Source organism: Dialister sp. i34-0019-2H8 (genome assembly GCF_042846925.1).
GTDB lineage: Bacteria > Bacillota > Negativicutes > Veillonellales > Dialisteraceae > Dialister.
On the sequence record NZ_BAABYQ010000001.1, the window covers coordinates 2,242,216 to 2,357,558 of the forward strand.

Genomic DNA, 115,343 nt, shown 5'->3' on the forward strand with positions numbered 1-115,343 from the left:
CGGGCTTTCACCTTGCCCATGGTCTTTTCATTCAGCTGGTTCTCCATCGCAGCGACGAAGATGACATCGACGTCCTGCGCGAAAAGTTCGCTGTCAGGAATCATGACCGCCCCTTCCTCCGTATAGCCTTTGAGCGAGCGGCCATGGCTGTTTGCATAGGTGTACATCGCTTCGATGTCAAGGCCGCTGTCCTTGTGCCATGTACCATTGATATCGCCGATGGTGGTGATCCTGACGCCCTTCCTGTGCATGAGGAGAGAGCCGACGGAACCGACATTGCCGAAGCCCTGTACGACCATGGTGAGATCCTTCATGTCCTTATGATTCTTTTCACACCATGTTTCCAGCGTAAAGAGCAGACCGCGGCCCGTCGCTTCATTTCTGCCGAGAGAGCCGCCCACGGAAAGAGGCTTGCCGGTGACGACACCGGGCTGCCACTTGCCGGAGAGTGCTGTGTATTCATCGGCGATCCACGCCATGATCTGGCCATTCGTATTCACATCCGGTGCCGGTACGTCCTGATCCGGTCCGATGATGGGATAGATCTTTCTGATATAGCCGCGTGTCAGACGGGCGAGTTCGCGTGTAGAGAGCTTGTGCGGATCGACCTTGATCCCGCCCTTTGCGCCCCCATAAGGGATATTGCCGATGGCATTCTTGATGGTCATCCACGCTGCGAGGGCTTTGACTTCGTTTTCATCGGATGCGGGATGGAAACGGATGCCGCCCTTTGCTGCGCCTCGTGCGGTGGAGTGCTGTACGCGGTAGCCGGAGAAGACTTCGACATGCCCGTCATCCATCTGTATCGGGATGCTCACGGTGAGCTCGCGCTCCGGATAGCGGACAAATGCGTAGTCGCTCTCCCCGTAGCCCAGCACCTTCGCTGCCTTGTCGAGGATATGAAGCATGTTTTCATAAGGATTGTAGCTTGCCATTTTTGCCTCCAAAAGGAAATTGGTACCTTGTGCATTCTTAAATGCCCATGAAAATCCATAGCTCTACTATATCACGTTTCTCGCGCTTTGAGAACATGAGCGCATGCATGAATGAGTATTTAGCATAGCAATGCATTCATTATGATAAATTCATCATACAGAAATAAAAGCTGCCAGTTCGCCTCGACCATGGATACAGGGCGAAAGAAATTCTGCAGGTTCCATGGGTTCAGGGTTCAGGGTTCAGGGTTCAGGGTTCAGGGTTCAGGGTTCAGGGTTCAGGGTTCAGGGTTCAAGGTTCAGGGTTCAGGGTTGTGGTGGCGGCTTCGCCGCAAATATATATGAGGCGATGCCCGAAGATCTTTTGAGATGCTGCTATGCTCGTATCGCCAGCCTTCCCCTCGAGGGGAAGGTGCCCCGAAGTGGCGGATAGGGCACCGGCGGTATGAAAGAGAGTGGGGAAATGCGTTTCAAGCAGGCGATTTACGAGAGTACCCAAGCGCCGCTGGCGCGGCCCCTCTTTCCCCATGAGGGTAATGCTATTAAGTTAAGGAAAATGTTAGCGCCGTAACGACTTGCTTCCCCCTTCGGGGGAAGTACCGAAGGCAATATGTGCAAGCGAACTGGATTTTTAGGAGCGTAGCGACGCTAAAATCCAGTGAGACGCCATTTCGAGCGTAGCGAGATGGGGCTTGCTAGCGGTATAACGCTCCATGTTGAATAGTCCGATGCTATCGATATTCCAACATTTTCAGGCAATACCGCTATGTAGCCCCCTCAGCCCTCCGGGCAGCTCCCCCGATGGGGAGCCAAGAATGATCTGCCGCTTAACTTAATAGCATTGCCCATGCGGGTGATGCTCAAAAACAACCTTCAAGTCACCAGCCACCAGTCACTAGCCGCTAACCATCAAAAAAGGAACCGCTTTCGCGATTCCCTTTTTTTATTTCTTGAGTCCGCCGTGAAGTTTCATTTTCCTTTCGCGGCAGGCGGGGCAGTCTCCGCCCCCGCCGCAGCATCCACTGCCGCCGATGGTGGCATGGTAAATATGACGGCAGGCAAGAACGAAGAGGATGGCGATCACCGCCACCACAGCATAGACAGCGGGATTCATAGTTGTCTCCTTTTTCTGTATTCGAGAGAAGTCAAAAATAAGAACAAGGGAAACACTGATTAAATCGTTGTCAGATTTCATTCTTGGATTTTTATACAGAGCAAGGAATCATCTGACGCGAATAGCGAGCTATTTAAGGAAGATGATGACGAAGCTATGTATAAAAATCCATATGAAATCTGACTCTGCGATTGAATCAGCGTTTCCCTAGATTCAGGGTTAGACCACGGGGCATGCTGCCCCGTGATCGTTTGCGAAAGAGGGAGCGCGGGTTCTACAGGTTTAGAGGATGATGCAGGGTAGTGCTGTCTCGATTCATAGACTTTCCCTTCTGCCTCTTCGAGGCAGTCTATCCTGCGCCTTTGGCGCGCCCCTTCTTCAAGGGGCTGCTCAGCTGTCATGCCATAGCGGAGATGTCCCCAGCTGCCAGTCCCCCTTACGCTTTCGCAGCAGCGGCTTCGGAGATTTCTTTCTCCTTCGGAGCCGGACGGCAGATGAAGTAGAGAGCAAGGAGGCAGAGGACGATGGCGATGCCCTGAGAGAGACCGAAGGTAGCGCCGTAGAAGAGCCAGCTGCCCAGATTGTAAGCTACGAAAGCCATGCCATAGCCGAGCACGACCTGGAAGCCGATGGCGATAGCCGCCCATTTGCGGTCGCCCATTTCTCTGGCGATGGTCGCGATCGCAACGACGCATGGCGGGTCAAAGAGGTTCAGGATCATGTAGGAGAAGGCAGCGATCGGGGTGAACATAGTCGCAATACCGGCCATGATTTCTTCGTCTTCGGCTTCGGCTGCTACGCCATTCAGGACAGCCAGGGTACTCATTGCATTTTCCTTCGCCATTTCTGCGGAGATGACAGCGACAGCGCCCTTCCAGTCACCGAGGCCGAGCGGAGCAAAGATCCAGGAGATCGCATGACCGAAGGCAGCCATCATGGAGTCTTCGATGTCTTCTACCATTTCAAGACCTGCATTGAATGCGGAGAAGAACCAGATGACGACGCAGACCGCGAAGATAATGGTGCCGGCTTTGATGATGAAGCCGCGCGCTCTTTCCCACATATGGATGAGGACACCCTTCATGGACGGGAAGTGGTAAGCCGGAAGCTCCATGACGAAGGGAGCCGGATCACCCGCAAAAGCACCTGTCTTTTTGAGAGCGATGCCTGCGAGGATGATGACCGCAATGCCGAGGAAGTACATGGCCGGCGCCATCAGGATGGAGTCTGGGAAGAATACGGAAGTGATCATGGAAATGATGACCGCCTTTGCCGAGCATGGGATGAAGGTACAGAGCATGATGGTCATGCGGCGGTCACGCACGTCTTCGATGGTGCGGGTCGCCATGACAGCCGGTACACCGCAGCCGCTGCCGACAAGGATCGGGATGAAGGACTTGCCGGAGAGACCGAATTTACGGAAAATGCGGTCCATGATGAAGGCCACGCGCGCCATGTAGCCGGAGTCTTCCAGAAGGGAGAGGAAGAAGAAAATGAGGAGGATCTGCGGCACAAAGCCGAGAACGGTACCGACACCGCCGATGATGCCGTCTACGACGAGGCTAGACATCCAGTCCGGCGCTTCGATGGACTCCATGAAGCCAGTCGCTGCGTCATTCACGATCTCCCCGAAGAAGGTATCATTCACCCAGTCTGTCGCCCAGCCGCCGACGGTGGTAACAGAGATGAAATAGACAAGCGTCATTATGAGGAAGAAGATCGGAAGCGCAAGGATGCGGTTCGTGACGATATGGTCGATCTTATCCGAGGTCGTCATGGAGACGCCCTGTTTCTTTTTCTTCATGACACTGTCTATGATCTTGGAAATGTAGCCATAGCGCTGGTTGATGATGATGGACTCGGCATCATCATCGAGCTCGTCTTCGCAGTCCTTGATATGGCCTTCCAGATGGGACATCAGCTTCGGCTCCAGCTGCAGAGCTCCCGTCGCATCCTGGTCTCTTTCGAATACTTTGATGGCGTACCAGCGAACGAACTGGTTTTCGACTTTATCGGAGATCGATTCTTCGATGTGTGCGATGGCATGCTCGACGCTGCCGGTGAATACAGACGGCAGGCGAAGCGGTTTCTTATTCATAGCAAGCTCCATCGCCTTTTCAGCCGCTTCCCGGCAGCCCTTCCCCTGCAGCGCAGAGATCTCTACGACCGGGCAGCCCAGCTCGGAGGAGAGTTTGTCGAAATCAATGATGTCGCCATTCTTTTTGACAAGATCCATCATATTGATGGCGACGATCATCGGCAGACCGATCTCCACGAGCTGTGTCGTAAGGTACAGGTTGCGTTCCAGATTCGTGCCATCGATGATATTCAGGATGACGTCCGGCTGTTCGTTCACCAGATAGTTTCTGGCGACTTTTTCTTCGAGTGTGTACGGAGAAAGGGAATAGATCCCCGGCAGATCCTGGATGATGACGTTCTTGTGTCCTTTGAGGATACCGTCCTTCTTTTCGACTGTGACACCGGGCCAATTCCCTACGTACTGGGAGCTGCCGGTCAGTTCATTGAATAATGTCGTCTTCCCGCAGTTCGGGTTGCCCGCAAGGGCGATTCGTATAGACATATCTTTGTAATTCTCCTTCTTCTATATTTGGGTGGGATTGGTTCTTGTTAGTGGTTTCAGGGTTCGGGGTTATGGTGGCGGCGCGGAAATTTAGAAAGCGCCGCGAGTTTTTGGAAATGCGTCAGCACTCACCTTGAACCCTGAAGTTTGAAAGCAGGGGTGAGTAGCTAGGGATTAGGAGTGACTGGTGACTTGGAATCTCCGGCATTGTCATCCCGAGCGCAGCCGAGGGATCTCTACTGCCCTGCTGGAATCAGTGTGTATGTGCCGAGGTAAAACGATGTATTGGTGCTGTCTCACATCAGGCAATGCGCGTTGTGCCATAGAGATTTCTCGACTACGCTCGAAATGACAAAGGCGCAAAGCGCTATCAAAACTCCGCGGCGCTTCAATTTTTTATGCGCCGCACCACCATTCCTAATTTCTCATTTTATTCTACTTCGATCGCTTCGGCTTCATCCTTACGGATGGAGAGCTCATAGCCGCGGACGGTGAGCTCGATGGGATCTCCCAGAGGAGCGACCTTGCGGACATAGACATCGACGCCCTTCGTGATGCCCATATCCATGATGCGGCGACGCAGCGGGCCTGCGCCGGTGATTTTCTTGACTTTGGCTGTGCTTCCGACAGCCACTTCTTTGAGTGTCATTGTATTCGTCCTTTCGTTTTGATACGGGATAAGTGATCCGCTGTGACCGGCGGATGGTAAGAAAGACTCACCGTTAAAAGAATATCCGCTCTGCCATGGAGCGATCGAGCGCGACACGGCTGCCTTTCACCTGTACGATCAAGTTGCCTCCCATCTGGCTGATAATGAGTACCTTCGCCGCAACGACGAATCCCAGATCTGCCAGATGCTGGCGAATCTCATCTTTCCCGGAGATCCGCGTGATCGTCACGGTGTCTCCTGCCTTGGCAAATACCAGAGGCATCATAGGCATCCTCCTTTCTGAAATGCAACTCTTCATTTCTTCACTTTTGCAAATATTATATTCCCCTATTTTAAAATTAGTCAATAGTCCGAAATATTTTTATTAGATGAGCAATATGATTATTTGTTATATTGTCTAATGTAGGTTAGGCTGATGGCAAAAATCATATGCGCTTAGTCTTAAATTTAGGCATGCAAAAAGCGTCATGCTCTTGCATGACGCTTTCGTTGATGGTTGTTTGTTATTGGGACGCTCTCCTTCTGCCGGAAAGAGAGGATGCAAAGCGCCGGAGATTGGCAGACTGGCAATGTTCGCACGTCCGCGCCCCAACTTCGACTCGCTTCGCTCGTCTGCCCCTTCCAAAGGAAGAGGCAGAGCCGGCAGAACAAGGGAATCCCTAATTCCTAATTCCTAATTCCTAATTCCTAATCCCTAATCCCTAATCCCTAATCCCTAGTCACCAGTCACTAGTCACTAGCTGCCAGTCACCTTGCGATATGTACAGAAGCGATGCGGGAGCTTTCCCTCCCCCTCTATGCTCTCTTCCAGCTTCCAGCGGAAAGGATCGAAATCCGGGAAGTACGCATCGCCCTCAAAATCTTCCTCGATCTCTGTGATGTACATCGTATCTGCATAGGGCAAAAGCTCGCGGTACATATGCTCGCCGCCGATCACGAAGCTCTCTCCTGCGGGCAGCGCCGCAAGCAGCTTCTTGACATCGTAGAAGAGAAGGACGCCCTCCGGCGCTTTGTAGTCCGGATTTCCTGTCAGCACATAATGGACACGGCCGGGCAGGACTTTGGGCAGGCTCTCGAAGGTCTTTCGCCCCATGACGATGGGATGACCCATGGTGAGAGTCTTGAACCGCTTCAGGTCATCGGAAAGGTGCCAGATGAGACGGTTATCCTTGCCGATGACACCGTTTCTGGCACGGGCAACAATGATAGAAAGGCTCATACGGACACCTCCATCGCGATCTTGTCATGGTGACGGTAATTTTCCAGCCGGATGTCTTCAGGCTTGAAGTCATAGAAATCCTTCACATCCGGATTCAGGACGAGCCTCGGCGCTGCGTAAGCCTCCGGCAGGCGGGAGAGCTGGAGCTTCAGCTGTTCCACATGGTTTTCGTAAATGTGCGCGTTATTGATGACATGCGTGAAGAGCCCCGGCCGAAGACCGCTCACCTGCGCGATCATGCAGATGAGCGCCGCGTACTGGGTCATGTTGAAAGGCACGCCGAGCCCCATATCTCCGCTGCGCTGGACGAGCATGCAGTTCAGGCGGCCGTCATTCGAAACATCCCACATGGTGAGGAAGGCGCAAGGATAGAGTGCCATGTCCGGAAGGTCCTTCACATTCCAGAGATCGACCACCATGCGGCGGCTCTCCGGGTCTTTTTTCAGCATGTCAAGGAGGGTGTCGACCTGATGGTACTTGCCGAGCTGATAGCCGTAGGCTTTCCCGATGGTGCCGTCCTCGCGCATCCACTCATCCCACACATGGCAGTTCCACTTCTGCAACTCACGCACATCATTCGACTGCTTCTGCCAGATCCAGAGGATCTCTTTCACGGCTGTCTTGAAGGCGACGAATTTTGTGGTGAGGATGGGAAATTCCTTTTCCAGATCAAACTGCATGATCTGATGCGGCAGTTTGTAGGCAGGCATACCCGTGCGGTTCTCGCCGAGTGCGCCTTTGTCCAATATGTTTTTCACGATGCTGAGATATTCCTGATCAGCAAGACTCATGGTAGTGACTCCTTTTTGTTGTGTTGTTTGTAAATAGTGACTAGGGACTGGTGACTGGGGACTAGTAGCTAGGGACTAGTGACTTGTAGCTAGGGATTAGTGGCTAGGGATTAGGTTTGCGATACGAGAAAACCGCTAGTTTCAAACCTCCGCGGCGCTTCCATATTTTTATGCGCCGCACCACCACCGTTGAACCTTCTGAACCTGTTGAACCCGCTGAACCTCTTTCGCACGTAATCAAAGGACGGCACGCCCGAGGGGCTAACCCTGAACCTTGAACCCTAAATCCTGTCTCCCCAGATGCATTTCACGATCGCTTCTCCGTAGCGATCGACCTTTTTCGGGCCGATACCGCGGATGCGCTTCAGCTCCAGCTTCGTCTTGGGACGCCAGAAGGCCATTTCCTGCAGCTGCTCATCCGTGAAGATGCGATTCCGAGCCAGTCCTTCCTTAGCTGCGATCGCATTGCGGACAGAGAAAAGCTGCTGCAGGAGCTGGGCATCGGGATCCTTTTCTTCGATGACAGGCTCTTCTGCGCCGGTCCGGATGATCTCCAGAAAACGCTCGCCGTATTTCTGCAGCTTGAATGCGCCGACGCCATGCACCGCACCCATGGCTTCCATGGACTCGGGGCGCTCGCGTGCCATCGCTTCCAGTGTCGCATCCGAGAAGATGACAAAGGGCGGCACATGCTCTTCGGCCGCCAGTGTCCGCCGAAGCTCGCGCAGGGCTTCGAAAAGACCGTCCCGGCTTTCGCGGCGGGGATCGAGATCCCGCTCGACCGCAGCCTCTTTCATCGCATCCTCTGCGCCGAAGGCAAGGCCGTAGACCTCTGCCTTCCCCGCAAGGACCTCTTTCGCTTTGTCCGTCAGCTTGAGTACGGGATAGGGCTGTCCGTCACGGAAGAGGTAGCCATCCGCGACGAAGCCGTTCAGCGCACTCTTGATATGGCCCAGCTTCTCAAAAGAGAGCTTGCCGAAGGTCGGCACCGTGAGGAGATCCTTCTCGATGAGCTCCTTGGTTTTCTTTCCTTTAAGGACAGCGGCGATGATGCTCGCTCCGTATCGCTCGCGAAGGGATAGGACGGTACGGAAAATGAGGACTGCCGCATCCGTGATCCTGACCTTAGCCGTCCGGTTCTCGCAGTTGCTGCAGTGCCCGCAGGGCTCCTTCACCCTTTCCCCAAAGTAGGCGAGGACATAATTTCTAAGACACGAAGACGTCTGGCAATAGTCGATCATCGCATTCAGGCGCTGGTAATCCATCCGCTTCTGCTCCTCGCTCTGATTGCCATTCTCGATGAAGTATGTCTGGATATGTACATCCTTCCCGCTGTAGAGCAGGATGCACTCCGCCTTTGCTCCATCGCGTCCCGCGCGCCCCGCCTCCTGATAGTATGACTCAAGACTCTTTGGCATCTGGTAATGGATGACATAGCGCACATTGCTCTTGTCGATCCCCATGCCGAACGCATTCGTCGCCACCATGACTGTCGTCCTGTCGTAGGAGAAATCATCCTGCGCCTGCCTGCGTTCCTCGTCTGTCATGCCTGCATGGTAGCGCCCTGCCGTGATCCCCGCCTGAGAGAGCCTGTCATACATCTCATCCACCGCTTTTCGGGTCGCGCAGTAGATGATGCCGCTCTCCTTCCGGTGCGACTTCACATAGCGCAGGATGAAATACTCACGATCCTTGCCCTGCATCACGCGGAAGGAGAGATTCGGCCGGTCAAGCCCAGTGCGGAAAACAGCCGCCCCGGAAAGCCCCAGGCTTTCCTTCATATCCTGCTCGACGAGCGGCGTCGCCGTCGCGGTGAAGGCCGTCACGATGGGACGCTGCGGCAGGCTGTCGATGAAGCTTTTGATCTTCCGATACGAGGGACGGAAATCATGCCCCCACTGCGACACACAGTGCGCCTCATCGACCACGATCATCGAGAGCGGCACCATGGAGAGACAATGCGTGAAATACGACGGCTCGAGCTTCTCCGGCGCCATGTAGAGCAGCTTGATCCGTCCGCGATACATGTCACGCAGCCGCTCGATCGACTCCTCGTAGGGGACCGTGCTGTTCACATAGGAGGCAGGGATCCCCTGCTCCGTCAGCGCCTCCACCTGATCCTTCATGAGGGAGATCAGAGGAGAAATGATGACCGTCCCCTTCGGGAGCAGCATCGCCGGGATCTGGAAGCAGATCGACTTCCCCGCACCTGTCGGCATGATGGCCATCACATCCTTCCCGGAAAGGATGGCAGAGATCACATCCTCCTGTACCGTGCGGAATGTGTCGTAGCCAAAATATTCCTTCAGCACGTCTCTGGGTCCCATAGCGCGCCTCCTTTCGATTCGAACATATTCATATTATTATAGCATAGATAAAGGATTCAGGGTTCAGGGTTCGGGGTTCGGGGGTGTGGTGGCGGTTTCTCCGCAAGTATGTATGAGGCAATGACCGATTAAGAATCATTCTCGCCCCTTCCTCTGGAAGGGGCAGACGAGCGAAGCGAGGCGGGGTTGGCATCCTCGCCTGTGAAAATACCGCTTCGAGAGCCAACCTCCGCCCCTTCGGGGCACCTCCTTCCAAAGGAAGGAGGAAGAAAAGTGGAGTGCGTTGACTGGTACCTAGGGCTCATGGCTCTCGTGGCGGCTTCGCCGCGATTGAGGGCTCAGATCGCAGCTGTTCTGGCATTCGTTATCTCACATACGACGTTTCTCGCCGCTCAGGATGACGAAACGGGGCGATGCCCGAAAGTGGCATGTAAGCCACTAGTCACTTGAGCCCCTAATCCCTAATCTCTAGCCACTCCTCCCTGCTTTCAAACTTCAGGATTCAGGGTTCAGGGTTCAGGGGTGGCGGTTTCTTCGCAAGTATGTATGAGGCAATGACCGATTAAGAATCATTCTCGCCCCTTCCTCTGGAAGGGGCAGACGAGCGAAGCGAGGCGGGGTTGGCATCCTCGCATGTGAAAATACCGCTTCGAGAGCCAACCTCCGCCCCTTCGGGGCACCTCCTTCCAAAGGAAGGAGGGAGGGAGAAAAGTGGAGTGCGTTGACTGGTACCTAAGGTTGAGGTGGCGGCTTCGCCGCGATCGAGGGCTCAGGTCGCAGCTGTTCTGGCATTCATTGTCTCACATACAACGTTTCTCGTCGCTCAGGATGACGAAACGGGGCGATGCCCGAAGATCGAAGGATAGAAGTCAGATGTCTGATGTCTCCTAGTCTTATCCCTAGTCTCCAGCCACTCCTCCCTGCTTTCAAACTTCAGGGTTCAGGGGTGGCGGTTTCTCCGCAAGTATGTATGAGGCAATGACCGATTAAGAATCATTCTCGCCCCTTCCTCTGGAAGGGCAGACGAGCGAAGCGAGGCGGGGTTGGCATCCTCGCATGTGAAAATACCGCTTCACGCAGCCAACCTCCGCCCCTGCGGGGCACCTTCCCCTAGAGGGGAAGGCTGCGATACGAGAATACCATCTTCTAAAAAAAGGCGGCGAAGCCGCCACTTGAACCTTGAACCCTGAACCAAATGAAAGCAAAGTAAAACGGACCGTGAAGAAACGAGGATTCATTTCTTCACAGCTCTTTTCTTACCCCTTAATAAATCATTTTTATAATGGCGCATTTGCTCAATATATAATAAAATAGATATATAGACATGTATTCTATAATGTGTATGATATGGAAGGAGACTTTTATGAACCTGCTATTTACTGCACTCATTGTCGTATGGGCGGCTTGGCTCATTTTGAAAAAGTACAAGCCGCAGACCGTCCTTTTCGTAGCAGGCGGTCTTCTTCTCGCAGGCTCGATGATTATGAGCTGGGGCACGATCCTTCCCGCCGGAAAGAGCACCGGCATGTGGAGCTTCGATATTTTTGAACTCATCCGCACTCTTTTTGCGAACCGACTCTCCGGCCTCGGCCTCAACATCATGGCTGTCGGCGGCTTTGCACGTTACATGGATAAGATCGGCGCGAGCAATGCGCTGGTCGCCCTCACCATCCGCCCGCTGATGCTGCTGAAATCGCCCTACATCGTCATGAGCGCCTGCTGGGTACTCGGCATGTTCCTTGGGCTGGCCATCAATAGTGCCTCCGGCCTCGCCATGCTCCTCATGGTGACCATGTTCCCGATCCTTGTCGCACTCGGCGTCTCCCGCATCTCTGCGACCGCAGCCATCGCGACCACGCTCTGCCTTGACTGGAGCCCGTCAGATACCGGCACCATCTTTGCCGCTGAGATCGCAGGCTTCGATCCCGTCATCTACTGGCACACCTTCCAGATCCCGATCGCCTGCGCCGTCATCCCCTGTGTCGCCATCGCCCACTACCTCACGCAGAAGATCATGGATAAGCGCGACGGGCACATCGTGCGCGCTCTGGATCCGGCGGAAGTCTCTGTCAATATCGAGACTGAGGATGAAAAGAAAGCCGCGCTTTCCCATCCGCCGAAGATCTATGCTCTTCTTCCGATCATTCCTCTCGCTCTGATCCTCATCTTCTCGCCGCTCTGCATCCCCGGCATCAAGATGAACATCATCATGGCGATGCTCATGGGGACCGCCATCGGCATGATCGCTCAGTTCTTCCGTACAAGAGACCTCAAGGAGACCTTCTCTGAGATCCAGATCTTCTTCGACGGCATGGGCAAGCAGCTCGCCAATGTCATCACCATCGTCATCGCCGGCGAATTCTTCGCGAAAGGCCTCACTTCCACAGGCTCCATTGATGCCATGATCCAGGGCGCCCAGACCACCGGCTTCGGCGCATCCGGCCTGACGCTTGTCATGATCGCCATCATCGCAGTCTGCGCCATCCTCATGGGCAGCGGCAATGCTCCCTTCTTTGCCTTTGCCAATCTCGTCCCGGCGATCGCTGCCAAGACAGGTGTCGCAGCCTCCTTCATGGTCCTCCCGATGCACCTCATCGCGAGCTCTGCGCGCGCCATTTCTCCGATCACCGGTGTCATTATCGTGGCCTCCGGCATGGCTGGCATCAGCCCCTTTGACCTTGTGAAACGCACCGCCATCCCGATGGCTGTCTCCTGCATCCTCATCGTCGTCGCGAACTTCGTGATCTTTGGATAAATAGTTGCTAGTGACTAGTGACTAGGGACTAGGGACTAGGGATTAGGGATTAGGGATTAGGGATTAGGAAATGGGAAATAGGAAATACCAGTCACTAAAAAGCAAAAGCGTAAGTGATATCGCATCCGATATCACTTACGCTTTTATTATTGGCTGTCATTAGCGTCCGACTACTCCCTTCCGGAGGAAAAAATGAGGGCAGGCATCCCCCTTTTCGTCATCCTGAGCGGAGTAAAATGTCGTTTGTTGAGAAATCGTATTCAGAAAGCGGGGGGGACTGAGCCGAAGGATCTTGGCGAAACCGCCACCACCATTCCTAATTTTTACCCGCTGCGAGCTTCACGATCTCCACCGCCTGCTTGGCGCATTTGACGAGGTCATCGATCACCTGATATTCCTCGTTGGTGTGACATTTGAAATTCCCTGTACCGATCCCGACAGCGGCGATGCCGTGTTCATTGAAATGGTTCGCATCCATGCCGCCGCCCCCTTCCTTGAAGAAGGGTACTGCACGGGCTGCCTCTGCCGCCTCTTTGGCCAGCACGCAGGGGCGCGCGGTCTCTTCGAGCTTGAAGGCATGGTAAAGCGTATGCAGCTCGACCTCGATCTTCGTATGGTATTTCTCCGAGATCCTGTCTGCCGCCGCCTGAATATCGGCAGAGATCTGCTGATACTCCTTCGCATCGCGGCTTCTCTGCTCGCCGGTGATCGTCACGAGATCGCAGACGACATTGGTCGCGCTCCCCGCCTCGATGATGGAAAAATTCGCCGTCGATACCGGCGAGAGGCGGCCATCGGGAAGCTGCATGATGAGATCCGCTGCCACCTTCAGCGCATTCAGTCCCTTTTCCGGTTCATTGCCCGCATGCGCCGTCACGCCATGCACACGGATCGTGACACGCCCCTTGCTCGGAGCGGCAAGGACGATGGTCCCCGCCTTGCCGGAGGCATCATATACGAAAGCACTCTTTGCGTTGAACTTGGAAAAATCATACTGGCGCGAGCCTTCGACGCCCGTTTCCTCACAGACAGAGAAGGCCACTTCGATGGGGCCATGCGGGATCTGCTTCTCCTTCACTTCGCGAAGCATCGCAAGGATCGCCGCGACGCCGCCGATGTCATCGCCTGCCAGGATCGATGTCCCGTCCGAGACGATCTTCCCTTCCTCCTCCTTCACGAGAGGAACGATATGCCCGTGATTTCCCACACGGTCCATATGCGCGGAGAAAAGGACCGGTTCGCCGTCCGTGCTTCCGGGAAGCTGTGCATAGAGATTGCCCGTATTGCCGCCGAGCGCCTCGCCTGCCTTGTCTTCCGTCACGGTGAGGCCGAGCGTCGTGAGCTTTTCCTTCAGTACGTCAGCGATCGCCCGCTCGTCACGCGAGTGGACCTCGATAGAAACCAGTTCTTTGAATTCATCGATGATACGTTTCTGATCCATGGGAGGACTCCTTTCTTAAATGAGAAATTAGAAATGCGAAATGCGAAATGCTGGAGCGGCGCATAAATAATGGCGATGCCCCAAAGTAGCATTCAAATCACCAGTCACTTTGCGTCCCTAATCCCTAGCTACTCATTCTTGGTTCAAGGTTCAAGGTTCAAGGTTGTGGTGGCGGCTTCGTCGCGAATATTATATAGGGGGAGATACCCAAAGGTCTCTTGATAGCCGGCTTCCTTCGTATCGTCAGCCTTCCCCTCGAGGAGAAAGTGCCCCGTAGGGGCGGATAGGACACAGGCAGTATGAAAGACAGATGAGGAAAGCGGAGATGCGGAGGGAATCTGATATCTCCTAGTCTCTTAGTCCCCAGCCACTAGCTACTAGTCACTAGCTACTAGTCACTAGTCACCAGTCACTAGTCACTGCCTTCTCCTCTTTCTATGCGGATGATAGAGCTGCCAGTGGAAGTGGATCGCACAGAAGCGAAGAAGTGTCACGCAGGCAAAAGCGATCCATGAGGAAACGGAAAGCTCCAGCGCCGTGAAATGACGCAGACAGCACAGGACAAGGCCGCCGGCGATGGATGCGATGGCGTACACATCCATGTACAGCACGACGGGCATGCGCCGCGCCATCATATCTCGCAGCATACCGCCGCCGACCGCAGTGATAAGCCCCAGCATGGTCGGCAGAAGAAAACGATACGAGTCGGGGTACTGATAAAATGCCGTCAGCGCTCCCGTCACTGTGAAGGCCGCAAGACCCACCGTATCCGAGATATTGTACATGAACGTGATGTAGCGCTCATTCTCCTTCGATACGCGATAGACCGGGTAGAGAAAAGAAATGATGAGTGCCGTGATGATGGAAACGAAGAGCCCGTCGGGGCTGCGAAGTACCGACGGCGGCGTGATGCCGCAGAGAACGTCACGCACCATCCCGCCGCCTACGCCGGTCATGACAGCGAGCACGGTGATGCCGAAAATATCCATACGCCGCGACAGTCCCACCACAGCGCCGGAAAAGGCAAAGGCGATGGTGCCGAGCGTTTCAAAAATGAGCCAGGTAATGGTCATGGGAGATCCTTTGAAAAAATGGAAAAAGGGTTCAGGGGGAACACTAGGCAATATGTCGGATATAGTTAGGAGTTAGGAATGAGGAGTTAGGAGTGTAGGTACGGCGCACAAAATTTGGAAGCGCCGTGAAATTTTATATAAGTAGCGCATAAATGGAAATATAAAAAGGGGTATTGGGGCGCCATAAAATTTGTGCGCCCCTTCCGCCACTCCTCACTCCTAATTCCTCACTCCTCACTTTTAGCGCAAATGTTTCACCGCTCTATTGACCCATATTCAGAAATACCAAGCGCTATTCAAAATACCACACGCAACGCCGCATAGCAGAGATTCACATAGCCCTGTGCAAGCGGGCCGATGATGCGGTTCACCCATCCGGAGAATACGATGAGCATCAGGATGACGAAGCCGTAGCGCGCATTGAAGTTTTCAAATTTCCAGGCAAGCTCTCCGGGCAGCACGGTGGAGACGATCTTCGAGCCATCGAGCGGCGGTATCGGGATCAGATTGAAGAAAGCGAACCATACATTGTACATCATGATCCACTGCAGGAAATAGAAGCCGCCGTCACCGAGCATGCCGATACGCCCCAAGATCGTGATGAGAAGCAGCGAAAGGAAGGCGAGGAAAAGATTCATGCCCGGGCCTGCGAAGGATACCTTCAGCATCCCCATGCGATAATTTTTATAATAGCGTGGATCGATGTCTACCGGCTTCGCCCAGCCGAATCCGCAAAGTACGAGAAGGAGAGTCCCCATCATGTCGAGATGCGCCATCGGATTGATGGTCAGCCGCCCCATCCGAGACGGGGTGGGATCACCCATGGCATCCGACACGGCCGCATGCGCGTACTCGTGCATCGAGAGTGCGATCAAAAGCGCCGGAGCGCGGTAGATCAGGGAAGACAAATCAAGAAAATCAAACATAAAAGCTCCTTGAAAAAACAGGTTCAGGGGTAGTCCGTGGGGCGGCTCCGTCCACTGATTATGAATGAAAGCTTTGCGCGAATTAGAAATTAGAAATGAGAAATGGTGGTGCGACGCCAGATCCTTCGACTCAGTTCTCACTGTTCCGCCTTTACATTATCGAACATCCGACATTTCACTCCGCTCAGGATGACGAAATGCGCCGCGGAGTATAAATAGGGCGATGCCATGAGCTGATATCTCAGTCACCAGTCACTAGTCACTAGCCACTAGTCACCAGCCACTCTCATTCATCCGCCGGATGATTGCTGTGGATCTCTGCCGTCACGGGATGGAGCTGGCAGCTGCCGTAGGCACTGAGCGCGGTGAGCAGCGCGGCGCGAGAGGACTCGCTGTCGAAATGTGCGTCGATGAAGATCTTCCTTCCATCATCCACCGCATAGCAGTGAAGGATGTGGTACTCGGTCGTCTTTACAAAGGCGAGGAAATCGGATCTCTTATCTTCGGACAATGTGAGCTCGAAAATACCATGTACGGCGTAGCCAAAGACCGGACAATTCACATTGACTGTATAGCGCTCGACGATGCCCAGATCCTGCAGACGCTCCAGCCGGTTCTTCACCGCCTGACTCGTGAGGTACACCTGCCGCCCCAGATCTGTCATGGAAATACGGCCATTCTTTTTAAGTGCATTGATGATCTTGATATCGGTTTCATCTAATTCTTTCGGAATCATACGGACGCCTCTTTTCTGTCAGTAGTCTATGGGTATTTCTATAATTCTATTATAACCGAAATCGAATTTCTGAGAAAGAGTGAGGGGAAAATAGGGGGGCAAGGTTTAGCCCATGAGGCGTGCTATTCCTTAATTGCACGAGAAAGAGGTTCAGCAGGTTCTATAGGTTCAAAAGGGTTGGTGCAGCGCATAAAAAGTCAGAAGCACCGCGGAGTATAAATCATGGCGATGCCCGAAGAAAGGCGGAATAACAGGTTTCCCGTTTGGGATTTCCTGCCATCGTCCGCATGACCGCGAATGACAAAGATTTCTCGCCTCGCTCAAAATGACGATACGGGAGTCTGATGTCTTCTAGTCTTCTAGTCTCCAGTCACAAGTCACTAGTCACCAGCCTCTCCTTTCCTAAATTGACATGGCTCTCAAAATCAATTATAATTTTCGAGTAATATATAAGGAAACGCTGATGCAATCGCGGAATCTGATCTCATCCGTGTTTTCATAAATGGGAGCAAAGAATGACTATCACACTCAATATGTATCAAACGCTGGCTGCCGCTGTGGCAGTCTTTTTTCTTGGCGGATTTTTGAAGGGGAAGATCCCCCTCTTTCGCAAGTACTGCATCCCCGCGCCGGTCATCGGCGGGACGATCTTCTCCATCGTGAACTGTATCCTCTACACCGAGGGGATATGGAACTACAGCCAGGACACCGTCATGCAGAACTGGTGCATGATGCTCTTCTTCACGAGCATCGGCTACATGGCGAGCCTGCGGCTGATCCTGCGGGGCGGCTATCTCGTCTTCAAAATGGGCATCATGGTCGCGATCCTCATCCTCCTGCAAAACCTCATCGGGATCTCCATGGCGCATGTATTCGGCCTGCCCTCGTTGATGGGGCTCGCGGACGGCTCGATCCCACTGGTCGGAGGGCATGGGACAGCCGGCTCCTTCGGCCCGGTACTGGAAGAGATGGGGCTCATGAATGGCACCACCATCGCCTTTGCGGCTGCCACCTTCGGTCTTGTCTCCGGCAGCTTCATCGGCGGCCCGATCGGCGAGCTGCTGGTGCGCCGCTTCTCACTGATCTCCCATGAAACAGACAATGCGGCAGAAGAGACCGGCGAGAGACCGGCGCTGCATCCCAAGGACGCCGCGGCGGCTTACCTCAATATGGATCACTTCATGTACGCTTTCGGGCAGCTGCTCCTTGCCATGGGTATCGGTACCTATGTGAGCGCCTTTTTCAGCAGCATCGGCCTTGTCTTCCCCGGATACATCGGCGGCATGATCGTCGCTGCCATCATCCGCAATGTATCGGAGATCACGGAGTGGTACGGCTCTTACCAGCAGGAATGTGAAGTCTTGGGCGGCATGTGCCTCAATATCTTTCTCTCCTGCGCCTTGATGAGTCTCAAGCTCTGGCAGCTCGCCTCGCTCGCTGTACCGCTCACGCTGACGCTTCTCATCCAGGTCGCCTTGATCGGTGCTTTCGCCTACTTCATCATCTTCCGCGTCATGGGAGGCGGCTATGAAGCCGCCGTCATGGCTGCCGGCACCTGCGGCTTCGGCCTCGGCGCAACGCCGAATGCCATCGCAAACATGAATGCGATGTGTGAACGCTACGGCTCTGCGCACACAGCCTACTTCGTCATCCCGCTCATCGGGGCCTTTGTCGTCGATTTCCTCAATGCATCCATTCTGATGGTATTCATGAATTTGCTGAAATAAGTGACTGGTGACTGGTGACTGGTGACTGGTGACTAGGGACTAGGGACTAGGGATTAGGGATTAGGGACTAGGTTTGTAATACGAGAATACAATCCTCGTATCGCGACGAAGCTGACATTTGAATCTATAGAACCTGCCAAGCCTTACATAACAAAAAGGCAGAAACGAAAATGACTACTCATTTCGTTTCTGCCTTTTTTATTTATCTGAATCCGAAGACTTTGGCGAGGATGCTCTGGCGACGTCCTTTTCTGGCTTCGCCAGCCCATTCTGCGCTCTTGGCATCTGCGTGTCTGACTTTGTACGTTTTATAGGCCCGATATTCATCCATATCTACCAAGAATGTACAGATTCGCTTGCCGCTTTCGCGGAGACGAAGCTGCCGTTCGCTGGTTGCGCTCGGAATGGGGAGCGCTTTCTCTTCCAGTTCCAGAAGAGAGGCGGCCAAAGCTTCTCTGGCCTTCTTCGCAGCCTCATTCATGGTGCTGGCTTTCGCTTCACAACCGATGAGGTCTGGAAACATCACGAAGAACATTCCCTTTTTCTGATCGTATGAACAAATGGCGGGGTAGAAGTATTTCATCTCTGTCCCCCTTCCCTCTTCTTACCACTCTCGATGGCAGATCACTGCCATCCCTATTGTATACTATTTGGGCATGGAATGGCAACAAAAAGTAAAGAAAATGTAAGGGAAATGAAGGTTCAGGGTTCAGGTTGGCGAGTCCAGGGTTGCCCGTGGGTTGAGCTGCCCATGGATCGCGGATGAAAGCTTTGTTCGAATGAGAAATTAGGAATGAGAAATGGTGGTGCGGCGCATAAAAATAATGAAGCGCCGCGGAGTTTTGATAGCATTTCGCGCCGTCGTCATTTCGAGCGCAAGCGAGAAATCTCTATTACAGAACGCTCATTGCCTGCTGTGAGACAGCACCAAGACATCGTTTTTCCCAGACACATACGCGCTGATTCCCGCAGAGCAGTAGAGATCCCTCGGCTACGCTCGGGATGACGATGCCGGAGAATCCCAGTCACTAGTCACCAGTCACTAGCTTCTACCACATTACAGGTCCAGATTCGTGACGTCCTTCGCATGCTCTTCGATGAATTTGCGTCTCGGCTCGACCTTGTCACCCATGAGGATGGTGAAGAGGCGGTCTGCTTCGACAGCATCGGTGAGCTCGACCTTCAGCATGACGCGCTGTTCCGGATTCATCGTGGTATCCCAGAGCTGTTCCGGATTCATTTCGCCCAGCCCTTTGTAGCGCTGGATCGCACAGCCATCGCGGCCGATCTCATCGAGGAGCTTATTCTGCTCATCATCATCGTAGGTGTAGTATTTCTGACGCCCCTTGCGTACCTGATACAGCGGCGGCTGGGCGATGAAGACGTGACCTTCGGTGACGAGCGGCTTCATATAGCGATAGAAGAAGGTGAGGAGCAGTGTCCTGATGTGCGCGCCATCGACATCGGCATCCGTCATGATGATGATCTTGTAATAGCGGAGCTTCGTGATGTCGAAGTCTTCACCGACGCCCGTACCGAAAGCGGTGATCATGGTACGGATGGCATCGGAATTCAGGACACGGTCGAGACGGGCTTTTTCTACATTCAAGATCTTGCCGCGCAGCGGGAGGATCGCCTGATAGCGGCGGTCACGGCCGGACTTCGCAGATCCGCCTGCAGAGTCCCCTTCGACGATATAGATCTCTGTCATCTTCGGGTCTTTTTCTGTGCAGTCAGCCAGCTTTCCCGGAAGGCTGGAGACTTCGAGCGCATTCTTGCGCCGGGTCAGCTCACGGGCGCGGCGGGCTGCTTCGCGGGCACGGCTCGCCGTGATGCCTTTCTCGACGATGGCCTTCCCTTCCGCGGGATGCTCTTCGAGGTAGGTACGCAGGCCTTCAGAGACGAGATTATCCACGATGCCCTTGACCTCGAGATTTCCGAGCTTCGTCTTGGTCTGGCCTTCAAACTGCGGATTCGGGACTTTGACGGAAATGACGCAGGTCAGCCCTTCACGGACATCATCGCCGGAAAGGTTCGCTTCATTGTTCTTGAGGATGTTATTCTTACGTGCATATTCATTGAGGACACGGGTGAGCGCGCTGCGGAAGCCGGCAAGGTGCATGCCGCCTTCGATGGTATTGATGTCATTGACGAAGGTATACATGCTTTCGCTGTAGCCTGTCTGGTACTGCATCGCGATATCGACGATGACCTTATCCTTCTCGCCTTCGAATGCAATGACTGCCGGATCGACAAGATCCTTGCCTTCATTCAGGAACTGGACGAATTCCGTGATGCCGCCGGCATAGTGGAATTTCTCCTCGTGGGTCGCACCGTCGCGTAGGTCTGTCAGCGTGATGGTGAGGCCTTTATTCAGAAAAGCCAGCTCGCGCATGCGGATCTTCAGGGTATCATAGTCGAAGTCCACCCCTTCTTTGAAGATCTCGATATCCGGCTTGAAGGTGACAGACGTGCCCGTCTCCTTCGTTTCTCCGTAGGTCTTCATATACTGCGTGACTTCCCCGCGGGACAGTCTCATTTCATGGAAATGTCCTTCACGGCGCACCACGACGCGTGTCCATTCGGAGAGCGCATTCACGACAGAGATGCCGACGCCGTGCAGACCGCCGGAGATCGGATAGCCATCCCCGCCGAATTTGCCGCCTGCATGGAGCACGGTCAGTACGACTTCCATGGCAGGTTTCCCGGTCTCGTGCATCCCCGTCGGAATACCGCGGCCATTATCCGTGACTGTACAGCTGCCGTCATCATTGAGCGTCACTTCGATGTGCGTACAGTAGCCTGCGAGTGCTTCATCTATACTGTTGTCGACGACTTCGTAGACCAGATGGTGCAGACCGCGCGCTGATGTCGAGCCGATGTACATACCCGGACGCAGACGCACCGCTTCGAGCCCTTCGAGGACACGGATGTCATCTGCGCCGTAGTCTTTCTTGCCATTCTCTTCGCTGTGACGAGCCTGGATTTCATGAATATCTTCAGACATGAGATTCTCCTTACAAAAAAATGGCGGCCTGTCATGCATGACCGCCTTTTATTTATTTACATATATATAGCGCACCTTGATTGGTGCGTATTTATTATACCATATTTGAGAGTATTTCGCATGAAGGGGAAATGGCTGAAAACGCGGGGAAACGCCCGCCATGCGAAAGCGCCCCCCGCCTTTTTGCAGCCGCAACATTTCCCCTACCCGTCCCACCTGTGTTACAATGAAGGAAATGCAAACACAGTGAGGCTACTTATGAAAAAATTTCTTTTCCTTTTATTGATCTTAGGCGGCGCGATGTACTGGGGCTTCTCCTCAGGCAGCGAGCTCACGAAGAATGTCGTACATGAACCTGTCAGACCACATGCCGTCCAAAAGAGCCTGCCGAAGGACGCACAGCCCGCCGAAGAGAAAGGCATCCTGACGGAGATCTCAGATACCGTCAAGACACTGATCTCCGGTCTTTCCTCTTCAGAGACCCAAGAGGGCAGCATCGAAGCACGGCCGCCGAAGCCGGACGCAAAAAGCCCCGTCGACGGGACGGAGAAGCTCCTCACCGCCAAGGAAAAAATGGACAATGTGCTCCATTTCAAGGAAGCACTGGAGGCGCGTGTGCATCGAGAAGAATTCGTCCCCTTTGCCGAGATCCCGGACTACCTCAAGAAAGGGATCGTCGCGACCGAAGACCGCCGCTTCTATGAGCACGGCGCGATGGACCTCATCGGCGTCGCGCGCGCTGCTTTCACGAACTATCTCGCCGGAGAAACGCTCCAGGGCGACAGCACCATCACCCAGCAGACCGTGAAAAACATCTTCCTCTCGAATGACCGTACCATGACCCGCAAGATCGAAGAGCTGGCGCTCGCCGTCCAGCTAGAGCGGAATTACAGCAAGGAGGAGATCCTCGAGCTCTATCTGAATACCATTTACTACGGTCACGGTGCCTACGGCCTCAAGGAAGCCAGCCGCACCTACTTTGGCAAAGCACCCAAGGAGCTCGACCTCGCCCAGTGCGCGATGCTCGCCGGTCTCCCGCAGGCGCCGTCCGCCTATGACCCCATCTCGCACCCGAAGGAAGGCGCGAAGCGCATGACCGTCGTCCTCGCCCTCATGGCCGAGCAGGGCGTCATCACGCCGACACAGGCCGCCTCGGCTGCGGCCGAGCTGTGGCTGAAGTGAGAAGGGCTGGAAGGGGCACCTTCCCCTAGAGGGGGAAGGCTGCGATACGAGAATACCATCTTCTAAAAAAAAGGCGGCGAAGCCGCCACGAGAGCCCTGAACCTTGAACCCTGAACCCTGAACCCGTTCCCCTACTTTCCTGCTATTTTCAAAAAATTCTCTATCATACTCCACCGATGCGAGCTTTCATGGCACGCGAAGGAAATCATATATTTCCCTTCCGTGAAAGCGATCTGGTGGAGTTTTTGCATATCCGACGGGGCAAGCATGGCCTCGGCCAGGCTTTTCGGGCAAAAATACGCCCCCAGTCCCCGCAGGCAGAGCCGGAGCATCGTCGCCATATGCTCAGACTCCGCCGCCACGCGCGGAGCGAAGCTGGCCTCACGGAAAAGCTTCCTCGCCAGACGTCCGGCGATATCCCCTTCGCTGTTCAGAAGAAAATCGCACTGCTCTAAAAAAACAGGCAGCTCCTTTTGCGGCGCAGAGAGAACGCGCGATTTCTCTTCCTCTGTCCCCGGCAGGCGCTGATACAGATCGACGGAAAGAAGAAGCACGATCTCCTCTTCCTGATAGGGATAGAGCGAGACACCGGGCAGCTCCTCTTCCCACCGCGCCAACGCCAGATCGATCTCCTCCCGTTCCAACGCTTTCCAGATCATTGCATTCGCCATCTCGCAAAGAACGATGCGCACGCGCGGATACCGACGGTGAAAGGCTTCGAGCAAGGGCGGCAGCAGGACCTCGCCGCGGGCGGGCGCGACACCGATGCGAAGCACTCCGCTCTCACTTCCCGACACATCTGAAAGCGCACGGCGAAATGCCAGTTCATTGCGCTGGAACATACGCGCGTAGCGATAAAATACCTCGCCCCCATCCGTCAGCTCGAGCGGCACATGACGGATGAAGAGCTTCATCCCCACCTCCCTCTCTACCATCGCGATATGCCCCGAAAGCGTCTGCTGCGTCACATGTAGCCGCTCCGCGGCCCGCGTAAAATTTCGCTCTTCGACCAGCGTCAGGAAGTAGTGTATCGTCAAAAAATTCATCGGATCTCCTCCTTCATAGTACAGGCATTCCCCTGTACTTAGTACGTTATATAACAGTTTTTCTTTTATAGTATAGCATCCTATAATAGGAAAAGAAAACGATTCCGAAGGCGCGGCCCATGAAGGCTTCGCACCACCCCGCTTTCCCCAAGGAGGTCTCATGAAAAATATACTCGAAATCCTCGCCGGCCCTGCCAGCTTTGCATTCACCGCCTTTGCACTTACAAGCACCTTCACGCCTGCGCAATCCTTTGCGATCGGCACTGCCGTCTGGATGGCACTATGGTGGATCCTCCGCCCCGTTTCCATTTACGTCACCGCCTTCATCCCCATTCTGGTGGATTCCTTCTTTGATCTGATCCCCGAAGGCCACGTGCTCAGCCAGTACTTCTCCGAGATCGCCGTCCTGCTCTTAGGCTCCGATCTCATCTGCCTTACATGGACGACCACAGGACTTGATCGAAGGATCTCCGTCAAGACGCTCTGCTGCATCGGCACCTCGATGAAGAACCAGATCTTTGTCTGGTTCCTCGCCTCGACCCTGCTCTCCGTCTTCCTGCCGAATGTCGTCGTCGCTGCCATCTTCTGCCCCATCGCCGTCGCCATGCTCCACTTCGTCGGCGAAAAGGACATCACAAAGAGCCGCCTCGCCCTTCCCATCCTTCTTGCCATCGGCTGGGGAAGCGGTATCGGCGGCTTCGGCTCACCGATCGGCTCATCTGCCAATCTCGTCGCTGTCTCCTACATCGAGCAGCTCACGGGACGCGAATTCATGTACTATGACTGGGTCATCCGCTTCCTCCCGCTGCTTGCGATCATTTTCTTCGTGAACCTTCTCTTCCTGTGGGCGATCCCCGTCCCCGTGAAAGAGATGAAGGGTACACGAAGCTACTTTCAGGACATGTACAAGGCCTTCGGCCCGCTGAAGAAAGGCGAATGGATCGGCCTCATCCTCTTCCTTTCCGCGACCATCCTTGCCTTCGCCCGCCCTGCCTTCGCCGACCTGCTCCCCGGCTGGAAGCCTGCCTACATCTTCCTCACACTCGGTCTATTCATGTTTTTCCTGAAGGATGAAACAGGCCATCCGATGCTCACATGGAAATACGCCGAGTCGCACATCATGTGGGGCATGATCTGCCTCTTTGCCTCCGGCCTCGCCCTGGGCCGCCTCGTCATCGAGACCGGCGCGATCGAGCAGCTCGCCTCCCTCATCGCCGCCATGCATCTCTCTGGCAGTCTCTCCATCATGGCGATCTCCTGCGGCTTTGCCACCTTCCTCTCCGAGCTCTCGAGCAATACCGCCGCCGCCTCCATTTCCATCCCCGTCGTCACCGGCCTTACGAAAGCCCTGGGCGTGAATCCCATCCCTTACATCCTTGGCAGCATCGTCGCCGCCAACTGCGCCTACGTCCTTCCGATCTCCACCCGCGCCATCCCCATCGGTCACGGACTCGATGCCGCGCAGCAGATCAAGTATGGCCTCCTCCTCACTCTGATCACACTCGCCACCACGATCACCACCTGTACCCTCTTCATGATGTACTCACCGCTCTTTAGTGAGTTGTGAAATAAAGGTAGCTAGGGACTGGGGACTGGGGATTAGACAGGGAGACATCTGACATCTGACTTCTGACTTCTGAATTTTGAAAGCAGGGATGAGTAGCTAGGGATTAGGGATTAGGGATTAGACATCAGACTTCTGACCTCTGCCGCCAGTCACTAGTCACCAATCACCACACACGCAAAAACGCTCCCGTCGAATGTTCGACGGGAGCGTTTTCTTAGTCTCTCATATATGTCTTAGTACGATCTTAGTACAGCACATGTGCGATGATGAAGCCGGCGATGCAGGCTGTCACGACACCGGTGAGTCCCGGCAGCATGAAGCTGTGGTTCAGAACAAACTTCCCGATCCTTGTCGTACCGGAACGGTCAAAGCCGATGCACGCCAGATCCGACGGGTAGGTCGGCAGGAAGAAGTAACCATAGCAGGCAGGGATGAAAGACAGCACCATGATCGGATCCATGCCCAGATTCAGCGCCATCGGCATGACGATAGCGACGGCCGCGCCCTGAGAATTGACCAGCTTCGAGGTGAAGAAGAGAACGACCGCATACGCCCATGGATATGCCGTAACGACAGAGCCCAGGAAGGTCTTCAGGATCGACATATGATTTGCAAAATAGGTATCCGCCATCCAAGCGACACCGTATACAGAGACCAGCGCGACGACCCCCGCACGGAAGACCTGGCTGTTTCCGACCTCCTTCGCCTTCGTCTTGCAGACGAAGAGAATAATCGCAGAGATCAGGAGCATGATGATCTGGATGACCGTCGTCATAGAGATCGCCTTCATCTTGCCCTTCGCATCAGCAAAGTGCGGCAGAAGATCCGGGAAATTGCCCAGGATCGCGATGAGGATGATACCTACAAGGAAAATGATGGTCGCATGATAATAAGAAGACGGCAGTTCCTTGCCCTGCAGCGATTCATTCTCGCCAAAGACATAGGACTTCTGTTCCGGATCCTTGATCATTTCCTGGAACGCGGGATCATTCTCAAGATCCTTGCCTCTCTTATAGCTGACAAGAGCCGCACAGATGACGCCGATCAAAGTCGCAGGGATGGACACCGCAAGGATCTGCAGCAGGTTGAAGGTGTAGCCCGCCACCGCCATGAAGCCTACGATGGAAACGACAGCGACCGATACAGGAGATGCCGAGATCCCCATCTGGGATGCGATGGACGATACCGCCATCGGACGTTCCGGGCGGATATTCTGCTTGATAGAAATATCATAAATGATCGGGAACATGGTGTACACGACATGACCCGTGCCGCAGAGGACAGTCAGGAACCAGGTCGTCACCGGCGCCAGGATCGTGATATGTTTCGGGTTGTTGCGCAGGAATTTTTCCGCATACTTCAGCATGACCGTCAGCCCGCCGGACGTCTGCAGGAAGCCCGCACAGGTGACGACCGCCAGAATGGTCAGCATGACGCCGATCGGCGGCGTGCCCGGCTTGTAGTGGAAAACAAACGTGTACAGCGTAAGACCGATGCCGCTGATGACCGCAAGCCCGATCCCCCCGTGCTTAATTCCCAGGAAGAGACACCCGAGAAGGACAATAAACCCCAATAGCATTTCCATAAATCATTTCCTCCATTTTATTGTATGCTTATTTTGGATGATTCGATGATTTATAGTATACACCATGCATTGAGTCTATCAAAATACAGGTTATGCATGGGAGATCGGGGTTGCTATGCATTTATGGTATCCAAGCAGCAAAAGGAACATGGAATGGACATTTCTCTTTTTTAGAGTCTCCCTTTTTCGCGAATGTCGGACTGCACTCTGCCCCCGATCCATTCCCAAGGAAGCCCTTCCCTTCTCGCCAATGACCTTTCTTTTTGCCATGGACAAAATAGAAGCCAATGACGCAAAAGGGCGATCTTCAATTTCTCATTTTCCTCAAAAGATGTATAATATAGACACAGACTTCTAAGGAAACACTGATTCAAAAAGGAGGTATCCCCATGGATTACAAAATGATTCACTACACGGTAGAGAGATCCATCGCGACCATCACGCTGGACTACGCACCGACGCTGAATGCCCTCGACATGAACATGTCGCTCGAGGTGGAAAGCGCACTGCATGAAGCGGAAGCGGATCAAGCGGTGAAGGTCGTCGTGCTTGCAGGCGCCGGGCGTGCCTTCAGCGGAGGCGGCGATATCCGCTTCATGAAGGCGCACTGCGATGAGCCGAATTTTGCGAAAGAGTCCATGGGACCTCTGGCAGGCAAGCTGTCGGAGATCGTGCTGTACATAAAGAAGATGTCGAAGATCGTGATCTGTGCGGTCGCCGGTGCGTGCGCGGGCGGGGCGGCAAATCTGGCCTTTGCCTGTGACTTCATCTATGCCGCAGACAATGCGAAGTTCCTGCAGGCCTTTGTCGGCATCGGTCTCTGTCCGGATACGGGCGGCGTGTACACGCTCCCGCGCATGATCGGTACGCACCGCGCCTTCGACATGTTCGTCACGGGACGCATCGTAGCGGCCCAGGAAGCCTATGACATCGGCCTCGTAAAAGCTGTCACGACGAAGGAGGAGCTCCTGCCGACGGTCTATGCGTTTGCAGAAAAGCTGACGAAGGGCCCGACGCTCGCTTATAGAAATATGAAGAAATTGATGTTCGAAAGCATGTACAAGGGCTTTGAGGAATACATGAAGGCAGAGTCTGTCTACCTCGGCGAATGCTCGTCTTCGGAGGATTTCAAGGAAGGCATCACAGCGTTCCTCGAAAAACGCCCCGCGGAATTTAAGGGGAAATAGGAAAGGGTTCAGGGTTCAGGTTGATGGGTTCGGGGTTGCAATGCCAGTTTCGCTGCAAGTTTTAGAAAAGTATTTCGAGCATTTCCCTAGCCCCTTCCTTTGGAAGGGGCAGGCGAGCGCAGCGAGACGGGGTTGGCTCCACGTATGTGAAATGACCGCTTTCCACGCCAACCTCCGCCCCTTCGGGGCACCTCCTTCCAAAGGAAGGAGGGAAAAACAGAGAGCGGGCATTGCCCTATGTATGCTTCGCGGCGCTTAGATCCTTCGACTCAGTTCTCATACTTCAGATAAGCCATTTTCTAGGGAAACACTGATTAAATCGTTGTCCGACTTGGCTCTTGTATTTTCATGCAAGGCGAGGAATAAGCCGCCGCGAATAGCAAGCTATGTAAGGCGGGTTATGACGAAGCATTGTATGAAAATACATGCCAAGTCAGGCTCTGCGATTTAATCAGCGTTTCCCTAACATACGACGTTTTTCTCCACTCAGGATGACGAAATGCGCCGTACCACAACCCTGAACCCTGAACCTTGAACCTTGAACCCTTAAACCCATCAAAAAAACGTTGTACCCATGCCATGAGTACAACGTTTTTTCTATGCTTACAGTCCCCTCACGATCGTTCCTCCGCCGATGAGCCTGTCACCGTCGTAGAAGACGACGGACTGGCCGCTGGTGATGGCGCGCTGGGGTTCTTTGAATTTCACGACAGCGCGGCCGTTTCTTTCGAGCGTCACGGTACAGTCATGGACGCGGATGCCGTAGCGGATCTTGGCCTCACAGGAAAATTCCTCTCCGGGCGCTTCGCCATCGGTGAAGTGAAGCTCGTCCGCGAGAAGGCGGGTGCGGAAGAGCTCGTCATTCGTGCCAACGATGACCTGCGATCTCTCGGGCTTTAACGCGACGACATAGAGCGGAGTCCTCGCTGCGATGCCGAGACCCTTTCGCTGTCCGATGGTGTAGTAAGGGATGCCGCGGTGGCGTCCGAGGACGCGGCCTTTGGTGTCTACAATATCGCCTTCGGAGAAGGCTTCCGGTGCATGGTTCTTGAGAAATTCGACGTAGGATGTCTCACTGGTCAAAAAGCAGATATCCTGTGACTCGGCTTTGTTGTAGGTGGGAAGCCCTTTTTCTTTGGAGATCCGGCGGGTGTCTTTCTTGAAGGTGCGCCCTAGCGGGAAAATGATATGCGCAAGCTGGTCCTGCGTGAGGTGATACATCATGTACGACTGGTCCTTGCCCATGTCGATGCCTTTATGGACTTCGTATTTTTGCCGCTCTGGATGGAAGAGGATCCTCGCATAGTGACCCGTTGCAAAATACGGTGCGTCGAAGTGTTTTCTGACTTCGTCATAGAAGAGGCCAAATTTCACCTTGAAGTCGCACATCATGCAGGGATTCGGCGTCATGCCTTTGGCGTAAGCGTCGATGAAGTAGCGGAGGACGAATTTCTGGTAAGCCTCTCTGACATCGACGACCTGAAAGGGGATGCCGATGAAATCAGCCATGGCTCTCGCGCCTTCGATCTCCTTCTCCTGCCCGTCGAACTGGTGCATGATCGCACCGCAGACTTCGTAGCCCGCTTCCAGAAGGAGCTTGGCGGTGAGTGTGCTGTCGACACCGCCGGACATGGCGACGACGACTTTTTTCTTTTCTGTCATAAAAATAGGTATCCTTTCTGCGGGAAGAGCAGCAACTGCCAGAGATGGAAAGAATATCCATTCCTTTCTGGTCCCTACCATTCCCAAAACCATCATCCCGGGGGTATCCCCAGAAAATCTCATCGGAGTGAAAGTCCGAAGGATTGTTTTATTATAGCAGAAATGAAAGAAAAAAATTAGGGTTTGTTCCTAGGGAAACACTGATTAAATCGTTGTCAAATTTTACTCTTGAATTTTTATGCATAGCGAGGAATAACCTGACGCGAATAGCGAGCTATTTAAGGAAGGCTATGACGAAGCTATGTATAAAAATTCTTGTAGAATTTGACGCTGCGATTTAATCAGCGTTTCCCTAGGGCGGGGCATCCTTTGATTTTGGCTGAACCCCCCCCCGCTTGAATGAGGAATGAAGGTGGCGGCTTCGCCGCAAGTATATGAGGCGATGCCCGATTAAGAATCATTCTTGCCCCTTCCTCTGGAAGGGGCAGACGAGCGAAGCGAGGCGGGGTTGGCATCCTCGCATGTGAAAATACCGTTTCACGCAGCCAACCTCCGCCCCTTCGGGGCACCTCCTTCCAAAGGAAGGAGGGAGAAAAGTGGAGTGCGTTGACTGGTAACTAAGGCTCCGGGCTCTCGTGGCGGCTTCGCCGCGAGTATATATGAGGCGATGCCCGATTAAGAATCATTCTCGCCCCTTTCTCTGGAAGGGGCAAACGAGCGAAGCGAGGCGGGGTTGGCATCCCCGCATGTGAAAATACCGCTTCACGCAGCCAACCTCCGCCCCTTCGGGGCACCTCCTTCCAAAGGAAGGAGGGAGGGAGAAAAGATGCAGGGAAATCTGATGTCTCCTTGTCTCGCAGTCTTTGAGTCTGATTCTTAGTCACCAGTCACTTTACCCCCCCTGATCTCCAATTCCTAATCCATAGCTGCTCATCCCTGCTTTCAAACTTAGGAAACACTGATTAAATCGTTATCGGATTTCATTCTTGGATTTTTATACAGAGCGAGGAGACAGAGGGCGCGAATAGCGAGCTATTTAAGGAGGATGTCGACGACGCTATGTATAAAAATCCATATGAAATCTGATTCTGTGATTTAATCAGCGTTTCCTTAGCCCATGTCCTGTTACCGCCCAAAGAATAGGAACGCCAGTGCGAGCACTATGACCACCACGATCCCCCAGCGGCGATCCCCTTTTTCCATCTTCACGTGAGGGATCTCCGATATGTGGCGCGGTATTTCCAGTCTGTCCTTTTTGGATATCCCCTCTTTCCCGCGGGGGAGCTTCTCTCCGCAGGAAAGGCGCGCCTGATCTTCCCTGATCTCCTTTGCAAAGGCCGGCACGAAGGCAAAGAGCTCTTCCAAGAGGGAGAACCAGCGCTCGCCCGTCTCCCGTCCGAGGCGCTCCGACAGATCGATCGCGCGATTTCGAATGCTGGAAAAGACGGGGCGGAGTACCCAGCAGCCGCTCATCGCATAGAGCGGCATCGACAAAGACAGGTAGCGGCGACTCTTCTCTGCAAGGAGCGATCGTCCCTGCTGCGGATGTTTTTGGCTGATCATGAGCGCGTAGGCGATATCATTTTCCAGCTGCGCGCGTTCCTTTTCCACATCTCTTTCATAGGCAGAAAGAAGCTGGGTGCAGAGCATTCCTCGCCGTCCCTGTTTCACCAAGGCGATGAGCAGGCGTCTGCGCTCTTCTTCAGGCAGACGGCGGGAAGCAGCGACGGCACCGCTTCCGATCTCCAGGATCAGCGCCTGCTGGTATCCTTCGATCACCCATGGTTCTTTGAAGGCAGGAAATCCGGCGATCCGGCGGTCCTTCTGGATGTCCTCCAGCGCCTCCAGCGGGGACAGCGCGAGGAAATCTTCTTCTGCCGCAAGCAACACCTCCAGCCTGAGCGTATCCTCTGAAAGCGTATTCAAAAAACGGAGCAGGCGAAGGCGCGGCGAAAGAGCGCAGTCACATTCGCCGCTTTCTGCGAGAAGAAAGGCATCCCTTCGGGAAAGCCCCGACGGCCAGAAATATTCTGCTTCGCTGCGATTCTCCATCCTGAGAAGCCAGTGCGCCGCCTCGCTAGCCGCACCTTCCGCCTCGAGGGGAAGCAGCTTTCGCTGGTGAGAGAGCGCGGCATTGATCGCCGCTGCCCCGTCCGTGCTATGAACGGAGAGCAGGTAGAAGGGATTTTCTTTGAAAAGCACGAGTGGATACTCCTTAAAAACATGGGAATTAGGGATTAGGGGACAAAGTGATTAGTGACTGGTGACTAGGGATGAGAAGTCTCAAGTGACTGGTGACTGGAATGCCCGCTCATGGCATCACCATTATTTATACTTCGCGGCGCATTTCGTCATCCTGAGCGGAGTGAAATGTCGGATGTTCGATCATGTAAAGGCAAAGCAGTGAGAACTGAGTCGAAGGATCTGGTGCCGCACCACCATTTCTAATTCCTCATTCCTAATTTCTCATTCAAGCAAAGCTTTCATCCGTAATCAAGGGCGCCCCGCCCACGGGCTAACCCTGAACCCCTTTCCTCTCATTATACACTTCTTCATAAAAAGCAAGCCACATTTTCTTGATACTCCCTCATAAAAAGGATTTATACTGCCTCTCATAAATTTCTCATACAGCAGCAAATCCGCTGTTTTCTCACTTTTTGGCGGTTTCTCTCACTTTCTTGCCAAAGAGATCTTGGCTTCGAAAATATTTTCCCTATTCCCTTTTCTCCCGATTTGTTGTATTATAGTTCCGGCACAAGATATTGTGCTTATATTTTTGTTAATTTCATACATTTTGTATTTACTATAAAGCCGATAAAACCTAAGAAAATCGTCGGATTACCAGCGGGAGAGTGCATCAGCTATGGAAAATCGAGAAGAAATGACGGGAATCACAGTCAAAACAAACGTAATAAAGAGAAATGGGCAGGAAGTTGCTTTTGATATTTCAAAAATCGTGAATGCCATCCGCAAAGCCAATAAGGAAGTCGAAGGCATCCATCAGATGAGCAGCTTTCAGATCCAGGCCGTCGCCGACAACATCGCCAAGAAGATCTCGGCGTATTCGCATGCCTGCAATGTAGAAGACATTCAGGACATGGTCGAGACGGGCATCATGGAAATGCGTGGCTACGAGGTGGCGCAGAAGTACGTCCGCTACCGCTACAAACGCGAGATCTCCAGAAAGAGCAATACCACCGATGACGGGATTCTCTCCCTCATCGACCTCAACAATGAAGAGGTGAAGCAGGAAAACTCGAACAAGAACCCCGTCATCAATTCCACGCAGCGTGACTACATGGCCGGCGAGGTATCGAAAGACCTCACCCGCCGCCTGCTGCTCCCCGAGGAGATCGTGAAAGCGCACGAGCAGGGCATCATCCATTTCCACGACGCTGACTATTTCGCCCAGCGCGAGCACAACTGTGACCTCATCAATCTGGAAGACATGCTGCAGAATGGTACCGTCATCAGCCAGACCATGATCGAAAAGCCGCACTCCTTCTTCACCGCGTGCAATGTCACGACGCAGATCGTCGCGCAGGTCGCTTCGAACCAGTACGGCGGACAGTCCTTCACGCTCGCGCACCTCGCTCCCTTCGTAGACATCAGCCGCCAGAAGATCAGAAAAGAAGTCCTCGCAGAGCGCAGGGAAACCGGCGAATCGATGGATGAAGACATCATCTCCAAGATCGTGGAACGCCGCCTGAAGGAAGAGATCAAGTCCGGCATCCAGACCATCCAGTACCAGCTCATCACCCTCATGACCTGCAACGGGCAGGCGCCTTTCGTCACCATGTTCATGTACCTCGATGAAGTCGCAGACGGTCAGACGAGAAAGGACCTTGCCCTCATCATCGAAGAAGTCCTCCGTCAGCGCATGCAGGGCGTCAAGAATGAAAAGGGCGTATGGATCACCCCCGCCTTCCCGAAGCTCATCTACGTCCTCGATGAAGACAATATCCATGAGGATACCCCCTACTACTACCTCACCAAGCTCGCTGCGGAATGTACCGCCAAGCGCATGGTGCCAGACTACATTTCCGCCAAGATCATGCGACAGATGAAAAATGGCGATGTCTACCCATGCATGGGCTGCCGCAGCTTCCTCACCCCGGATACCGAAGGTCTTGGCAAGGATGGCAAGCACAAATACTACGGCCGCTTCAATCAGGGCGTCGTCACCATCAATCTCGTCGACGTCGCCTGCTCCTCCGGCGGTGACATGGACCGCTTCTGGAAGATCCTGGAAGACCGCCTCGAGCTCTGCCACCGCGCCCTCCGCTGCCGCCACGAGAGGCTCCTTGGCACCGTCTCTGACGTCGCGCCGATCCTATGGCAGTACGGCGCACTCGCGCGCCTCAAGAAGGGCGAGACCATCGACAAGCTCCTCTTCAATAACTACAGCACCATTTCCCTCGGCTATGCCGGCCTGTATGAAATGTGCGTCCGCATGCTCGGTGTCTCCCACACCACGGAAGAGGGCCGGAAATTCTCCCTGTCCGTCATGCAGAAGCTGAATGACAAATGCAGCGAATGGAGAGCAAAGGAAAACATCTCCTACTCCGTCTACGGCACCCCGATGGAATCCACCACCTACAAATTCGCCAAATGCCTCCAGAAGCGCTTCGGGCTCATCAAAGGCGTCACAGATAAGAACTACATCACCAACAGCTACCACGTCCACGTCGCGGAAAATATCGACGCCTTCCACAAGCTGAAATTTGAATCCGATTTCCAGAAGCTCTCCCCGGGCGGCGCGATCTCCTACATCGAAGTCCCGAACATGCAGACGAATATCCCTGCCGTTCTCACCGTCATGAAGTACATCTATGAAAATATCATGTACGCAGAGCTGAATACCAAGAGCGACTACTGCATGGTTTGCGGCTATGATGGAGAGATCAAGATCGTCGAAGACGAAAACGGCAAGCTCGTCTGGGAATGCCCGAACTGCGGCAATCGCGACCAGCACAAAATGAGCGTCGCCAGAAGGACCTGCGGCTACATCGGCACCCAGTTCTGGAATCAGGGCCGTACCCAGGAGATCAAAGACCGCGTACTGCATCTGTGATCCCACCGCAGCTCCATAAGCAAAGACGGCTCCTGCCGTCTTTTTGCTTGGCAGGAGCCTTGGGGGCATCAGATTCCCCGCATCGTCATTTCAAGCGAAGCGAGACATCTTTGTCGTTTGCGGTCAAGGACTCACGCATTCCCCGCATGTGCTGCGCCTCTCCGCTTTCCTCATACATACTCGCGGAAAAGCCGCCACGAGAGCCTTGAGCCCTAGTTACCAGTCAACACACTCCACTTGTCTCCCTCCTTCCTTTGGAAGGAGGTGCCCCGAAGGGGCGGAGATTGGCTCTCGAAGCGGTATTTTCACATACGGGGATGCCAACCCCGCCTCGCTTCGCTCGTCTGCCCCTTCCAGAGGAAGGGGCGAGAATGATTCTTAATCGGACATCGCCCCGTTTCGTCATCCTGAGCGGCTAGAAACGTCGTATGTGAGATAACGAATGCCAGAACAGCTGCGACCTGAGTCGAAGGATCTCGGCGAAGCCGCCACCTCAACCCTGAACCTTGAAGTTTGAAAGCAGGTATAAGTGGCTAGAGATTAGGAGTCTCAAGTGACTGGTGACTAGTGACTAGTGACTGGCATGCCAGCTCATGGCATCGCCTCATATATACTTCGCGGCGCTTCCATATTTTTATGCGCCGCACTACCATTTCGCATTTCTCATTTCTAATTTCTCATCCATCGAGGCTTTCATCCCCAATCAAGGGGGCGGCACGTCCACGAGGCTAACCCTAAACCCCGAACCCATTTTATCCATAAGGAACATCTCACTATCATGAATTACTCCAACATCAAAGAATACGATATCGCAAATGGTCCCGGCATCCGCTACACGCTCTTTGTCTCCGGATGCACGCACCACTGCAAGGGCTGCTTCAACCCTGAAACGTGGGACTTCGCCCACGGCAAGCCCTTCACAAAAGACATCGAAGACCATATCTTAGAAGAAGTCGGACAGGAATACTATGAAGGCCTCACCCTTTTGGGCGGCGAACCCATGGAACCCTCCAATCAGAAAGGCCTTCTCTCCCTCGTCACACGCTTCAAGGAGCGCTACCCGCAGAAAACCATCTGGTGCTTCTCCGGCTACCTCTTCGACCGTGATCTTCTCGGCCGCTTTGCCAAAATCATGCCGGAAACGATGGAGCTCTTAAAGCGCATCGATGTCCTTGTCGACGGTGAATTCATGCTCGACAAGAAGGACGTCACCCTCCTCTTCAAAGGCTCTTCCAACCAGCGCACCATTGACGTGCCAAAAAGCCTCTCCGCCGGAAAAATCATTGCCTGGGATCCCAGAGATACCAGCATGTCTCCGAATTCGAAGATCTAGATTGCCGGTGACTAGGGACTAGGGACTGGTGACTGGTGACTGGTGACTAAATGCTACCTTGGGCATCGCCTCATATATGCTCGCGGCGAAGCCGCCACCTTCATTCCTCATTCCTAATTCCCCATTCCTCATTCGTACGAGGCTTTCATCCCCAATCAAGGGGCAGTACACCCCGAACCCTGAACCCTGAACCACAAAACCCCGCCATCCTTTCTGATATGATCCCCCTAAAGCAGACAAGGTAAATAACCAAACTGCTTTAGGGGGATTTTTTTAATGGCCAAAAGGAAACATTCAGCAGATTGGATGCTTGCCAGAGTGAGAGAATATCTTTCCGGCAAAGGATCTTACCGACAAATCGCCAGAGCGAATGGGATATCCGAGCGGAGTCTTCGTGGCTGGGTAAGGAAATACGAGAAACAGGGCGAGGCCTCTTTCATGGATAGAGCTGGGAACGCAAGCTACAGCAAGGAATTCAAGGCAAGCTGCGTCCTTGCCGTGCTACGTGGCGAGGGCAGCATTGACAACATCGTAGCAAAATACAACATTTCAAGCCGTTCCGTTCTCCGGCACTGGATGAAGCAGTATAATGACCATATAGAACTTAAGGACTACGATCCAAAACGGGAGGTCTATATGGCAGGAGCAAGAAAGAAAACATCGCTTTCGGAGCGCAAGGAGATTGTGGAGTATTGTCTATCGCATGGCAAGAACTACAAGGACACCGCTGCGCACTATGACGTTTCCTACAGTCAGGTATACGATTGGGTGAGGAAATACGTCGCTGACGGGGAAGCTGGCCTTACCGACCGGCGCGGACATCATAAAACCGACGAAGAAGTTGACGAGATGGAACGTCTCCGGCGTGAGAACCGGCGCTTGAAACGGCAGCTTGAGGAACAGGAGAGGTTGGTCTATTTCTTAAAAAAATTGAAAGCCCTGGAAGGGAGGTGAAACTTGGCAGGCTGCGCCATGCCATAACCTATGAAGCAATCCAGCAGTGCCACGCAGAAAAGGGCTGGGGCATTTGCTGGCTGTGTGGTCAGGTAGGTATTACGAGAGCATCCTATTATCAATGGCTGAAGCGAGATGTCCCAAAAGCGGAAAAAGAAAACGAGATCATCGCCCAACTGATCCAAGAGTATGATGAACGATTCCACCACATCCTGGGCTATCGGCGCATGACTGATTGGATCAATCGCCTGAACCACACGCATTACAGCAGGAACCGCATTCATCGACTCATGAAGGAGCTCAATATCCATTCCGTGATCCGGTGCAAGAAGGCAAAATACAGAAGGACCACACCAGAAGCCACATCAGAGAACATCCTTCACAGGGGTTTTCAGGCAGAACGACCGAACCAGAAGTGGGCAACGGACGTGACAGAATTCAAATGGTACGAAGGATCAGTCGTCAAAAAGCTCTATTTGAGCGCCATCCTCGATCTCTATGACCGGTCGATTGTCGCCTACGTCATAAGCGGACGCAATGACAATAAGCTGGTGTTTGACACATTTGAGCAGGCGATTCGCAAAAATCCGGAAGCACACCCGTTGTTCCACAGTGACCGGGGGTTCCAGTATACCAGTAAAGCATTCCAGTTCAAGCTCTCGAAGCAGGGGATGGAGCAATCCATGTCCCGTGTTGGGCATTGCATCGACAATTGCCCAGTGGAAGGTTTCTGGGGAATTGTGAAGACAGAGATGTATTCCCTGAATAAGTTCAGCAGCGGCGGCGAGCTGCGTTCGGCCATCGACCAATACGTCCATTTTTACAATTACGAACGTTTTCAGGAACGATTTGGAGTAAGGACGCCAATGGAAGTTCGCATGGCAGCTCTGCACGCGAAGAACCCGGAACAGTTCCCGATTGCCGAGAACAAACGGATTCAGAAATACAAAGCAAAATTCGCGGCATAACAAAATGCCGCAAATCCCATGCTGATACTAAAACACCAACATGGAACTTACGGCTATAATTTTTTAGATATTTGCCATGTCTACCTTGACAGGGGCTGATCATTCGGATAGCGGGGTTTTCATTTGCTTTCTCTAGTCCAGAGCCGGAGCTTCTCCGTCCGGATCCTTTTTCTTGAAGATCGTGCGATAGCCTTCTACCGCAAGCTCCAATGCAAGGACGATAAGGAAGGAACCGATAATGGCCTGTGCATACGGGCCCCAGTCCGCGCCGCCCTTCATGATGATGAGGATCTGATTTCTTACGATCAGAGCCAGCGAGCAAATGGTGACGACCATCATGAAAGACATCGGGAAGAGGAACATCCTATTGTTCTTGCCTGCATTGCCGAGCCATGCTGCGACAGCCAGGAGGCCGATGCCGGCCAGCAGCTGGTTCGCTGCACCAAAGAGCCCCCAGATCTTCATGAAGCCGTTCATACCGAGCATGACACCGAGGAATACCGTGAGAACGGTCGCAAAGTATGGATTGACCATCATTTTCTTGAAGCCGTTCTTGATATCTTTCGGTGTTTCACCCGGTTCGAGCCAGAATTCCTGGAACATGAAACGAGCCAGACGTGTCGCGGTATCCAGAGAGGTCAGGCAGAATGCGGAGTACGTCAAGACGAGCAGGGTGTACATGGAGTTCTCCATGCTTTCGAGTCCCGGGATCGCACCGATCATCGCAGCAATGCCGCCGGCGAAGATATCGGTCGCACCTTTCACATGACCCGTTTCTCTCGCATAAGCGATGGCACAGAGGGTGATGATCGCAAGTACGCATTCCAGCAGCATGCCGCCGTAAGCGATCGGCTTTGCATCCGATTCCTTATCCAGCTGCTTAGACGTCGTGCCGGAGGATACGAGAGAGTGGAAGCCCGAGATCGCGCCGCAGGCTACGGTCGTGAAGAGGATCGGGAACATGTACTGTATGCCATTGCCATTGTCTACCGCAAAGCCGGTGTAAGCCGGGAAAAGATCCGGCTTGATATCCGGATGTGCGCCTACGATGCCTACGACAGCGACAGCCAGCATCGCATAGAGCAGGAAGGAAGACAGGTAGTCACGCGGCTGGAGCAGGATCCAGACCGGAGTGACGGAGGCGATGGTGATGTAGAGACCGATGAGCCACATCCATGTGGTAGTGGAGAAATACAGCGGATGCCAGTTCATGCCGACCGCCATGCAGACTACGATCGCAGCGACGCCCAGGATGGTGGAGGTCACCATGGAGGTGTGACGGCGATATACAGCAAATCCGAATACGATAGCAACAAGGATGAAGAGGAGCGATACCATCGCGACCGAAGCCTGTGTCGCACTCTTGGCTTCATTTAAGACGCCGTTTTCATAGGTCGCCCCGAAGGTAGACGCTACGATCGCAGCGAAAGCTGCTACGACGAGGATCAACGTCAGATACGAGAAAATAATGAAGAGCTGCTTGGCTCTCTTGGACATATTCGCAGAAATGATCTCCCCGATGGACTGCCCTTTGTGACGGACAGAAGCGAAGAGCGCCCCGAAGTCATGGACACCACCGAAGAAGATACCGCCGATCAGCACCCACAGGGTAACCGGCAGCCAGCCAAACATAGCGGCCCCGATCGGTCCGGTGATCGGGCCTGCGCCAGCGATGGAAGAGAAATGATGCCCCATCAGCACCGGTGCCTTTGCCGGCACATAGTCGATGCCATCATTCATGGTATGCGCCGGTGTCGGGATATCCCCCTCACCTACGCCCCATTGCTTGACCAGCCAGCGCCCATAAAATACATAACCACAAAACAAAATCACTAAACAGACAGCCAATAATACCAGTGTATTCATAATCCTTCTCCTTTCTCCTTGACTTCCTTGTCTGCCCCTCACAGCAAACCGCTGCTTGTTGTTGGTCGTTTGAAATTCTTTGAACCTTTTCTCACGCTTCCATCCGCACAGATCCTTCGAAGAGCTTCTTCAGGCCCTTTTCCATGCAGCGTCCTGCCTTATTGAAATAGAACCGATCGTCACGAAGTGCCAGACATCCCGCATGGTACTCCATCCATCCGTGGAAGGAGAAGCGGAAGGTCTTGTAATACTTGCACTTTTCCAAGGCGATCCTGGCTTCCTCATCGACCGTGTCGCACAGAAAAACCGGTGAGATATACGTATACATATGGCCCGATCCAATGTGTGCCATATCCATCCCCGCCTGATACGCGTAGTCCCTGCAGGCATCAAAGACTTTTTTGGATAGATGAGGAACGGAAAAGACGAAGACGAACTCTTCCTGATGCGTCGACCATAGCTCATTCGAATGGAGAATGAAATATCTCTCTGCTCTTTCGTAATATTCACATACCGCAGACAGAGACGCCCCCTCGGGCAGGAAGGGCGCCGTCAGCTCCTTCGCCTCCCGGAGCCCTTCCCCCGGCGCTTCTCTCACGCCGTCAAAACGCGTGATCGTATAATACCTGCGGTACGCCGCGAGCAGACGCTCCACCGCATCCTTCCTAGCCCTCATTGGCCTCCCCCCTCTGAACTTTTCATAACAAAATCTTCTAGAATTATAACAAATCCGAAATTGAGTTTCTCTCATTATACATTGCCTTTCTCGAATAACATAATAAAAGATACTTATAACGGGTATGAAGAATTATTGTATATCAAAAAGACGTATATCTCTTACATGTGTACTCTATTTTGCTAAAAGAGTAAAATATTAGAGGTTCAGGGTTCAGGGGTGGTGCAGCGCATTTCGTCATCCTGAGCGGAGAAAAACATCGTATGTTAAAAAATGGCTTATCTAAAAATATGAGAACTGAGTCGAAGGATCTAAGCGCCGCAGAATTTTGATGACGCTTCGCGTCGTCGTCATCTCGAGCGTAGCCGAGAGATCTCTACTGCAGTACGTGAATCAGCATGTATGCGCCATTTCATCAACGACGTTTTTGTTCTGCGTCTTTCTGCTATCTCGCACTGACTTCTTACCGGGGTGCAAGAAAGATCGAGGGCTTCGCTCGGGCTGACGATACATGGGAAGCGGTACTAATCTCAAAACCAATTCCCAATCCCTGCTTTCAAACTTCAGGTTGCCGGGTTCAAGGTTGTGGCGCGGTGCATTTCGTCATCCTGAGCGGAGAAAAGCGTCGTATGTTAGAAAATGGCTAATATAGAATATGAGAACTGAGTCGAAGGATCTAAGCACCGCAGAGTATAGATGGTGGCGATTCCATGAGCTGCCATTTCAGTCACCAGACACTCCCAATCCCTAATCCCCAATCCCTAGCCACTCATTCCTGCTTTCAAACTTCAAGGTTAGCCCATTGAACCGCTTTGCCCCACATGCTATAATGAGTACATCAAGCATATACATTTTTATCGATATAGTCATATACAAGGAGGATTCCCATGATCACTGAAATCCATACAGAAGAAGCATTCCAGAAAGAGATCGCCACCCGCGAGGGCCTCTCCCTCATCGACTTCTGGGCCACCTGGTGCGGCCCCTGCCGTATGATGGCTCCCGTCATGGAGGCTGCGGATGCAGAGCTGGGCTCTGCCATCCACTTCACCAAGATTGATGTAGACGAGCTCCCTGATATCGCCGCCGACTTCGACATCATGTCAATCCCGACCATCGTCATCCTGGAGAACGGAGAGGAGATCACCCGTCTCACCGGTGCCATGTCTGCGGAAGAATTTATCAGCCAGCTAAAGAGCATCGCAGGATAGCCCAAAGAGGCTCTGCAGCATGTACTTCATGCCGCAGAGCCTCTTTTTTGCTCTTATACAAGGCAATAAAAAGCCCGATCGATGGGGAGATCGACCGGGCTTTTATAGGAGAGAGGGTATTGTTATCAAGAAATAAAATGAATCTATAGGGTGATGCGCCACCTCCTTTATCATAAGGTATGGTATGACAGGGCTTTCGGGGGGAATGGAAGACCTGCCAAATGGAATCTGTTTTCTAAGTTGACTTCCGGTCAACTTATGTATGTATTATACCATGAAAACGATGGATTGCAAGGGACTTTATCATTATATTTTCATAAATTGCTAAGCGTATTTTTTTTATAAAATCTTAATTTTTTCGACCTTGAGTCAATAGGGTATTTGGCTGGATTCTTCGCGAGCGGGATCCCCTCATTCCCCTTGACATCCGTGGTATAATAAATCTTAATATTTCACTTTTGGTGAAAGGAGAGCTCTATGATCATCACCATCGCACGCGAGAGCGGCAGCGGCGGCTACACCGTCGGAAAGCTCCTCTCTGACTACTATCACATCCCCGTCCACGATCAGGACAGTCTCGCCCGCCTTGCCAAAGAAAAAGGCATGTATGATGAAATGCCGGATTTCTTCCAGGAATCCCCCGTGAACTCTATCGTTTACGCACTCTCCATAGATTTCAGAAATAAGAAATTCACTGAACCGGAGCGCGATCGCTTGGAACACCTGCTGCCGGAGAAGGACTTCATCCTCGTCGGTCGCTGCGGAAATTACATTTTCAGAAATCATACGGGCTGCATCTCCGTTTTCATTCACGGTGACATCGACCACCGCATCCGCTACAAAGCGGATATGCTTGGCATCAGCCCCAAAGAGGCAGAGGAGATCATCCACACCAATGATGAGAATCGCCTCGCCTATCACCGCTACTACACCGGAGAGACATGGGGTGCTGCCAAAAACTATGACCTCTCCATCAATACCTCCCGCATCGGCCACGCTTTCGCTGCCGAACTGATCGAAAAATATGTGGAGAAATTGGGATTTCATACGTAGTGCCTAGGGATTAGGGATTAGGAGTGACTAGTGGCTGGTGACTAGTAACTGGGAGACGTCAGCCCCTCATATCGTCATTTCGAGCGAAGCGAGAAATCTTTGTCATTCGCGGTCAGATGGTCAATGTTTAGAACTCCCAAACGGGAAACCTGCTCCCCGCAGACTTTCGGGCATCGCCGCCATCTATACTCCGCGGCGCATTTCGTCATCCTGAGCGGAGTGACATGTCGGATGTTCGAAAATGTAAAGGCGGAACAGTGAAAACTGAGTCGAAGGATCTAGCGCCGTACCACCATTTCTCATTTCTCATTCACACGAGGCTTTCAAATTGATTCAAAGGACGGTACGCCTCACTGGCTAACCCTCCCTCCAATAACAACAATAACGAAAGGACCTTCTATGCCTTATTTATTTCAATTCGGAATGATCTTAGCCATTTCCTTTGTGGGAGAACTTCTCCATGCGCTGCTGCCACTTCCTGTACCGGCCAGCATTTACGGGATACTGATCCTGTTTGCCCTCTTATACTTCAAGGTCATCCGTATCCCGCAGATCCGGCAGGCCTCCATGTTCCTCATCGAGATCATGCCCATCCTCTTCCTTCCGGCCGCCGTCGGCCTCATGGACTCGTGGCACCTGATCTCCTCTACCCTTCTGCAGTACATCGTGATCACCATCCTTGCCATGGTCATCGTCATGGCAGCCGGCGGCCTTTTCACGCAGTTTATCATGAAGAAGGTCACAAGGAAGGAGACCTGCCATGAATGATTTCCTGACACACTCCGCCTACATCTCAGTCTTCATCAGCCTCATCGCCTTTTATCTCGGCTCGAAACTCTTTTTGAAATTTCATTTTCCCTTGTTCAATCCGCTTCTGACCGCGGTCCTCTTGGTCATCGGCTTCCTCAAGGTGACCGGCATGGATTACAAGGACTATAACGAAGGCGCCTCCTACATCAATTACCTGCTGACGCCCTCCACCATCTGTCTCGCCGTGCCGCTCTATGAACAGATCAAGCTTTTGAAGAAAAACTATAAGGCCATCTTCCTCGGTATCCTTTCCGGCGTCGTGACAGGGCTCTTTGCCGTCTACGTCCTCTGCCTGGCCTTCGGCTTTGACCACGCTTCCTACGTGACGCTGCTTCCAAAGTCCATCACCACGGCCATCGGCATGGGACTTTCCGAAGAGCTCGGAGGCTATGTCTCCATCACCGTCGCCGCCATCATCGCGACCGGGATCCTCGGAAATATCATCGGCGAATCCGTCTGCCGTCTCTTCCATATCACCGACCCCATCGCCCGCGGCATCGCTCTTGGCACTGCGGCACACGCGATGGGTACGACCAAAGCCATGGAGCTTGGCCCCATCGAGGGTGCCATGTCCTCTCTCTCCATCGTAGTCGCCGGTGTTTTCACTGTCGTCTTCGCCTCCTTCTTTGCCGTGCTGATTTAGCCTTTCCAGGGATTAGGGATTGCTAGCTAGGCCTTAGGAATAGTTAGCAGTTAGCAGTTGGCGAAGCAATAACCAGCAACAAGTTTCCTGCATCCAACAAACCTGAGAAGCTTGAAAACTTCAAACCTATCCACCAAAAAACGACGCATAATGCGCCGTTTTTTATTGTCGCTATAGCGGGAAATGGATATCTGATTTCCCTACCGTTTTTTATATTTTCCTATCTACTAAGGAAGCACGCCCTGTAACCCACGCCGCGATAAAAAATGATACTACGCTAAAACCTGCCATCTTCCCTAGTATATCCCAAGATAAGGACGCAAATAATACCGTTCGCATCGCCTCTAATTGGTAGGTAAGTGGATTTAGCATGGATAGTTGTTGAATATATACGGGAGCATCGTTATAGGAATAAAAGGAAGGGGCACTAAAAGATAATAAAAGCATCAGAAAATTAACACCCATTTGCCAGGAAGTCTTTTGGCCCAAATAAAATGCCAACGCTGTGCCTAAACAAATCCAAAATACCAACGCAACCAAGCCAACAATTGTCAATAATAAAAATATCCAAGCACTTATAAAAATCTGACATATCGCCATGAGTATATAAAAACATACCATCTGAAGCAAATACCCCCAGATAGACGAGACGCCCATAGCCATAATATAGAGCATCGGATGCAACCCGGCATCCATTTTCAAAGCAAATAATCCGTTCTTTCTATCAGAAGAAATACGATACATGGTCTTTCCCATCTGGCCAATTAGATTCATCGCCATAAGCCCCACCAAGGCATAGGCTTCATAATTGACAGAATGCCCATCAAATCGTACGGTACCTAACATTGGAGATAAAGCATTAATAATGAAGAAAAAGTATAAAAGGGGTGTCAGCATATTCGCCAGAAGAAACCATTTCTGTTTTAGCACCATTCTCTGACTTTCCATTTTTATAATGGTCCATGTACCTATATAATTACAAGTACTTCTATGGCGAAATTCGATTGGTGCCATAGGTCATTCTCCTTTCCCCGCAATCAACGCCGCATGAGATACCACCCATGTGGCCAAAGCAATAGATACCACACTAAACACACATACCAAAAAGAAAGAAGGCTTAGACAAAGTATCAAAAGCCACTTCTCGTAACACTTCCAACTGATATGTCAATGGATTACATATCGCAATATATCTGATAAAAGCAGGCGCTTCTTTCCACACATAAAACGCCGGGGCGCTAAAGGATAAGGGTGTCACTACAAAGGAAACCACTGCATCTCGTGTAGCAAAACTGTCAATCTTCATTGTCACCATAGCGGCTAATCCAGCCCAAAAGAAAAATGCAATCAGTCCAATGGCCCATAAATGAATAAAATTTCCCAAACTCACATGTAAATGAAAGAGAAGAATCAATAGATAAAAGACTATCCCCTGTACTGCATATCCCATAATGGAACTGATACTCATGATACCAATATAGATGACAGGAGAAATTCCACCTATCATCTTCAACGCATAAAATCCATACTGCCGATCCACTGCCATGCGATAAATAACACGAACCATCTGTTGCATCATGTTCATGGCTAGTAGACCAACCAACACATAATCGGGATAAGAAATCAATTGTCCTTGAAAGGAAATACTACCTACTGTATTCGCTAAAGGCAATGCAATAAACAGGAAATACATAAAAGGCATGATAATTTCCGAAAAGAGCATAAACCGCGTATCCCAAAAGGCGCGAGCTTCCACTCGAATCAAAGCCCAGACAGCCACCCAATTATATCTAGCATATCTACGAAATGATGCCGGTTGCATTTTCTATACACCTTTCTTCTGGTTTACAAAAAAGTCACGTAACCCACTTTCCTCCATCACACCAATGGATTGAATCACACAATGGGCAGACAATTCCAGCAAGGCTTCTGAAAGGGTATGCCCCTCTGCCAAAGCAATCACAAAGGTGCATGGTTCTTCACTCTCATCAGGCAAAAAGGTAAAAGCACGATAAGATACTGTCATATCGGGCATATCCTTAGCAGCCTTGACGGTGCCACGATATAAAGCAACTCGATGATGGGTTTGTAAAAACTCTTGTAGGCCACCCCAATATCGTACATTTCCTTTTTCGATATATAATAGCTTGTTGCAATATTTTTCTAGCAAATATAAGTCATGAGAGGATACAATAATGGTTTTTCCTTTTTTATGTTCTTCCCATAGATAGGCAAAAAAATTTTCCGCAATATCGGGGTCTAATCCAGCCGTTGGCTCATCCAATATATATAAATCCGGTTCATGCACAATAGCGCGACCAATTTGTACTCTCTGCTGTTGTCCACCAGAAAGTTCATCCACTCCTTTTTTCGCTTTTTCTGTCAAGGAAACTCGCTGCAGTGCTTTTTCAGTCAATACTTTAGCCCTGTTTCCTCCCATACCAGCTAAACTACATCCTAAATATACATTGTCCCATACATTCAAATACCAATCCATGACCATCTTTTGAGAAGAAAAACCAATGGAGGCCATAGGATTTCTCAAAGATATTTTTTCTTCATTAAAATCTATCGTCCCTTCCTTAGGAGACAAAAAGCCCATCAATGTATTCAAGAATGTACTCTTTCCTGCCCCATTCGATCCCATGAGTGCAATGAAATCGCCCTTTTGTATATCAAAAGTCACATCATGCAACGCACAGAAATCATCATAGTATACAGAAACGTGATTTATTAAAATCAAATATTTTTTATCCACTATTCCCCCCTCCTTGCTTTTTAATTTTTTATAAATTTTTCTCTATACATTGTATCATTTTTGTATTATCATGTACATAGATGCTGCTTGAAAACTTATTCAAACAGGAGGTTTCATATATGAGCACACAACTGTCAAATCTTGTATACGACTTAGAGCACAATGCTTTGCTAGCAAAACAGTTTATGTATTCACATGAGTCTTTAGTAGCCAATTACGAAATTCCCTCAGCAGAAAAACTTCTTCTGTCTGCTCGCAATCTTTCAGACCTTAATACACTGGGCCTATTGCAAAACTCTTCCGAACTCGTTAATCAGTTGGATATTGCAAGTGAATTATGCACTAAAACTTGCACAGTAAAAACATGTCATCATAATCCCAATTGCTAAATAGATACTTAGGCAGCATCTTCTAATATTATGCTATCAATCAGTTACATGATTGATAGCATATAGTTCGTAAGGAAGGTACTTTTATGAATTATGTTGAAATGAAACGGATAAAACGCATAACATTTCATTCCCTTATCAGTGAATTAAAAAAATCTTCTAACCACATCATAACAGATAACAAATTTTGGCTATGCTTTTCTCCTCGAAATATATCTCTCCAACTTCCTTCTGTTGGATTCAAAATTCACTTGAGTGCTACTTTAAATAATGCTACGGATATTTTAGATAAGTTTTGGCACTATATCCAACACAAAAATATTGCCTGGAAAGTTATTCAAGACTTCAGGGATTTAGAACGCCAAAATTTAGGATATAACGGTTATAGTCAAATCGGTAAATTTATTACAATTTATCCATCAACACAAAATGAATTACTTCAATTATTGCAAGACTTGGAAATTATATATAAACCAATGAAAAGTATCTCTATACCTTCAGATTATTCTTATATGAATAGCCAAGTAGTTTACTATCGTTACGGCGATATCCAAAACGAAGGCTCAACAGAAAGTAAGTATGTAGATAAGCGTAATAGAACTATACCGAACAATGTTACCATCCCCATTGACGACTATTTTATTCCTCATTTTCATGAACTCCCCTCACGTTTATACTTATGCGGAATTCATCATATTTCAGGAAAAAGTTCTGTCTACACCGCAATCAATTTAGAAGCAGCCTCTACAGTAATTCTAAAAGAAGCCTCTCCTCTTCATGATTTAGATATACACGGAGTAGATGCAATAAATCGCTTACATCATGAAAAGATAATTTTAAAAAAAATATCAAAATTTTCATTTGCTCCGAAATTTTTATCAGATTTCTATATTGATGATCATTATTTTCTTGTTATGTCAAAGCTTCCTGGAGAATCACTATTTTCTTTATTAAAAAATGGTGGAAAATTATCTATCAAGCAAATACTTTTTATTATTCGTAAAATCATTTGCATTGTTCATACATTACAAAAACAAGGCATACAGTATTCTGATATATCACTAACAAATGTATTATTTGATCAAAAATCTGTTTACCTGGTCGATTATGAATATTGTCAACTCAACTCAGGACTAAATCTTCCGGAAATATTAGCTGGTGCATTGGGCTTTTATCCCATTGAGTACCCTTTTAATGATATAAAACGAACTATTTACGCAATTGCAGCGTTATTGTTAAACATAGAATTTTTCGATGACTATTCAAGAATTCTATATCAAGATTCTGAAAATGATATGTATAAACGAATAGAAGATAGATTTTATAAGAGCAGCTACTTTAATAAAATCTATGATAAAGCTTTTACATTCAACTATACTAATTTATCAGAATTTCTAGCAGAATTGAAATCAACTGTACGCCATTATACCTCAGAATAAATAGTAAGTTGACTTCAAACATATAAAAAATAAAAAACAGCGGTACTCAAAATAGTCTTTTGAATACCGCTGTTTTTTACAAATTCTATTTCACAAACTTTCTTCCTTCGCCCCAAGCTTTGCCTACCGTATCTCCCAGTGTGATATAGGTACCATGGACAGCATCGAAGGTTAGTGGATTCAATTTCTTCGGATCGATTTTCCCATCGGTCAAGATACTTTCATCGGCCAAGATATTGACGATATCGCCTACAAAATGGAAGTCTTCGCCTACTTGGGTAACCTTGCTGACTTTGCATTCAAAGGTCAGTGGATACTCAGTAATGACCGGTGCATTGACCTGTTCACTCTTGACGGCATGATATCCTACTTTTTCAATTTTTCCTGCGGCCTTGGCTTCGCTGACGGTGCCGAAGTAGTCGGACGCTGCCATAGTGTCTACGGTAGCCATGCTGACGGTGAAGGCGCCGCTTTCTTTGATGTTTTCCGTGGTCTGGTGATGATGGTCTAACATGAAACCAATCTGGTTGGTGTCATAGATACCGCCCCAAGCAGCCACCATGGCATCAGCTTTTCCTTCTTTGTCATAAGAAGTAATCACCAGCACAGGCTGGGGGTAAAGAATGGATTGAGGCTTATGATTCGTTTTCATAGCGTCACCTTTTCATCGTACAAAATAGGGAAAAGCGGCTCTCTTCACTTCTCCACTTTCTCTTTCAGATCCTTTGCAAAGCGGTCGACGATGCGCTGATACATCCCCTTCGGATCGTTCTCCGCATTGCGCGTGCGGTCATCCTCGCTCGAAGCGATAAGCTCACCGCTCTCTACATCATACCATTCGAAGGTCATCGTCACCACAGCATATGGGATCTCCCGGGCAGGCACATAGTCGGGGTAGGTTTCTGTGCGGTAAAAATCATGCCAGTTTCCATCCTTGTCCTGATAGGAATCCCGCACCTGAACAGATCTCCACTCCACATGCGCCGGCTCGATGTAGCTCTTCACCTGCCAGCGGGTGAGCCTGGGCAGGATGTATACCTGTGCATTCGCGGCCTTCGCCGCTTCGAAGAGATCCTCCGCCTCTTCCGTCCCGCTCTCAGCCGACGCTTTCTGCACACGGGAGCCGGAAAGGGTCTTCGACGCCGTCGGTGCTTCTATGGTAAGCATCACATCTTTGGGAATTTTTGATTTGTTCATGCGGCTGGCAAATGTCGTTTCCAAGCTCTTCTGTCTCGCACTGCTCAAGGCGACATCACTCATATCCACGCGGCCCACATAAATGCGACTGATCTTCGAAAAATCATAGCTCGGATCCTGCCAGCTCGTGTAGTCCGCATGGACGGGAGTAGCGCAGAAAGCGGCAGCGCAGACCGTCGCGGTGAATAACAGTTTATAGTCCATACGATCACCTCCGGGGTAATAGAGTGTGTGGTTTGCGGTTTAAGGTGTAAGAGCTTCTCCGTTCGTCATCCCCAGGAAAACCACTTCCATGGGGCAGCTGAAAAGCAAAGCAATAAGGCATCGGTTACCGATACGCGCATCGCTACAGATCAACGCAGTGCAAGAGAGATTTCTCGACTTCGCTCGAAATGACGATACGAGAGAAATGCTTGATTCAAGTATCCCGACGAATTCTACGAAAAGGGAGCATTTTCTGATTCCTAATCCCTAGCCACTAGCCACCAGTCACTATCCCCCTCTCCTTCCCCCATTATATCACAGCGCGCGGATACGCAAAAAGCCATGCGCTTCGCGCATGGCTTCCGTTTTTATTTCTTCTTATGATTCCCATACAGATCATAGGAGACAGCATTTTCATCGTAGCGATTCAGTCTCACCGGACGACGGTCTGCATAGCCGACGGCGATGATGCAGAAGGGGTCCTCATCCGTCGAGATGTCTAAGATATGGCACAGATGGATCTTTCTGTCTTGATACGGATACACCTGCATCCACAAGGTGGAAAGACCAAGGTGCTCAGCTTCGATCAGTATGTTCTGCGCAGCCGCCGCACAGTCGAAGCTCCATTCTTCCGGGAAGCTGATGCCATCCTTCTTGCCGACGATGACGATCGCAGCAGACGCCTTGCGCGCCGGGCCGGCGATGATGCTGTTGTGAGAAATGGCTTTCACCAGATCTTCACGCGTGACGATGATGAAGTCACGGGACTTCTGGTTGCCGACAGCACGCGCCTGCATGCCCGCCTTGACGAGCGTCAGCAGCTCTTCATCCGGCACAGGGGTCAGTTCTTTGAAGTAGCGGCAGGTTCCGCGATTGAAAATTTCGTCCATGGTCTCTCCTCCTTGCTAAATGTCCGGTGGTCCCGGCGTGTTATTATGTATTCTTGCTAAAGAATAGCAGCCACACTGCTTTTGTTATCTTTATTATACCATATGGGAGCGGTTTGCGTGGGAAGAAGTGACTGCTGACCGGTATCAGGCGATCCGACCTCTGATATCTATAGATGAAAACAAAAAACCGCAGCCGAAGCTGCGGTTTTTATGGTATCCATATCAGATCGTTCCGGTCGCTTTGAGGCGTGTCAGTGCACGCATGAGAGCGAGTCTTGCGCGGTCCATATCGATGTCTGCGCTGTGAGAAGCCAGTCTGTCTTCTGCACGCTTTTTCGCTGCCTGGGCGCGTGCTACATCGATGGTTTCAGCCAGCTCAGCCAGTGGAGCCACGATGTTTACGTTGTTCTTGGAATTTTCCAAGAACCCGCCGAATACAGCGACCTTCTGTTCTTCAGCTGCTTTTTTAATGCGTACAACGCACATTTCCAAAGCGGCTGCCAGAGGCAGATGGTTTTTCAAGACAGCAAATTCGCCGTCTTCTGCGCGGGCCACCACCATGTCCACATTGTCTTCACTGAAGATCGGACCATCCGGACTGATGACTTCCACGTGCATGGAGTGAGTAAGGGTATCAGCCATGGCTTATTCCCCTTTCTTCATCTTTTCAGCCTTTTCGATTGCTTCATCAATTGTGCCGACCATGTAGAATGCGCCTTCAGGCATATCATCGTGCTGGCCTGCAAGGATTTCCTTGAAGCCTCTGATGGTTTCCTTCAGCGGTACATATCTACCTGGGGAGCCTGTGAACTGTTCAGCTACGAAGAACGGCTGAGACAGGAATCTCTGGATCTTTCTTGCGCGAGCAACGATGACCTTATCGTCATCAGAAAGTTCTTCCATACCGAGGATGGCGATGATATCCTGCAGTTCTTTGTAGCGCTGCAGAATAGCCTGTACGCCGCGGGCTACTTCGTAGTGTTCCTCGCCGAGTACGTTCGGATCAAGAATACGGGAAGTGGAGTCCAGCGGATCGACTGCCGGGTAAATACCCAGTTCGGCGATGGAACGGTTCAGTACCGTGGTAGCATCCAGATGGGTGAATACGCCAGCCGGAGCCGGGTCGGTGAGGTCATCGGCCGGTACATATACAGCCTGAATGGATGTGATGGAACCGGTCTTGGTGGAAGTGATTCGTTCCTGCAGTTCGCCGATATCGGTTGCGAGCGTTGGCTGGTAACCTACGGCAGACGGCATACGGCCGAGCAGTGCGGATACTTCGGAGCCTGCCTGTACGAAACGGAAAATGTTGTCGACGAAGAGCAGTACGTCCTGGCCCTGTTTATCACGGAAGTATTCTGCCATGGTCAGACCTGTCAGGGCGACTCTCATACGAGCTCCCGGAGGTTCGTTCATCTGGCCATAGACCAGTGCTACTTTGTTCAGGACGCCGGAGTCTTTCATTTCGCCCCAGAGGTCGTTGCCTTCACGGGTACGTTCGCCTACGCCGCAGAATACGGAGCAGCCATCATGTTCGGTCGCTACGTTGTGGATCAGTTCCTGAATCAGGACTGTTTTACCTACGCCTGCACCGCCGAACAGACCGATCTTACCGCCTTTTGCGTATGGGCAGATCAGGTCGACGACTTTGATGCCGGTTTCGAAAATTTCAGCTGCCGGGGACTGGTCTTTGAAGGCCGGTGCCGGGCGATGAATCGGCCAGTAGTCGGATGCCGGTACTTTGGCCGGATCGTTATCTACTGTCTGTCCGAGAACGTTGAAAATACGTCCAAGGCAGCCGTCGCCTACCGGTGCTGCAATAGCACGGCCGGTGTCGACTGCTTTCATTCCACGTACCATGCCATCTGTGGAGCTCATAGCTACGGCACGGACGACGCCGTCGCCGAGGTGCTGCATGGTTTCACAGATAACATCAACAGGAACGCCGGATTTATCATCTTTTACATGGATTGCGTTATAGATAGCAGGGAGTTCTTTGTCGTCATCGAATGCAATATCTACGACTGCGCCGATGATCTGGACTACTTTACCTACCTGCATCTCCTTTTCATTTGCCATGAAGAAGCATTCCTCCTTAAATTCTTTATGCGGGTTTATTCAAGCGCAGCTGCGCCGCCGACGATTTCGGAAATTTCGTTGGTGACCTGTGCCTGACGTGCTTTGTTGTACGTAAGGTTGAGGTCGGCGATTCTTTCGGTCGCGTTGTCGGTTGCAGCGGACATAGCTGCCATTCGGCTGCCAAGTTCGGAGGCAGCGGACTGGAGCATGGCGTTGTAAACCTGCACCTGTACATATTCAGGAAGCAGCTTGGAAAGGACTGTGCCTGCATCCGGCAGGAAGATGTATTCATCATCCACGGATGGTTCTTTGTCTGCTTCGCCTGCTTCTGCCTTCGGCGATTCGACAGGAAGTAATTTCTGTACCTTCACCTGCTGGCGGAGAGCAGTGATGAATTTTGTGTAAATAATGTAGACTTCGTCGACTTCTTCTTTGGTGAAGTAGTCCACCATTTCTTTTGCAAGAGCGATGGAGTCCTGTGCCGACGGTTTGTCAGAAAAGCCGAAATGATAGGAATCCAGATCATAGTCGCGGAATTTCAGGTAGTTTCTTCCCTGCTTGCCGCACACGTAGAGTGCATACTCTGACCGATCCTTACCGGAGATTTCACTTAAGGTCTGCTTCATAACATTGGAGTTATAAGCACCGGCGAGGCCTTTATCTGCACTGATGACAAGATAGCCGACCTTCTTCACTTCGCCTGTTCTAAAGAGCGGGCTGGTGAAACCGGGTGTTACCGAAGAAGCACGGCGCAGAAGCTCTCCGATTTTTTCAGCATAGGGACGGGAGCCGTTTGCTTTTTCTTCTGCTTTACGCAGACGGGCTGCGGCGACCATCTTCATTGCTTTTGTGATCTGCTGGATGTTGGTGACAGATTTAATGCGCCCTTTTATATCACGCGTACTTTCCAATCAGATCACCCCTCTACCGTTTCAGACTTTTTTGCGTTGTAGCGTTCTTTGAATTCAACAATAGCAGCTTTGAGTCTTTCTTCGTTTTCATCAGTCAGTTTCTTATTCTTGATGATGTCTTCGCCGATTTCCGGATGGCTGCTGTGGAGGAATGCGAGAATCTGATGTTCGAAATCAACGACTTCATTGACTTCTACATCATCCAGGTATCCGTTGACGGCTACGTAGATCGCCTGTACCTGATCTTCGACCGGGTATGGGGAGTACTGTGGCTGTTTCAGGATCTCTGTGGTTCTCTGGCCGCGGTCGATCTGTGCCTTGGTAGCAGCGTCGAGGTCGGAGCCGAACTGAGCAAATGCTGCAAGTTCGCGATACTGAGCGAGGTCCAGACGCAGGGTACCTGCGACCTGTTTCATCGCTTTGATCTGTGCGGAGCCGCCTACACGGGATACGGAGAGGCCGACATTGATAGCCGGACGGATACCGGAGTAGAAGAGTGCGGTTTCGAGGTAGATCTGACCGTCGGTGATGGAAATAACGTTGGTCGGGATGTATGCACCTACGTCGCCTGCCAGAGTTTCGATGATCGGAAGAGCGGTGATAGAGCCGCCGCCGAGTTCTTTGGAAAGACGGGCAGCACGTTCCAGCAGTCTGGAGTGCAGGTAGAATACGTCGCCTGGGTAAGCTTCACGTCCTGGTGGACGACGCAGCAGCAGGGACATAGCACGGTATGCGACAGCGTGCTTGGAGAGGTCATCATAAATGATGAGGACGTCTTTGCCCTGATGCATGAAGTATTCCGCGATGGAGACACCGGAGTATGGTGCCAGGTACTGCATCGGGGAGCCTTCGGATGCGCCTGCGTGGACGATGATGGAGTAGTCCATAGCGCCAGCCTGCTTCAGTCTTTCGTATACACGAACGACGTTGGAGTTTTTCTGGCCGATGGATACGTAAATACAAATAACGTTCTGACCCTTCTGGTTCAGAATGGTATCGATACCGATAGCGGTTTTACCGGTACCACGGTCACCGATGATAAGTTCACGCTGACCACGGCCGATCGGAACCATGGAGTCGATACTTTTGAGACCAGTCTGCAGCGGTACATTGACTGGCTGTCTGTCAGCAATGCCCGGTGCTTTAATTTCAATGTCGCGGAATTCGGCGGTCTTGATTTCGCCTTTGCCATCGATCGGCTGGCCCAGTGCATTGACAACGCGGCCGATAACAGCGTCCCCTACCGGGACCTGCATCAGACGGCCTGTTCTCTTGACTGTGTCGCCTTCCTTAATGGTTTCGGCGCGACCCAGAAGAACGGCACCTACGTTGCTTTCTTCCAGGTTGAGAGCCATGCCATATACGCCGTTAGGCAGTTCAAGCAGTTCGCCGGCCATGCAGTTTTCGAGCCCATAGATATGAGCGATACCGTCGCCGACTTCAAGAACCGTACCAACTTCATCGACATTGAGGTCTACTTTGTAGTTTTCAATCTGTTTTTTAATGACAGATGTAATTTCATCTGAACTGATTTTCATTTCCTAGAAGTCACCTCAATCTCTTTGCATCATAATAGCTTTCAGTGTCTGCAGCTGTCTGGCTACGGACCCATCGATCAGGCGGTCGCCCACTTGAACGGTGAAGCCGCCAATCAGCGCCGTGTCCACTTTCTGCTTCATGAGAATCTTCTTCCCTGTAATTTCGGAGAGTTTCGCTTTCAATGCTTCCACCTGGGACTTGGTCATCGGGAGTGCGGAGGTCACCACAGCTTCTTCGATGCCCATGCCATGATGCGCAAGAGTCGTATATACGTCTACCATAGCGGGGAAGTCGGTAATGCGGTCTCTGTCGATTACGACATAGCAGAACTGCAGAACGACAGGCTGAACCTTATCTGCAAATAATTTCTTAATCGTATCTTTCTTGACATCCTTTGCAAGCAGAGGATGGAAAAGAAGCTCCTTCAGATCTGCATGTTCCTTGATGGCGTCTGCGATCAGGTGAAGTTCTTCTTCTGTTTTTTCCAAGCTGTTCTGTTCAGCAGCGATTTCATAGATGGCGCGACCGTATTTCTTTGCAAGGATTACGTTCTTATCCATGATTATTTACCTGCTTTTTTAGCATCCAGCTTTGCGATGCTTTCTGCGATGAGCCGGTCGTTGGCGTCCGGCGTCATGTTCTTGCTGATGATCTTTGCTGCAATATCGCAGGAAAGGACTGCCACCTGAGCCTTCAGATCTTCCAGAGCATCCTTGCGTTCTCTTTCGATCTGCTGGCTGGCCTGTTCCTTTGCTTTGGCGATAGATGCATGGGCTTCATCAATCTGTGCCTGCGCCTGCACCTTGGCTTCCTTGACTGCTTTGTCCACAATTTCCTGGGCTTTTGCCTGTGCGTCTTTCAGCTGGGCTTCGTAGCTGACTTTCAGTTCTTCAGCAGCAGCTTTGGACTGGGCAGCACTGTCCAGGTCGTTTTTAATACGAGCTTTGCGGTCGTCGAGTACTTTGAGTACCGGCTTGTAGCAGAAATGGCCAAGAATAGCACAGAGAATGATAAAGTTGACGATCTGCATCAACAAGGTACCATTCAGGTCTACCAATTCGTTCCCTCCTTAGCCTAATATTCCGTAATTATTTTAATTAGGAATAATTATTTCAGGAATGGGTTAGCGAATACGAGTACGAGAGCGATAACGATAGCGATGATCGGAATAGATTCGATAAGGCCGATAGCTACGAGCATGTTGGTGAAGAGTTTGCCTGCCATTTCCGGCTGACGGGTCATACCTTCGAGAGCTTTAGCTGCGGCTTTGGAGTCGGAGAATGCTGCTGCAAGAGCTGCGCAGGCTGCAATGATTGCTGCTGCAATCAGGGAATACTGTGCTACGATTGTCTGATCCATAATGATAATTCCTCCTAGAGAATTGCAAAAAATTTTAGCACTGCCCCGTGATCAGGGAAGGCAGGCTATTGTATTTACCGTTTTTACGGGCGGTGCCGTTCCGTTTATTATGCGGCGTAGCCGCTTCACCGGCTGTGACTCAGTCAACGCTTTCTTTCAGGTATACGGAAGTCAGGGTGGTGAAAATGTATGCCTGAACCAGACCGATAAACAAAGATACGGCGATCCAGATCATAGGTACAAGCCATGGGCAGAGGAAGTACAAAACTTCCAGCAGAATTTCACCCGCGAGAATGTTGCCGAATAGACGCATAGCCAGCGTAATCGGCTTCGCAATTTCTTCGATCAGATTCATGATGGCGAAGATCGGGAATGGTTTGAAGAAATGGGAAAGCCAGTGCCCTACGCCTTTACACTTAATGAAATAGAAGTGTGTAATCAAAGAACATGCGATGGATAAGCCCAATGTAGTATTCACGTCATTGGTCGGAGACGCAGTCAGGTGTTCTGTCGGCAGAAGACCGATCTGATTCGCAGTGAAGATGAAGAGGAACAGCGTCAGAAGAACGGTCGCCACCTTGCGATAATTCGACCCGACATTGCTTTCAAACTGAGAGCAAAGACCTTCGATGACCATTTCGATCACATTCTGCCAGCCTCCCGGGATCAGGGATCTGCCTCTGGTCGCTGCAAATACGGCGATGAAGACGATGATGGCAGTAAGCCATGTGGTATAAAGCGTATCCATATTCACAGACATGCCAAAGAGCTGCTCTACAACATGTGTACCCGTATGAAGATGCATAATCTCACCCCCTTTCTCTTACAAGGATATCAAGAAAACTACTCCTTAATTAAACCGACCAGCCGCTCCCCAAGAGTTGCAGCAGGCAGTGTAAGTAAGCCACCTAAGTAAGCCAATATATTGAGCGGCGTGAAGATCACCGCTGCGCAGCTTGCGATCTCCAAAATAAAGCGGAGCATCGTGAATACCACAAGGCGGCGTCCGATGAAGTCCACTTCTCGCTTGTCTCTCTGCCACTGGTTAAACTTAACCAGCATGAGGCTGAAAAAAAAGATATGAAACAGGCAGCCCAACCCCCAGGCAATCGCATATGCCCAGCCCTGCCAGGCAAGCAGTATGCCTGCGCCGATGACAGCGATGACCAGAATGTACTGATTCATGCGCTTGGCATAGTGAGGAAAAGTCAAGTCGAAGTTCATATCATTTCTTACCTAATATCTGTGTAATTGCAGACCACAAACCGCCGACCGCTCCTATGACAGAAAGCAGAATGAGTCCCCATGGATCGGTGCCCAGCCATTCATCGGCCTTGAGACCCGCCCATACGCCCACAGCGATGGAGGCCAGCATGGTCAAGCCTGCCCCTGATGCGACGGCAGCACTTCTCAGCGGATGCCAGTCATCGTCCTTCGGCATTTTCCCCTTCTTATCCATCTGGTTTCTCGCTATGGTTTCTAAAAAAAGCATGTTAAAAGTAAAACATGCAAATGTACATGTACATTATAGCATAGGATTTTTTACTTGGCTATAAATTTAGTCGGTTTTTTATCACTTAATCCTTCGATGTAGAGAAGGGCATCCGCAATACGTTCTGCCGAATGGCCGTCTCCATATGGATTCACGGCTTCTGCCATGGCTTTGTACGCCTTCTCATCCGTCAAAAGCTCATAGGCCGCATGGAAGATCTTTTCTTCATCGGTGCCGACGAGCTTCACGGTACCTGCTTCGACCGCCTCCGGACGCTCGGTGGTATCACGAAGAACGAGGACGGGCTTGCCAAGGCTCGGGGCTTCTTCCTGAATGCCGCCCGAGTCGGTGAGGACGATGGCGCTTCTGGCCATCAGGTTTGTGAATGGTTCATATTCCATCGGTTCGACAAGATGAATGCCTGGCACGCCTTCGAGCTCTTCGGAAACGGCTTCACGCACGAGCGGATTTCTATGCACCGGGAAGACCACCTCGGTATCCGGCACGGCTTCCACCAGACGGCGGAGCGCACGGTAGACGTGGTGCATCGGAGCGCCCAGATTTTCACGGCGGTGTGTCGTCACGAGGATCACACGCTTGTGCTCTTCGATGGCTTCGATCTCCGCATCCTCGAAATGATAGTCCTTCTTGACGGTCGCAAGAAGAGCATCGATCACGGTATTGCCGACGACGTAGATGTTCTTATCGTCCTTGCTCTCGCGCAGGAGATTCTCTCTGGCCGTTTCCGTCGGAGCAAAATTCACATTCGAGAGGACGCCGGTCAGCTGACGGTTGGCTTCTTCCGGGAAGGGCGAAAGCAGGTTTCCGGTACGCAGGCCTGCTTCGACATGACCGATCTTGATCTGCTGATAGAAAGCGGCCAGTGCTGCGGTGAAGGTGGTCGTGGTATCTCCGTGAACGAGCACGTAGTCGGGCTTCTCCTTCTTCAGCACATCTTCCAGCCCGCGAAGCACGCGGGCGGTGATGTCGTAGAGGGACTGCCCGCTCTTCATGATGTCCAGGTCATAGTCCACCGGCAGATGGAAGAGATCGACCACCTGATCGAGCATCTCGCGGTGCTGCGCGGTGAGGCAGACCTTCGTATCAATGTCCGGCCGCTTCAAAAGCTCTTTTACGACGGGCGCCATCTTGATGGCTTCCGGCCGTGTCCCGAAAATCGTCATTACTTTGATCATGATTCTTGCATTCCTCTCTTTGTGGTTTGGTTCAGGGTTAGCCTGTGGGACGTGCTGCCCACTGATTGTGGATGAAATCTTTGTCGAATGAGAAATGGTGGTGGCGGCGCATAAAAATATGGAAGCGCCGCAGAGTATAAATAGGGCGATGCCCGAAAGTCTGCGGGTAGCAGGTTTCCCGTTTTGAACTTTCCAATCATTGCCCACCTGACCGCAAATGACAAAGATTTCTCGCTTCGCTCGAAATGACAACACGGGAGTCTAATGTCTCCCAGTCTCTTAGTCTCTAGTCACTCGAAGTCCCTAATCCCTAGCTACCAGTCACTAGTCACTATCTTTCTTTTTCTTCTGTTCCATCTGATAGGGCGATGGGACGATCTCCTGCATGACACCGAGCTTTCTTGCCCAAAGGACGAAGAGTACGAGGGCGATGGCTACGATCGCGATGCCGATCCAAAGGGACAGGTGAATGACGATGAGCGCAGTGCAGGAAAAGAAGGCCGTCAGCGCGTACATGACGAGCACGACCTGCTTTTGATTCAGCCCCTTGGCCAGCAAACGGTGATGCAGGTGGTTTTTATCCGGTGAGAAGATCGGCACACCGCTCGACTTTCTGCGGACGATCGCAAGGAGGGTATCGGTGATCGGCACGGTGAGCGCGAGAAGCGGCACGATGAGGACGGCTGTCGCTACGGTCTTCATCGAGCCCATGACGGACACGGCCGAGATGATATAGCCCAGGAACATGGAGCCGGTATCTCCCATGAAGATCTTCGCCGGGTTGAAGTTATACTGCAGAAAGGCAAGGCAGGCCCCTGTCATGGCGATCATGGCTGCTGCAGCCACCCACTGCCCCATCTGAAAAGCAAGGAGGGCGATGGCGATGGATGCGATCGTCGCAATGCCGGCTGCCAGACCGTCCAGGCCGTCGATCAGGTTCACCGTATTCACGAAGCCGATGATCCAGAAAATGGTGAGCGGCAGCGATATGATCTCCGGCAAATAAATAATGCCGAGGCGCGGTACGTCGATCCATTCGATATTGATATTGAAAATGACGACGGGGATGGCCGCAGCGATGATCTGCCCCAAGAGCTTTACCTTCGGCGGCAGGGAGTACACATCGTCAGCGATGCCAACCGCGATCAAAAATGTCGCTCCCACCATGATGCCGACCATCTCATAGGTAAAGCCGATGGTCGCGATCACCGAGACCATGAAGCCGGCGTAAATGGCCAGCCCCCCCAGACGCGGTATCAGTCCATGATGTACCTTGCGCGCATCCGGCTTGTCGACGGCACCGATGCGGATGGCGAAGTTCTTCACCACCGGCGTCAGCACAAAGGTCACAGCCAGTGCCACAAGAAACGTGAACGCATAGGCGAACAACGTAACACCTCCTAATAGACAACATTTCAAACCTATTTTACCACAAAGCACAAGGGAGGGCTAGAATGGAGTGCGTGGCCGCCCATCGACCATACAAAAAGCATAGCCATGACTTGCATGGCTATGCCATAATATAAGCAAATGGTAGGCGTACCTCAGCGTGTGCAAGCGCCCGGCGCCTCCCAGAAAAATAAAGGTGAGAAAGGCCGTCCGCTGACACTGAAACCTGCTTGTGAATCAGGCGGCTTTTTTCATGTCAGGAAAACATTATTTCAACATCATTACAATGAGAGTTGCAAAAGCAATCATCAGGTACAATGTTTCAAAAGTACTCATGACACTCAGCTCCTTCCTGATTGACAGGAAGCTTCGGACCGCCAAAGTACATCTGATGCCATTTTATCACATTCGTTATCCTGCGCACAAGAAAAGGGCGGCCTTCGGGCCGCCCTTTTCCGTGAGAGTGTAAAAATAAAAGGAGATAAAGGAGTGGAGAAGCCGCTCGGGGAAAGCGGCTTATATTGTGAAGGCGGAACGGAATCCGTACATTCTCTTCCGTCTTCCTCATTATTATACCACGCGAATTCAGTTTTGCAAGCATGCTTAAATATGAATTTTAAGCTGCCCTTATGCGCAGAGACCTGTTCAAGCTCCGCGGCACTTCCGCCTGAGATGCCTCGCCATCATGTCTCGTGTTCATACCATCCACCGCTTGACACGTTCGGCAAAGGCTTTGAAGAGCGGATCCATCACCTTTTCCTCCATATTTTCCGGATGCCACTGGACGGTGGTGATGAGGTCATTCTTCACGCTTTCGGTCGCTTCGACGATGCCGTCTCTGCTTCTTGCCGTGACGCGGAGACCGTCAGCGAGCTTCTTGATGGCTTCGCAATGGCGCGAATTCACGTAGAGCCCATCTCCCAAGACATCATGCAAGCGGCTTTCCGGATCGATCTCTATATAATGGGTCGCGATGTTTCCCGGCGCTTTCTGCATATGCTGGATGGTGGCCTTGGGATTCTGTGCCTGCATGTCCTGCCAGAGCTTGCCGCCCAAGGCGACATTCAGGATCTGATGGCCGCGGCAGATGCCGAGGATCGGCTTGTCCGCTTTGAGGCAGGCCTTGATGAGCCCGATCTCGAAAATATCTCTCTTCTCGTAGGTCGGCCCAATGCACCAGAGCGGCTCTTCTCCGTAGAAACGGGGAGCGGGATTGGGCCCGCCGGATAGGACGAGTGCGTCAAAGCTATCCACATATTCCTCTGGGTCGGCGTAGTCGTCATAAGCCAGAATGATGGGGAGCAGGCCGGCGCGCCCCAGCGCATTCAAAAGCGGACGCGGCGCGTAGTCCGCCATTCTCTGATTGATCGGCTTCATATCCGAAAGAAGCGTGTCTGCTGTAACGGCGATGATGGGTTTACGCATAAGAAACTCCTTTAATGAATGAAAAGTGACTAGTGACTAGCGACTAGGGACTGGTATTGCGATTTATCAATTTTGGGGACTTAGTGAGAAGTGCGAAGTGTTTGAAGGGGCACACCATTCATAGAGCACTGCATTTTAGGATGCAGGAAACACGTATCGTCATTTCGAGCGAAGTCGAGAAATCTTTCTTGTAGACCGATAAACGATTCATGTGTGAAAGTAGGAATACATAGCAGCAAGGCGTCGGTTCCCTGCCAGTGCCTATGCGATACTGACCGCAGTGCAAGGGAAACGCTGATTCAATCGCAGAGTCAGATTTTACAAGAATTTTTATACATAGCTTCGTCATACCCTTCCTTAAATAGCTCGCTATTCTCGTCAGGTTATTCCTTGCTATGCATAAAGATTCAAGAGTAAAATCTGACAACGATTGAATCAGTGTTTCCCTAGAAAGATCCCTCGGCTACGCTCGGGATGACGATACGAGAAAGGGATACCCCAAAAAGTTTGAAAGCAGGGATGAGTAGCTAGGGATTAGGTGTCGCAAGTGACTGGTGACTAGTGACTGGCATGCCAGCTCATGGCATCGCCATTATTTATGCTTCGCGGCGCATTTCGTCATCCTGAGCGGAGTGAAATGTCGGATGTTCGATCATGTAAAGGCAAAGCAGTGAGAACTGAGTCGAAGGATCTGGCGCCGCACCACCATTTCGCATTTCGCATTTCTCATTTCTAATTCAAGCGACGCTTTCACACCTAATCAAAAGGCAGCCCACCCCACGGGCTAACCCTCAAACCACTTACGAATATCTCTAAACAACATGTATTATACTAAAAAAGATGCTCCTTTCGAAGCATCTTTACGTTTAGATCATATCCAGATTTCTCATGATCTGCCCTAAGACCCCTTTGAAGATGCGCATATCGCTTTCCGATACGCCTTCGTAGAATGTCTTGTCCAGATCCTTGGCCGCCTGACGGCTCGCCTGTTCGACCTGCTTGGCTTTTTCAGTCAGGAAGAGACGGTACTTCCTCGCATCTTCCGGCACACGCTCCTTACGCACAAGACCCTTGTCGATCATGGACTTCACCATGACTGTAATGGTGGGATTCGTCAGATGCAGATGTTCTTCCAGCGTCTTCTGTGTGACCAGATCCTTCTTGTGAGTAGAAAGATAGGCTATGATCAGAGACTGGCGCGCAGTCAAGCCAAACTTCTGCATGATACCGGACTGCTTGAGGAGCATTCTCTTATGCGCCTGACCCAGATTGTAGGTCAGCCCCAGCTTGTCGCTCTTATTTAAATCTTCCGGTTTTAAATGGATCTGTCTCTTCATACCCCTCACCTTGCCGCTGTCTAAAACAGATAAACGAATACCTGAATTTCACGAACCATATTTTTATATATTATACACTATTTTCAACCCTCAGTCACATTAGAAATTATATATAATATGCTGATTCGGAATGATCACACCGGAAGAGGGCTCTTGTCCTGTGTGACCGTTTTCCTGCACTCGGAGACGCTCCATCGATCATCCCTGTCGATGCCCGCGCGGTACTCCTTCTCTCCGGATGAGATCAGGAAATAGACCTCTCCCATCGACTCCTCACGTACCACGGAAAAGCGGTCAGCCCCGGGAAGGTGTCCCCGCCAGACCACGCAGCCATTCTGACGAATGGAAAGCTCCGTCATCTGGTGTTCCACCGTCAAATGGAACTCGATCAGCCGGCCGAAGCCATCATTGAAATAGAGCGTCGTCTCATCATGCATCCATCGGTCGCCTGTGATATGGGACGAATACTGATACTCTACGGCATTCCCCATCGCAAGATCGTTTCCCCCTGCAGCTGCGAAAACGGCCTCCGGCAGCAGGAGAAGCGCCAGAAGAAAGGCAAGTCGTTTCTTTCTCTCCACGCCAACCCCCTCTAAATATTTCATAAACAAATTTCAAAAGTTTGTATCTATATTATAAACCAATGACCGCTTTTCGGATAGCCCACCGCCTGCCATGTCAAATTCCATAGATACCTACATAGTATCGGAGATATTCCTGTTTTTCATAAGTCGCTATAGAAAAAATCTATCAGGAATATTTCAGAGGATCCCTCTTGCAAAAGTGCAGCCCCTCATCCTCTCACGAAGAGGATGGAAAACTGGACGGTCCTCTTTCCCGGATAAGGAGCTCTCCGGCCATGGGAAGGTGCCACCGGCCATCGGCTGCTCAATTGTTTCTATATCCCCCAATTGATATATGCTATAATAATAACAGGAGTGAATATTCCATCGGATTCCCGATGATCCTATTTTTTGAAAGGAGATTTCCTATGAACTCGTTCAACAACGACATGGCCTGGGAGCGGGAGAAATCCCTCTCCATCAATATGCCCGGCCTCATGAAAGACATCTATCTCTGGGTCGCTATTGCCCTTGCCATCACCGGCTTCACCGCTTACACCGTAGCAGGCAGCCCGATGCTGCTTTCTCTGGTCTTCGCCGGTAAATTCACGATGTGGGCGCTCCTCATCGCGACGGTCGCCCTCGTATGGCACCTTTCTTCTGCGGTTGCCCGCATGTCTCTCAAAAAAGCGGCCGCCATGTACATCATCTATGCCGTCCTGAACGGTGCGATGATGGCCTCCATTTTCCTTGTTTACACCATGACCTCTATCGCGAGCGTCTTCTTCATCACCGCAGGCACCTTCGCTGTCATGTCTGCCTATGGCTACCTCACGAAGACTGACCTTTCGAAGATGGGCAATCTGTGCCTCATGGGGCTTTTCGGACTCATCATCGCTACCGTGGTGAATCTTTTCCTTGATAACTCTTTCCTGGAAATGATCCTCGCCTACGCAGGCATCCTGATCTTCGTCGGCCTCACCGCTTATGATACGAAGCGCATCCGCGAGATCGCTTTTGCCAACAACACGAATACCACCGATGAAGGTGTGAAGCTCGCCATCCTCTGCGCGCTCACCCTCTACCTCGACTTCATCAATCTCTTCATCTACATGCTCCGGATCTTCGGAGAGAAAAAGTAACCGCCTAGGGCATCAGACTTCTCTCAGAGATCATCTTGCAGGATGACAAAAGGGCTGTGAAGAAATGAATCCTCATTTCTTCACAGCTCCTTTTTACTTTGCCCTCATTTTGGTTCAGGGTTCAGGTGGCGGCTTCGCCGCCTTTTTTTTTAGAAGATGGTATTCTCGTATCGCAGCCTTCCCCTCTAGGGGAAGGTGCCCCGAAGGGGCGGATAGGGTGACCATGGCATGAAAGACAGCTGGGATAAGGTTTCCCGGTCACTCCTATGAGAGCTGCAAGTCCCCCGCGGCAGATTAAACGCGAAAATGAGATGATCGTTATTTCACATCGTCTTTTTTATTGCAATTTGTAAAAGTCGATATCACCCGCCTTCGGCTCCAGCGTGCGGCCGCTGCCGCTTTCTTTTCCATCACAAAAAGCCGCCATGAAGATATCACAGCGGCTTCTCTGTCGCATCAAACGCAAAAAGCCATCGGCACAGTGGCGCCAATGGCTTCTTTCTCGTTCCAATGAATATGCATATAGTACAGCGCGAAAAGGGGATATGTAACGGGGAAGGTTGGCACTGCGGTGGAAATCACCGGTCACGCCATCCCCGTCATTTCGCCTCTTTCTCTTCTTCCGGCTTTTCCTCTGTCAAAGCGGCTTCCTCTGCTGCCGGTGCTTCCTCTGCGGAAGGCTCTTCCTTCCCTGCTCCGCTCTCTTCTGCGGCAGGCTCTTCGGATACCGCTTCTTCTGCCACTGTCTCTTCTGCCGCTGTCTCTTCTTGGGCAGCTTCGGAAGACACCTCCTCAGTCTTCGGCGCTTCCTCGGTCTTCAGCGTTTCCTCCTCCGGCTCGACAGCCGGATAGGCATAGCCAGGGACGATGGGAGCCTTCAGATTTTCCAGCGCATCGATGGATGCCAGCGCAAGCTCCAGATCCTTTCGGATCTTGCTCACGTAGTTCTTCATATTTCCTTCCGTATGAATCATGGTCTCAGCCAGGCGGCGGCGATAGTCCTCCGCGTCCTTCACCTGTCTGTCTCCTTCCATCTTGGCATTGGAGATCAGGATATCCGCATTTCTCTTCGCATTCTTCTTGACGTTCTCAGCGGTATCCTTGGCAAGCTGGAGCGTCGCCGTCATGGTATCCGAGATCCTCTCATAGTTGGAGAGCTTCAATTTCATCTGGTCCATTTCTTCTTCCATCTCGCGATGCTCACGATAGATCTGCTCGTAATCAGTGACGATCTGGCGCAGGAAATCATTGACCTCTTCCTCGCTGTAGCCGCGCAGGCCTTTGGAGAAAGTTTTATTATGAATGTCCATTGGTGTAATCATAGCTTTGCCTCCTTGGGGAACTTTCTTCTATTGTACTTGCTTTGCGCTATTTAGGCAAGGAGCGGGGAAAAACGTCGTATGTTAAGGAAACGCCGAACTTAATAGCCTTCCCCTCGAGGGGAAGGTGCCCCGAAGGGGCGGATAGGGCACTGGCGGCATGAAAGACAGATGAGGAAAGCGGAACAGCGCGGCACATGTGGGGAAAGCGTGAGTCCCTAACCGCAAGCAAAAAAGATTTCTCGCTTCACTCGAAATGACGAAGCGGAAGTCTGATGTCTCCCTGTCTCCTAGTCACTAGTCACTAGCTACTAGCTACTAGTCCCTGGTCACGCGCCTGATAAATTCACTCACCGCATCCAGCCCTTTTCTCAGTACGTCCGCCTCATGGCCGTAGCCGACACGGAAAGAGAATGGTTCATCGAAGCAGTCGCCGGGGACGCAGAAGGCGCCTGTCTCCTCATACATGCGACGGCAGAGATCGCGCGAGCCGATGGGAAGATCGTAATGCACAAGTGCCATGGTACCGGCAGTCGGTCTCACGTAAGAGACATGCGGCTCCCCCTTCACCCAGTCATCCAGAATGGGAAGATTGGCTGCCAGAATGGCGCGGTTTCTCGCGAGGATCTTTTCTTTGTGCGCCAAGGCGAGCGCCGCGATCTCCTCATCGAAGAGCCCGCAGCTCACAAGGTCATAGTCCCGCACGCGGCGAAACTGGGCGAGCGCCTGCCGGTCATGGGTTGCAAGCCAGCCGAGACGAAGCCCTGCCAGCGAAAAGGCCTTCGACATTGATCCGGTCGCGATCCCCTTCTCATAAAGGTCGCAAACGGAGGGAGAGAGAGCTCCGTCGATGGAAACGCCGCTGTACACCTCATCGCAGAAAAGGTATGCACCGCTCTGACGCGCGATGGCGACGATGTCCTTCATCATGTCCGATGGGATCAGAGTGCCCGTCGGATTGTTCGGATTGTTGAGGCAGATCATGCGCACGCCGCGCGCCGCTGCCTGCGAAAGCTCATCAAGGTCCGGCAGATAACCGTTCTCTCTTCGAAGGCGCAGCACCGTCACCTCCGCCCCGAGCGCTTCCGGTGCCGAGTAAAACTGCTGATAGCTCGGAGAGAATGCGATCACACGGTCCCCCGGGCGGATAAGGGAGAAGAAGATGTGCTGGTTCCCACCCGTCGCACCATGCTCCGTCAGGATCTCCTCCGGGCAGATACTCGTATAGAGACGGCTGATCTCCTTCTTGACCTTCTCCGAGCCGAAGATGGTGCCGTATGTCTGCTCTCTTTCAAAAAAGCGATCCATAAAATCTGTGCGATCCTCGCCCGCCAGCGAAAAAAGCTCTGCGAGCGAGAGAGGCTTCGCACAGGTGTCCGTGATATTGTACTTGGCGCCTTCTTCGTACTGGTCCATCCAGCTTTCGACGCCGAACTGTGAAACGATCATAGGGATACTCCGTAAAAATATGAGTGAATAGAGATGAGGTTGGGTTCAGGGTTAACCCCGTTCCCCCTCTTCACTCTCCCAATTCTTGCATACATCCACCCAGCCCTGCGAAGCGGATGCCCTTTCCAGCTCCGGAAGGCTGAGCTTCACCGCACTATGGTCCGTGCCTGCCGCCGGATAAACGATATCGAAGCGTTTCAGGGACACATCCAGATAGACAGGCACGCCCTCCGGCAGGCAGAAGGGACACACACCGCCGGGGCGGTGGCCGATGTACTTCTCACAATCGGCGCCGGGGATCATCTTCGCCTTCTTGTGAAAGCTCATCTTGAATTTGTGATTATCCACCCTGGCATCTCCCGCCACGACGATGATGAGCGGCTTGTCATCCAAGAGGAAGGACATCGTTTTCGCGATGCGCGCCTCCTCCGTCCCGAGTGCCTGCGCCGCCAGCGCCACCGTTGCCGATGACTCCTCAAGATCCATACAGCGATCCCCCATGCCGAGGGTCTCAAAATATTCTTTTACTTTTTCAAAGGACATCGTATGCACTTCTTTCGTATCAATGGTAACTAATGACTGGTATTGCGTTTTCTAAATAACTGGCATTTAAGTCAAATTCCGAATCAAGTGAGGAGTTAGGAGTGAGGAGTTAGGAGTGAAGGTACGGCGCATAAAATGAGGAAGCGCCGCAGAGTTTATATAATGGGGTATTGGGGCACTACATGAATGGTGTGCCCCTTCCAGCACTTTTCACATCTCACTAAGTCCAAAAGTTAGCAAATCGCTATACTAGGGACTAGGGACTGGTGGCTCTCTCGCATCGTCATTTCGAGCGAAGCGAGAAATCTTTCTTGCAGTCCGATAAACGACGCACTTGAGACGCATTTCCCGCTCTCTTTCATACCGCCAGTACCCTATCCGCCCCTTCGGGGCACCTTCCCCTCGAGGGGAAGGCTGACGATACGAGGGAAACCTGCTATCAAAAGACCTTCCGGCATCGCCCCATAAATATTCGCGGCGCTTCCCTGTTTTTATGCGCCGCACCACCATTTCTAATTTCTCATTTCTAATTTTTCATTTGAGCAAAGCTTTCACCCCCCAATCAAGGGGCAGCATTACCCCCATGGGCTGACCCTTCCCGCTTCATTTACAACAAAGAGCTGTGCGCTGCACAGCTCCCTTTTTTATTTCTTTCCTTTTTTAACGACCGTCTTCGCTTCCGCCTTGCCGCGGCCGAGACTGCCGGTCTTTGCCAGCTTCTTCGCTGTCATGTACCAGGCCGGAGACTTGTCCAAGCACTTATTCTGCTTCACCGTAGGATCATTCGGATACTGTTTCTTATAGTTTTCCATCGCACGGCGCGCATTTACCTTCTCATCCTTGGAAATGGTCTCGAAGGAGAATCCCACCTTCCATGCAAAGACGAGCATCGCTACAGGGTAGATCGCAAGCGGATGCACTTCGCAGAAGACGCAGGCCGCGATGAGCGCAAGCCCGCCCACGATAGAGAGCACCGAGACGCCGGTCTGCACCATGACAGTCTTTCTGAAGTCCGCATCCATGTGCGCGAGCCAGATATTTCCGCTCGAAAGGAAGTAGTGGACGAACTCCTGATTCCGAAGCATCCTATCCCGCTTGTTATGTGCAAGGATCTGCTGCACGATGTCCGCCACATTTTTCTTGAAGCGCATGGTGCGGTAATTGAATACGACGAGAAGCGTCGTGATGAGAGCGATAAAGATGATACTGCTGGTGGATCCTTCCATGATATGTCTCCTTTGCTGAGTTGTTCTTTCTATTATAAGGGGCAAAGGGGAAATCAGCAAGGGGAGAGAGAGCCCGCAGGTAAGTGTCAAGTTTTCCTCGGTAATTCATTTGACTGTCGATAATTACTATCTTCGTGGCTTCGGTTTAATCAGTATTTCTGTATCGCTCTGGCAAGTCTTCCCATGGGGGAAGAAGAAGCTCCATAAACGCCTATACGCCCTTCCAGGCATCCTGGCCTATAGTTTCTCATTCTGCGCTCTGCCTGCACCACGGCTTTGTGCATGGCTCTATCCATCTTTTTGTAGCTCTTCCCATTAGCATGGTACAAGAGGGCTTGCGTAAGCGTCTTATTCTTCCGGGCGGTCAGTACCCAGACCATGTACTCCATTCCTTCGCTGGACCAGCTCCGCCCCTGCCGTTTCATGCGATAGCTGTAGAACCGGTGATTCGTTTCTGCAGTACCCAAGTGGATTTCTGTATGGATGCCGCGCTGGCTCAGGCTTGGGATATAGGGAGCATTTCTTTCCAGATAGCTCTGCTGTTTGTCTACCTCCTCCAAATCCGCCTCTGTTCGGGCGCAGCTCCGGGCAGTGTCCATCCATACGGGAATCCGTTTCATAATATCGTCGGTCTGGTGAAGCTCTCGGATAATACGGTCTACCAGTTCCCTCTTGCAGAAGCTGAGCCGGGTCCGGATCTTTTCATGTACATGATAGCAGTCGCGGAAGTGCTGGTGATCCAGGTAGCCTTCTACCATTTGCTCAAAGTCCTGAAACTGGTACCCGGCCCCTCCATCCCCATTCGATAGCACCGTGGTCTTAGACAGGTCATAGTGCCCATGCAGATAGCTTGCTGCCATTGCAAAAAGTTCTTTCCTGCTGGTGGACGCAAAACAGCGAAGTCCTACCAGTTCTGTCCTGTTGCCATTTTTCCTGACTCCCTCGTATACCTGGAGGCGATGCACCTCCGAAACGTCGCCTTTTTCTTGTTCTTGAGGATGATTCCATCCCCTTCAATCGCTATAATCTCCGGCTGTAGGGGATAGAAGCTCTTCCCTTCTTTCTGCAGAAGTCTTCGGGTATAGGTCAGCTCTCCATAGCGGCAGCAAATCGTCCTAGAGTCCCGGCGTGCCACACTCCACCCCTGTACCTTGTAAATCTGATACAGCTCAGTGTCAATACGCGCCAGGGCCATAGCTATAAGCTGACAGTTCATTTCAGTGAGCCAATGAGTTAGCTTCCTTTCAGCCTCGATAGAGTCATCAGATTCCTTAATGAGAGAAATGACTGCACCAATTGCATTTTCACTCCAAATTTCTCCAGTTTTTGTTATAATATCCATGAGGAAAGCCCTTTCTTTGTTTTATTTGTGCACGGAAATTATAACATTTCCACTCAAAGGGAGGCTTTCCTCTTTTATTGTTTCTGGAAAAATTTCCCTACCAAGTAAAATTTTACACTAAGAACAGGGGTAAGGGTTCAGGGTTTGCCCCGGGAACGTGCTGACCCTTGATTGTTTACAAAAGAGGTTCAGCGGTTCTACAGGTTCAGAGGGTTCAGGTGGCGGCTTCGCCGCTTGTCATGAATAGTCTTCCCCTCGAGGGGAAGGTGCCCCGAAGGGGCGGATAGGACACTGGCGGTATGAAAGAGAGTGGAAAAGAACGTCTCAAGCGGGCGATTTATGAAAGCACCCGCAGGCGCTCTGCGGTCCCCCTTCTCCATGCGGGGAAGGCTTAGTCGAAGCGACGCTTCGCTTCGATTATTATAAAGGGCAATGCCCGAAGGCTGGAGGATAGAAGTCAGATGTCTGGCGTCTGATGTCTCCTAGTCTAATTCCTCATCCCCAGCTGCTAATTCTTCGTCACTAGCCACTGATCCCCACTTGAATTTTTAAAGTTCGGCGTACCTAAGCAATTTTTCACGCTCTTTTCCTTGCTTTCCGCCGTTTCTTTATATAGAATATAAAAGAATTTTTAATCAAAAAGGTTTTTACTCCAAAAAATCCCACAGGAACTCTCATGCATACCTACGACAGAAACTACTTCAAGATCGCCCTTCCTGCCGCACTGGAAGGGCTCTTCATGATCCTCCTCGCTTCGACCGACCTCATCATGGTCGGCGCACTGGGAGCTTTGTCCATCGCAGCGGTCAGCATCTTCATGCAGCCGCGTCTCATCCTGCTCTGCTTCTCCCGTTCTCTCGCCTCCTCGGTGACACTGCTCGTTTCCCAAAAAGCGGGCGCCGGCGACACGAACGGCACGTCGGATATCATGAAGAAGTCGCTCACGCTCTGCGCGATCTTCATGGGTCTTCTGCACATCCTTTTCTACATTTTTCTGGATGACATCTTCTATCTCATGGGCGCGAATGACGAATACATGGCAGAAGCCATGGCATATGGCCCCATCGCGCTTGCCGCCGTCTACGTGACCTCGCTCACGCTCATCCTGCAGGCGGTGCAGCTGGGCTACGGACGCACAAGCGTCATCATGAAGACGAATGTCTGCGGCAATGTGGTGAACCTTGCGCTGAATGCACTCTTGATCTTCGGATTCGGCCCGATCCCCTCCCTCGGCGTGACGGGCGCAGCCATCGGTACGCTGGTAAGTACGATCTTCACCCTCGCATGGACTACATGGATCCTCAAAAATGAATCGTTCTTCTCCGGCGGGAGCTACCTTCCCGACCGTGCCTATTTCCACCGCATGATGCCGATTATTCTAAGCATCCTTTCGGAGCAGGGCAGTGAGCGCGTGGGCATGGTGCTCTTTAGTCGCATGGCGGCAGGGCTCGGCACGATCCCCTTCGCCGTACACAGCATCTGCATGAACATCTCTGACGTATACTATGACTTCATCATGGGCTTCGGCAAGGCGAGCATGGTCATGGCAGGGCAGTCCTGCGGCAAGGGCAGTGAGGAGGACTGGCGCGGCTACAAGAGATGCGGCATCAAGTGGAGCCTCATCCTCTCGGCCATCGTATGCGCGGCGATCCTCTTCTTCGGCTCTGACATTTTCGCTCTGTTCTCGGATGACGCCGCCTCGCTGGAGATCGCCTCTGTCATCATGCTCTTCGTCGCAGCCGTGAGCTTCCCGGAAGCACACGCGATCCTCTCCGCAGGCATCCTGCGCGGATCGGGCAAGGCTGCACAGGTGGCCGGCTACTCTTTCCTCTCCATCACCTTCTTGCGTCCGCTCATGACCGCCTTCTTCATCTATGTTTTGGACCTTGGTCTCATCGGCTGCTGGTGCGCGCTCCTCCTCGATCAGATCATACGTGCTTCCTGCGCGACCGTCCTGCTCTACCGCCTTGAACGCAAAGGCTGGCGGGCTCTCGTCGCAGGGGCTTAAGGAGTGGGAATGACAAGAGACTAAGAGACTAAGAGACTAAGAGACTAAAAGACTAGGAGACATCAGACTCCCGTATCGTCATTGCGAGCGAAGTGAGAAATCTTCCTTGCACAACGGTCAAGCGACGAGCGCCAGATGAGGAGCAACCGAAGCACCTAGGCGATTTTATCATTACCTCATAAGTACAGAGTACCGCTACGACGTAAAAGACCCTCGGCTACGCTCGGGATGACGATACGAGAGAACGGACGATCTCACATTTCCTTTCATTCCATCACGTAGAAGACTGCCCCTGCGGGGCAGATCTATCCTCCGCCTTCGGCGCGCTCCTTCTTCAAGGGGCTACACAACAGTCATGTAAAAACACTGACCCTTCGCAAGGTCTCCTCTCCCATATCGTCATTTCGAGCGAAGCGAGAAATCTTCCTTGCACAACGGTCAAGCGACGAGCGCCAGATGAGGAGCAACCGAAGCACCTAGGCGATTTTATCATTACCTCATAAGTACAGAGTACCGCTACGACGTAAAAGACCCTCGGCTCCGCACGGGATGACGAAACGAGAGAACGGGCGATCTCACATTCCCTTTCATTCCTTCACGTAGAAGGCTGCCCCTGCGGGGCAGATCTATCCTCCGCCTTCGGCGCGCCCCTTCTTCAAGGGGCTACACAACAGTCATGTAAAAACGCTGACCCTTCGCAAGGTCTCCTCCCCCATATCGTCATTGCGAGCGAAGCGAGAAATCCTTGTCATTCGCGGTTCAGTGGTCGATGTGTGGAGTCCCAAAAACGAGAAACCTGCTATCAAGAGACCTTCGGGCATCGCCCCATAAATAATCGAGGCACTTAGATCCTTCGACTCAGTTCTCCTGTTTCAGATAAGCCATTTTTTAACATACGACGTTTTTCTCCGCTCAGGATGACGAAATGCGCCGCACCTCCCCGCTGAACCTATAGAACCTATAGAACCCTGACCCCTGAACCCTGAACCCTGAACCCTTTCAACGATAGCTCTCCGCTATCGTTTTTTTGTGAAGCATTTGGTGTCCGGGTCGTTTTTTGGTACAATAGACCCGGTATCATTTTGATCTCCGATCCCATCCCTGACCATTTACACCTACGAGGACCCATTATGCTTATCCCTTACACTGCGCCAGCCGAGCTCTATCGGCAGGACATGGAAATCAAGAAATCGATCTTTATCACGCACATCCTGCCTGTCAACTCGGAAGAAGAAGCACAGCAGGCACTCGCTGATCTCAGAAAGAAATACAAGGACGCCACGCACAACTGCTACGCATGGCGCATCAATGCGGAGCGCATCCTTGAGAAATCGGGCGATGACGGCGAGCCGCAGGGCACGGCGGGACACCCCATGCTCCATGTGCTCCAGATGCGAAAGCTCACGAATGTACTCGCGGTCGTCACCCGCTACTTCGGCGGCATCAAGCTCGGTGCGGGCGGCCTCACAAGGGCCTACAGCGGCGCACTCTCCGATGCCGTGAAGGCGGCGCCCATCGTCACCTATACGCCGTATGCCCGCTATACCGTGACCCTCCCCTACACCGCGATCGGCGGCTTTGAAAATTACATCAAAGACAAGGATATCCGCGTCCTGGACCGTGCCTTCACAGACGAGGTGCAGGTGACCTTCCTCACCCTTCCCGAAGAGGCGAAGACGCATCTCAAATTCCTGACAGACCTCACAGGCGGGAAAGCCGTCATCGAAGAGGACGGGGAGGAGTATGTGAAGGTGAGAGTGTGGTGACTGGGGACTGGTAACTAGTGGCTAGGGACTAGTCGCTGGGGAACGGTATGAAAGACGATGTGTGGTGATCCACCTTCTTCGCCTGTCATTTCGAGCGATAGCGAGAAATCTTTTTCATCGGCAGTGAAACGGTGTATATGCACGTGAGGGGGGAAGGGAAAGTCTGTCACTCCGCGAATACCGGTTGTTTCATACCAGGGAAACGCTGATGATACGGAGAAGGGATCGCATCTATGAAAATATTTTGAAAATTTTTCAAAGATTTTTCTACAATGACATCATCTGTCCTGTCCATTTGGTATCCTATATACAGAGAGCTGGATCGCCCCAAACTCCTTTTCTAAACTCTCAACTCTCAACTCATTTTGATTTCCCAAGGCGATTCAGTTCTCGCTTTTTTAGGGAAACGGTATGGCAAAAGACCTCTCCAATAAAAAAGCCCGATGAAAGATCCCCTGTCTTTCATCGAGCTTTTTTGCTTACTCCATGCCGAAAGGCTCGTTTCCGCTGCCAGGGAGCTTGAAGATCCCTGACCCCCATAAGAAGAGTAAAAAATCCGGTGCGTGCTTTTCCCAGTTATCCAGGAATGCTTCATATAATTTTTCCATGATCTCCACCTCTCTATCCTTTACCATACACTCTCTGTATGACCGCACAGGCATCCTGCTATGATACGCTCGTGCAGATAAGATACATTTCGTTCTGCTTGTATCATAGCATGAAAAAAGCGGATGAATCCATCCACAATTCATCCGTCTTGTGCGTTACCATATATTTATTTTAAAGTGTACCGTAAAAGGCAATCAGGAAGAAATGCCCATCACTGTCCCCCGAAGTATTTCTTCACAAATCCCACGTTCCCCACGCTCCACCGGGTGCCGGCGAGGTAGGAGAGGGGCCCGGCCTCTTTCCCGAAGTCGCAGGAGATCTCCGCCGAGCAGAGAAGCTGGCGTTTTTCCTTGTAGCTGCGGTTCGTCGTCTTCACGCCGTACTTGTCATCGCCCAAAAGCGGATGCCCGACATACGCCATCTGACTGCGGATCTGATGGGTACGGCCGGTGATGAGGTGGCACTTCACGAGCGAAAGACCGCTCCTGTACGCGAGACGTTCGTACTCGGTGATGGCCGTCCTCGATCCCTTCACAGGTTCGTCCGTGACGAAGACCTGATTCTTTTTCGCATCCTTGAAGATCTGATGGGTGAGCGTCCCGTGTCCCGGCTCGATCTTTCCAAGGACGATGGCAAGATAAGACTTGCTGATCTTGCGGTCACGGATGAGACGGCCGAGGAGATCACGGATCTCTTCTGTCTTTGCAAAAAGGAGGAGTCCCTCGGTATTGAAATCAATGCGATGCACGGGATAGGCCGCCACGCCGCCCTTCTGCAGGAGGGCGAAAGAGACGCGCGAGAGCATGGTATCCTTTTCCTTTCCCGTGATATCAAGCGTTAAGAGGCCGGCAGGCTTGTAGACGACAAGAAGATTTTCATCCTCGTAAAGAATGCGGACGGGGCGCACCGCATCGCGCTTCTCCAGCACGAAGGAGCGGACTTCGTCGCCGGCAGAGAGACGGAAGGCCGCCTCCTCCTTTCGGCCATTCACTTTGATCTTCTTCGTGCGAAGGGCTTTCATGAAAAAAGCGCGCGGCCAGTGCTTCTGCTCCATCAGAAACTGGTCTAAGCGCTTGCCTTCTTCAGATTTTTTTATCGTAAATATCTCCATAGGTATCTCCAAGAAAATAGGGGGGACTAGTAACTAGTAACTAGTGACTGGGGACTACTTTCGCACATGGCCCCTTCTTTATATTGCGCCGAAATGCCGCCAGCCCCCTTTAGGTTAATGCTATTAAGTTAAGCGGCAAATCATTCTTGGCTCCCCATCGGGGGAGCTGCCCGAAGGGCTTGTGCAAGCGAACTGGATTTTTAGGAGTGAAGCGACGCGAAAATCCAGTGAGACGCCATTTCGAGCGAAGTGAGATGAGGGGGCTACGTAGCGGTATTGCATGAAAGTGTTGGAATATCGATAGCGTCGGACTATTCAACATAGCACGCTATACCGCTAGCATGCCCCTATTGCCTTCGGCACTTCCCCCGAAGGGGGAAGCAAGATGTTACGTAGCTAACGATTTCCTTAACTTAATAGCATTACCCTTTAGGGAGAGCTGGCGAGCAGAAGCGATAGACCCCACAAAGCCGGGGCAGCCATGATTGGCTGTCATAATGATGATACACCGCTTGAGGCATTTTCTGCCATTTCCTTCAGCTCATCCTTGGTGTGTCCGGTCGCGAGCCGCGCCATCGTCTCTATGACTTCTGCTTCATGCTCGCCCGCGATGTCAAAGGCGCCGCAGAGCAGCTGTGAGTATGAGGTGATCACTTCGCGCCGGCGGTCTTCTTCTATCGCCGCGGAGAGGCGGCCGTCTCTGGTCATCTGTATTTTCATGGTGATTGAGATTCTTTTCGGTGTCATAGTCCCTCCTGCATTTCTCTTTATAGTACAGGATGGCAAAGATTTTGGCTAGAGGCACGGGGGAAAAGCAAGCACCATGGCAGCAAAATGACGGGAAAGTCTTCTATTTCTCTCCGCAAGATGCAGCTTATCGCCGGTAAGATGCAAAGGATAGACTGTAAATCATCATAAATATTTTTAATTGGCTATCATTTATAGGTTCTTCTATAATGAAATCATGCAAAGCATTCCCTGTTGTGATAAGGGAGGATCCGCCATGAACAATCTGGACTACTTGGAATATGAAGGCTCACGACTTTTAGACTATGCGATGAAAACATACAGTAAAACTTCCACCGGCTCGCTGGTGAATGATATCGAGCGCGCCGTCCTTGCAGGACAGAAAGAATTGTCTCTGGCAGAACAGGATGCACTACAGTCTCTCTCCTTTGAGTATACCCTGTACCGTCTCTACATTGCTCGCTGCATGATCCGTCACCACAAGAGCGGCTTCGGCTGCACGGATGCGATCCTGAAAGGTCTTTCCGGCACGCTGTCTTCCCTGCCCTCTGCGCTCAAAATGCTCGCCCTCGAGCATGATCTGAACGGGTCCTACCTGCTTCTTGGCTGCTATGTAGAAAAGCTGACGAAAGCGCATGTGGAAACAATGTTCCAGCGCTACGCTGCCATTGAAAAAGCCTGCGTCACGGGGGATCGCGAAGCGCGCCTCACCTCTTCCATCGAAAGCTCTCTTTGGGCGATGGCCAAGGAGATCAACTTCGTCCCAAATCCTTCCCTGCTCCGTCATCTCATGGAAGAGACCCGGGCTTTCATGCGTGCGCTCTCTCTCCGTCTATCTGAAATGACGCCGGAGAGCGTCCATCACAAGGCGCACGGAAAGACGCTCGTCCATACGCACCACTCCGTCTTCTCCCGTGAAAACTATGAACACATCTACCCGTCCCTCACCCTCATCGCCGGCATCATGACCGGATTCCTCATCATGTTCGCCTGACAAGGGATGGGATCCCCATTTCCTCAAAATAAAAAGGGGCTGTGAAGAAATGAATCCTCATTTCTTCACAGCCCCTTTTTACTTTGCTTTCATTCGGTTCAGGGTTCAAGGTTCAGGGTTCAGGTGGCGGCTTCGCCGCCTTTTTTTAGAAGATGGTATTCTCGTATCGCAGCCTTCCCCTCTAGGTAATGCTATTAAGTTAAGGAAATCGTTAGCTACGTAACGTCTTGCTTCCCCCTTCGGGGGAAGTGCCGAAGGCAATAGGGGCATGCTAGCGGTATAGCGTACTATGTTGAATAGTCCGACGCTATCGATATTCCAACACTTTCATGCAATACCGCTACGTAGCCCCCTCAGCCCTTCGGGCAGCTCCCCCGATGGGGAGCCAAGAACGTTCTGCCGCTTAACTTAATAGCCTTCCCCATCGGGGAAGGGGGACCGCAGGGGCGGATAGGGTGACTATGGCATGAAAGACAGCTGGGATAAGGTTTCCCTGTCACTCCTATGAGAGCTGCAAGTCCCCCGCGGCAGATTGAATGCGAAAATGAGATGATCGTTATTTCACATCGCCTTTTCTTGTTTCACTCATCGCCTGTGCTATAATACAGAAAGGTATCTTGCAGCGGCTTGGTGTCCCTCTATTTCATACGGAGGGAGGCTGAGTATCATGAGCAGATTTGAGATCTTGTATCTTCTGATTGCTTTCGCTACCCTTCTGGTCAGCATCTTCAAGTAATCCTGTTTACCTGACATGAAAAAAGCCGCCACCATCGAGTGACTTGCTTCTGTCAGTGACCGGCCTTTCTCATCCTTATACATGGAGAGGCACCAGCGTCACGACACGCTGCATGGTACCTGCCATTTCTTACAGTATAGCACATCTCGGAAGTCAGATTCAAATGAGAAAACAACGACTGGTGACTAGTGACTTGAATGTTACTTCCGGGCATCGCCCTTTACAAAAAATCGACGCGAAGCGTCGCTCCGCCTAAGCCTTCCCCGCATGGGGAAGGGGGACCGCAGAGCGGTGGATAGGGCGCTCTCGTAAACGACGTACTTGAGACGCATTCCCCCACTCTCTTTCATACCGCCAGTGCCCTATCCGCCCCTTCGGGCATCGCCGTTTACAAAAATCGACGCGGAGCGGTGGATAGGGCGCTCTCATAAACGACGTACTTGAGACGCATTCCCCCGCTCTCTTTCATACCGCCGGTGCCCTATCCGCCCCTTCGGGGCACCTTCCCCTCGAGGGGAAGGCTGTCGATACGAGCGAAACCTACCATCGCAAACCTTCGGGCATCGCCCCGTTTCGTCATCCTGAGCGGCGAGAAACGTTGTATGTGAGATAACGAATGCCAGAACAGCTGCGACCTGAGCCATCGATCTCGGCGAAGCCGCCACCTTCATTCCTAATTCCTCATTCGCGCAAAGTTTTCATTCAGAATCAGTGGACGGAGCCGCCCCACGGGCTGACCCACCAAGAAAGGAGCCTCGCCATGGATCATTCACAGTACCTCACCAGTATGGGCATCACTCTCTGCCGGCGGGCGCTTTTTTCCTATACCAGCCAGCCGCAGGGAAGCTACGGACTTCACGTGATCTTCCGAAAATTCGTAAAGGAGAAGAAGATCCTGATGCACGACCGTGATCGGGACAACTGGTGCGCCTTCCTCTCAGACTACATCGTCTTTCGCCTCTACATCGCCAAGTATATCCTGAAGGACTATGCGAAAGACTACACCCCGCTCCTTCATATTTTCGAAGGCATCCATCAGATCGAGGATGCCTTCCCTGCCTTCTTCCGGGAAGAGGCAGACCCGGGGCGTGCGGTCGGCGACCAGTCCTTCCTCCCGCCGGATCTGGATACGCGATACCGGGCAGAGGAAATGGATCATTTCTACAATATCTTCAATGCCGTTTCGACCCAAATGGAAGAAAAGCCGCTGGAACGGAATCAGCGGCTGAAAAGCATCATCACGAGCTGTCTCACCATCCTTTCAGAAAAGAATCATGTACCACTCTACACGCCGATCTTTTATTTCTTCAGTCAGGAAACGCTCCGCTATGCCCAATTCCTTGCGGATTTTTGCAAAGGCCTCATTCCCGATGAGTTCTACGAGGTCATGCACGCCATGCCCTATCAGGCCGTCAAGAAAGAGGAAGATCCCTTCTATACCAGCTACCATCTCCCTGCCTGCATCGCCATCTTCGTCTCACTGCTCCTCTTCTTCGTCCTCTGCGAGGGAGGATGGAACGTGGGGCTGAAGTAAAAAAAGAGAAATGTGAAATTAGAAATGAGAAATGGCGGTGGCGGCTTCGCCGCACATATATAGGAGGCGATGCCCGAAGGCCGGAGGGCAGATGTCTGATGCCTGATGTCTAATCCCCAATCCTTGGCTACCCATCCCTGCTTTCAAACTTCAACAGGGATGGAGGGGCGCAAAATACACCGAGCATCCCAATCCCCTTTTATATAAAAATTTGCAGCGCATGTCGTCATCCTGAGCTGCGGGAAACGTCGTATGCGAGAAATCCGCTTAGAGGAATCCAACAACGACTATCCAACAAAAGCGCAGCCAACCCCGCCTCGCTGCGCTCGGCTGCCCCTTCCAAAGGAAGGGGCGAGATTGATCATCTAATCCCTAGTCACCAGCCACTAGTCACCAGTCACCAAAATTCCAAAATCCCAAACAAAAACGGAACCGTTTCTACGAAACGATTCCGCTTTTTCTATTTCACCATTTCCAAGAATTCTTTTCTGAGCGCGCTGTCCGTCTTAAAAGCGCCGGAGGACGCCAGCGTCCGTGTCTTTGTCCCCGGCTTCTTGATGCCGCGGGCGGTCATGCAGGAGTGTTCCCCTTCAATGAATACGATGACGTCATCGGCATGTGTCACAAGACGCATGATATCGCGGATGTCCGTACCGATGCGTTCTTGCAGCTGAAAACGCTTCGAGACAGCATCTGCGATGCGGGCGATCTTCGAAAGACCGATGACGCGGCCGCGCGGGATATAGCCGACTGCGACCTTCATATTGTACATCAGTGCGATGTGATGCTCGCAGTGGGAAAAGATGTCGATGTCTTTCACCACGACCATATCGCTCTCCGGCGTTTCGAAGGTCTTCTCAAATTCCCGGGCGATATCTTCATTGGATACCGCATTATAAGCAAACTGCTCCGCCATCATGTCAGCAAAGCGCTTCGGGGTCTCGAAGAGGCCTTCGCGTGTGGGATCATCGCCGACAGCCTCGATGATGAGCCGCGCAGCTTCTTCCAATTTCTTTAGATCGACCATTATACGCCTCTCCTCTCTGGATCCCAGATGATCTTATGCAGCTGCACCTGGACCCGGACATCACTCAATCTCTCTCGTCTGACATACTCCACCAGGTCGGCAGGGGCGATGCGTCCCCACACCGGGCTCACATAGAAGGCCGGGTCTTCGCCCTTGTGGAAATGCGCGGCGATGATCGCCTTCATCTCATCCATGTCGGCCTGCGAGCTCACGACGAATTTCAGCACATCCTCTTTCCCAAGGATCCTGAAATTTTCCTCCAGCATCCGTTCCTTCATGCCGCTTCCACCGCATTTGAAGTCCATCGTGTAGAATGTCCCCTGCGGCCGCTCTTGGAAGAGGGCCACCGCGCCATTCGTCTCGATATTCACCTCATAGCCCTCTTTGCCAAGGACTTCGCACAGGTGCCGAACGGGATGGAGCATCGGCTCACCGCCCGTCAGCGTGATCTTCTTCCACGGGAAGGCATGGATGCGGGAAAGAAGCTCTTCTTCCGTCAGCGCTTCAGCCGTGTCCGTGAGCGAGAGCGAATAGGCGGTATCGCAGTAGCTGCAGCGCAGGTTACAGCCCGCAAGGCGCACAAAGATCGCCATGAGGCCCGTGCGTTTCCCTTCGCCGTCGATGCTGTCGAAGATCTCCGTCACGTGGAAGAGCCCGTCATCATAGCGGTACGCTTCAGTCTTTTTCATACGTTGCCACATTCCCTTCCGTCTCCTGCACCGACACGCGGATACAGTGAGGAATGCGGTCGCAAAGCCACTTCGCGATGTTCTCCGCCGTCGGATTCAGTCCCTCCAAGACATCGTTGATGACATGGTGGTCGAACTGGTTCACGATCTCCTTGATCTTGGAGAAATCCACGACCATACCATTGTGGTCGAGCGTGTCATTCTGCACCGTGACCGTAATGATCCAGTTGTGTCCATGGAGATTCGTACACTTGCTTTCATAGTCCAGGTGCAGGAAATGCGCACCGGATATTTCGATTCGTTTCGTTACTGTAAACATAGATTGTCGTCCTTATATGAATGGGTAATAGGATTGGGTGAGTATAGGTTTAAGGGTTCAGGGTTCAGGGTTAGCCCGTGGGGCGTGCCGTCCCTTGATTGCGGGTGAAAGTTTTTCTTTGAGTTAGGAGTTAGGAGTGAGGAGTGAGGAGTGAGGAGTGGTGGTGCGGCGCATAAAAATATGGAAGCGCCGCGGAGTATAAATAGAGCGATGCCTGAAGATGGCATTTAAGTCACCAGTCACTAGTCACTCCTAATCCCCAATCCCTAATCCCTAGCCACCCATCTCTGCTTTCAAACTTATGGTGGCGGCTTCGCCGCAAATATATATGGGGCGATGCCCGAAGGTCTGCAAATGGCAGGTTTCCCATTTTGAACTTTCAAAACATTGACCGTCTGACCGCGAATGACAAAGATTTCTCGCTTGCGCTCGAAATGACGATACGGGAAGTCGGCAGTCTGACGTCTGACAGTCTGACGTCTCCAGTCACTAGTCACCAGTCACTTTTCCCCCAGCGCCGGATCCTTGACGCCATTCGCTGCAAAGGCGGCCGCCCTGTCGATGCATGTGCCGCAAGTGCCGCAGGGCTTCTCCCCGCCCTCATAGCAGCTCCATGTGAGCTCATAGGGCGTATGGAGAGCCAGACCGGTCGCCACGACGCCGGCCTTATTCATTTCCGCAAAGGGGAAAACGAGATGCACCTTGCCATAGGTGCCGATGGAGACGGCATCGCCCATCGCCTTCAGGAAGGGCTCGCTGCAGTCCGCATAGGCATCGCCTGCCGCATCGTCTGCGTGCGCGCCGATGTAGATATCGACTTCATCCTCCTCAAAGAGGCTCGCCGCGAGCGAGGCCGCCGTCGAGAGCATGAGTCCGTTGCGGAAAGGCACATAGGTCGAGACCTTGCCCTCCCCGTTCTTGGCGATCTGCTCCGCATAGCTCTCGTGGGCGATCTCTTCTGTGGAGCCCGCGAGGAGGGAGCAGTTCGAATACTGGAAAATGGCAGAAAGATCAAATTCGTAGTGCCGTACATGGTAATACTCTGCGACCTTGCGTGCCGCAAGGATCTCTTTCTTGTGCTTCTGCCCATAAAAAATAGAAGCAGTCACGACGTTCTCTGCTCCCAGTCTGTCTACTGCCAGCGAGACGCAGGTGGTCGAGTCCACGCCGCCGCTGGAGAGGATAATAGCTTTTTTCATCTTGCCTCCTGTTTTTTATAGTTGGTGTTCAGATGACAACTGAGATGGATATTTTTCGGTGCGCCTTGGCGCACGGATAGGAGAAAGCCGGACGAACCGCTTCGGGGCATGGGGCTTTCCTATAACCAACTTATTATAGCATAGATGGCAAGGCGGATGTTTGGAAAAAATCGATTCTCTCTGCCCGTTTCGTATGCGCTTTTTCATGAAAAACCTTCCATCTAGAAGGGAAAAACTTCATGAGATCAAATTTTTCCCGATCCCGCCCGAAATTTTTTGATTTCATAGAGTTTGACAAGTTATAATAAGGAGGATCATATATTCAAAAAAAGGAGAACCCACTATGCACGGCGGAGACGCAGATGAATTTATCGATTACATGAATGACGGAGAGGCCTCTGTCCGTCACAGGAGCTTTGTCTATCGTTTTTCCGGTCTGAAATACCACGCCGGACGGCATCAGTATCGGATCAGCATCGAGAAGTATCGCTTCACGAAGGAGCCTTTCGAAGACTTCATGGAGCTTGTCTATCACTACGAGTCGGAGGATGCAGAGGATGTCCTGAATCACCTCACCGAAGACATCCTCTGGGATGGAAAGAGCTTCTACGAGCTGGAAAAAGCATTGACATGGATCGACTGGTGACTAGGGACTAGGGACTAGGGACTAGGGATTAGGGATTAGGGATTAGGGATTAGGGATTAGGGTGCTCGTCTGCCCCTTCCTCCGGAAGGAGCAGACGAGCACAGCGAGGCGAGGCTGGTTGCGATAGATTCAATACTCCGCGGCGCTTCTATTTTTATGCGCCGCACCAACATTTCTCATTTCTAATTTCTCATTTTAAGTTCCAGTTTTTCTCCATGATAAGCCAACCCATACTATCGCAAATAAAAAAGCAGCCTCGCGGCTGCTTTTTTATGTTGCTCAGTCCTTCGGACGAATGACAACGTATCTGTACGGTGCTTCGCCTTCGGAATCGGTGGAGACGGCGTGGTCGTCCTGCAGAGCCAGATGGATGATGCGGCGTTCACCGGCAGCCATCGGTTCGAGACGGATCTCTTCGCCCGTGCGTTTCACCTTGCCTGCGAGGCGTCTGGCGAGGGCTTCCAGGGTATCCTGGCGGCGCTCTCTGTAGTTTTCGACGTCAAGCAGAATGAAGTAGTGATGGCGGAAGGATTTCCCTGCGGCCAAGTTCGTCAGGTACTGGAGTGCATCCAGTGTCTGTCCGTGCTTGCCGATCAGGATGCCCAGGCCATCGCCCACGAGATTGATCATGATCCGTTCTTCGGTCATGCGGCATTCCATGGTGACGGCAAGGTGCATACCGGCAAAGACGCCCGTAAGGAAGGTCTTTGCTTCTTCCGCGACCTTCTTCTGTTCTTCCGGATCGAAGGTCGGCTCTTCGCGCTCGGCTTTCTTCTCTTCTGCCGGCACTTCTTCCTTCACTTCTTCGGCAGCTTCTTCTGCCTGTGGTACTTCGGCCGGCGTTTCTTCCTTCGCTTCTTCGGCAGGGATTTCTGCCGCCGGTGCTTCTTCGGCAGGAGATGCTTCTTCGACAGTGTCTTCCGCCGCTTCTTCATCCGGTGCGGAAATGTCTACGACCGCCATCTTCTTGTGGATGAGGCCGAAGAGTCCGCTCGAGGGCTGTTCGACGACATGGACGACAGCTTCTTCGCGGCTGATGCCGAGCTTTTCCAAGCCTTCAGCGACAGCCGCTTCGATGGTTTTTGCTGTGATTCTGACTGTTCTCATTTTTCATCAGCCTCCCCGGTGCTCTTAGCAGGTACTTCTGCCTTAGCCGGCTTTTCATCGCCGGCCGGTTCTTTTACTTCTTCAGGAGCTTCTGCTTTGGAAGGAGAGGCTTCTTTGTTTTCGTCTTTTGGTGCATCCGCAGGCTTCTTCACAACTTTCTTGATGACTTTCTTACGGATGATCTTTTTCTTCTTCACTTCCGCTTTCGGCTGGTTCTCCCCATGGACGGTGAGTGTTCCTTTGGGAGCTTTGCCGCCGATGCGTTCCTTCATTTCGCCCCAGTACATGATGGTCTGCTGGACGAGCTGGTAAAGGTTGCAAACGATCCAGTAAATGACAAGGCCGCTCGGGAAGTTCAGGGACATCCAGCCGATCATGACAGGCATCATGAGCAGCATGGTCTTCTGGTTGCTTGGTGCGTCCTTCGGGGTGGTCTGCCAGGAAATGATGAAGGTGGAGGCAGCAGAGAGGATCGGAAGGATGTAGGTCTCATCCGGTACAGCCAGGCTTTCCAGCCACAGGAAGCTCTCGTGGGCCGGATCATAGGAAAAGCCCTGGAGTGCGTAGTAGATGGAGATCAGGAATGGCATCTGGATGAGGAGCGGCAGGCAGCCGGAGAGCGGAGAGGCTCCGTTTTCCTTGTAGAGCTTGCCCATTTCTTCACGCAGCTTCTGCGGATCATTCTTGTATTTCTTCTGAATCTTCTGCATTTCCGGCTGAATGGCCTGCATGGCCTTCATGGACCGGATCTGTTTCAGGGCGAGCGGGAGCAGCAGCGTCTTGATAATGACGGTCAGGACGATGATGGCGATCCCATAGCTCGGAAATCCCAGGTCTTCTGTCATCTTATAGCAGAATTCCAGGCAGACGCGCATGACCTCTGCGAGGAGTCCGACTAAGCTCGACAGAAACGGAATCTGAAAATCACTCATTGGTTACTCCTTATACGGCCTATATTGCAGCCGTTACATGCCCGGGCCTTCTGAATTTCAAGAGCCCGGTGAGTTTTCGGGAAATCGATCGGCGGTTATGGTGGGATGGATGGCCGGGAATTGGTAGCTAGTGACTAGGGACTAGGGACTAGGGATTAGGGATTAGGGATACGAAATGAGAAATGGCGATGCAGCGCATCAAAGGTAAGAAGCGCTGCCAGTTTTAAAACTCGCGGCGCTTTCATTTTATTTTGCGCCGCACCTTCACTCCTCACTCCTAATTCCTCACTCCTCACTTTTTTCTATGCGAAGCATTGAAAAAAGACAGCCTCTTCACGGGAGCGGGTCGTATCCACCTTTATGAAACGGGTGGCACTTGGAAATCCGCTTGATCGCGAGCCAGCTGCCTTTTAGGGCTCCATATTTTTGAAGCGCCTGCAGTGCATATTCGCTGCAGGTCGGGTAGAAACGACAGCAAGGAGGCTTCAGGGGAGAGATAAACGCTCTATAGAATCGGACAAGACCGATCAGAAGCTCTTTCATCTTATTTCACCAGAATTCCGGCTTTGCGCCACAAGGAAAGGATCGCTTTTTCCGCTTGCTGATAGGTGGCGCCCGTCAGGAAGATGCCTGAGAGCATCACCACTTCATAGTGGGGCGAAAGCTCAGCCATATGAAGGCGGTAGACCTCCTTCATAAGACGTCTTGCACGGTTTCGCGCAAAGGCGTGGCCGATCTTCTTCGTAGTTACGAAGCCCATACGGGTGCCCGGCTTTTTGGTTTTCACCACATAGCAGAGCCCGGCCCGATTGCTGAAACGTTTGCCGGATCTGTAGATCCGACGGTAATCCCTGTTCTGTCTGATACGAGAAGAGCGGGGCAGAGTATACCCCACCCTCTCCTCGCTGATTTCTTGATTAGGCACTTAATACCTTTCTGCCCTTTGCTCTTCTTCTCTTCAGAACAATACGGCCTGCTTTTGTTTTCATACGAGCACGGAAACCGTGGGTCTGTTTTCTCCAATGGTTGTTCGGCTGGAATGTCATTTTTGCCATGTATAAACACCTCCTTACATCGTGTTGTGCCATTTATTTGCACCATAACAGAATAATTATATCTAAGAGAAGAGGGGATGTCAATAAAGTTTGGAAGGAAATCTTGACAAGGGGGTTGGCGGGTTCAGGGTTAACCCGTGGGGCGGGGCGTCCATTGATTGTGAGTGAAAGCCTTGTTCGAATGAGGAATTAGGAGTGAGGAGTGAAGGTGGCGGCGCATAAAATTATGGAAGCGCCGCGGAGGTTTGAAACTAGCGGTTTTCTCGTATCGCAAACCTAATCCCTAGCTACTAATCCCTAGTCACTAGTCATTCGAAGCTACTCATCCCTGCTTTCAAACTTCAGGGCTCAGGGTTTTGGCGGCGGCTTCGCCGAGATCCTTCGGCTCAGGTCGCAGCTGTTCTGGCATCCGTTATCTCACATACGACGTTTCTCGCCGCTCAGGATGACGAAACGGGGCGATGCTCGAAAGTCGTATTCAAGTCACCAGTCACTTGAGGCTCCTAATCCCTAGCCACTAATACCTAATCCCTAGCCACCAGTCACCAGCCACTAGCTCCCCTTCGATTTCCACAATAGCATCCCGCTTCCTGCTACGATGAGCGCGCCGCCGATCCAGGATGCCATGGTCAGGACCTCTCCCCAGAGCGCCCAGCCCGCCACGATATGAAAGAGAACGCCGGTGTACATGACGAAGGTGACGATCATCGGGTGGATGTGCGTCGCCCCCCATGTGAAGCAGACCTGTGCAAAAATAGCAGAGAAGGACAGGGCAAAGAGCCAGAGGCATTCTGCCGCATCAGGTATCTGAAGATCCTCTCCGAGCATCAGCAAAAGACCGCCTGCCATGCTGTAGAACTGAAAATAAAAGACGATCTCTCCGCCGGAGTGGCCGCCCTTTTCATTGAGCCTGCCGATGCAGGTGTAGGCGCACGCCGAGCAGAAGGCCGATACGATGCCGACAAGTGCGTAACCGTTAAAGGAGGAGTAATCCCAGATCCTCAGCACCACCGCCGCGCCGGCAGCGATGATGAAGAGCCAGACACGCACCTGCCCAGACGGCGTGGTCGCAAGGAAGATCGGCGAAAGGATGCACATGAAGAACGCGGCGAGCTGGACAAGGATCTCCGCATCGCCCAGTGTCAGCCCCTTGAGACAGAAGAAAAAGAGCAGGATGCCCATCCCGCCGAAAATGCCGCGCGTATGAAGGAGCAGTCTGTCCTTCCCGGAAAAAAGCGGGAGCGACTCTCTCTTTGCGATGAGCGGCAGGAAGAAGAGCCCCACGAGGCCGCGTACAAACGTCAGCTCGCCGGTCCCCAAGTAGGAGACCGCTTTCGCAGACACGTCCATCAGTGTGAAAAGAAGCGCGGCCAGGATCGAGGCAAGGATGCCGAGTGTCATAGAAGAAGGTTTTGTAGTCATGATTGGGTTCAATAGGTTCAGGGTCAGCCCGTGGGGCGGGACGCCCCTTGACCCTGAATGAAAGCTTTGCTCGAATGAGGAATGAGAAGTGAGGAGTTAGGAGTGAGGAATTAGGAGTGAAGGTGGCGGCTTCGCCGCGAATATATATGGGGGCGATGCCCGATTAAGAATCATTCTCGCCCCTTCCTCTGGAAGAGGCAGACGAGCGAAGCGAGGCGGGGTTGGCATCCCCGTGTGTGAAAATACCGCTTCGAGAGCCAACCTCCGCCCCTTCGGGGCACCTCCTTCCAAAGGAAGGAGGGAGAAAAGCGGAGTGCGTTGACTGGTAACTAGGGTTCAGAATTCAGGGCTCTCGTGGCGGCTTTGCCGAGATCGATGACGAGGTCGCAGCTGTTCTGGCATTCGTACTCTCACATATAGCGTTTCTCGCCGCTCCGGATGACGAAACGGAGCGATGCCCGATTAAGAATCATTCTCGCCCCTTCCTCTGGAAGGGGCAGACGAGCGAAGCGAGGCGGGGTTGGCATCCCCGCATGTGAAAATACCGCTTCACGCAGCCAACCTCCGCCCCTTCGGGGCACCTCCTTCCAAAGGAAGGAGGGAGAAAAGCGGACTCCTTTGACTGGTAACTAGGGTTCAGAGTTCAGGGCTCTCGTGGCGGCTCCGCCGAGATCGATGACGAGGTCGCAGCTGTTCTGACATTCGTACTCTCACATACGACGTTTCTCGCCGCTCAGGATGACGAAACGGGGCAATGCCCAAAGGTCAGCGGACGGCAGGTTTCCCGTTTTGGGTTTCCACACATCAACCGCCACCCGTGAATGACAAAGATTTCTCGCTTGCGCTCGAAATGACGATACGGGAGTCTGATGTCTCTGAGTCTCCAGTCCCTAGTCACCAGCTACCAGTCACCAGTCACTAGTCACTAGTCACTAGTCACCAGATCCGCCATTTCCTTCGCCCATGCCTTGGCGCGGGCGAAGTCCTCTTCATTCGGATGCTTCTCGGCCTCCTCCAGTCGGGCAAGGCGTTCAGGGGTCATTTCATGGGCCGTCTCCTGAGCAAGCCCTGCCAGCTTCTTCTGATGGAAGGAATTCACGCGTCCCTGACAGAGGAAGGTGCCAAGACAGGTGGCATTCTCGGGAAGAAGAGCGGCGGCATTTGCCAGATACATCTTGGCCGCCTCCGAATCAGGCCAGGTACCGGCGGTCGCATAGATCGCCACATGTTTTCCGAAAAGGGAAGAAAGCGTCTTCTGCGCGAGAGGATCTGCGCCCCGGCGGTAGCCCCAGAAGCCGACAAAGACAAGGTCGTAGGAAGAGAGGTCGTTTCCCTCGCGCCCCTCCTCCATGATCTCCTTCTCTCCCGGCAGTGCCTCAAAGATCGCCTCTGCGACCGCCTTCGTATTGCCCGTGCGGGAAGACCAAAGGACTAATGATTTCATAGAAACCTCCTTTTATAACAAGTTAGGAATGAGGAGTGAGAAGTAAAGGTAGCGGCGCACAATTCATATAGCGCCGCATAATAAACTAATTTCTCATGCTCCTGTCTTCCCCATTATCCACAGACTGCACTCGTTTGTCAAAGAATTGACACGCTTCATAAAAATCACTATCATGAAAAATAATGTGACTTTATCCATTTCTATACTCTGCGGCGCTTTTTAATTTTTTCGCGCCACTCCAACACTCCTCACTCCTCACTCCTAATTCCTCACTCAGAAAACTTCAATTCCACATTTTGCTGATACATTTACAAAGGAGGGTTCGTATGCGTCGCTGGATCATGCATGTCGATATGGACGCCTTTTTTGCGTCTGTCGAACAGAGAGACGACCCCGCGCTCCAAGGCAAGCCTGTCATCGTCTGCGGAAAGAGCCGCCGGAGCGTCGTTGCGACCGCCTCCTACGAAGCCCGCGCCTTTGGCGTACATTCGGCGATGCCTCTCTCGCAGGCGAAGCGCCTCTGCCCCCATGGCTGCTTCGTCGCGCCGCGCTTCGAAGCATACCGTGAAGCATCGGATGCGATCCATCAGGTCATGCTCCACTATGCGGACGCCTACGAGCCGATCTCCCTAGACGAAGCCTTCCTCGACATCTCCGGCATGGGAAGCCAGTATCCGACGCTTGGCTCGATCGGACGCGCCATCAAAGAAGAGATCCGCTGCGCCGTGCATCTCACAGCCTCTGTTGGCATCGCGCCAAATAAATTCCTTGCCAAGATGGCGAGTGACATGAATAAGCCGGACGGCCTCTGCATCATCCCCTACGGAAGAGAGCAGGAAGTCCTCGCACCCCTTCCCGTGCGCCGTCTTTGGGGCGTAGGCAGTGTCACGGAGAAAAAACTCCTGGCCGCCGGATTTCGCACCATCGCCGACATCCAAGAGGCAGCGCCGGAAAAACTCTCCGCCCTTCTGGGGAATCAGGGGCCTCTGCTGAAGGCCCTCTCCCTTGGCATCGACGAGCGCCCCATCATCTCTTCCCGGCAGGTGAAATCCATCGGCGATGAATCCACCTATGAATATGACCTGACCGATCGCCCAACGATAGATCGGGAGATCGCGATCCACAGTGACATCGTCGCACAGCGCCTTCGCAGGCACGATCTTGCCGCGCGCACGATCTCTCTCAAGATCCGCTTCGCGTCTTTCAAAACCATCATGCGGAGTCTGTCTCTGGAGGAAGGGACGAATCTGCAGGAGACCATCGACAGTGCCTGCCAGACCCTGCTTTCCCGCATCCCGCTCACCGAAGGCATCCGCCTCATCGGCGTCACCGCGTCGAATCTTGGCGCGCCTCTGTCCATCCCTTCGCTCTTCTCAGACAAAGAAGAGAAGCGCGCCCGTGCCGCCAGAGCCATGGACAGTATCCAGCAAAAATACGGCAGGAAAGCGCTCCGGAAGGGATTCTGGCTGGAAAAATAGAATTCGGGGTCATCCCGCGTAGCGTTCCCTCCCTTGATCGCACGAGAAAGAGGTTCCGCGGGTTCTATAGTTTCAAGAGGTTCAAAGGGGTTGGTGCGGCGCATAAAAATCAGAAGCGCCGCGGAGTTTTGACAGCGCTTCGCTCGAAATGACGATACGGGAGTCTGATGTCTCCTAGTCACTAGTGACTGATTACTTGAATACTACTTTCGGGAATCGCCCCATATATACTCGCGGCGAAGCCGCCACCTTCATTCCTCATTCCTCATTCCTCATTCCTCATTCCTAATTCCTAATTCCTAATTCCTAATTTTCTAGAACCCTGAACCCGACAACACGAACCCTCTTCCCTCTTCCTTCATGCGCTATAATGAAAGTATCCCAAACATTTTCAAGAAAAGAGGTCTTACTATGGTCAATACAGAACGAATGAAACGCACCTTCACGGAGCTTGTCTCCCTCTACGCGCCGAGCAAAGGCGAGCGTGAAGTCTGCGAATATTTGAAAAAGAAGCTGAAAAGCCTCGGCGCCTCGAAGATCATCGAAGACAATGACGGCTCCGTCAATGGCGGAAACTGCGGCAATCTGATCGCCGTCTGGAATGGCAATGCCCCGGGCCTTCCCTCCATCGCGCTCACCGCGCACATGGACTGCGTCGAACACTGCAAGGACATCGAGCCCATCTTGGAGGGCGGCGTCTTCACCTCGAAAGGCGACACCATCCTGGGCGGCGATGACAAGGCCGGCGTGACCGCCATCCTGGAAGGCATCGCCCTCATGAAGGAGATGTACATCCCGCACGGCAAGATCACTGTCATTTTCACCGTACAGGAGGAGATCGGTCTCTTCGGCTCCAAGTACATCGAAGAAAAATACATCCAAGGCATTGACTTCGGCTACGTGCTCGATGCCGACGGCCCTGCCGGCTCTCTCTACAACGCCGGCCCGTCCCAGTACCAGCTTTCCTTCACCTTGAAAGGCGTCGCAGCGCATGCCGGCATGGCGCCGGAAAAGGGAACGAATGCGATCGCCATGGCCGCAGAGGCGATCACACACTGCCCGACAGGACGCATCGATGAGGAGACCACCTGCAACATCGGCATCATCACCGGCGGCACTGCGACGAACATCGTCCCGGACGCCTGCGTCGTACGCGCAGAGGCCAGAAGCCGCGATCCGAAGAAGCTCGAAGCACTCGTCGATACGATGGTCCATGCCTTCGAAACGGCAGCGAAGAAATTCCCCGAAGGCTCTCTTTCCGTCAATACAGAGAAATCGTATGATGCCTTCCTCGTCAAGGAGAGCGACCCCGCGCTGAAGCTCTTCAAAAAAGCTGCCGCCTCCATGGATAAGACCATGACCGTCGCAAAGAGCGGCGGCGGAAGCGATGCGAACTGGTTCACCGCAAAGGGCTTCCCCGCCGTCCTTGTCGGCGTCGGCATGACCGACTTCCACACCAGCCGTGAAAGCCTCAAGGAGCAGGATCTCTACGATGCCGGACTTCTCGTGTACAAGCTCATCGAGGAAGAAAGCCATCTGGGAGAATGAGTGACTGGTGACTAGTGACTGGAATGCCAGTCGCGGGCATCGCCACTATTTATACTCCGCGGCGCTTCTTCTTTTTATGCGCCGCACCACCATTTCGCATTTCTCATTTCTAATTTCTCATTCAAGTGAGGCTTTCCATCGTAATCAAGGAGCGGCACGCCCCACGGGCTAACCCTGAACCCTGAACCCAACAACAAAAGCCCATCCGGCTCTTATAAGCCAGATGGGCTTTTATTATTTTCTTAATATTTATCTCCGTACAGCTCCTTATTTCTCTGTACGATCGACATGATACGGCTGGCCGTCTCTTCGATGGCCTTATTCGACACATCGAGCACCTGGCAGTGGAGCTGGCGCATGATCTCCTTCGCGTAGGACAATTCATCCTCGATGCGGGCAATGTCCGTATAGTTCGCTGTCCCGGAGAAGCCGAGCGCCTTCATGCGTTCGCTTCGGATGGTATTCAGCTTGTACGGATCGATGATGAGCCCAATGATGCGATAGGGCGGCACCTGAAAGATCTCTTCCGGCAGCGGCACTTCCGGCACGAGCGGAAGATTGGCCACCTTGAATTTTTTGTGTGCCATGTACATGGAGAGCGGCGTCTTCGAGGTACGGGATACACCGATCAGGACGACATCTGCCTTCTTGAAGCCGGCCGGATTCTTGCCGTCATCATACTTCACGGCGAATTCAATGGCTTCGACCTTCTTGAAGTATTCTTCGTCAAGCTTGTGGATGATGCCCGGCTTCATACGGGGCTTCGTTTCAGAAATGGTCTGCACCATGTCCATCATCGGTCCAAGGATATCCACATACTTCACATGGTTGGCTTCCGCAATGCGCTCGAAATGCGCACGAAGCTCCGGGCTGACTAAGGTATGGCAGACAACAGCGCCATGCTCTGCCGCCTCTTCGATGACCTTCTGAATCTGTTCTGCATGACGGATGAAGGGCACGCGCACAACGTCGATGTCTTCATCAAACTGGCTGATGGTCGCCTTGGCGACACTTTCCGCAGTTTCCCCCAGAGAGTCGGAAACCACGTACACTTCTGGTATTTTGGACAAAAGGATGACCTCCTTTGGCATTGATTGGAAATGAGATGAGCAGCAAGGGACGGCACGCCCCTTGGGCTAACCCATGAAGCCCCTTATCTCTTCTTCGTTCCGAGATCGAGGAAGAGGCGGGTGATATTGGTCTTGGAAATGCGGCCCATCAGCTTGAATTTCTTCTCGCCCTCGGCATCCTGAAAAATGCCGACAGGCAGACAGTCGATCTCATAGTCAATGAGCTTTTGGGCAACGGATACCATGTCTTCGTCCGGCTCTGCGAAGATCATCTTCGACCGGGAGGTCATGACCATGGAGATCGGCACTTTAGTCAGATTTTCACGGCCCATAGCGGTCTTCAGCAGATCCTTTCTGGATACTACCCCCATGACATCATCGGGCTTGCCCACGAAAAGGGTCCCGATGTCTTCGGTGAAAAGAAGGACAGCGGCATCGTAGGCATTCGACTCTGCACTGACCAGAACAGGTCTGGACATGCAGGACTCTGCGGTGCAGGAACGGATCTCTGCCGCAGCCGGGTCCTCTCCTCCTCCCAGGTAGTAGTAGCCCAGTCTCCTTCTGGCGGCGATCACTTCTCCCGAGAGAAGCACCGCCAGGTCTCCCCGCAGGGCGCTTCGGGTCACATGGAGACGCTCAGCGATCATTTCACCTGTGATCGGCCCATTTTCCCGCACGATGCGGGTAATTTCTTTTTGGCGGCTGGTCAGCTGCATAATTTGCTTCCTTTTTTGTATTGACAGGAAACCGGGACTGCTCGAAAACAGCCCCGGTCACCGGAATTTTTCAGTTCAAAGCTATCGCCGGATCAGTCAAGACGATCTGGGGCCGCATGCGTCCCCACCCAGGCAACAATGTGTCTGGCTCTTCACTTGACCGCACCCGTTCTCACGGGGCAGGCAGGCTCCCTTCGGAGCGCCCGAGATCACCAGGTATAGTCTTCTGTATCTTTGATTCCTCTGCCGGTAGCTGCATCGAGCATCAGTCTCTGTTCGATACGAGCGACATTTCTCTTGGTGGCTTTGACCATGTCCGGGTTGACGGATACGTAGTCGATACCGCTCTTGACGAGGAATTCAGTGAAGTCTGGGTATACGGACGGAGCCTGGCCGCAGATGGAGACAGTCTTGCCGTCTTTGTGTGCGGTCTCGATCAGGTGGCGGACAGCTCTCTTGATCGCGAGGTTTCTTTCATCAAAGAGGGCGGAAACGGTGTCATTGTTTCTGTCGCAGCCGAGTACCAGCATGGTGAGGTCGTTGGAGCCGATGGAGTAGCCATCCACGAATTCATTGAATTTATCTGCCAGAATGATGTTGGCCGGGATCTCTGCCATGAGGAAGAGCTTGAAGTCCGGACCTCTTTCCAGACCTTCTTCCTTCATGATGGAGGTGACCTTGCGTGCTTCATCGACGGTTCTGCAGAACGGGATCATGCAGTTCAGGTTCTTCAGACCGAATTCTTCACGGACCTTCTTGACTGCCTTGAGTTCGAGACGGAAAGCGTCGGTGTAGGTCGGGTCATAGTAACGGGAAGCACCTCTCCAGCCGAGCAGGTCAGCCGGTTCTACCGGTTCATACTTGTCGCCGCCCTTGAGGTTTCTGTATTCGCCGGACTTGAAGTCGGAGAAACGGAGAACGACCGGACGTGGAGCCAGCGCGCGGCAGACCTTGGAAATGCCTTCAGCGAGCATGTCGATGACTTTTTCCGGTTTACCCTGTTCGATGAGGTAGAGCGGATGTTCATGGATGAAGGTGGTCCAGATGAATTCTTCACGCATGAGGCCGATGCCGTCGCATGGGAGGCTTGCATATTTATCAGCGAGATCCGGATCGCCCAGGTTCATCATGACGCCGGTGCCGGTCGGTGCGAAGTATTCAGCGACTACGGTCTGAGCAGCGCCCTGTGCCTGCTGCGGTTCGTCTTTCTTCACAAGGTCAGCGACGATGCCGTCATAAACGACGCCGTTCTGTGCGTCGATGGTGATATCCTGACCAGATTTCAATACTTTGGTCGCTTCTACGCTGCGGCTCTTGGTGCCGACGACGCATGGAATGCCGAGTTCGCGGGAAACGATGGAAGCGTGGCAGGTCATGCCGCCAGCATCGGTGACGATCGCGATGGCTTTCTTCATAGCCGGTACCCAGTCCGGGGAGGTCATCGTGGTGACGAGGACTTCGCCTTCCTGGAATTCATTGATATCCTTCGGGTCGGTGATGACGTGGCATTTGCCTGCTGCCATTCCCGGGCTGGCCGGAAGACCTTTGACGAGTACTTTATGATCGGTGGTCAGTTTCACTTCAGTGCCTGCTTTCTTTTCTTTATTCTTCTTGGACCAAACGGTTTCCGGACGAGCCTGGAGGATCCAGACGCGGTTCTGGTGGTCGACAGCCCATTCCATATCCATGTAGCAGCCATAGTGCTTTTCAATGGCTTTCGCATAGGTAGCGAGCTGGACGACCTGTTCATCAGTGAGAGCCTGCGCCTTGGCAAGTTCTTCCGGTACTTTTCTTTCTTCTACATCGCCGCCCGGTTTGCGAACGAGTTCGATGGCTTTTTCATTGATATGGCGGGAAGCGATGGTGAGGTCTTCCTTGTTGATGATGAAGTTATCCGGGGTGACGGTGCCCTGTACGACATATTCGCCAAGACCCCAGGAGCCTTCGATCATGATGGACTTGTCATCGCCGTTGGCAATGTTCACGGTGAACATGACGCCTGCGACCTTGGAGTCAGCCATCATCTGTACAGCAGCGGAGAGAGCGACGTTTTCATGGTCGAAGTTCTTCTTCGCTCTGTAGTATACAGCACGGTCGGTGAAGGTGGATGCGTAGCATTCCTTGACCTTACGGATGACCATGTCACGGCCGGTGACATTCAGGTAGGTGTCCTGCTGGCCTGCGAAGGAAGCATCCGGCAGGTCTTCTGCGGTAGCAGAGGAACGAACGGCTACATAGGGATTTTCTTCGTTGACTTTCTTGGAGAGTTCTTCGTAAGCATCGCCGATCGCAGTCGCGAGGTCTTCCGGCATTTCAGCGGAAACGATGCTTTCGCGGATCTTAGTGCATACTTCATGGAGTTCGACAGAGTCTTCTACATCGGAAAGCCCCTGCAGCAGTTCGTGGATCTTTTTGTTCTGTCCGGTGACATCCATGAAATAACGGTAAGCATGAGCTGTCGTCGCGTAGCCGTATGGTACCGGCACGCCGGTCGAGGTCGTCAGTTCACCCAGAGAAGAAGATTTCCCTCCGACCAGATTGACATCTTTTCTGTGCAGTTCATCAAACCACAATACATAAGCATTCTCTCTTGCGTCCATCATGTCCTCCTAAACAATGAAGATAAGAATCGTTAGCTTGAAATGTACACTTAATTTCAAATCGCTTCACTTATAGTATACCTATTTGAATAAAATGTCAAATGCATAATGTGCAAGAATGACATATTTTTATGAAATAAGGATAGACTTAAATTGGGTTCAGGGTTCAGGGTTAGCCCATGGGGCGTGCTGCCCCTTGATTGTGGATGAAAGCTTTGCTCTCTAGTTAGAAGTGAGGAGTTAGGAGTGAGGAGTTAGGAGTGAGGAGTGGTGGTGCGGCGCATAAAAATAATGAAGCGCCGCAGAATTGTGATAGCGCTTCGCGCCATCGTCATCTCGAGCAAAGTCGAGAGATCCCTTTTGCAGAACGGTCAGCTTGCTAAGGAAACGCTGATTGGGTGATTAAGAGGCCAGGAGACATCAGTCTCCTGTATCGTCATTTCGAGCGAAGCAAGAAATCTTTGTCATTCGCGGCCTGAGACTCACGCTTTCCCCACATGTGCCGCACACCTCTCCGCTGTCCTCATCTGTCTTTCATACCGCCTGTGCCCTATCCGCCCCTTCGGGGCACCTTCCCCTCGAGGGGAAGGCTGACGATACGAGGGAAACCTGCTATCAAGAGACCTTCAGGCATCGCCCCATAAATATTCGCGGCGCTTCCCTGTTTTTATGCGCCGCACCACCCCCTCTGAACCCTCTGAACCTGTAGAACCCGTTCCCCCCTCTTTCATCCCCAATCAAGGGACAACACGTCCCCGGGGCTAACCTTGCACCCAAAAGGAGCTCTCCCTTTCGGAAGAGCTTCTTCTTAAAATCTGAGCGACGTGATGAAGTAGGCCGCGCAGCTGACGAGGACCGTCAGAATGATCATCATCGGATCGGCGATGGAGGTACGGTAGTTTTCCGGATTGTAATGCGTGCGTTTCCGGAAAGGACGTGCATCCAGGAAGTCCATCGGATTGCTCGTGAGATCCATGAATTTATCATTCGCAATGCCCCAGGCATCGCCAAGGCCTTTGCAGAGTGCGCACATGAGTCCGCTCACGAAGTTCATGATCGCCGCGAAGGGCTTTCTGTAGAACCAGTCGGTATCGAGGCTGAGGGCGGTGTGCGGCTCCATCCTCGGAAGGAACATCATGAACGGCACCATGGTGACGACAAGGATCTCTACATAAGACAGGAGGTGGGCTGCCGTGAAGGGCTCGTAGGTGACGGCGCCGAATGGCAGGAAGCGGTAAAGCAGATCCGGATATACGCCGTAGAGGAAGCAGAGGCAGGCGCCAAGGCCCATCGCGACGTACATATTCTTCGGGAGCTTGTGCTTCATGACAATGTCTTTTTCCTCGTTCCGAAGGAAAATGAAGTAGCCCATCTTCAGTGTGATAGATAAAAAGGTACCGACGCTGGCAAGCTCAAGCAGGGTGTAGACCCAGTCATAGCCGGCTTCTGCCGCTGCCGCGATGGTGATGGTCTTACTGATGAAGCCATTGAAAAGCGGTACGCCGGAGATGGAGAAGGCAGCGACGAAGAAGCAGAGAGCGACGAATGGCATTCTCTTTGCCATGCCGGAGAGCTGATTGATCTTGCGGATGCCTGTCGCATAGATGATCGCGCCCGCGCACATAAAGAGGAGCGACTTATAGAGGATGTGCGAGAAGGCATGCGCCGCCGCACCGTTCAGAGCCATCGCCGTGCCGACGCCGACACCGGCGACCATGAAACCGACCTGACTGATGATGTGGTAGCCGAGAAGGCGGCGCATATCATTTTCCATGATCGCATAGAGCGCCCCATAGAGCGCCATGAAGCAGCCGGCAGCCATGAGGAAGTCAGTCCCCGCAAAGATGCGGATGAGCGCATAGACAGCGACCTTCGTGGTGAAGGAGGAAAGGAAAACGGAGCCGGTGATGGTGCCTTCCGGATATGCATCGACCAGCCATGCATTCACCGGAGGGATGGCCGCATTCACGGCGATGCCGATGAGGATCGCCCAGAAGGGCAGGTTGTGCGCGCCCGCTGAGAGGTTCATGACGAGGCCGTTTCCAGCACCGACCTCGAGGAAGATGCCATAGAGCAGAAGGTTTCCGCCCAGCATGTGGACCATGAGGTAGCGGTAGCCTGCGCGGCGCGAGGCCGGTGTATGATGGCACCAGATCAGGAAGAGGGATGTCACCGCAAGGCCTTCCCAGAAGGCGATGAAAGTCATCCAGTCCTTGGCAAGAGTGACGCCAAGCGCACATCCGGCGTAGGCCAAGGAGGCGAAGGCTTCGATGCGGCTGTCATTGTGGCAGGAGTAGATCCCGCCGATGCAGGCCATCAGAGCAAAGATCATGCAGAAGACATAGCTTAAACCATCCACATGGAAGTAGTCTAGGATGTAGCCGGTGCCAAAGAATTCCATGGAGAGGTCTGTGCCCATCGGCATAGAGAGCGCGGCAGCAAGGGCCGCGAAGGGACCGATGGCAAGGACCACTCTCCGAAGCGCTTTCGGTACAATGGCCGCAATGAGTCCGACGAGAATGAGGATGATGCCAGGATGCCATGCATTACTCAATGTGGCCACCTCCTCCGCGTGTATAGTAGTTCTCACTGCGCTGCAGGAGCGGCGCCATGATGAGCTTGGCAAGGATGATCAGGATCCATCCGGACACAAACCCGAAGAAAATATCATAGCCGAAAGGAAGCGGCCACCATGACGGGCTGTGCAGATGTACGCCTGCGATCTCAGCCGCGCAGGAGACGAGTAGAATGACAGCGGCCAGGATATAAATTCTTTTCTTCGTCATTTCAGCCACCCCCCGTTCCATCCGGCGCAGATGCCGCTTGCGGCCATATCGGCCAGATCATAGAAATGCGGATATACATCCGGCAGTACGCCGAGGATGACGGCAAGCGCTGTCGTGATGCAGATCGGGATCAGCATGGAATAGCTGAATGCCCCGTACTTACGGAATTTTTCCTGCGGATCATGCCGGAAGTAAGCCATGCGGACGACCGGCATTAGATAAGCCGCTGCGAGGAGCGCACTGGCGACCCAGATCAGGATGTAGAGAGGTTTCCCCGCCTGCAGCGCGCCGAGAGCGAGGTTCCACTTACTGACGAAGCCGACCAGGAATGGCGTGCCCGCGATACCGAGGGAAGCGATGGTGAAGCAGGCCATGGTGACCGGGAGCTTCTTCCCGATGCCATAGAGCTCACTGATATTATTGCGGTGCGTTCGCGCAATGATGAGGCCGGCGCACATGAAGAGCGTGATCTTCATGACCGCGTGGGCGACCAAGTGCAGGTACGCGCCCTTAATGGAAAGCGGCGAGAGCAGAGCCGCGCCCAGCACGATGTAGGAGAGCTGTCCGACTGTCGAAAAAGCGAGACGTCGTTTCAGGTGATCCTGCCGCATAGCGATGAGGGAGGAAATAATGATACTGCCGGCAGCGAACCATGCGAGGACGTCCACGACGCCGATCTGGGAGAGGAGCTGCGGCCCGAAAACAAATCCGATGACACGAAGGACAGCGAAGACGCCAGTCTTGACGACAGCCACCGCATGAAGCAGGGCGGAAACCGGAGTCGGCGCGATCATGGCTGCCGGCAGCCAGCCGTGCAACGGCATGACAGCCGCCTTAACGGAGCCTGCCATGATCATCAGGATGAAGATGAACTGGAGCACCCACTTCGGAGCCATGTCCGGGGTGAGGAAGCCGCCCGGCTTGAAGTCGACAGTCCCTGCGATGCAGTAGACGGCGATGATGCCGGCGAGGAAGAGCTGACCGGAGATCAGTGTATAAATGAGGTACTTGCGGCTCGCAGAGAGCGCTTCTGCATTTCTCTTATGAAGCACCAGAGGGTAGCTCGCAAGGGTCAAAAGCTCGTAGAAAATAAAGAAGGTGATGAGGTTCGACGCCATGGCGATGCCCATGACCGCAGAGAGGCAGACCGCGAAGGCCGCGAAATAGCCAGTCTGTTCTTTTTCATTGTTGCATCGCATGTAGCCGATGGAGTAAAAGTTCATCGGTACCCAGAGCATGGAGGCAAGCGTCGCAAAGATCATGCCCGCCGGATCCGTCTTCAGCGTGAGCCCCAGGGTATCGGTGATACGGCAGAGGGTCCACTCGTACTGATTGCCATCCAGGACCCCCGGCACCATGGAAAGGATGATGCCAAACATGATCACGGAAGCGATGGCGCTCCATGCCTCACGTACATTTGGCCATTTCCTGCTGAATGCGATCAGGATCGCAGCGAAGAAGGAAACGCCTACCGCCAGAAATGGTCTGCAGTCTATGATCGTCATCTCAGAAACACCCCCGGCAGTCCCAGTTTAATCACATCAGTCACGATGGTCGCATTGCCAAAGCCCAGCGCGATGATCATGATGCCCATGATGAGGATCGGGATGACCATCGGCAGCGGCAGGCCCAGCTTGCCCTTATGCGGATGCACCTCTGTCAGAGAGGCTTCCCGCTGGACGAACATCTGCTCAATGATGCGGAAGAAGTAGATCGCATTGAGAAGCGAGCTGATAACCAGTACGAAGATATAGAAATACTCTCCGCCGGTGTAAGCCCCCAGCATGAGATACCACTTGCTGAAGAAGCCGCAGGTCGGCGGCAGCCCGATCATGGAAAGCGCTGCCAGCGCCACGGTGATGGAGCTGATAGCCATCTTCTTATTGAGGCCGCCCAAGCGGTACAGATTCACTTCGCCAAAGCGGTACTGGATCCCGCCGATGACGAGGAAGAGAGAGCTCTTCATGAAGGCATGGTTGATGATGTGCATCACGGCGCCGATGAAGCCGTACATATTGCCCATCGCCAGACCGATGGCGATGTAGCCGATCTGTGCGACCGAGGAGTACGCAAGCATGCGGCGGAAGTCGTACTGCGCCATCGCCATGACAGAGCCGATCAGGATACCGCACACGCCTAAGATCCCCAGCACATTCAGCGCACTTTCCACGACTGGATTATCGACCTGGAAAATGTAGTAAATAAAACGGATGAGTGCATATGCCGGTGCCTTGCTCATGAGGCCTGCGATGAAAGCGGCTGCGCCCGGATGTGCGTAGGTGTAAGCATCCGGTTGCCAGCCATGCAGCGGGAAAAGTGCCATCTTGATGCCGAAGCCGATCAAAAAACAGGCGACTGCCATGGCAAAGAGCGGCGAATGCAGATGCGGGATGATGAGCTGCGCGAGGTCTGCCATATTGAGCGTACCGGTCATCGCATAGAGATAGCCGACACCCAGCAGGTAGAGGGACGCGCCGATGGTCCCGATGAGGAGGTAGCGGAAGGCCGCCAGCATGGATTTCCGCCCGCCCAGCGCGATCAGCGCATAGCCGGAAAGCGACATGATCTCCAGATAGACATAGAGGTTGAATACGTCGCCGGTGATGATCATGCCGGAAAGGCCGACCGTCAGAAGACCGAAGAGCGTATAGTAGCCGCCGACGTGGAGCCAGTCCTCATCCTTCACAAAAGGCCGGCTGTAGAGAGAGACGAGCATGGAAATGAAGGTGACCAGCACCGCAAGGATGCTGTTCAACGGGTCCAGCGCAAATTCGATGCCGATCGGCGGGATCCAGCCGCCCATCATGTAGTGCCAAGTCGCTCCGCCATTTTCAAGCACATGCTGGAGCACCAGGCAGGCACTCGCAAAGGCGCCCGCGATGGAAGCCATCACGATGTAGGAGCCCAGATTGCGGCTGATGCGGGAGAAAAGCATGCAGAGAAGCGAGCCGGTCAGCGGCAGAAGTACGATAAATACGGGAGCGTGCTGTGTCATTTACTAGCCCTCCTCAGTACCTCGACCTCTTCCACGGAGCCATAGATCTCCTTGATGCGCATGAGGAGCGCGATCGCGACCCCCGTGGTACCAAGGCTGACGACGATAGCCGTCAGCATCAGGCCGTGCGGCAGCGGGTTGATATACATCGATGGATCCGTCGTGATGCCATTCTGGATCGGGATCATCGCGCCGTCTTTCTGCGCAAAGCACAGGTAGAAATAAATGACAGCGACCTGCATGACATTCATCGCCATCAGCTTTTTCATGTAGTTCTTGCTGAGGACCATGCCATATACGCCAAGGAAGAAAAGGATCATGACCAGGGTGTAAAGACCTTTTGTTTTCAGGAATTCATTCAGTACGTCCATGCTCTTCACCCCTTTTCACGATAGCATCCAGCAGATTGATGATCGTCATCATGACGCAGATGGCGACGCCGATCTCGATGAGGAAGATCCCGGTCGCATGCATTTCATTCTGCGCTTCCATCCGGATCGGCATGTAATTGTAATTCAGGAAGAAATCCGCCCCGCCCAGAAGCGTCAGCCAGCCGGTCAATGCATAAATGAAGGTGCCGACACCGGCCAGCACGACCGATGTTTTTCCCAGCACATTGAATTTCGTATCAAAGCCCAAGATGAGACGCGCGAGCAGCACGCCCACCGAGAGCAGCGCCCCCGCCTGGAAGCCGCCGCCCGGAGAAAATTCACCGAGGCAGAGGATGTAGACTGCATATACCATCGTGAAGGGTACCAGCATGCGGAAGGCTATATTCAGGATCAGACCGCCAAATGGTTTATTCATTTGATAATCTCTCCTTCCTCCGGATCTTCCGGCTCCTCTTCAGGACGACGGCCCACCGTATTGCTGGTCAGGATGAGGACCGTCGTCAGCCCTGCCAGAAACATGACCGAGGTCTCCCACATGGTATCGAAGCCTCGATAGTCAATGATGACGCCAGTGACGATATTCGGAGAACCCGTATCCTCCTCACTGCGCGAGATATAGGTCGGTGTGACATGCGTATTCGGTGCCGTATTCGGATCCCCGATCTCCGGGAGGTAGGTGACTACCGAGACGAAGAGCGCCGTCATGACCGACAGAAGTACCGCTACCAGTCCACGCATTACTTACACCACCTATCAATTTTCTTCAGCGATGCTACGAAGAAGATCGTAGAGATCGTACCAATGACCGCTTCTGTGAAAGCCACATCCGGAGAACCCATCATGAGGTACAGGAGCACCGCGCAGAAGCTGAACGCGCTGTAGATGATAGCTGCGGAGAGGATATCCTTGCAGAAGATGACCGCGCAGGTGATCAGAATCAGGAAAACCAGAAGAATGGCTTCGATCGTATAGATTTCCATTATTTTTCCTCCTTTTCCAAATGTCCCACCGGTTCATCAATGCTGTGATCCGGACCCGCAAGACCGAGGAGCTTCTTCGCGCCCTTCGTCTTGAGCGTCCAGATCGGATGGCCGGACTTATAGGCCGACTTGCTCAGAATATGTGAGCCGATCGGGTTCGCCATGAAAACCAGAAGAAAGACGAATGCGATCTTGAGAGAGGTCAGTGTCGCGCCTTCGTAGATCATAAGACCGATGAAGGTCAGCATGCAGCCCAGCGTCTCGCTGTTGCCGGATGCATGGATGCGGCTGTAGAAATCCGGAAGCCGGAGCATCCCGATGCCCGAGCCGATGAAAAAGATAAGCCCGCCGATGATGAAAAGCGCCGCTGCCATTTCCCGAGGAGAGGTAAAGCCGAGTTCACTCATATCTTATTCCCTCCTATGAACTTCGCCACGATGAGGGATCCCAAGAATCCCAAAAGCGCGTAAGAGATCGCAATATCCACATACATATCCGGACGCTTGTCGATGAAGCCGAAGACCACGATGAGACAGATCGTATCCGCCCCGATGACCCCCAAAGCATTCATCCGATCAAAGATCGTCGGCCCGTTGAAGAGTCGCTGGAGCATGAGAGCGATGACGAAGAGAAGCACCAGCATCACGACATAGAGAAGAACCATCATGATCATTCCTCACCTTCCTTTTCTTCGACCACCTCGAAATCAAGCGGCATGCCATAGAGCCATGCCACCTTTCTTTGCATCCCGCCGTCCACAAGACCATCCGCCGCCCCTTTCGTCAGCGCATGGATCTCATAAAGTCCGTCATCGGTCACATTCATGGTGACCGTCCCCGGCGTCAGCGTGATGGAATTGGCCAGGATCGTCGATGCCATCGGATTGTCCGCCCGGAAATAGAAGCGTACCACTTTCGGATCGATCTGGAGCTCCTGCGACGTCTCGGCAAGAAGCACATCGACATTCGCGAGCACGAGCTGCCACATCAGCCAGATGAAGTACCAGATCATCTTCAAAGGGGAGAAGCCAAAGACATAGTAGAGACGGCTCTCCTCCTTATTCGGCACCAGAAGCAGCGGATACGTCAGCCATGTCGTCACCAGCGCCGTGATCACGCCGTATACGATGAATTTCGTCTCCGTATGTCCCGAGAGCGCCATCCAGAAGGCGAACAGCACCACCGCGAGGCATCCCATGTGAACCACAGGCGAACCTACGATCCTTTTATCATTCCATACTACCTGTTTTCCCACAGCGACCACCTTTCCTCACCGAAGCCAAAGCCATATATCTCTATCGGAGATCTCTGAATAAAAAAAATGCAATAAAAGCATCTGATCGCTTCTATTGCATCAAGTAACGAGCAGGAAAAGATATGCTTTCAAGCAAAAAGTATATGATTTTGCGTTGCTTTACCGCGCTGTCTCATGCCGAGGACAGCACCCGAATCATCCCAGCCATGATCACTCTCATAGTGCATTGACTCCCCTCATTTTCCTCAGGGCTTCTCACCGGGAGAGGCTCTTTTCCATATTGATTATATTTATAGTATCACATCCTATAGAAAAATGAAACAATTAAAAGAGTTCAATTATCGCAAAGTTGCATAGCCCGCAATGCATGAATTATTTTTCACATAGGAGTCTATCAATGTGAAATGCATAAAAAAATGAGCCTGAAGAAATTTTCTTCGCGAAAAGATCTTCAGGCTCATTCCTGTTTTCTGGCAGGGGCAGGTAGAGTCGAACCACCGATAACGGAGTCAAAGTCCGTTGCCTTACCGCTTGGCGATGCCCCCATGAAGTCCGATAATATCGGATTTCATGCAAAAAAAAATGGGGCGAGTGGTGGGACTCGAACCCACGCGTAACGGAGCCACAATCCGCCGTGTTAACCACTTCACCACACCCGCCATATTTTTCCCGTCACAGGCATTTCGCCATATGACGTTGTTTATTGTACCATAGAAAGAAATATCCGTCAAATAGTTTTCCGAAAGATTTTTTTCGTTCATCACCTGTCACAAAAAAATTCTCTTACAATATATAAAGAGATTCATTAAAGGAAAGAGAGCGTCCCATCCCCGGTGCAGGGGATGGGGCGCCTTCGCTCCTCCCCAAGAGCTCTGATGCCTCTTCACGCCAGGACCCAACCTCCACCCTTCCTCCGCTCCTTTATATGTTGTATAATAATAAACAACTTAAAAGCACTGGTTCCAAGCAGGATCTGTTATACCAGTGCTTCTTTTTATTATTTATCCTTTTATCAATGAGGTACACACCATGGACAACAAACCTTTCCGACAGGGCACCATCGATCACTTCTTAGACGATCTCGGCAGCAAGAAAGCCGCCCCCGGCGGCGGCGCAGCAGCCGGGCTCGTAGGCGCGCAGGCCTGTGCGCTCGCCGAGATGGTCTGCCATCTGACAGAATCCAATAAAAACTACGCAGAATTCCACGAAAAAGCAGCTGAATATGCCGCCGTCTTTCAGATGGCCCGCTCCATCTTCCTCGATCTGATGGATGAGGATGCCAAGTCCTTCCTGGAGCTGATGAACACCCTGCGCGCCATCCGTCCGCTTCCGCTGGCGGAGAGACAGGAAAAACAGCTCGAAGCCTTCAAGAAAGCGATCGAAGTCCCGCAGCAGATGGCGCAGACCATGAGCGATCTGCTCCCGAGCTTCACGAACCTTCTCCTCAAAGGAAATAAGAACGCCATCAGCGACGCCATCATGGCTGCCCAGCTTGCCATGGCTTGCATCCATGCTTCGATCCTGAACGTCAAGATCAATATGAAATACATCGATGATGAATTCTATGAACACGAAATGAATGATACAATCACCGCATGGGAAAATGCCATCTCCGCCATCGATGCCGTACTGACCTATCAGGTGGATTTATAAGGTGAACCCGTGGGGCGTGTTTCCCTAACGCCTAATCCCTAGCTACTAATCCCTAGTCACCAGTCCCTAGTCACCAGCCACTCCCAATCCCTGGTCACTTTCCCAAAGGAGGCCCTATGTTTTCCAAAAATCAAAGCGGTTCCTCCTTGAACCGCCAGCTCTTCGAAACCTACATGGCGCTCGACAACTGGCACCAGTTCCGTCTGCGTCTTTTCATCGAAGGGATCTTCGTCGGCATCGCAGGCGGACTCTCGATCAGTCTCTTCCGATTTCTCCTGAATGAATCCGAAGCCCTACGCATCCACCTCTACTACGCCTACCTCATCCCGGCGCTTCGCAAGGATGACCTCCTGCCTCTTCTTTCTTACACGCTCCTTCTCCTTGTGATCGGCGGCGCGCTCTGCGCCATGTGCCGCTACGCCCCCATGGCCGGCGGCTCCGGCATCCCGCAGGTAAAGGGCGTCATCCTGGGCCTCATGAAAATGAAATGGCTACGCATCCTCTGGGTGAAGATCCTCGCCGGAGCCATCGGCATCGGCGCAGGGCTCTCGCTCGGCCGCGAAGGCCCCTCCATCCAGATCGGTGCCGTCGCCGGGCAGGGCCTCTCACGCATGCTCGGCCGGACACGCATGGAGGAGCGATACCTCATCACCAGCGGTGCGAGTGCAGGGCTTGCCGCCGCCTTCAATGCGCCGCTCGCCGGCATGATGTTTGCCCTAGAAGAGCTCCACCGCAATTTCTCCGGCGCCGTCCTTCTCCCCACGATGACATCAGCCATCACAGCGACCATCGTCACCCGCTGCTTCTTCGGGAATGGGACCAGCTTCCATTTCGTCGATCTCGTCCCGCTCCCTGCCCAGTACCTGTGGTATGTGGCTCTCATCGCCCTCATCTGCGGCCTCGCCGGTATCATCTTCAACTACGGCCTCCTTCACATCGGCGCCTTCTACCATCCGAAGGTCTTTAGGACGCAGGCATCCAAGATCATTTTTGCCCTTCTCTGTGCCGGTGCGCTCGGATTCCTCCTCCCACAGGTCTTGGGCGGCGGCAACCATCTTGTCGACCAGCTCGCCGTCACGAGCTACCCGCTCGCCTTTCTGCTGCTTCTTCTGGCAACCAAATATATCTTCACCCTCATCAGCTACGGCTGCGGCGCGCCCGGCGGATTCTTCCTGCCCCTGCTCGTCATCGGCGCCCTGACCGGCGCCGTGCTGGCGAATCTCCTCGTCAATGCAGGACTTCTCTCTGCGGTGTACACGCCGAATGTCATCATCATCGGCATGGTCTCCCTCTTCGCCGCGAGCGTGCGCTCTCCCATCACCGGGACCCTCCTCATCCTTGAGATGACAGGCGACTTCGGTCACCTCATGGTCCTCGCCTTTGCTTCTGCCATCGCCTATATCACCGCAGAGATCCTGAGAGGACGCCCGATCTACGATGCCCTTCTCCAAAGATCTCTCGCCGCCAGCCCCGATACCGCCTGTGAAGAAGAAAAGAATATGATCGAAGTCCCCATCGCGAGCGGCTCCCTTCTGGAAAACCGTCCAATCTCCGAGCTTCCTCCCATGAAGCAGACCGTCATCGTAGAGATCAAGCGCTCCGGGAAAAGCCTCATCCCCGACCCCGATACCCGCCTTCGCGCCGGCGACTTCCTCTACATCCTCTCCGAAAGCCGTAATGCAGAAACGCTAAAACGCATGGGCGAAGAGTCGAATGTGAAATAAAAGGTTCAGGGTTCAGCCCGTGGGCGTGCCTCCCCTTGATCGTTTGCGAAAGAGGTTCAAAGGTTCAAGGGTTCAAGGGTTCAAGGGTTCAAGGGTTCAAGGGGGGTGGTGCGGCGCTTCGCGCCGATTTTTGTAAACGGCGCTGCCCGAAAGTCGTATTCAAGTCCCAGTCACCATTGATATAAAAGGAGTCTTTCTCATGGGTCAGCTCAGACGAAAAGTGCATAACTACACCATTCTGGTGCTCATCAAAGAAGGCTCAATGCCCGATTTTCATGTCAAGTCCCTCGCCGCCCTGCGCGTGCGCGAAGGCGCAGAGGTCGACTCCCTCTGCTTTCAGGACTGCGACCAAAAGGAAAGGCAGGCCATTGCCAAGGATATGAAGGCCCTTCACGCCTTTCTGGCAGACGACCTCATCCTCACCGCAGACATCAGTGAGAATATGCCCGCCATGGAAAAGCTATATCAGGAATACTGCGATGCCTTCTTCACGAATACCACGCTCGATATCCTCCCCATCAATGAAGAGGTGACTCCTCTCATGGATGATCCCGCGGCTTTTACGGCGCGCATCGCCGCCATCCAAGGAGAAACAGATGCATTGAAACGCGCCCGCTCCACTCACGCCATCTATGAGGAAGCGGCAGAGATCCTCTACGGCTATCAGAAAGGCTGGCCCTACTGGATCTGTGCGCTCTCCACCGAAGAAGAACGCGGCATGGAAAAACGCCTCCCCGCGAAAAAGAAAAAGCTCTGGATCGCCACCCTCTGCTGGTTCTTCGGTCTGCACTACTTCTATCTGGGAAATTCCGCGCGCAATCTCTTCTATCTCATGACCGTCGGGGGCTGCTTCCTCTGGATGCTTTTCGATCTCTACCGCCTCCCTGCCATGGTGGACGAAAGCAATGCAAAGATCGCAGAAGAAGTGTACAAAGAATTGAAAAAGGGATGAGTGCCTAGGGATTAGGGATTGGGGATTAGGAACCTCAAGTGACTGGTGACTTGAATACGACTTTCGGGCATCGCCCCGTTTCGTCATCCTGAGCGGCGAGAAACGTCGTATGTGAGATAACGGATGCCAGAACAGCTGCGACCTGAGCCGAAGGATCTCGGCGAAGCCGCCACCTTCACTCCTCACTCCTCATTCCTCACTCCTCATTCAAGTCGAGCTTTCATCCACAATCAAGGGGGCGGCACGCCCCATGGGCTAACCTAGGACCAGGGAAACGCCGGCCCATTCTATCCCCTTGACTTTCTCCCTTGTAACGTGCTATATTACTAATAATTTCACACAGGCAGTGAAGAGAAGAGTACATGATCGCAGACTGGCAAAGAGAGCGCCCATATGGTGAAAGGGCGTGCAGTCAGACCATGGAAGATGGCCTCTGAGCCAGGTATGCTGAATGATGAAGCAGCCCGGGTGCTCCCGTTACAGAGCTTGGGTATCATGGAAACATCGTACCTTAAAAGGCATCTGCGGCGACGCAGATGCGAAATTGGGTGGTAACACGAACTCTCGTCCCTTTGGGGACGAGAGTTTTTTTATGGTTTCAAAGACCTTTGGTCTAAGCCCTGCCACTCCTCATTCCCTCAAAAATCCTTTACTTGACTGTCTGCCCAAGGAGGTCTTTACTTTGCCGATCAAAATCGCTGATGGCCTGGACGCCATCACAGAATTAAAAAAAGAAGGGATCGTCACCATCAATGAAGCGCGCGCACGAACACAGGATATCCGCCCACTGAAGATCCTGATCCTGAATCTGATGCCCATCAAGAAGCCGACAGAAGTGCAGCTGCTCCGTCTCTTAGGCGACACCCCGCTGCAGCTCTCGGTCGATTTCGCCCGCATCGCGTCTCGCGAGACCACCCACACGGACCGCTCCTACCTGTCCAAGAACTATCTCACCTTCGATGACATCAAGGACGAGAAATACGACGGCTTCATCATCACCGGCGCGCCCGTCGAAAAGATGCCCTACGAAGAAGTCGAGTACTGGCCAGAGATGATGAAATACTTCGAATGGGCGGATACCCACGTCTTCTCCACCCTGCATTTCTGCTGGGCGGCACAGGCCGGGCTCTACCGTGACTACGGAGTAGAGAAACGCATCCTCCCCCGCAAGCTCTTCGGCATCTACCAGTACGGCCTCACGGTGGATTACCACCCGCTCCTCCGCGGCTTTGACGACCGCTACTTCATCCCGCAGTCCCGCCACACCTCCATCGACGACAGAAAGGTCGATGAGACACCGGAGCTCACCGTCCTCTCCCGCTCCTCCGAGAACGGCATCAATATCATTTCCGATCAGGAGTCCCGCCGCATCTTCGTCCTCGGCCACTTCGAGTATGACCTTCGCACATTGGAATGGGAATATAAAAGAGACCGCGAGAAGGGCCTTCCCATCCGCCTGCCGGAAAACTACTACCCCTACGACGATCCGCAGGAAAAGCCGCGCTTCGTCTGGTGCAGCTACGCCCACCTTTTCTATCACAACTGGCTGAACTTCGTCTATCAGGAGACCCCGTACAGCCTCGATCACCTCATGCCATTCAATGTGCATAATCCGCTGCATGTGTAAAGGGTGTCTGGGGACTAGTGACTGGGGATTAGAAATTCGTGCTCACCTGGCGTAAACGCTGTCCTGCCATGCACCATGCTGCCTCTCGTTTCCCAGTCCAATGGAAAATGGTATCCTGCCCTTCCCTGCTCCAACTTTATACTCTGCGGTGCTTTTCATTTTTTTGCACCGCACCGCCATTTCTCATTTCTAATTTCGCATTTCTCATTCCATAAAAAAGACCGCCGTAGCGGTCTTTTTATTTGCTTTATTTCAGTACAGACGGCAGCCAGGTGGCAATGCCAGGGAAGAAGCAGAGAAGCGCGATCTCCAGCACCATGATGAAAGCAAAAGGGGCAGAGCCGGCGATGATATCCTGGATCGAGCTGTCCTCGCTGATGCCCTTGATGACGAAAAGATTCATGCCGACCGGCGGTGTAATGAGGGCCAGCTCCATATTGATCAGGAGCACGACATTGAACCAGATGGGATCGAAGCCCAGCGCCTTGATGATCGGGTAGAGCATCGGCAGCGTGATGAGGATGATGGAAACTGTTTCCAGCACACACCCCAGAATGAGCAGCACGATATTGATGCCGATGAGGATGACCCAGCGGTTCATATGCCCTTCCGTCACGAGAGACATGAGCGCCTGCGGGACCTGCAGCACAGTCAGGATATAGCCGAAGAGCATAGCGCCGACCATGATGGCAAAGATCATGCAGGATGTCTTGATGGTCGAGCGGAGGATCCCCGGCATATCACTGACAGAAAGGCTCCTGTAGACGAAGAATGTGATGACGAGCGCATAGATCGTACCGACAGCAGCAGCTTCCGTCGGCGTGAAAACGCCGGTATAGATACCGCCGATGATGATGACCGGCAGCAGAAGCCCCCAGATATTATCACGGAGCGCTTTCATCTTTTCTTCCGTCGAAGCCTTTTCTTCTCTTGGCTTATTCCAAGAGGCAATGACGATGTACGCCACGAAAGCAAGCGTCAAAAGCGCCCCCGGTACGACGCCGGACATGAACAGCTTTCCGACGGATTCATCGGTGATGGTACCGTAAAGGATCATCGGAATGGACGGCGGGATGAGGATGCCGAGGGTACCGCCGGCAGCGACAGAGCCGACGACGAGCTTTCTGTCATAGCCACGCTTCAGCATTTCCGGGATCGCCATCGCACCGATAGTGACCGCAGTCGCCACGGAAGAGCCGGAGATCGCCGCAAAGATCGCACAGGCGAAAATAGTCGCGATGCCAAGGCCGCCGGGAAGATGGCCCATCCACTTGCTGCCAAGCTCGAAAAGCCCGCTGCCGACCTTGCCCGTCAGCATGATCTGGCTCATCAGGATATAGAGCGGCACCGACGTCAGGACATAAGAGTCCAGCGTCTTGTACGCGATGACAGGCACCTGCGAAAGGGTGGACATGTCGATAAACTGGATGATCCCCAGGATACCGGCAATGCTCAGCGTAAAGGCGACCGGCATGCCGATGACAAGGAGGAAGATGATGAACAGCGCAAAACCTGCAAGGATCATAGGTCAGTCCTCCTCTTGTGCAAAGAAATCACCCAGAAAATGATTCAGGGTTTCCAAAAACAGCAGTACAAAGCCGATCACCATGAAGGTCTGCGGGATCCAGAGCGGCACACGCAGAAGCGTCGGCGAAACGATGCCATTCTCAAGGCTCATCAGCATGTAATTCGTAGACTCCGTCATGCAGACATAGAGCGCAAAGAGCGACAGAAGCGAAGTGAAGATATCCATGCCCCTGCGCACCCCCTTCGGGAAGCGGGAATACAGGAAATCAACAAAGATATGACCATGCGTGCGCATGGTGTAGGACATGCCGAAAAAGCCTGCAAGGATCAGGAGATAGGTAGAAATCTCCATCGCCCAGACAGTCGGGCGATGCAGGATGCTTCTGGCAATGATCTCATAACAGATGATGAAGGCTGTCGCCAGAATAGCCAGCCCCGCGATCGCAGCAGCCGTGCATGTCACGCAGCCAAGAGCTCGATCAAACATTTTATAAACAGAACGCATGACAGCCCTCCTTTATTTAATACAAATATATAGGGTGGTTGATAGGTTTAAGGGTTCAGGGTTAGCCCACGGGGCGTGCTGCCCCTTGATTGTTTGCAAAAGAGGGGGAGCGGGTTCTACAGGTTCATAGGGTTCAGAGGGGGTGATGCGGCGCAAAAAATAATGAAGCGCCGCGGAGTTTTGATAGCGCTTCGCGCCGTCGTCATCTCGAGCGTAGCCGAGAGATCCTCCTTGCAGAACGGTCAGCATGCCAACTGCGCTACTTCAATCACCGCTTGCTTCTAATCCCTAGCCACCAGTCACCACTTTACCCGACCGCTGACCCCAGCGGCAAACCAGTCTCTTATTTCTTCGATGCTTTTCTGCAGTCTTCCACGAGCTGCTTGCCAAAGTCGCCCTGTTCCTGTTCGAACTTCTCGATGACAGAGGCAGTCGCATCCTGCCACAGCTTCACTTCATCCGCCGGAACCGTGTAGACATCCATGCCCTTGGCAGCGAGCTCCTTCAGGCAGCGGTCATCCTCCGCCTTGGTCTCCTTACGGATCTCATCGCGGATCTCCTTAGCGACTTCATTCACCAGCTTCTGCTGATCCGGAGACAGCTTTTTCCAAGAGTTGTCATTGATCGCGAGCAGGAAGCCGACATAGGAATGGTTCGTGGTGGTGAAGTACTTGCAGACTTCGTAGATCTTGCGAGACAGGATCGCCGTCTGACCGGAGGACTGTCCGTCGATGGTGCCATTCTTGATCGCCATGTACACTTCCGAAGAGCTCATGGTCGTCGGAGAAGCGCCGAGCGCCTGGATGATGTCAGCCGATGTTTCAGAGTAAGAACGGATCTTCAGTCCCTTGAAATCCTCCGGCTTTTCGATCTTTTTGGCATTGT

General features: G+C 52.4%; 106 protein-coding genes, 2 tRNA genes, 1 pseudogene and 1 other annotated feature (2 of these 110 only partly in view). Of the genes and pseudogenes, 27 read left to right on the plus strand and 82 right to left on the minus strand.

Annotation, left to right across the window (positions count from 1 at the left end):
• From ACGG9R_RS09765 to recQ, 8 genes are all read right to left on the minus strand, one after another.
• A protein-coding gene (locus ACGG9R_RS09765; protein WP_390154503.1) for a Glu/Leu/Phe/Val dehydrogenase crosses the window boundary here: on the minus strand, nucleotides 1-935 show its 5' portion. It extends 322 nt beyond the left edge of the window; 935 of the gene's 1,257 nt are visible here — the first part of the coding sequence; it begins with the start codon at nucleotides 933-935; the stop codon falls past the left edge of the window.
• Between the two features lie 943 nt (nucleotides 936-1,878).
• The gene (locus ACGG9R_RS09770; RefSeq protein WP_390154506.1) at nucleotides 1,879-2,049 is read right to left on the minus strand and encodes a hypothetical protein; all 171 of its coding nucleotides are present in this window, start codon (nucleotides 2,047-2,049) and stop codon (nucleotides 1,879-1,881) included.
• A 436-nt stretch (nucleotides 2,050-2,485) separates the two neighbouring features.
• Nucleotides 2,486-4,630, minus strand: a complete 2,145-nt coding sequence (feoB, locus tag ACGG9R_RS09775; protein WP_390154509.1) for a ferrous iron transport protein B — start codon at nucleotides 4,628-4,630, stop codon at nucleotides 2,486-2,488.
• 430 nt (nucleotides 4,631-5,060) lie between these two features.
• Nucleotides 5,061-5,279 carry a ferrous iron transport protein A gene (locus tag ACGG9R_RS09780; RefSeq protein ID WP_022106859.1) on the minus strand — a complete coding sequence of 73 codons (219 nt, stop codon included), beginning with the start codon at nucleotides 5,277-5,279 and terminating at the stop codon, nucleotides 5,061-5,063.
• A 73-nt stretch (nucleotides 5,280-5,352) separates the two neighbouring features.
• Nucleotides 5,353-5,565, minus strand: coding sequence for a ferrous iron transport protein A (locus ACGG9R_RS09785; RefSeq protein ID WP_390154512.1), 213 nt, complete (start codon nucleotides 5,563-5,565; stop codon nucleotides 5,353-5,355).
• Between the two features lie 471 nt (nucleotides 5,566-6,036).
• The gene (locus tag ACGG9R_RS09790) at nucleotides 6,037-6,519 is read right to left on the minus strand and encodes a dihydrofolate reductase (protein ID WP_390154515.1); all 483 of its coding nucleotides are present in this window, start codon (nucleotides 6,517-6,519) and stop codon (nucleotides 6,037-6,039) included.
• Nucleotides 6,516-7,310: a thymidylate synthase gene (locus ACGG9R_RS09795; RefSeq protein ID WP_390154518.1), complete on the minus strand. Its 795-nt coding sequence runs from the start codon at nucleotides 7,308-7,310 to the stop codon at nucleotides 6,516-6,518. Before ACGG9R_RS09795 ends, ACGG9R_RS09790 begins: the two co-directional genes overlap by 4 nt.
• A gap of 281 nt (nucleotides 7,311-7,591) precedes the next feature.
• Nucleotides 7,592-9,637: a DNA helicase RecQ gene (recQ, locus tag ACGG9R_RS09800; RefSeq protein WP_390154521.1), complete on the minus strand. Its 2,046-nt coding sequence runs from the start codon at nucleotides 9,635-9,637 to the stop codon at nucleotides 7,592-7,594.
• Nucleotides 9,638-11,000: 1,363 nt separating this feature from the next.
• On the opposite strand from recQ, the gene dcuC reads away from it, so the two are divergent.
• A complete protein-coding gene (gene dcuC / locus ACGG9R_RS09805) occupies nucleotides 11,001-12,392 on the plus strand; it encodes a C4-dicarboxylate transporter DcuC (protein WP_390154524.1) in 1,392 nt (463 codons plus the stop codon).
• A gap of 316 nt (nucleotides 12,393-12,708) precedes the next feature.
• Here the strand turns inward: dcuC and ACGG9R_RS09810 are convergent, their stop codons facing one another.
• The 4 genes from ACGG9R_RS09810 to ACGG9R_RS09825 form a co-directional block, all read right to left on the minus strand.
• A complete protein-coding gene (locus tag ACGG9R_RS09810; RefSeq protein ID WP_390154527.1) occupies nucleotides 12,709-13,833 on the minus strand; it encodes a M20/M25/M40 family metallo-hydrolase in 1,125 nt (374 codons plus the stop codon).
• Nucleotides 13,834-14,249: 416 nt separating this feature from the next.
• Nucleotides 14,250-14,906 carry a trimeric intracellular cation channel family protein gene (locus tag ACGG9R_RS09815; protein ID WP_390154530.1) on the minus strand — a complete coding sequence of 219 codons (657 nt, stop codon included), beginning with the start codon at nucleotides 14,904-14,906 and terminating at the stop codon, nucleotides 14,250-14,252.
• Nucleotides 14,907-15,202: 296 nt separating this feature from the next.
• Nucleotides 15,203-15,832 (minus strand): site-2 protease family protein, encoded by a 630-nt coding sequence (locus ACGG9R_RS09820; RefSeq protein WP_390154532.1) that lies wholly within the window; start codon nucleotides 15,830-15,832, stop codon nucleotides 15,203-15,205.
• 286 nt (nucleotides 15,833-16,118) lie between these two features.
• Nucleotides 16,119-16,568 carry an Lrp/AsnC family transcriptional regulator gene (locus tag ACGG9R_RS09825; protein ID WP_390154535.1) on the minus strand — a complete coding sequence of 150 codons (450 nt, stop codon included), beginning with the start codon at nucleotides 16,566-16,568 and terminating at the stop codon, nucleotides 16,119-16,121.
• A 515-nt stretch (nucleotides 16,569-17,083) separates the two neighbouring features.
• Between ACGG9R_RS09825 and gltS the strand changes: the two genes are divergently transcribed.
• On the plus strand, nucleotides 17,084-18,295 hold the full coding sequence (gene gltS / locus ACGG9R_RS09830) for a sodium/glutamate symporter (RefSeq protein ID WP_390154538.1): 1,212 nt from the start codon (nucleotides 17,084-17,086) through the stop codon (nucleotides 18,293-18,295).
• Between the two features lie 202 nt (nucleotides 18,296-18,497).
• Here gltS and ACGG9R_RS09835 read toward each other — a convergent pair whose 3' ends face one another.
• Together ACGG9R_RS09835 and gyrB are read right to left on the minus strand one after the other, a co-directional pair.
• Complete coding sequence (locus ACGG9R_RS09835; RefSeq protein WP_390154541.1) at nucleotides 18,498-18,878, minus strand: type II toxin-antitoxin system HicB family antitoxin; 381 nt, start codon at nucleotides 18,876-18,878, stop codon at nucleotides 18,498-18,500.
• A gap of 474 nt (nucleotides 18,879-19,352) precedes the next feature.
• Complete coding sequence (gene gyrB / locus ACGG9R_RS09840) at nucleotides 19,353-21,302, minus strand: DNA topoisomerase (ATP-hydrolyzing) subunit B (RefSeq protein ID WP_390154545.1); 1,950 nt, start codon at nucleotides 21,300-21,302, stop codon at nucleotides 19,353-19,355.
• Nucleotides 21,303-21,560: 258 nt separating this feature from the next.
• On the opposite strand from gyrB, the gene ACGG9R_RS09845 reads away from it, so the two are divergent.
• Nucleotides 21,561-22,484, plus strand: coding sequence for a transglycosylase domain-containing protein (locus ACGG9R_RS09845; protein WP_390154548.1), 924 nt, complete (start codon nucleotides 21,561-21,563; stop codon nucleotides 22,482-22,484).
• A 131-nt stretch (nucleotides 22,485-22,615) separates the two neighbouring features.
• Here the strand turns inward: ACGG9R_RS09845 and ACGG9R_RS09850 are convergent, their stop codons facing one another.
• Nucleotides 22,616-23,530 carry a LysR family transcriptional regulator gene (locus tag ACGG9R_RS09850; protein ID WP_390154551.1) on the minus strand — a complete coding sequence of 305 codons (915 nt, stop codon included), beginning with the start codon at nucleotides 23,528-23,530 and terminating at the stop codon, nucleotides 22,616-22,618.
• A 160-nt stretch (nucleotides 23,531-23,690) separates the two neighbouring features.
• Between ACGG9R_RS09850 and ACGG9R_RS09855 the strand changes: the two genes are divergently transcribed.
• The gene (locus ACGG9R_RS09855) at nucleotides 23,691-25,097 is read left to right on the plus strand and encodes an SLC13 family permease (RefSeq protein ID WP_390154554.1); all 1,407 of its coding nucleotides are present in this window, start codon (nucleotides 23,691-23,693) and stop codon (nucleotides 25,095-25,097) included.
• Between the two features lie 244 nt (nucleotides 25,098-25,341).
• Here the strand turns inward: ACGG9R_RS09855 and ACGG9R_RS09860 are convergent, their stop codons facing one another.
• Nucleotides 25,342-26,682, minus strand: a complete 1,341-nt coding sequence (locus ACGG9R_RS09860; protein ID WP_390154557.1) for an anaerobic C4-dicarboxylate transporter — start codon at nucleotides 26,680-26,682, stop codon at nucleotides 25,342-25,344.
• 389 nt (nucleotides 26,683-27,071) lie between these two features.
• Here ACGG9R_RS09860 and ACGG9R_RS09865 point away from each other — a divergent pair, with 389 nt between their 5' ends.
• The gene (locus ACGG9R_RS09865; protein WP_390154560.1) at nucleotides 27,072-27,869 is read left to right on the plus strand and encodes an enoyl-CoA hydratase/isomerase family protein; all 798 of its coding nucleotides are present in this window, start codon (nucleotides 27,072-27,074) and stop codon (nucleotides 27,867-27,869) included.
• A 603-nt stretch (nucleotides 27,870-28,472) separates the two neighbouring features.
• Here the strand turns inward: ACGG9R_RS09865 and mnmA are convergent.
• Together mnmA and ACGG9R_RS09875 are read right to left on the minus strand one after the other, a co-directional pair.
• On the minus strand, nucleotides 28,473-29,531 hold the full coding sequence (mnmA, locus tag ACGG9R_RS09870; protein WP_390154563.1) for a tRNA 2-thiouridine(34) synthase MnmA: 1,059 nt from the start codon (nucleotides 29,529-29,531) through the stop codon (nucleotides 28,473-28,475).
• A 1,125-nt stretch (nucleotides 29,532-30,656) separates the two neighbouring features.
• Nucleotides 30,657-31,733 (minus strand): hypothetical protein, encoded by a 1,077-nt coding sequence (locus tag ACGG9R_RS09875; RefSeq protein ID WP_390154565.1) that lies wholly within the window; start codon nucleotides 31,731-31,733, stop codon nucleotides 30,657-30,659.
• A gap of 661 nt (nucleotides 31,734-32,394) precedes the next feature.
• Between ACGG9R_RS09875 and nrdD the strand changes: the two genes are divergently transcribed.
• The 4 genes from nrdD (at nucleotide 32,395) to ACGG9R_RS09895 (ending at nucleotide 37,860) form a co-directional block, all read left to right on the plus strand.
• On the plus strand, nucleotides 32,395-34,605 hold the full coding sequence (gene nrdD / locus ACGG9R_RS09880; RefSeq protein WP_390154567.1) for an anaerobic ribonucleoside-triphosphate reductase: 2,211 nt from the start codon (nucleotides 32,395-32,397) through the stop codon (nucleotides 34,603-34,605).
• A gap of 778 nt (nucleotides 34,606-35,383) precedes the next feature.
• Nucleotides 35,384-35,938 (plus strand): anaerobic ribonucleoside-triphosphate reductase activating protein, encoded by a 555-nt coding sequence (nrdG, locus tag ACGG9R_RS09885; protein WP_390154570.1) that lies wholly within the window; start codon nucleotides 35,384-35,386, stop codon nucleotides 35,936-35,938.
• A gap of 276 nt (nucleotides 35,939-36,214) precedes the next feature.
• Complete coding sequence (locus ACGG9R_RS09890) at nucleotides 36,215-36,892, plus strand: helix-turn-helix domain-containing protein (protein ID WP_390151395.1); 678 nt, start codon at nucleotides 36,215-36,217, stop codon at nucleotides 36,890-36,892.
• Nucleotides 36,889-37,860, plus strand: a complete 972-nt coding sequence (locus ACGG9R_RS09895) for an IS3 family transposase (RefSeq protein ID WP_390154573.1) — start codon at nucleotides 36,889-36,891, stop codon at nucleotides 37,858-37,860. The genes ACGG9R_RS09890 and ACGG9R_RS09895 overlap by 4 nt, the downstream gene beginning before the upstream one ends.
• A 132-nt stretch (nucleotides 37,861-37,992) precedes the next feature.
• On the opposite strand, the gene ACGG9R_RS09900 is transcribed toward ACGG9R_RS09895, so the two are convergent.
• The gene (locus ACGG9R_RS09900; RefSeq protein ID WP_390154576.1) at nucleotides 37,993-39,726 is read right to left on the minus strand and encodes a carbon starvation protein A; all 1,734 of its coding nucleotides are present in this window, start codon (nucleotides 39,724-39,726) and stop codon (nucleotides 37,993-37,995) included.
• A 91-nt stretch (nucleotides 39,727-39,817) separates the two neighbouring features.
• Nucleotides 39,818-40,402 carry a hypothetical protein gene (locus tag ACGG9R_RS09905; protein ID WP_055236811.1) on the minus strand — a complete coding sequence of 195 codons (585 nt, stop codon included), beginning with the start codon at nucleotides 40,400-40,402 and terminating at the stop codon, nucleotides 39,818-39,820.
• Between the two features lie 887 nt (nucleotides 40,403-41,289).
• Between ACGG9R_RS09905 and trxA the strand changes: the two genes are divergently transcribed.
• The 4 genes from trxA (at nucleotide 41,290) to ACGG9R_RS09925 (ending at nucleotide 44,119) form a co-directional block, all read left to right on the plus strand.
• Nucleotides 41,290-41,613: a thioredoxin gene (gene trxA / locus ACGG9R_RS09910; RefSeq protein WP_390154579.1), complete on the plus strand. Its 324-nt coding sequence runs from the start codon at nucleotides 41,290-41,292 to the stop codon at nucleotides 41,611-41,613.
• Nucleotides 41,614-42,090: 477 nt separating this feature from the next.
• Nucleotides 42,091-42,666, plus strand: a complete 576-nt coding sequence (locus ACGG9R_RS09915) for an AAA family ATPase (RefSeq protein WP_390154582.1) — start codon at nucleotides 42,091-42,093, stop codon at nucleotides 42,664-42,666.
• Nucleotides 42,667-43,089: 423 nt separating this feature from the next.
• Complete coding sequence (locus ACGG9R_RS09920; RefSeq protein WP_390154585.1) at nucleotides 43,090-43,434, plus strand: CidA/LrgA family protein; 345 nt, start codon at nucleotides 43,090-43,092, stop codon at nucleotides 43,432-43,434.
• Complete coding sequence (locus ACGG9R_RS09925; protein ID WP_322350264.1) at nucleotides 43,427-44,119, plus strand: LrgB family protein; 693 nt, start codon at nucleotides 43,427-43,429, stop codon at nucleotides 44,117-44,119. The genes ACGG9R_RS09920 and ACGG9R_RS09925 overlap by 8 nt, the downstream gene beginning before the upstream one ends.
• 210 nt (nucleotides 44,120-44,329) lie before the next feature.
• On the opposite strand, the gene ACGG9R_RS09930 is transcribed toward ACGG9R_RS09925, so the two are convergent.
• Genes ACGG9R_RS09930 through ACGG9R_RS09940 form a run of 3 tightly spaced genes read right to left on the minus strand, consistent with a single transcriptional unit; the run spans nucleotide 44,330 to nucleotide 46,876 of the window.
• Entirely contained in the window at nucleotides 44,330-45,133 is an 804-nt protein-coding gene (locus ACGG9R_RS09930; RefSeq protein WP_390154588.1) for an ABC transporter permease, read from the minus strand.
• A gap of 3 nt (nucleotides 45,134-45,136) precedes the next feature.
• Nucleotides 45,137-45,940: an ABC transporter permease gene (locus ACGG9R_RS09935; protein ID WP_390154591.1), complete on the minus strand. Its 804-nt coding sequence runs from the start codon at nucleotides 45,938-45,940 to the stop codon at nucleotides 45,137-45,139.
• A gap of 3 nt (nucleotides 45,941-45,943) precedes the next feature.
• On the minus strand, nucleotides 45,944-46,876 hold the full coding sequence (locus ACGG9R_RS09940; protein WP_390154593.1) for a metal ABC transporter ATP-binding protein: 933 nt from the start codon (nucleotides 46,874-46,876) through the stop codon (nucleotides 45,944-45,946).
• A 119-nt stretch (nucleotides 46,877-46,995) separates the two neighbouring features.
• Between ACGG9R_RS09940 and ACGG9R_RS09945 the strand changes: the two genes are divergently transcribed.
• The gene (locus tag ACGG9R_RS09945; protein WP_390154596.1) at nucleotides 46,996-47,265 is read left to right on the plus strand and encodes a hypothetical protein; all 270 of its coding nucleotides are present in this window, start codon (nucleotides 46,996-46,998) and stop codon (nucleotides 47,263-47,265) included.
• 86 nt (nucleotides 47,266-47,351) lie between these two features.
• The gene (locus ACGG9R_RS09950) at nucleotides 47,352-48,704 is read left to right on the plus strand and encodes a hypothetical protein (protein ID WP_390154599.1); all 1,353 of its coding nucleotides are present in this window, start codon (nucleotides 47,352-47,354) and stop codon (nucleotides 48,702-48,704) included.
• 85 nt (nucleotides 48,705-48,789) lie between these two features.
• On the opposite strand, the gene ACGG9R_RS09955 is transcribed toward ACGG9R_RS09950, so the two are convergent.
• The 19 genes from ACGG9R_RS09955 to ACGG9R_RS10045 all read right to left on the minus strand — a co-directional run bounded on the left by ACGG9R_RS09955 (nucleotide 48,790) and on the right by ACGG9R_RS10045 (nucleotide 64,327).
• Nucleotides 48,790-49,356, minus strand: a complete 567-nt coding sequence (locus ACGG9R_RS09955; protein WP_390154601.1) for a flavin reductase family protein — start codon at nucleotides 49,354-49,356, stop codon at nucleotides 48,790-48,792.
• A gap of 44 nt (nucleotides 49,357-49,400) precedes the next feature.
• Entirely contained in the window at nucleotides 49,401-50,105 is a 705-nt protein-coding gene (locus ACGG9R_RS09960; RefSeq protein ID WP_390154603.1) for a hypothetical protein, read from the minus strand.
• Nucleotides 50,106-50,473: 368 nt separating this feature from the next.
• Nucleotides 50,474-50,995, minus strand: coding sequence for a nitroreductase family protein (locus ACGG9R_RS09965; protein ID WP_022106748.1), 522 nt, complete (start codon nucleotides 50,993-50,995; stop codon nucleotides 50,474-50,476).
• Between the two features lie 222 nt (nucleotides 50,996-51,217).
• Nucleotides 51,218-51,637 (minus strand): F0F1 ATP synthase subunit epsilon, encoded by a 420-nt coding sequence (locus ACGG9R_RS09970; protein WP_022106747.1) that lies wholly within the window; start codon nucleotides 51,635-51,637, stop codon nucleotides 51,218-51,220.
• A 3-nt stretch (nucleotides 51,638-51,640) separates the two neighbouring features.
• Complete coding sequence (gene atpD, locus ACGG9R_RS09975; RefSeq protein WP_022106746.1) at nucleotides 51,641-53,074, minus strand: F0F1 ATP synthase subunit beta; 1,434 nt, start codon at nucleotides 53,072-53,074, stop codon at nucleotides 51,641-51,643.
• Between the two features lie 35 nt (nucleotides 53,075-53,109).
• Entirely contained in the window at nucleotides 53,110-53,985 is an 876-nt protein-coding gene (gene atpG / locus ACGG9R_RS09980) for an ATP synthase F1 subunit gamma (protein WP_390154607.1), read from the minus strand.
• A 5-nt stretch (nucleotides 53,986-53,990) separates the two neighbouring features.
• Complete coding sequence (gene atpA, locus ACGG9R_RS09985) at nucleotides 53,991-55,523, minus strand: F0F1 ATP synthase subunit alpha (RefSeq protein WP_390154610.1); 1,533 nt, start codon at nucleotides 55,521-55,523, stop codon at nucleotides 53,991-53,993.
• 15 nt (nucleotides 55,524-55,538) lie between these two features.
• Complete coding sequence (locus tag ACGG9R_RS09990; RefSeq protein ID WP_022106742.1) at nucleotides 55,539-56,084, minus strand: F0F1 ATP synthase subunit delta; 546 nt, start codon at nucleotides 56,082-56,084, stop codon at nucleotides 55,539-55,541.
• A gap of 2 nt (nucleotides 56,085-56,086) precedes the next feature.
• Nucleotides 56,087-56,581 (minus strand): F0F1 ATP synthase subunit B, encoded by a 495-nt coding sequence (atpF, locus tag ACGG9R_RS09995; protein ID WP_022106741.1) that lies wholly within the window; start codon nucleotides 56,579-56,581, stop codon nucleotides 56,087-56,089.
• 50 nt (nucleotides 56,582-56,631) lie between these two features.
• Nucleotides 56,632-56,883: a F0F1 ATP synthase subunit C gene (gene atpE / locus ACGG9R_RS10000; RefSeq protein WP_022106740.1), complete on the minus strand. Its 252-nt coding sequence runs from the start codon at nucleotides 56,881-56,883 to the stop codon at nucleotides 56,632-56,634.
• A gap of 139 nt (nucleotides 56,884-57,022) precedes the next feature.
• On the minus strand, nucleotides 57,023-57,688 hold the full coding sequence (gene atpB, locus ACGG9R_RS10005) for a F0F1 ATP synthase subunit A (protein ID WP_390154614.1): 666 nt from the start codon (nucleotides 57,686-57,688) through the stop codon (nucleotides 57,023-57,025).
• 38 nt (nucleotides 57,689-57,726) lie between these two features.
• A complete protein-coding gene (locus ACGG9R_RS10010; protein WP_390154617.1) occupies nucleotides 57,727-58,095 on the minus strand; it encodes a hypothetical protein in 369 nt (122 codons plus the stop codon).
• Between the two features lie 13 nt (nucleotides 58,096-58,108).
• Nucleotides 58,109-58,375 carry an AtpZ/AtpI family protein gene (locus tag ACGG9R_RS10015; protein ID WP_390154620.1) on the minus strand — a complete coding sequence of 89 codons (267 nt, stop codon included), beginning with the start codon at nucleotides 58,373-58,375 and terminating at the stop codon, nucleotides 58,109-58,111.
• A 50-nt stretch (nucleotides 58,376-58,425) separates the two neighbouring features.
• Nucleotides 58,426-59,571, minus strand: coding sequence for a non-hydrolyzing UDP-N-acetylglucosamine 2-epimerase (gene wecB, locus ACGG9R_RS10020; RefSeq protein WP_390154622.1), 1,146 nt, complete (start codon nucleotides 59,569-59,571; stop codon nucleotides 58,426-58,428).
• 324 nt (nucleotides 59,572-59,895) lie between these two features.
• Nucleotides 59,896-60,960: a glycosyltransferase family 4 protein gene (locus tag ACGG9R_RS10025; protein ID WP_390154625.1), complete on the minus strand. Its 1,065-nt coding sequence runs from the start codon at nucleotides 60,958-60,960 to the stop codon at nucleotides 59,896-59,898.
• A gap of 267 nt (nucleotides 60,961-61,227) precedes the next feature.
• Nucleotides 61,228-61,296, minus strand: a complete 69-nt coding sequence (locus ACGG9R_RS10030; protein WP_390155146.1) for a putative holin-like toxin — start codon at nucleotides 61,294-61,296, stop codon at nucleotides 61,228-61,230.
• Between the two features lie 360 nt (nucleotides 61,297-61,656).
• Complete coding sequence (locus ACGG9R_RS10035) at nucleotides 61,657-62,385, minus strand: gamma-glutamyl-gamma-aminobutyrate hydrolase family protein (protein ID WP_390154627.1); 729 nt, start codon at nucleotides 62,383-62,385, stop codon at nucleotides 61,657-61,659.
• Nucleotides 62,386-63,251: 866 nt separating this feature from the next.
• Entirely contained in the window at nucleotides 63,252-63,722 is a 471-nt protein-coding gene (locus ACGG9R_RS10040) for a MarR family winged helix-turn-helix transcriptional regulator (protein WP_022106733.1), read from the minus strand.
• A gap of 134 nt (nucleotides 63,723-63,856) precedes the next feature.
• Nucleotides 63,857-64,327 carry a hypothetical protein gene (locus ACGG9R_RS10045; protein ID WP_390154630.1) on the minus strand — a complete coding sequence of 157 codons (471 nt, stop codon included), beginning with the start codon at nucleotides 64,325-64,327 and terminating at the stop codon, nucleotides 63,857-63,859.
• A gap of 386 nt (nucleotides 64,328-64,713) precedes the next feature.
• Between ACGG9R_RS10045 and ACGG9R_RS10050 the strand changes: the two genes are divergently transcribed.
• A complete protein-coding gene (locus ACGG9R_RS10050; RefSeq protein ID WP_022106731.1) occupies nucleotides 64,714-65,427 on the plus strand; it encodes a Bax inhibitor-1/YccA family protein in 714 nt (237 codons plus the stop codon).
• A 337-nt stretch (nucleotides 65,428-65,764) separates the two neighbouring features.
• On the opposite strand, the gene ACGG9R_RS10055 is transcribed toward ACGG9R_RS10050, so the two are convergent.
• From ACGG9R_RS10055 to ACGG9R_RS10080, 6 genes and pseudogenes are all read right to left on the minus strand, one after another.
• Nucleotides 65,765-65,893, minus strand: coding sequence for a hypothetical protein (locus ACGG9R_RS10055; protein WP_390154634.1), 129 nt, complete (start codon nucleotides 65,891-65,893; stop codon nucleotides 65,765-65,767).
• Between the two features lie 133 nt (nucleotides 65,894-66,026).
• Nucleotides 66,027-66,749 (minus strand): DivIVA domain-containing protein, encoded by a 723-nt coding sequence (locus ACGG9R_RS10060; protein ID WP_022106730.1) that lies wholly within the window; start codon nucleotides 66,747-66,749, stop codon nucleotides 66,027-66,029.
• Nucleotides 66,750-67,064: 315 nt separating this feature from the next.
• Complete coding sequence (locus ACGG9R_RS10065; RefSeq protein ID WP_022106729.1) at nucleotides 67,065-68,195, minus strand: aminotransferase class I/II-fold pyridoxal phosphate-dependent enzyme; 1,131 nt, start codon at nucleotides 68,193-68,195, stop codon at nucleotides 67,065-67,067.
• A 51-nt stretch (nucleotides 68,196-68,246) separates the two neighbouring features.
• On the minus strand, nucleotides 68,247-68,738 hold the full coding sequence (locus ACGG9R_RS10070) for a YbaK/EbsC family protein (protein WP_022106728.1): 492 nt from the start codon (nucleotides 68,736-68,738) through the stop codon (nucleotides 68,247-68,249).
• Nucleotides 68,739-69,382: 644 nt separating this feature from the next.
• Nucleotides 69,383-69,964, minus strand: a complete 582-nt coding sequence (locus tag ACGG9R_RS10075) for a hypothetical protein (RefSeq protein ID WP_390154639.1) — start codon at nucleotides 69,962-69,964, stop codon at nucleotides 69,383-69,385.
• Between the two features lie 149 nt (nucleotides 69,965-70,113).
• A pseudogene (locus ACGG9R_RS10080) lies at nucleotides 70,114-71,306 on the minus strand (ISLre2 family transposase).
• 676 nt (nucleotides 71,307-71,982) lie between these two features.
• Between ACGG9R_RS10080 and ACGG9R_RS10085 the strand changes: the two are divergent.
• Nucleotides 71,983-73,314, plus strand: a complete 1,332-nt coding sequence (locus ACGG9R_RS10085) for an MATE family efflux transporter (RefSeq protein ID WP_022106724.1) — start codon at nucleotides 71,983-71,985, stop codon at nucleotides 73,312-73,314.
• A gap of 1,130 nt (nucleotides 73,315-74,444) precedes the next feature.
• The gene (locus ACGG9R_RS10090; RefSeq protein WP_390154642.1) at nucleotides 74,445-75,080 is read left to right on the plus strand and encodes a YigZ family protein; all 636 of its coding nucleotides are present in this window, start codon (nucleotides 74,445-74,447) and stop codon (nucleotides 75,078-75,080) included.
• 166 nt (nucleotides 75,081-75,246) lie between these two features.
• Here the strand turns inward: ACGG9R_RS10090 and ACGG9R_RS10095 are convergent, their stop codons facing one another.
• From ACGG9R_RS10095 to ACGG9R_RS10110, 4 genes are all read right to left on the minus strand, one after another.
• Nucleotides 75,247-75,375 carry a hypothetical protein gene (locus ACGG9R_RS10095; protein ID WP_390154645.1) on the minus strand — a complete coding sequence of 43 codons (129 nt, stop codon included), beginning with the start codon at nucleotides 75,373-75,375 and terminating at the stop codon, nucleotides 75,247-75,249.
• A gap of 184 nt (nucleotides 75,376-75,559) precedes the next feature.
• A complete protein-coding gene (locus ACGG9R_RS10100) occupies nucleotides 75,560-75,688 on the minus strand; it encodes a hypothetical protein (RefSeq protein WP_390154648.1) in 129 nt (42 codons plus the stop codon).
• Between the two features lie 212 nt (nucleotides 75,689-75,900).
• Nucleotides 75,901-76,800, minus strand: a complete 900-nt coding sequence (locus ACGG9R_RS10105) for a pseudouridine synthase (RefSeq protein WP_390154652.1) — start codon at nucleotides 76,798-76,800, stop codon at nucleotides 75,901-75,903.
• Nucleotides 76,801-77,292: 492 nt separating this feature from the next.
• On the minus strand, nucleotides 77,293-77,547 hold the full coding sequence (locus ACGG9R_RS10110) for a hypothetical protein (protein WP_390154655.1): 255 nt from the start codon (nucleotides 77,545-77,547) through the stop codon (nucleotides 77,293-77,295).
• Between the two features lie 256 nt (nucleotides 77,548-77,803).
• On the opposite strand from ACGG9R_RS10110, the gene ACGG9R_RS10115 reads away from it, so the two are divergent.
• Nucleotides 77,804-78,541: a hypothetical protein gene (locus ACGG9R_RS10115; RefSeq protein WP_390154658.1), complete on the plus strand. Its 738-nt coding sequence runs from the start codon at nucleotides 77,804-77,806 to the stop codon at nucleotides 78,539-78,541.
• Between the two features lie 1,496 nt (nucleotides 78,542-80,037).
• Nucleotides 80,038-80,811, plus strand: a complete 774-nt coding sequence (locus ACGG9R_RS10120) for a hypothetical protein (RefSeq protein WP_390154661.1) — start codon at nucleotides 80,038-80,040, stop codon at nucleotides 80,809-80,811.
• 460 nt (nucleotides 80,812-81,271) lie between these two features.
• Here the strand turns inward: ACGG9R_RS10120 and folE are convergent, their stop codons facing one another.
• The 4 genes from folE to ACGG9R_RS10140 form a co-directional block, all read right to left on the minus strand.
• Entirely contained in the window at nucleotides 81,272-81,838 is a 567-nt protein-coding gene (folE, locus tag ACGG9R_RS10125; RefSeq protein WP_390154664.1) for a GTP cyclohydrolase I FolE, read from the minus strand.
• A complete protein-coding gene (queE, locus tag ACGG9R_RS10130; RefSeq protein WP_390154667.1) occupies nucleotides 81,838-82,527 on the minus strand; it encodes a putative 7-carboxy-7-deazaguanine synthase QueE in 690 nt (229 codons plus the stop codon). The genes folE and queE overlap by 1 nt, the downstream gene beginning before the upstream one ends.
• Nucleotides 82,514-82,846, minus strand: a complete 333-nt coding sequence (queD, locus tag ACGG9R_RS10135) for a 6-carboxytetrahydropterin synthase QueD (RefSeq protein WP_390154670.1) — start codon at nucleotides 82,844-82,846, stop codon at nucleotides 82,514-82,516. The genes queE and queD overlap by 14 nt, the downstream gene beginning before the upstream one ends.
• A gap of 500 nt (nucleotides 82,847-83,346) precedes the next feature.
• On the minus strand, nucleotides 83,347-84,045 hold the full coding sequence (locus tag ACGG9R_RS10140) for a 7-cyano-7-deazaguanine synthase (protein ID WP_390154673.1): 699 nt from the start codon (nucleotides 84,043-84,045) through the stop codon (nucleotides 83,347-83,349).
• 343 nt (nucleotides 84,046-84,388) lie between these two features.
• Between ACGG9R_RS10140 and ACGG9R_RS10145 the strand changes: the two genes are divergently transcribed.
• Complete coding sequence (locus tag ACGG9R_RS10145) at nucleotides 84,389-84,691, plus strand: hypothetical protein (protein ID WP_022105150.1); 303 nt, start codon at nucleotides 84,389-84,391, stop codon at nucleotides 84,689-84,691.
• Between the two features lie 279 nt (nucleotides 84,692-84,970).
• On the opposite strand, the gene jag is transcribed toward ACGG9R_RS10145, so the two are convergent.
• The 7 genes from jag to ACGG9R_RS10180 all read right to left on the minus strand — a co-directional run bounded on the left by jag (nucleotide 84,971) and on the right by ACGG9R_RS10180 (nucleotide 90,651).
• Complete coding sequence (gene jag, locus ACGG9R_RS10150) at nucleotides 84,971-85,798, minus strand: RNA-binding cell elongation regulator Jag/EloR (protein WP_390154677.1); 828 nt, start codon at nucleotides 85,796-85,798, stop codon at nucleotides 84,971-84,973.
• The gene (yidC, locus tag ACGG9R_RS10155) at nucleotides 85,795-86,730 is read right to left on the minus strand and encodes a membrane protein insertase YidC (RefSeq protein WP_390154680.1); all 936 of its coding nucleotides are present in this window, start codon (nucleotides 86,728-86,730) and stop codon (nucleotides 85,795-85,797) included. The genes jag and yidC overlap by 4 nt, the downstream gene beginning before the upstream one ends.
• Before the next feature lie 333 nt (nucleotides 86,731-87,063).
• A complete protein-coding gene (yidD, locus tag ACGG9R_RS10160; protein WP_390154683.1) occupies nucleotides 87,064-87,273 on the minus strand; it encodes a membrane protein insertion efficiency factor YidD in 210 nt (69 codons plus the stop codon).
• A gap of 1 nt (nucleotide 87,274) precedes the next feature.
• Complete coding sequence (gene rnpA / locus ACGG9R_RS10165) at nucleotides 87,275-87,655, minus strand: ribonuclease P protein component (protein ID WP_390154686.1); 381 nt, start codon at nucleotides 87,653-87,655, stop codon at nucleotides 87,275-87,277.
• Nucleotides 87,648-87,785, minus strand: coding sequence for a 50S ribosomal protein L34 (gene rpmH / locus ACGG9R_RS10170; RefSeq protein ID WP_008860520.1), 138 nt, complete (start codon nucleotides 87,783-87,785; stop codon nucleotides 87,648-87,650). Before rpmH ends, rnpA begins: the two co-directional genes overlap by 8 nt.
• Before the next feature lie 552 nt (nucleotides 87,786-88,337).
• A complete protein-coding gene (locus tag ACGG9R_RS10175; protein WP_390154689.1) occupies nucleotides 88,338-89,207 on the minus strand; it encodes a DMT family transporter in 870 nt (289 codons plus the stop codon).
• A 925-nt stretch (nucleotides 89,208-90,132) separates the two neighbouring features.
• Entirely contained in the window at nucleotides 90,133-90,651 is a 519-nt protein-coding gene (locus ACGG9R_RS10180) for a flavodoxin family protein (protein WP_390154692.1), read from the minus strand.
• A 326-nt stretch (nucleotides 90,652-90,977) separates the two neighbouring features.
• Between ACGG9R_RS10180 and ACGG9R_RS10185 the strand changes: the two genes are divergently transcribed.
• Together ACGG9R_RS10185 and ACGG9R_RS10190 are read left to right on the plus strand one after the other, a co-directional pair.
• Nucleotides 90,978-92,129 carry a DNA polymerase IV gene (locus ACGG9R_RS10185; RefSeq protein ID WP_390154694.1) on the plus strand — a complete coding sequence of 384 codons (1,152 nt, stop codon included), beginning with the start codon at nucleotides 90,978-90,980 and terminating at the stop codon, nucleotides 92,127-92,129.
• Between the two features lie 411 nt (nucleotides 92,130-92,540).
• On the plus strand, nucleotides 92,541-93,677 hold the full coding sequence (locus ACGG9R_RS10190) for a M20/M25/M40 family metallo-hydrolase (protein ID WP_390154696.1): 1,137 nt from the start codon (nucleotides 92,541-92,543) through the stop codon (nucleotides 93,675-93,677).
• Between the two features lie 242 nt (nucleotides 93,678-93,919).
• Here the strand turns inward: ACGG9R_RS10190 and ACGG9R_RS10195 are convergent, their stop codons facing one another.
• The 16 genes from ACGG9R_RS10195 to ACGG9R_RS10270 form a co-directional block, all read right to left on the minus strand.
• Nucleotides 93,920-94,747 (minus strand): pyruvate, water dikinase regulatory protein, encoded by an 828-nt coding sequence (locus ACGG9R_RS10195; RefSeq protein WP_022105107.1) that lies wholly within the window; start codon nucleotides 94,745-94,747, stop codon nucleotides 93,920-93,922.
• Nucleotides 94,748-94,830: 83 nt separating this feature from the next.
• A complete protein-coding gene (locus tag ACGG9R_RS10200; RefSeq protein WP_022105106.1) occupies nucleotides 94,831-95,463 on the minus strand; it encodes a helix-turn-helix transcriptional regulator in 633 nt (210 codons plus the stop codon).
• A 209-nt stretch (nucleotides 95,464-95,672) separates the two neighbouring features.
• On the minus strand, nucleotides 95,673-98,063 hold the full coding sequence (ppsA, locus tag ACGG9R_RS10205; protein WP_390154700.1) for a phosphoenolpyruvate synthase: 2,391 nt from the start codon (nucleotides 98,061-98,063) through the stop codon (nucleotides 95,673-95,675).
• A gap of 808 nt (nucleotides 98,064-98,871) precedes the next feature.
• A complete protein-coding gene (locus ACGG9R_RS10210; protein ID WP_390154703.1) occupies nucleotides 98,872-100,617 on the minus strand; it encodes a Na(+)/H(+) antiporter subunit D in 1,746 nt (581 codons plus the stop codon).
• The gene (locus ACGG9R_RS10215) at nucleotides 100,610-100,849 is read right to left on the minus strand and encodes a hypothetical protein (RefSeq protein WP_390154706.1); all 240 of its coding nucleotides are present in this window, start codon (nucleotides 100,847-100,849) and stop codon (nucleotides 100,610-100,612) included. The genes ACGG9R_RS10210 and ACGG9R_RS10215 overlap by 8 nt, the downstream gene beginning before the upstream one ends.
• Nucleotides 100,846-102,354 (minus strand): monovalent cation/H+ antiporter subunit D family protein, encoded by a 1,509-nt coding sequence (locus ACGG9R_RS10220; protein ID WP_390154709.1) that lies wholly within the window; start codon nucleotides 102,352-102,354, stop codon nucleotides 100,846-100,848. The genes ACGG9R_RS10215 and ACGG9R_RS10220 overlap by 4 nt, the downstream gene beginning before the upstream one ends.
• Nucleotides 102,351-103,844: a monovalent cation/H+ antiporter subunit D family protein gene (locus ACGG9R_RS10225; protein WP_022105669.1), complete on the minus strand. Its 1,494-nt coding sequence runs from the start codon at nucleotides 103,842-103,844 to the stop codon at nucleotides 102,351-102,353. Before ACGG9R_RS10225 ends, ACGG9R_RS10220 begins: the two co-directional genes overlap by 4 nt.
• Nucleotides 103,841-104,215, minus strand: a complete 375-nt coding sequence (locus ACGG9R_RS10230) for a sodium:proton antiporter (protein WP_022105670.1) — start codon at nucleotides 104,213-104,215, stop codon at nucleotides 103,841-103,843. Before ACGG9R_RS10230 ends, ACGG9R_RS10225 begins: the two co-directional genes overlap by 4 nt.
• Entirely contained in the window at nucleotides 104,199-104,651 is a 453-nt protein-coding gene (locus ACGG9R_RS10235; RefSeq protein ID WP_022105671.1) for an MnhB domain-containing protein, read from the minus strand. The genes ACGG9R_RS10230 and ACGG9R_RS10235 overlap by 17 nt, the downstream gene beginning before the upstream one ends.
• Nucleotides 104,648-104,974, minus strand: coding sequence for a hydrogen gas-evolving membrane-bound hydrogenase subunit E (gene mbhE / locus ACGG9R_RS10240; RefSeq protein ID WP_022105672.1), 327 nt, complete (start codon nucleotides 104,972-104,974; stop codon nucleotides 104,648-104,650). Before mbhE ends, ACGG9R_RS10235 begins: the two co-directional genes overlap by 4 nt.
• Nucleotides 104,974-105,216, minus strand: coding sequence for a hydrogenase subunit MbhD domain-containing protein (locus ACGG9R_RS10245; RefSeq protein ID WP_022105673.1), 243 nt, complete (start codon nucleotides 105,214-105,216; stop codon nucleotides 104,974-104,976). Before ACGG9R_RS10245 ends, mbhE begins: the two co-directional genes overlap by 1 nt.
• Nucleotides 105,216-105,623 (minus strand): monovalent cation/H(+) antiporter subunit G, encoded by a 408-nt coding sequence (gene mnhG, locus ACGG9R_RS10250; RefSeq protein ID WP_022105674.1) that lies wholly within the window; start codon nucleotides 105,621-105,623, stop codon nucleotides 105,216-105,218. Before mnhG ends, ACGG9R_RS10245 begins: the two co-directional genes overlap by 1 nt.
• A complete protein-coding gene (locus tag ACGG9R_RS10255) occupies nucleotides 105,620-105,889 on the minus strand; it encodes a monovalent cation/H+ antiporter complex subunit F (RefSeq protein WP_022105675.1) in 270 nt (89 codons plus the stop codon). Before ACGG9R_RS10255 ends, mnhG begins: the two co-directional genes overlap by 4 nt.
• A complete protein-coding gene (locus ACGG9R_RS10260; RefSeq protein WP_390154716.1) occupies nucleotides 105,886-106,470 on the minus strand; it encodes a Na+/H+ antiporter subunit E in 585 nt (194 codons plus the stop codon). Before ACGG9R_RS10260 ends, ACGG9R_RS10255 begins: the two co-directional genes overlap by 4 nt.
• Before the next feature lie 471 nt (nucleotides 106,471-106,941).
• A tRNA-Gln gene (locus ACGG9R_RS10265) sits at nucleotides 106,942-107,015 on the minus strand.
• 38 nt (nucleotides 107,016-107,053) lie between these two features.
• Nucleotides 107,054-107,129, minus strand: a tRNA-His gene (locus ACGG9R_RS10270).
• Between the two features lie 370 nt (nucleotides 107,130-107,499).
• Here ACGG9R_RS10270 and ACGG9R_RS10275 point away from each other — a divergent pair.
• From ACGG9R_RS10275 to metA, 4 genes are all read left to right on the plus strand, one after another.
• Nucleotides 107,500-108,123 (plus strand): cyclodeaminase/cyclohydrolase family protein, encoded by a 624-nt coding sequence (locus tag ACGG9R_RS10275; RefSeq protein ID WP_390154718.1) that lies wholly within the window; start codon nucleotides 107,500-107,502, stop codon nucleotides 108,121-108,123.
• 116 nt (nucleotides 108,124-108,239) lie between these two features.
• On the plus strand, nucleotides 108,240-109,847 hold the full coding sequence (locus tag ACGG9R_RS10280) for a ClC family H(+)/Cl(-) exchange transporter (protein ID WP_390154721.1): 1,608 nt from the start codon (nucleotides 108,240-108,242) through the stop codon (nucleotides 109,845-109,847).
• Between the two features lie 199 nt (nucleotides 109,848-110,046).
• Nucleotides 110,047-110,799, plus strand: coding sequence for a TM2 domain-containing protein (locus ACGG9R_RS10285; RefSeq protein ID WP_390154724.1), 753 nt, complete (start codon nucleotides 110,047-110,049; stop codon nucleotides 110,797-110,799).
• Nucleotides 110,800-111,136: 337 nt separating this feature from the next.
• Nucleotides 111,137-111,374, plus strand: a binding site (T-box leader).
• Nucleotides 111,375-111,481: 107 nt separating this feature from the next.
• On the plus strand, nucleotides 111,482-112,426 hold the full coding sequence (gene metA, locus ACGG9R_RS10290) for a homoserine O-succinyltransferase (RefSeq protein WP_390154727.1): 945 nt from the start codon (nucleotides 111,482-111,484) through the stop codon (nucleotides 112,424-112,426).
• Between the two features lie 247 nt (nucleotides 112,427-112,673).
• On the opposite strand, the gene ACGG9R_RS10295 is transcribed toward metA, so the two are convergent.
• From ACGG9R_RS10295 to ACGG9R_RS10305, 3 genes are all read right to left on the minus strand, one after another.
• Nucleotides 112,674-113,951, minus strand: a complete 1,278-nt coding sequence (locus tag ACGG9R_RS10295) for a TRAP transporter large permease (protein ID WP_390154730.1) — start codon at nucleotides 113,949-113,951, stop codon at nucleotides 112,674-112,676.
• 3 nt (nucleotides 113,952-113,954) lie between these two features.
• Entirely contained in the window at nucleotides 113,955-114,458 is a 504-nt protein-coding gene (locus ACGG9R_RS10300; RefSeq protein ID WP_022105682.1) for a TRAP transporter small permease subunit, read from the minus strand.
• Nucleotides 114,459-114,801: 343 nt separating this feature from the next.
• Nucleotides 114,802-115,343, minus strand: the 3' portion of a protein-coding gene (locus ACGG9R_RS10305; RefSeq protein ID WP_390154732.1) for a DctP family TRAP transporter solute-binding subunit. It continues 508 nt past the right edge of the window; only the last 542 of its 1,050 coding nucleotides appear in the window; its start codon lies off the right edge, out of view — the gene reads right to left on this strand; the stop codon is at nucleotides 114,802-114,804.

Coding starts and splice junctions, on each gene's coding strand:
- ACGG9R_RS09915 (WP_390154582.1), top strand. CDS start 42,091: ATGATCATCACCATCGCACGCGAGAGCGGCAGCGGCGGCTACACCGTC.
- ACGG9R_RS09835 (WP_390154541.1), bottom strand. CDS start 18,878: ATGAAATACTTCTACCCCGCCATTTGTTCATACGATCAGAAAAAGGGA.
- gyrB (WP_390154545.1), bottom strand. CDS start 21,302: ATGTCTGAAGATATTCATGAAATCCAGGCTCGTCACAGCGAAGAGAAT.
- ACGG9R_RS09890 (WP_390151395.1), top strand. CDS start 36,215: ATGGCCAAAAGGAAACATTCAGCAGATTGGATGCTTGCCAGAGTGAGA.
- ACGG9R_RS09845 (WP_390154548.1), top strand. CDS start 21,561: ATGAAAAAATTTCTTTTCCTTTTATTGATCTTAGGCGGCGCGATGTAC.
- ACGG9R_RS09920 (WP_390154585.1), top strand. CDS start 43,090: ATGATCTTAGCCATTTCCTTTGTGGGAGAACTTCTCCATGCGCTGCTG.
- ACGG9R_RS09960 (WP_390154603.1), bottom strand. CDS start 50,105: ATGGACTATAAACTGTTATTCACCGCGACGGTCTGCGCTGCCGCTTTC.
- ACGG9R_RS10230 (WP_022105670.1), bottom strand. CDS start 104,215: ATGGACGTACTGAATGAATTCCTGAAAACAAAAGGTCTTTACACCCTG.
- folE (WP_390154664.1), bottom strand. CDS start 81,838: ATGGTCGATCTAAAGAAATTGGAAGAAGCTGCGCGGCTCATCATCGAG.
- ACGG9R_RS10015 (WP_390154620.1), bottom strand. CDS start 58,375: ATGCTTTTTTTAGAAACCATAGCGAGAAACCAGATGGATAAGAAGGGG.
- ACGG9R_RS10215 (WP_390154706.1), bottom strand. CDS start 100,849: ATGACGAAGAAAAGAATTTATATCCTGGCCGCTGTCATTCTACTCGTC.
- nrdD (WP_390154567.1), top strand. CDS start 32,395: ATGGAAAATCGAGAAGAAATGACGGGAATCACAGTCAAAACAAACGTA.
- ACGG9R_RS09955 (WP_390154601.1), bottom strand. CDS start 49,356: ATGAAAACGAATCATAAGCCTCAATCCATTCTTTACCCCCAGCCTGTG.
- ppsA (WP_390154700.1), bottom strand. CDS start 98,063: ATGGACGCAAGAGAGAATGCTTATGTATTGTGGTTTGATGAACTGCAC.
- ACGG9R_RS10075 (WP_390154639.1), bottom strand. CDS start 69,964: ATGGAAGGATCCACCAGCAGTATCATCTTTATCGCTCTCATCACGACG.
- ACGG9R_RS09930 (WP_390154588.1), bottom strand. CDS start 45,133: ATGGCACCAATCGAATTTCGCCATAGAAGTACTTGTAATTATATAGGT.
- ACGG9R_RS09990 (WP_022106742.1), bottom strand. CDS start 56,084: ATGGATAAGAACGTAATCCTTGCAAAGAAATACGGTCGCGCCATCTAT.
- ACGG9R_RS09860 (WP_390154557.1), bottom strand. CDS start 26,682: ATGGAAATGCTATTGGGGTTTATTGTCCTTCTCGGGTGTCTCTTCCTG.
- nrdG (WP_390154570.1), top strand. CDS start 35,384: ATGAATTACTCCAACATCAAAGAATACGATATCGCAAATGGTCCCGGC.
- ACGG9R_RS10275 (WP_390154718.1), top strand. CDS start 107,500: ATGGACAACAAACCTTTCCGACAGGGCACCATCGATCACTTCTTAGAC.
- ACGG9R_RS10040 (WP_022106733.1), bottom strand. CDS start 63,722: ATGAAGAGACAGATCCATTTAAAACCGGAAGATTTAAATAAGAGCGAC.
- rpmH (WP_008860520.1), bottom strand. CDS start 87,785: ATGGCAAAAATGACATTCCAGCCGAACAACCATTGGAGAAAACAGACC.
- ACGG9R_RS10175 (WP_390154689.1), bottom strand. CDS start 89,207: ATGACTACAAAACCTTCTTCTATGACACTCGGCATCCTTGCCTCGATC.
- wecB (WP_390154622.1), bottom strand. CDS start 59,571: ATGATCAAAGTAATGACGATTTTCGGGACACGGCCGGAAGCCATCAAG.
- ACGG9R_RS10065 (WP_022106729.1), bottom strand. CDS start 68,195: ATGATCGTTTCACAGTTCGGCGTCGAAAGCTGGATGGACCAGTACGAA.
- ACGG9R_RS10060 (WP_022106730.1), bottom strand. CDS start 66,749: ATGATTACACCAATGGACATTCATAATAAAACTTTCTCCAAAGGCCTG.
- ACGG9R_RS10190 (WP_390154696.1), top strand. CDS start 92,541: ATGGTCAATACAGAACGAATGAAACGCACCTTCACGGAGCTTGTCTCC.
- ACGG9R_RS10280 (WP_390154721.1), top strand. CDS start 108,240: ATGTTTTCCAAAAATCAAAGCGGTTCCTCCTTGAACCGCCAGCTCTTC.
- atpD (WP_022106746.1), bottom strand. CDS start 53,074: ATGGCAAATGAAAAGGAGATGCAGGTAGGTAAAGTAGTCCAGATCATC.
- ACGG9R_RS10180 (WP_390154692.1), bottom strand. CDS start 90,651: ATGAAATCATTAGTCCTTTGGTCTTCCCGCACGGGCAATACGAAGGCG.
- ACGG9R_RS10070 (WP_022106728.1), bottom strand. CDS start 68,738: ATGTCCTTTGAAAAAGTAAAAGAATATTTTGAGACCCTCGGCATGGGG.
- ACGG9R_RS09820 (WP_390154532.1), bottom strand. CDS start 15,832: ATGTTTGATTTTCTTGATTTGTCTTCCCTGATCTACCGCGCTCCGGCG.
- ACGG9R_RS10095 (WP_390154645.1), bottom strand. CDS start 75,375: ATGGACAGGACAGATGATGTCATTGTAGAAAAATCTTTGAAAAATTTT.
- ACGG9R_RS10035 (WP_390154627.1), bottom strand. CDS start 62,385: ATGCGTAAACCCATCATCGCCGTTACAGCAGACACGCTTCTTTCGGAT.
- ACGG9R_RS10220 (WP_390154709.1), bottom strand. CDS start 102,354: ATGACGATCATAGACTGCAGACCATTTCTGGCGGTAGGCGTTTCCTTC.
- ACGG9R_RS09825 (WP_390154535.1), bottom strand. CDS start 16,568: ATGATTCCGAAAGAATTAGATGAAACCGATATCAAGATCATCAATGCA.
- ACGG9R_RS09950 (WP_390154599.1), top strand. CDS start 47,352: ATGAATTATGTTGAAATGAAACGGATAAAACGCATAACATTTCATTCC.
- mnhG (WP_022105674.1), bottom strand. CDS start 105,623: ATGAGTGAACTCGGCTTTACCTCTCCTCGGGAAATGGCAGCGGCGCTT.
- yidD (WP_390154683.1), bottom strand. CDS start 87,273: ATGAAAGAGCTTCTGATCGGTCTTGTCCGATTCTATAGAGCGTTTATC.
- ACGG9R_RS10140 (WP_390154673.1), bottom strand. CDS start 84,045: ATGAAAAAAGCTATTATCCTCTCCAGCGGCGGCGTGGACTCGACCACC.
- ACGG9R_RS10185 (WP_390154694.1), top strand. CDS start 90,978: ATGCGTCGCTGGATCATGCATGTCGATATGGACGCCTTTTTTGCGTCT.
- ACGG9R_RS09925 (WP_322350264.1), top strand. CDS start 43,427: ATGAATGATTTCCTGACACACTCCGCCTACATCTCAGTCTTCATCAGC.
- ACGG9R_RS10235 (WP_022105671.1), bottom strand. CDS start 104,651: ATGAATAAACCATTTGGCGGTCTGATCCTGAATATAGCCTTCCGCATG.
- ACGG9R_RS10285 (WP_390154724.1), top strand. CDS start 110,047: ATGGGTCAGCTCAGACGAAAAGTGCATAACTACACCATTCTGGTGCTC.
- ACGG9R_RS10050 (WP_022106731.1), top strand. CDS start 64,714: ATGAACTCGTTCAACAACGACATGGCCTGGGAGCGGGAGAAATCCCTC.
- jag (WP_390154677.1), bottom strand. CDS start 85,798: ATGAGAACAGTCAGAATCACAGCAAAAACCATCGAAGCGGCTGTCGCT.
- ACGG9R_RS09850 (WP_390154551.1), bottom strand. CDS start 23,530: ATGAATTTTTTGACGATACACTACTTCCTGACGCTGGTCGAAGAGCGA.
- ACGG9R_RS10200 (WP_022105106.1), bottom strand. CDS start 95,463: ATGCAGCTGACCAGCCGCCAAAAAGAAATTACCCGCATCGTGCGGGAA.
- trxA (WP_390154579.1), top strand. CDS start 41,290: ATGATCACTGAAATCCATACAGAAGAAGCATTCCAGAAAGAGATCGCC.
- queD (WP_390154670.1), bottom strand. CDS start 82,846: ATGTTTACAGTAACGAAACGAATCGAAATATCCGGTGCGCATTTCCTG.
- queE (WP_390154667.1), bottom strand. CDS start 82,527: ATGAAAAAGACTGAAGCGTACCGCTATGATGACGGGCTCTTCCACGTG.
- ACGG9R_RS09900 (WP_390154576.1), bottom strand. CDS start 39,726: ATGAATACACTGGTATTATTGGCTGTCTGTTTAGTGATTTTGTTTTGT.
- ACGG9R_RS10300 (WP_022105682.1), bottom strand. CDS start 114,458: ATGCGTTCTGTTTATAAAATGTTTGATCGAGCTCTTGGCTGCGTGACA.
- recQ (WP_390154521.1), bottom strand. CDS start 9,637: ATGGGACCCAGAGACGTGCTGAAGGAATATTTTGGCTACGACACATTC.
- ACGG9R_RS10245 (WP_022105673.1), bottom strand. CDS start 105,216: ATGGAAATCTATACGATCGAAGCCATTCTTCTGGTTTTCCTGATTCTG.
- ACGG9R_RS09790 (WP_390154515.1), bottom strand. CDS start 6,519: ATGAGCCTTTCTATCATTGTTGCCCGTGCCAGAAACGGTGTCATCGGC.
- ACGG9R_RS09815 (WP_390154530.1), bottom strand. CDS start 14,906: ATGACCATTACCTGGCTCATTTTTGAAACGCTCGGCACCATCGCCTTT.
- ACGG9R_RS10115 (WP_390154658.1), top strand. CDS start 77,804: ATGAACAATCTGGACTACTTGGAATATGAAGGCTCACGACTTTTAGAC.
- ACGG9R_RS10145 (WP_022105150.1), top strand. CDS start 84,389: ATGCACGGCGGAGACGCAGATGAATTTATCGATTACATGAATGACGGA.
- ACGG9R_RS10110 (WP_390154655.1), bottom strand. CDS start 77,547: ATGACACCGAAAAGAATCTCAATCACCATGAAAATACAGATGACCAGA.
- ACGG9R_RS09935 (WP_390154591.1), bottom strand. CDS start 45,940: ATGCAACCGGCATCATTTCGTAGATATGCTAGATATAATTGGGTGGCT.
- gltS (WP_390154538.1), top strand. CDS start 17,084: ATGACTATCACACTCAATATGTATCAAACGCTGGCTGCCGCTGTGGCA.
- ACGG9R_RS09780 (WP_022106859.1), bottom strand. CDS start 5,279: ATGACACTCAAAGAAGTGGCTGTCGGAAGCACAGCCAAAGTCAAGAAA.
- ACGG9R_RS10255 (WP_022105675.1), bottom strand. CDS start 105,889: ATGATCATGATGGTTCTTCTCTATGTCGTGATGCTGGTGCTTCTCTTC.
- ACGG9R_RS10090 (WP_390154642.1), top strand. CDS start 74,445: ATGCTTATCCCTTACACTGCGCCAGCCGAGCTCTATCGGCAGGACATG.
- ACGG9R_RS10085 (WP_022106724.1), top strand. CDS start 71,983: ATGCATACCTACGACAGAAACTACTTCAAGATCGCCCTTCCTGCCGCA.
- ACGG9R_RS09905 (WP_055236811.1), bottom strand. CDS start 40,402: ATGAGGGCTAGGAAGGATGCGGTGGAGCGTCTGCTCGCGGCGTACCGC.
- mnmA (WP_390154563.1), bottom strand. CDS start 29,531: ATGACAGAAAAGAAAAAAGTCGTCGTCGCCATGTCCGGCGGTGTCGAC.
- atpB (WP_390154614.1), bottom strand. CDS start 57,688: ATGCATCTTCATACGGGTACACATGTTGTAGAGCAGCTCTTTGGCATG.
- ACGG9R_RS09785 (WP_390154512.1), bottom strand. CDS start 5,565: ATGATGCCTCTGGTATTTGCCAAGGCAGGAGACACCGTGACGATCACG.
- ACGG9R_RS09865 (WP_390154560.1), top strand. CDS start 27,072: ATGGATTACAAAATGATTCACTACACGGTAGAGAGATCCATCGCGACC.
- feoB (WP_390154509.1), bottom strand. CDS start 4,630: ATGTCTATACGAATCGCCCTTGCGGGCAACCCGAACTGCGGGAAGACG.
- ACGG9R_RS09855 (WP_390154554.1), top strand. CDS start 23,691: ATGAAAAATATACTCGAAATCCTCGCCGGCCCTGCCAGCTTTGCATTC.
- atpE (WP_022106740.1), bottom strand. CDS start 56,883: ATGGATCAGACAATCGTAGCACAGTATTCCCTGATTGCAGCAGCAATC.
- atpA (WP_390154610.1), bottom strand. CDS start 55,523: ATGAAAATCAGTTCAGATGAAATTACATCTGTCATTAAAAAACAGATT.
- ACGG9R_RS10295 (WP_390154730.1), bottom strand. CDS start 113,951: ATGATCCTTGCAGGTTTTGCGCTGTTCATCATCTTCCTCCTTGTCATC.
- ACGG9R_RS09970 (WP_022106747.1), bottom strand. CDS start 51,637: ATGGCTGATACCCTTACTCACTCCATGCACGTGGAAGTCATCAGTCCG.
- dcuC (WP_390154524.1), top strand. CDS start 11,001: ATGAACCTGCTATTTACTGCACTCATTGTCGTATGGGCGGCTTGGCTC.
- ACGG9R_RS09945 (WP_390154596.1), top strand. CDS start 46,996: ATGAGCACACAACTGTCAAATCTTGTATACGACTTAGAGCACAATGCT.
- ACGG9R_RS10045 (WP_390154630.1), bottom strand. CDS start 64,327: ATGAAATATTTAGAGGGGGTTGGCGTGGAGAGAAAGAAACGACTTGCC.
- ACGG9R_RS09810 (WP_390154527.1), bottom strand. CDS start 13,833: ATGGATCAGAAACGTATCATCGATGAATTCAAAGAACTGGTTTCTATC.
- ACGG9R_RS09770 (WP_390154506.1), bottom strand. CDS start 2,049: ATGAATCCCGCTGTCTATGCTGTGGTGGCGGTGATCGCCATCCTCTTC.
- ACGG9R_RS10120 (WP_390154661.1), top strand. CDS start 80,038: ATGGATCATTCACAGTACCTCACCAGTATGGGCATCACTCTCTGCCGG.
- mbhE (WP_022105672.1), bottom strand. CDS start 104,974: ATGCGTGGACTGGTAGCGGTACTTCTGTCGGTCATGACGGCGCTCTTC.
- ACGG9R_RS10100 (WP_390154648.1), bottom strand. CDS start 75,688: ATGGAAAAATTATATGAAGCATTCCTGGATAACTGGGAAAAGCACGCA.
- yidC (WP_390154680.1), bottom strand. CDS start 86,730: ATGAGTGATTTTCAGATTCCGTTTCTGTCGAGCTTAGTCGGACTCCTC.
- ACGG9R_RS09795 (WP_390154518.1), bottom strand. CDS start 7,310: ATGAGTCTTGCTGATCAGGAATATCTCAGCATCGTGAAAAACATATTG.
- ACGG9R_RS09965 (WP_022106748.1), bottom strand. CDS start 50,995: ATGGACGAAATTTTCAATCGCGGAACCTGCCGCTACTTCAAAGAACTG.
- ACGG9R_RS10225 (WP_022105669.1), bottom strand. CDS start 103,844: ATGACACAGCACGCTCCCGTATTTATCGTACTTCTGCCGCTGACCGGC.
- ACGG9R_RS10105 (WP_390154652.1), bottom strand. CDS start 76,800: ATGGAGATATTTACGATAAAAAAATCTGAAGAAGGCAAGCGCTTAGAC.